This window comes from Devosia sediminis (assembly GCF_016411825.1).
GTDB classification, from domain to species: Bacteria; Pseudomonadota; Alphaproteobacteria; order Rhizobiales; family Devosiaceae; genus Devosia; species Devosia sediminis.
Window position 1 is genome coordinate 844,530 of the sequence record NZ_JAEKMH010000002.1, and the last position, 111,652, is coordinate 956,181.

At 63.9% G+C, this 111,652-nt stretch carries 113 protein-coding genes, 1 tRNA gene and 1 riboswitch (1 of these 115 running past the window's edge); of the genes, 67 read left to right on the forward strand and 47 right to left on the reverse strand.

Annotated elements, in window-relative coordinates; genetic code table 11:
- The 9 genes from guaB to JEQ47_RS11365 form a co-directional block, all read left to right on the forward strand.
- Positions 1–315, forward strand: partial view of an IMP dehydrogenase gene (guaB, locus tag JEQ47_RS11325; RefSeq protein ID WP_198876501.1) — the final stretch only. 1,188 nt of this gene lie to the left of the window's left edge; the window shows 315 of its 1,503 coding nt (coding positions 1,189–1,503); the start codon falls outside the window, past its left edge; its stop codon occupies positions 313–315.
- 60 nt (positions 316–375) lie between these two features.
- The gene (locus JEQ47_RS11330; RefSeq protein ID WP_198876502.1) at positions 376–588 is read left to right on the forward strand and encodes a DUF2188 domain-containing protein; all 213 of its coding nucleotides are present in this window, start codon (positions 376–378) and stop codon (positions 586–588) included.
- Positions 589–650: 62 nt separating this feature from the next.
- Complete coding sequence (locus tag JEQ47_RS11335) at positions 651–1,085, forward strand: MAPEG family protein (RefSeq protein ID WP_198876503.1); 435 nt, start codon at positions 651–653, stop codon at positions 1,083–1,085.
- A gap of 3 nt (positions 1,086–1,088) precedes the next feature.
- A complete protein-coding gene (locus JEQ47_RS11340) occupies positions 1,089–2,375 on the forward strand; it encodes an RsmB/NOP family class I SAM-dependent RNA methyltransferase (RefSeq protein ID WP_198876504.1) in 1,287 nt (428 codons plus the stop codon).
- Between the two features lie 78 nt (positions 2,376–2,453).
- Positions 2,454–2,936 (forward strand): TspO/MBR family protein, encoded by a 483-nt coding sequence (locus tag JEQ47_RS11345; protein ID WP_198876505.1) that lies wholly within the window; start codon positions 2,454–2,456, stop codon positions 2,934–2,936.
- Between the two features lie 82 nt (positions 2,937–3,018).
- Entirely contained in the window at positions 3,019–4,590 is a 1,572-nt protein-coding gene (gene guaA, locus JEQ47_RS11350; protein WP_198876506.1) for a glutamine-hydrolyzing GMP synthase, read from the forward strand.
- A gap of 198 nt (positions 4,591–4,788) precedes the next feature.
- The gene (locus JEQ47_RS11355; protein ID WP_198876507.1) at positions 4,789–5,568 is read left to right on the forward strand and encodes a tetratricopeptide repeat protein; all 780 of its coding nucleotides are present in this window, start codon (positions 4,789–4,791) and stop codon (positions 5,566–5,568) included.
- A 26-nt stretch (positions 5,569–5,594) separates the two neighbouring features.
- Positions 5,595–7,040, forward strand: coding sequence for a ribosome biogenesis GTPase Der (gene der / locus JEQ47_RS11360; RefSeq protein WP_198876508.1), 1,446 nt, complete (start codon positions 5,595–5,597; stop codon positions 7,038–7,040).
- Positions 7,041–7,246: 206 nt separating this feature from the next.
- Entirely contained in the window at positions 7,247–8,533 is a 1,287-nt protein-coding gene (locus tag JEQ47_RS11365; RefSeq protein ID WP_198876509.1) for a hemolysin family protein, read from the forward strand.
- Between the two features lie 215 nt (positions 8,534–8,748).
- On the opposite strand, the gene JEQ47_RS11370 is transcribed toward JEQ47_RS11365, so the two are convergent.
- The 6 genes from JEQ47_RS11370 to JEQ47_RS11395 form a co-directional block, all read right to left on the reverse strand.
- On the reverse strand, positions 8,749–9,342 hold the full coding sequence (locus tag JEQ47_RS11370; protein ID WP_198876510.1) for a GNAT family N-acetyltransferase: 594 nt from the start codon (positions 9,340–9,342) through the stop codon (positions 8,749–8,751).
- Positions 9,343–9,345: 3 nt separating this feature from the next.
- On the reverse strand, positions 9,346–10,080 hold the full coding sequence (locus JEQ47_RS11375; RefSeq protein WP_198876511.1) for an SDR family NAD(P)-dependent oxidoreductase: 735 nt from the start codon (positions 10,078–10,080) through the stop codon (positions 9,346–9,348).
- Positions 10,080–11,570, reverse strand: a complete 1,491-nt coding sequence (gene purF / locus JEQ47_RS11380) for an amidophosphoribosyltransferase (RefSeq protein ID WP_198876512.1) — start codon at positions 11,568–11,570, stop codon at positions 10,080–10,082. The genes JEQ47_RS11375 and purF overlap by 1 nt, the downstream gene beginning before the upstream one ends.
- 114 nt (positions 11,571–11,684) lie before the next feature.
- Positions 11,685–12,314 (reverse strand): CvpA family protein, encoded by a 630-nt coding sequence (locus JEQ47_RS11385; protein WP_198876513.1) that lies wholly within the window; start codon positions 12,312–12,314, stop codon positions 11,685–11,687.
- A 116-nt stretch (positions 12,315–12,430) separates the two neighbouring features.
- On the reverse strand, positions 12,431–13,837 hold the full coding sequence (gene radA, locus JEQ47_RS11390) for a DNA repair protein RadA (RefSeq protein WP_198876514.1): 1,407 nt from the start codon (positions 13,835–13,837) through the stop codon (positions 12,431–12,433).
- A gap of 4 nt (positions 13,838–13,841) precedes the next feature.
- On the reverse strand, positions 13,842–14,396 hold the full coding sequence (locus tag JEQ47_RS11395; RefSeq protein WP_198876515.1) for a DUF1697 domain-containing protein: 555 nt from the start codon (positions 14,394–14,396) through the stop codon (positions 13,842–13,844).
- A 145-nt stretch (positions 14,397–14,541) separates the two neighbouring features.
- Between JEQ47_RS11395 and JEQ47_RS11400 the strand changes: the two genes are divergently transcribed.
- Positions 14,542–14,730, forward strand: coding sequence for a hypothetical protein (locus tag JEQ47_RS11400; RefSeq protein ID WP_198876516.1), 189 nt, complete (start codon positions 14,542–14,544; stop codon positions 14,728–14,730).
- Here JEQ47_RS11400 and alr read toward each other — a convergent pair whose 3' ends face one another.
- From alr to rpsF, 6 genes are all read right to left on the reverse strand, one after another.
- Positions 14,731–15,858, reverse strand: coding sequence for an alanine racemase (alr, locus tag JEQ47_RS11405; protein WP_198876517.1), 1,128 nt, complete (start codon positions 15,856–15,858; stop codon positions 14,731–14,733).
- Between the two features lie 2 nt (positions 15,859–15,860).
- The gene (locus JEQ47_RS11410; RefSeq protein ID WP_198876518.1) at positions 15,861–17,345 is read right to left on the reverse strand and encodes a replicative DNA helicase; all 1,485 of its coding nucleotides are present in this window, start codon (positions 17,343–17,345) and stop codon (positions 15,861–15,863) included.
- A 175-nt stretch (positions 17,346–17,520) separates the two neighbouring features.
- The gene (locus JEQ47_RS11415; RefSeq protein WP_198876519.1) at positions 17,521–18,111 is read right to left on the reverse strand and encodes a hypothetical protein; all 591 of its coding nucleotides are present in this window, start codon (positions 18,109–18,111) and stop codon (positions 17,521–17,523) included.
- Between the two features lie 94 nt (positions 18,112–18,205).
- Positions 18,206–18,772 (reverse strand): 50S ribosomal protein L9, encoded by a 567-nt coding sequence (gene rplI / locus JEQ47_RS11420; protein WP_198876520.1) that lies wholly within the window; start codon positions 18,770–18,772, stop codon positions 18,206–18,208.
- Positions 18,773–18,964: 192 nt separating this feature from the next.
- Positions 18,965–19,219, reverse strand: a complete 255-nt coding sequence (gene rpsR, locus JEQ47_RS11425) for a 30S ribosomal protein S18 (RefSeq protein WP_046103856.1) — start codon at positions 19,217–19,219, stop codon at positions 18,965–18,967.
- A gap of 17 nt (positions 19,220–19,236) precedes the next feature.
- Positions 19,237–19,641, reverse strand: a complete 405-nt coding sequence (gene rpsF / locus JEQ47_RS11430) for a 30S ribosomal protein S6 (RefSeq protein ID WP_198876521.1) — start codon at positions 19,639–19,641, stop codon at positions 19,237–19,239.
- A 307-nt stretch (positions 19,642–19,948) separates the two neighbouring features.
- Here rpsF and JEQ47_RS11435 point away from each other — a divergent pair, with 307 nt between their 5' ends.
- The 9 genes from JEQ47_RS11435 (at position 19,949) to JEQ47_RS11475 (ending at position 28,258) form a co-directional block, all read left to right on the forward strand.
- On the forward strand, positions 19,949–20,314 hold the full coding sequence (locus tag JEQ47_RS11435; protein WP_198876522.1) for a hypothetical protein: 366 nt from the start codon (positions 19,949–19,951) through the stop codon (positions 20,312–20,314).
- A 135-nt stretch (positions 20,315–20,449) separates the two neighbouring features.
- The gene (gene fabD / locus JEQ47_RS11440; protein ID WP_198876523.1) at positions 20,450–21,400 is read left to right on the forward strand and encodes an ACP S-malonyltransferase; all 951 of its coding nucleotides are present in this window, start codon (positions 20,450–20,452) and stop codon (positions 21,398–21,400) included.
- Positions 21,401–21,448: 48 nt separating this feature from the next.
- Positions 21,449–22,186 carry a 3-oxoacyl-[acyl-carrier-protein] reductase gene (fabG, locus tag JEQ47_RS11445; protein ID WP_198876524.1) on the forward strand — a complete coding sequence of 246 codons (738 nt, stop codon included), beginning with the start codon at positions 21,449–21,451 and terminating at the stop codon, positions 22,184–22,186.
- A gap of 219 nt (positions 22,187–22,405) precedes the next feature.
- Positions 22,406–22,642, forward strand: coding sequence for an acyl carrier protein (locus tag JEQ47_RS11450; protein ID WP_046103861.1), 237 nt, complete (start codon positions 22,406–22,408; stop codon positions 22,640–22,642).
- Positions 22,643–22,672: 30 nt separating this feature from the next.
- On the forward strand, positions 22,673–23,935 hold the full coding sequence (fabF, locus tag JEQ47_RS11455) for a beta-ketoacyl-ACP synthase II (RefSeq protein ID WP_198876870.1): 1,263 nt from the start codon (positions 22,673–22,675) through the stop codon (positions 23,933–23,935).
- 216 nt (positions 23,936–24,151) lie between these two features.
- Positions 24,152–25,270 carry an endolytic transglycosylase MltG gene (gene mltG / locus JEQ47_RS11460; protein WP_198876525.1) on the forward strand — a complete coding sequence of 373 codons (1,119 nt, stop codon included), beginning with the start codon at positions 24,152–24,154 and terminating at the stop codon, positions 25,268–25,270.
- Positions 25,271–25,272: 2 nt separating this feature from the next.
- Entirely contained in the window at positions 25,273–26,160 is an 888-nt protein-coding gene (locus tag JEQ47_RS11465; protein WP_328768825.1) for a YicC/YloC family endoribonuclease, read from the forward strand.
- 11 nt (positions 26,161–26,171) lie between these two features.
- Positions 26,172–26,810: a guanylate kinase gene (gene gmk / locus JEQ47_RS11470; RefSeq protein ID WP_198876526.1), complete on the forward strand. Its 639-nt coding sequence runs from the start codon at positions 26,172–26,174 to the stop codon at positions 26,808–26,810.
- A gap of 218 nt (positions 26,811–27,028) precedes the next feature.
- Positions 27,029–28,258, forward strand: a complete 1,230-nt coding sequence (locus JEQ47_RS11475) for an MFS transporter (protein ID WP_198876527.1) — start codon at positions 27,029–27,031, stop codon at positions 28,256–28,258.
- 111 nt (positions 28,259–28,369) lie between these two features.
- Here JEQ47_RS11475 and rsmA read toward each other — a convergent pair whose 3' ends face one another.
- The 5 genes from rsmA to JEQ47_RS11500 form a co-directional block, all read right to left on the reverse strand.
- The gene (gene rsmA, locus JEQ47_RS11480; RefSeq protein WP_198876528.1) at positions 28,370–29,212 is read right to left on the reverse strand and encodes a 16S rRNA (adenine(1518)-N(6)/adenine(1519)-N(6))-dimethyltransferase RsmA; all 843 of its coding nucleotides are present in this window, start codon (positions 29,210–29,212) and stop codon (positions 28,370–28,372) included.
- The gene (gene pdxA, locus JEQ47_RS11485; protein ID WP_198876529.1) at positions 29,209–30,210 is read right to left on the reverse strand and encodes a 4-hydroxythreonine-4-phosphate dehydrogenase PdxA; all 1,002 of its coding nucleotides are present in this window, start codon (positions 30,208–30,210) and stop codon (positions 29,209–29,211) included. The genes rsmA and pdxA overlap by 4 nt, the downstream gene beginning before the upstream one ends.
- Before the next feature lie 83 nt (positions 30,211–30,293).
- Positions 30,294–31,184: a peptidylprolyl isomerase gene (locus JEQ47_RS11490; RefSeq protein ID WP_198876530.1), complete on the reverse strand. Its 891-nt coding sequence runs from the start codon at positions 31,182–31,184 to the stop codon at positions 30,294–30,296.
- Between the two features lie 167 nt (positions 31,185–31,351).
- Positions 31,352–32,425 carry an LptF/LptG family permease gene (locus JEQ47_RS11495; protein WP_198876531.1) on the reverse strand — a complete coding sequence of 358 codons (1,074 nt, stop codon included), beginning with the start codon at positions 32,423–32,425 and terminating at the stop codon, positions 31,352–31,354.
- A complete protein-coding gene (locus JEQ47_RS11500) occupies positions 32,422–33,489 on the reverse strand; it encodes an LptF/LptG family permease (RefSeq protein ID WP_198876532.1) in 1,068 nt (355 codons plus the stop codon). The genes JEQ47_RS11495 and JEQ47_RS11500 overlap by 4 nt, the downstream gene beginning before the upstream one ends.
- Positions 33,490–33,657: 168 nt before the next feature.
- Here JEQ47_RS11500 and JEQ47_RS11505 point away from each other — a divergent pair, with 168 nt between their 5' ends.
- Positions 33,658–34,113 (forward strand): DNA polymerase III subunit chi, encoded by a 456-nt coding sequence (locus JEQ47_RS11505; protein ID WP_198876533.1) that lies wholly within the window; start codon positions 33,658–33,660, stop codon positions 34,111–34,113.
- Positions 34,110–34,727: a YitT family protein gene (locus tag JEQ47_RS11510; RefSeq protein WP_198876534.1), complete on the forward strand. Its 618-nt coding sequence runs from the start codon at positions 34,110–34,112 to the stop codon at positions 34,725–34,727. Before JEQ47_RS11505 ends, JEQ47_RS11510 begins: the two co-directional genes overlap by 4 nt.
- Positions 34,728–34,779: 52 nt before the next feature.
- On the opposite strand, the gene JEQ47_RS11515 is transcribed toward JEQ47_RS11510, so the two are convergent.
- Positions 34,780–35,598 (reverse strand): DUF4344 domain-containing metallopeptidase, encoded by an 819-nt coding sequence (locus JEQ47_RS11515; RefSeq protein WP_198876535.1) that lies wholly within the window; start codon positions 35,596–35,598, stop codon positions 34,780–34,782.
- Between the two features lie 449 nt (positions 35,599–36,047).
- Positions 36,048–37,919, reverse strand: a complete 1,872-nt coding sequence (locus JEQ47_RS11520; RefSeq protein ID WP_198876536.1) for an ABC-F family ATP-binding cassette domain-containing protein — start codon at positions 37,917–37,919, stop codon at positions 36,048–36,050.
- 197 nt (positions 37,920–38,116) lie between these two features.
- Here JEQ47_RS11520 and JEQ47_RS11525 point away from each other — a divergent pair, with 197 nt between their 5' ends.
- The 4 genes from JEQ47_RS11525 (at position 38,117) to JEQ47_RS11540 (ending at position 41,589) form a co-directional block, all read left to right on the forward strand.
- Positions 38,117–38,548, forward strand: a complete 432-nt coding sequence (locus JEQ47_RS11525; protein ID WP_198876537.1) for a hypothetical protein — start codon at positions 38,117–38,119, stop codon at positions 38,546–38,548.
- Positions 38,549–38,760: 212 nt separating this feature from the next.
- Complete coding sequence (gene ndk / locus JEQ47_RS11530; protein ID WP_198876538.1) at positions 38,761–39,183, forward strand: nucleoside-diphosphate kinase; 423 nt, start codon at positions 38,761–38,763, stop codon at positions 39,181–39,183.
- A gap of 53 nt (positions 39,184–39,236) precedes the next feature.
- Positions 39,237–39,443 (forward strand): tautomerase family protein, encoded by a 207-nt coding sequence (locus JEQ47_RS11535; protein WP_198876539.1) that lies wholly within the window; start codon positions 39,237–39,239, stop codon positions 39,441–39,443.
- Between the two features lie 256 nt (positions 39,444–39,699).
- Positions 39,700–41,589 (forward strand): DEAD/DEAH box helicase, encoded by a 1,890-nt coding sequence (locus JEQ47_RS11540; RefSeq protein ID WP_198876540.1) that lies wholly within the window; start codon positions 39,700–39,702, stop codon positions 41,587–41,589.
- A 4-nt stretch (positions 41,590–41,593) separates the two neighbouring features.
- On the opposite strand, the gene JEQ47_RS11545 is transcribed toward JEQ47_RS11540, so the two are convergent.
- Together JEQ47_RS11545 and JEQ47_RS11550 are read right to left on the reverse strand one after the other, a co-directional pair.
- Entirely contained in the window at positions 41,594–42,796 is a 1,203-nt protein-coding gene (locus JEQ47_RS11545; protein WP_198876541.1) for an MFS transporter, read from the reverse strand.
- Positions 42,797–42,875: 79 nt separating this feature from the next.
- The gene (locus JEQ47_RS11550; protein ID WP_198876542.1) at positions 42,876–43,484 is read right to left on the reverse strand and encodes a MarR family winged helix-turn-helix transcriptional regulator; all 609 of its coding nucleotides are present in this window, start codon (positions 43,482–43,484) and stop codon (positions 42,876–42,878) included.
- Between the two features lie 139 nt (positions 43,485–43,623).
- Here JEQ47_RS11550 and JEQ47_RS11555 point away from each other — a divergent pair, with 139 nt between their 5' ends.
- The 3 genes from JEQ47_RS11555 to JEQ47_RS11565 all read left to right on the forward strand — a co-directional run bounded on the left by JEQ47_RS11555 (position 43,624) and on the right by JEQ47_RS11565 (position 48,469).
- Positions 43,624–45,207: an MDR family MFS transporter gene (locus JEQ47_RS11555; protein ID WP_198876543.1), complete on the forward strand. Its 1,584-nt coding sequence runs from the start codon at positions 43,624–43,626 to the stop codon at positions 45,205–45,207.
- A 372-nt stretch (positions 45,208–45,579) separates the two neighbouring features.
- Positions 45,580–46,170 carry a hypothetical protein gene (locus JEQ47_RS11560; RefSeq protein WP_198876544.1) on the forward strand — a complete coding sequence of 197 codons (591 nt, stop codon included), beginning with the start codon at positions 45,580–45,582 and terminating at the stop codon, positions 46,168–46,170.
- Positions 46,171–46,369: 199 nt separating this feature from the next.
- A complete protein-coding gene (locus tag JEQ47_RS11565) occupies positions 46,370–48,469 on the forward strand; it encodes a molybdopterin-containing oxidoreductase family protein (protein ID WP_198876545.1) in 2,100 nt (699 codons plus the stop codon).
- A 183-nt stretch (positions 48,470–48,652) separates the two neighbouring features.
- Here JEQ47_RS11565 and JEQ47_RS11570 read toward each other — a convergent pair whose 3' ends face one another.
- On the reverse strand, positions 48,653–49,420 hold the full coding sequence (locus JEQ47_RS11570) for a sulfite exporter TauE/SafE family protein (protein ID WP_198876546.1): 768 nt from the start codon (positions 49,418–49,420) through the stop codon (positions 48,653–48,655).
- Positions 49,421–49,703: 283 nt separating this feature from the next.
- On the opposite strand from JEQ47_RS11570, the gene JEQ47_RS11575 reads away from it, so the two are divergent.
- Positions 49,704–50,144, forward strand: coding sequence for a glyoxalase superfamily protein (locus JEQ47_RS11575; RefSeq protein WP_198876547.1), 441 nt, complete (start codon positions 49,704–49,706; stop codon positions 50,142–50,144).
- A 40-nt stretch (positions 50,145–50,184) separates the two neighbouring features.
- Here the strand turns inward: JEQ47_RS11575 and JEQ47_RS11580 are convergent, their stop codons facing one another.
- Positions 50,185–50,757, reverse strand: coding sequence for a DUF2147 domain-containing protein (locus JEQ47_RS11580; RefSeq protein ID WP_198876548.1), 573 nt, complete (start codon positions 50,755–50,757; stop codon positions 50,185–50,187).
- 203 nt (positions 50,758–50,960) lie between these two features.
- Here JEQ47_RS11580 and JEQ47_RS11585 point away from each other — a divergent pair.
- Together JEQ47_RS11585 and JEQ47_RS11590 are read left to right on the forward strand one after the other, a co-directional pair.
- Positions 50,961–51,050, forward strand: a tRNA-Ser gene (locus JEQ47_RS11585).
- A 189-nt stretch (positions 51,051–51,239) separates the two neighbouring features.
- Positions 51,240–51,818, forward strand: a complete 579-nt coding sequence (locus JEQ47_RS11590; RefSeq protein WP_198876549.1) for a carboxymuconolactone decarboxylase family protein — start codon at positions 51,240–51,242, stop codon at positions 51,816–51,818.
- Positions 51,819–51,872: 54 nt separating this feature from the next.
- On the opposite strand, the gene JEQ47_RS11595 is transcribed toward JEQ47_RS11590, so the two are convergent.
- The 11 genes from JEQ47_RS11595 to JEQ47_RS11645 all read right to left on the reverse strand — a co-directional run bounded on the left by JEQ47_RS11595 (position 51,873) and on the right by JEQ47_RS11645 (position 62,957).
- Complete coding sequence (locus JEQ47_RS11595) at positions 51,873–53,252, reverse strand: aminotransferase (protein WP_198876550.1); 1,380 nt, start codon at positions 53,250–53,252, stop codon at positions 51,873–51,875.
- Positions 53,253–53,265: 13 nt separating this feature from the next.
- Positions 53,266–54,750 (reverse strand): NAD-dependent succinate-semialdehyde dehydrogenase, encoded by a 1,485-nt coding sequence (locus tag JEQ47_RS11600; RefSeq protein ID WP_198876551.1) that lies wholly within the window; start codon positions 54,748–54,750, stop codon positions 53,266–53,268.
- Positions 54,751–54,874: 124 nt separating this feature from the next.
- A complete protein-coding gene (locus JEQ47_RS11605) occupies positions 54,875–55,711 on the reverse strand; it encodes a 5-deoxy-glucuronate isomerase (protein ID WP_198876552.1) in 837 nt (278 codons plus the stop codon).
- A gap of 23 nt (positions 55,712–55,734) precedes the next feature.
- Entirely contained in the window at positions 55,735–56,496 is a 762-nt protein-coding gene (locus JEQ47_RS11610) for a glucose 1-dehydrogenase (RefSeq protein WP_198876553.1), read from the reverse strand.
- Positions 56,493–57,455, reverse strand: a complete 963-nt coding sequence (locus JEQ47_RS11615; RefSeq protein ID WP_198876554.1) for a C-terminal binding protein — start codon at positions 57,453–57,455, stop codon at positions 56,493–56,495. The genes JEQ47_RS11610 and JEQ47_RS11615 overlap by 4 nt, the downstream gene beginning before the upstream one ends.
- A 3-nt stretch (positions 57,456–57,458) precedes the next feature.
- On the reverse strand, positions 57,459–58,106 hold the full coding sequence (locus JEQ47_RS11620) for a cupin domain-containing protein (protein WP_198876555.1): 648 nt from the start codon (positions 58,104–58,106) through the stop codon (positions 57,459–57,461).
- Positions 58,107–58,215: 109 nt separating this feature from the next.
- Positions 58,216–59,151 carry a 2-hydroxyacid dehydrogenase gene (locus tag JEQ47_RS11625; RefSeq protein ID WP_198876556.1) on the reverse strand — a complete coding sequence of 312 codons (936 nt, stop codon included), beginning with the start codon at positions 59,149–59,151 and terminating at the stop codon, positions 58,216–58,218.
- Positions 59,152–59,158: 7 nt separating this feature from the next.
- Positions 59,159–59,974 (reverse strand): ABC transporter permease, encoded by an 816-nt coding sequence (locus tag JEQ47_RS11630; protein WP_198876557.1) that lies wholly within the window; start codon positions 59,972–59,974, stop codon positions 59,159–59,161.
- Positions 59,971–60,831 (reverse strand): ABC transporter permease, encoded by an 861-nt coding sequence (locus JEQ47_RS11635; RefSeq protein ID WP_198876558.1) that lies wholly within the window; start codon positions 60,829–60,831, stop codon positions 59,971–59,973. Before JEQ47_RS11635 ends, JEQ47_RS11630 begins: the two co-directional genes overlap by 4 nt.
- Positions 60,828–61,895: an ABC transporter ATP-binding protein gene (locus tag JEQ47_RS11640; protein ID WP_328768840.1), complete on the reverse strand. Its 1,068-nt coding sequence runs from the start codon at positions 61,893–61,895 to the stop codon at positions 60,828–60,830. Before JEQ47_RS11640 ends, JEQ47_RS11635 begins: the two co-directional genes overlap by 4 nt.
- A 24-nt stretch (positions 61,896–61,919) precedes the next feature.
- The gene (locus JEQ47_RS11645; RefSeq protein WP_236020783.1) at positions 61,920–62,957 is read right to left on the reverse strand and encodes an ABC transporter substrate-binding protein; all 1,038 of its coding nucleotides are present in this window, start codon (positions 62,955–62,957) and stop codon (positions 61,920–61,922) included.
- Between the two features lie 377 nt (positions 62,958–63,334).
- Here JEQ47_RS11645 and JEQ47_RS11650 point away from each other — a divergent pair, with 377 nt between their 5' ends.
- Together JEQ47_RS11650 and treZ are read left to right on the forward strand one after the other, a co-directional pair.
- Positions 63,335–63,859 carry an Lrp/AsnC family transcriptional regulator gene (locus tag JEQ47_RS11650; protein ID WP_198876561.1) on the forward strand — a complete coding sequence of 175 codons (525 nt, stop codon included), beginning with the start codon at positions 63,335–63,337 and terminating at the stop codon, positions 63,857–63,859.
- Between the two features lie 236 nt (positions 63,860–64,095).
- Positions 64,096–65,922 (forward strand): malto-oligosyltrehalose trehalohydrolase, encoded by a 1,827-nt coding sequence (gene treZ / locus JEQ47_RS11655; protein WP_198876562.1) that lies wholly within the window; start codon positions 64,096–64,098, stop codon positions 65,920–65,922.
- 21 nt (positions 65,923–65,943) lie between these two features.
- On the opposite strand, the gene JEQ47_RS11660 is transcribed toward treZ, so the two are convergent.
- Positions 65,944–66,837, reverse strand: coding sequence for a helix-turn-helix domain-containing protein (locus JEQ47_RS11660; protein ID WP_198876563.1), 894 nt, complete (start codon positions 66,835–66,837; stop codon positions 65,944–65,946).
- 110 nt (positions 66,838–66,947) lie between these two features.
- Between JEQ47_RS11660 and JEQ47_RS11665 the strand changes: the two genes are divergently transcribed.
- Entirely contained in the window at positions 66,948–68,315 is a 1,368-nt protein-coding gene (locus JEQ47_RS11665; RefSeq protein ID WP_198876564.1) for an alpha-glucosidase/alpha-galactosidase, read from the forward strand.
- A 119-nt stretch (positions 68,316–68,434) separates the two neighbouring features.
- Positions 68,435–70,879, forward strand: coding sequence for a glycoside hydrolase family 2 protein (locus JEQ47_RS11670; protein ID WP_198876565.1), 2,445 nt, complete (start codon positions 68,435–68,437; stop codon positions 70,877–70,879).
- Here the strand turns inward: JEQ47_RS11670 and JEQ47_RS11675 are convergent.
- Both JEQ47_RS11675 and JEQ47_RS11680 read right to left on the reverse strand, forming a co-directional pair.
- Positions 70,876–71,034: a hypothetical protein gene (locus tag JEQ47_RS11675; protein ID WP_198876566.1), complete on the reverse strand. Its 159-nt coding sequence runs from the start codon at positions 71,032–71,034 to the stop codon at positions 70,876–70,878. The two genes, JEQ47_RS11670 and JEQ47_RS11675, sit on opposite strands and share 4 nt — an antisense overlap.
- A 69-nt stretch (positions 71,035–71,103) precedes the next feature.
- Positions 71,104–72,003 carry an N-acetylmuramic acid 6-phosphate etherase gene (locus JEQ47_RS11680; RefSeq protein ID WP_198876567.1) on the reverse strand — a complete coding sequence of 300 codons (900 nt, stop codon included), beginning with the start codon at positions 72,001–72,003 and terminating at the stop codon, positions 71,104–71,106.
- A 219-nt stretch (positions 72,004–72,222) separates the two neighbouring features.
- On the opposite strand from JEQ47_RS11680, the gene JEQ47_RS11685 reads away from it, so the two are divergent.
- The 3 genes from JEQ47_RS11685 to nagA are packed head-to-tail and all read left to right on the forward strand — an operon-like array spanning position 72,223 to position 75,193.
- Complete coding sequence (locus JEQ47_RS11685) at positions 72,223–73,008, forward strand: GntR family transcriptional regulator (RefSeq protein ID WP_198876568.1); 786 nt, start codon at positions 72,223–72,225, stop codon at positions 73,006–73,008.
- Positions 73,005–74,033 carry an SIS domain-containing protein gene (locus JEQ47_RS11690; RefSeq protein WP_328768844.1) on the forward strand — a complete coding sequence of 343 codons (1,029 nt, stop codon included), beginning with the start codon at positions 73,005–73,007 and terminating at the stop codon, positions 74,031–74,033. The genes JEQ47_RS11685 and JEQ47_RS11690 overlap by 4 nt, the downstream gene beginning before the upstream one ends.
- A complete protein-coding gene (gene nagA / locus JEQ47_RS11695) occupies positions 74,030–75,193 on the forward strand; it encodes an N-acetylglucosamine-6-phosphate deacetylase (RefSeq protein ID WP_198876569.1) in 1,164 nt (387 codons plus the stop codon). The genes JEQ47_RS11690 and nagA overlap by 4 nt, the downstream gene beginning before the upstream one ends.
- Before the next feature lie 147 nt (positions 75,194–75,340).
- Here nagA and JEQ47_RS11700 read toward each other — a convergent pair whose 3' ends face one another.
- Positions 75,341–76,087, reverse strand: a complete 747-nt coding sequence (locus JEQ47_RS11700) for an SDR family oxidoreductase (RefSeq protein ID WP_198876873.1) — start codon at positions 76,085–76,087, stop codon at positions 75,341–75,343.
- A 385-nt stretch (positions 76,088–76,472) separates the two neighbouring features.
- Here JEQ47_RS11700 and JEQ47_RS11705 point away from each other — a divergent pair, with 385 nt between their 5' ends.
- The 4 genes from JEQ47_RS11705 to JEQ47_RS11715 all read left to right on the forward strand — a co-directional run bounded on the left by JEQ47_RS11705 (position 76,473) and on the right by JEQ47_RS11715 (position 81,891).
- A complete protein-coding gene (locus JEQ47_RS11705; protein WP_198876570.1) occupies positions 76,473–77,786 on the forward strand; it encodes a hypothetical protein in 1,314 nt (437 codons plus the stop codon).
- A gap of 296 nt (positions 77,787–78,082) precedes the next feature.
- The gene (locus tag JEQ47_RS11710; protein WP_198876571.1) at positions 78,083–81,235 is read left to right on the forward strand and encodes an OmpA family protein; all 3,153 of its coding nucleotides are present in this window, start codon (positions 78,083–78,085) and stop codon (positions 81,233–81,235) included.
- A gap of 3 nt (positions 81,236–81,238) precedes the next feature.
- Entirely contained in the window at positions 81,239–81,370 is a 132-nt protein-coding gene (locus JEQ47_RS20945; protein WP_268905738.1) for a hypothetical protein, read from the forward strand.
- Positions 81,367–81,891, forward strand: a complete 525-nt coding sequence (locus JEQ47_RS11715) for a helix-hairpin-helix domain-containing protein (RefSeq protein WP_198876572.1) — start codon at positions 81,367–81,369, stop codon at positions 81,889–81,891. Before JEQ47_RS20945 ends, JEQ47_RS11715 begins: the two co-directional genes overlap by 4 nt.
- Before the next feature lies 1 nt (position 81,892).
- Here JEQ47_RS11715 and JEQ47_RS11720 read toward each other — a convergent pair whose 3' ends face one another.
- Positions 81,893–82,852 (reverse strand): alpha/beta hydrolase, encoded by a 960-nt coding sequence (locus JEQ47_RS11720; protein ID WP_198876573.1) that lies wholly within the window; start codon positions 82,850–82,852, stop codon positions 81,893–81,895.
- 160 nt (positions 82,853–83,012) lie between these two features.
- Between JEQ47_RS11720 and dapA the strand changes: the two genes are divergently transcribed.
- Both dapA and smpB read left to right on the forward strand, forming a co-directional pair.
- Positions 83,013–83,888: a 4-hydroxy-tetrahydrodipicolinate synthase gene (gene dapA / locus JEQ47_RS11725; RefSeq protein WP_198876574.1), complete on the forward strand. Its 876-nt coding sequence runs from the start codon at positions 83,013–83,015 to the stop codon at positions 83,886–83,888.
- A 94-nt stretch (positions 83,889–83,982) separates the two neighbouring features.
- Positions 83,983–84,483, forward strand: coding sequence for an SsrA-binding protein SmpB (smpB, locus tag JEQ47_RS11730; protein WP_198876575.1), 501 nt, complete (start codon positions 83,983–83,985; stop codon positions 84,481–84,483).
- A 65-nt stretch (positions 84,484–84,548) separates the two neighbouring features.
- Here smpB and JEQ47_RS11735 read toward each other — a convergent pair whose 3' ends face one another.
- Positions 84,549–85,100 (reverse strand): LabA-like NYN domain-containing protein, encoded by a 552-nt coding sequence (locus JEQ47_RS11735; RefSeq protein ID WP_198876576.1) that lies wholly within the window; start codon positions 85,098–85,100, stop codon positions 84,549–84,551.
- Positions 85,101–85,327: 227 nt separating this feature from the next.
- Here JEQ47_RS11735 and rpoZ point away from each other — a divergent pair, with 227 nt between their 5' ends.
- The 7 genes from rpoZ (at position 85,328) to era (ending at position 91,677) form a co-directional block, all read left to right on the forward strand.
- Positions 85,328–85,696: a DNA-directed RNA polymerase subunit omega gene (gene rpoZ, locus JEQ47_RS11740; protein ID WP_198876577.1), complete on the forward strand. Its 369-nt coding sequence runs from the start codon at positions 85,328–85,330 to the stop codon at positions 85,694–85,696.
- Between the two features lie 195 nt (positions 85,697–85,891).
- Positions 85,892–88,171, forward strand: a complete 2,280-nt coding sequence (locus JEQ47_RS11745) for a RelA/SpoT family protein (RefSeq protein ID WP_198876578.1) — start codon at positions 85,892–85,894, stop codon at positions 88,169–88,171.
- A complete protein-coding gene (gene pyrE / locus JEQ47_RS11750) occupies positions 88,164–88,754 on the forward strand; it encodes an orotate phosphoribosyltransferase (protein WP_198876579.1) in 591 nt (196 codons plus the stop codon). The genes JEQ47_RS11745 and pyrE overlap by 8 nt, the downstream gene beginning before the upstream one ends.
- The gene (gene acpS, locus JEQ47_RS11755) at positions 88,751–89,152 is read left to right on the forward strand and encodes a holo-ACP synthase (protein WP_198876580.1); all 402 of its coding nucleotides are present in this window, start codon (positions 88,751–88,753) and stop codon (positions 89,150–89,152) included. The genes pyrE and acpS overlap by 4 nt, the downstream gene beginning before the upstream one ends.
- A gap of 82 nt (positions 89,153–89,234) precedes the next feature.
- Positions 89,235–90,053, forward strand: a complete 819-nt coding sequence (gene lepB / locus JEQ47_RS11760; RefSeq protein WP_198876581.1) for a signal peptidase I — start codon at positions 89,235–89,237, stop codon at positions 90,051–90,053.
- Positions 90,050–90,757, forward strand: a complete 708-nt coding sequence (gene rnc / locus JEQ47_RS11765) for a ribonuclease III (RefSeq protein WP_198876582.1) — start codon at positions 90,050–90,052, stop codon at positions 90,755–90,757. The genes lepB and rnc overlap by 4 nt, the downstream gene beginning before the upstream one ends.
- Positions 90,754–91,677, forward strand: a complete 924-nt coding sequence (gene era, locus JEQ47_RS11770) for a GTPase Era (RefSeq protein ID WP_198876583.1) — start codon at positions 90,754–90,756, stop codon at positions 91,675–91,677. Before rnc ends, era begins: the two co-directional genes overlap by 4 nt.
- A 6-nt stretch (positions 91,678–91,683) precedes the next feature.
- Here era and JEQ47_RS11775 read toward each other — a convergent pair whose 3' ends face one another.
- A complete protein-coding gene (locus tag JEQ47_RS11775) occupies positions 91,684–92,016 on the reverse strand; it encodes an antibiotic biosynthesis monooxygenase (protein WP_198876584.1) in 333 nt (110 codons plus the stop codon).
- A 75-nt stretch (positions 92,017–92,091) separates the two neighbouring features.
- On the opposite strand from JEQ47_RS11775, the gene JEQ47_RS11780 reads away from it, so the two are divergent.
- The 5 genes from JEQ47_RS11780 to JEQ47_RS11800 all read left to right on the forward strand — a co-directional run bounded on the left by JEQ47_RS11780 (position 92,092) and on the right by JEQ47_RS11800 (position 97,201).
- On the forward strand, positions 92,092–92,565 hold the full coding sequence (locus JEQ47_RS11780) for a MarR family winged helix-turn-helix transcriptional regulator (protein WP_236020784.1): 474 nt from the start codon (positions 92,092–92,094) through the stop codon (positions 92,563–92,565).
- 93 nt (positions 92,566–92,658) lie between these two features.
- Entirely contained in the window at positions 92,659–93,279 is a 621-nt protein-coding gene (locus JEQ47_RS11785) for a Pr6Pr family membrane protein (RefSeq protein WP_198876586.1), read from the forward strand.
- A gap of 1 nt (position 93,280) precedes the next feature.
- A complete protein-coding gene (gene recO / locus JEQ47_RS11790) occupies positions 93,281–93,985 on the forward strand; it encodes a DNA repair protein RecO (protein WP_198876587.1) in 705 nt (234 codons plus the stop codon).
- A gap of 220 nt (positions 93,986–94,205) precedes the next feature.
- A complete protein-coding gene (parC, locus tag JEQ47_RS11795; protein ID WP_198876588.1) occupies positions 94,206–96,509 on the forward strand; it encodes a DNA topoisomerase IV subunit A in 2,304 nt (767 codons plus the stop codon).
- Between the two features lie 383 nt (positions 96,510–96,892).
- Positions 96,893–97,201, forward strand: a complete 309-nt coding sequence (locus tag JEQ47_RS11800) for a Dabb family protein (RefSeq protein ID WP_198876589.1) — start codon at positions 96,893–96,895, stop codon at positions 97,199–97,201.
- On the opposite strand, the gene JEQ47_RS11805 is transcribed toward JEQ47_RS11800, so the two are convergent.
- The gene (locus tag JEQ47_RS11805) at positions 97,202–97,933 is read right to left on the reverse strand and encodes an arginyltransferase (RefSeq protein ID WP_198876590.1); all 732 of its coding nucleotides are present in this window, start codon (positions 97,931–97,933) and stop codon (positions 97,202–97,204) included. It lies immediately after the preceding gene.
- 60 nt (positions 97,934–97,993) lie between these two features.
- Positions 97,994–98,530, reverse strand: coding sequence for an RDD family protein (locus JEQ47_RS11810; protein WP_198876591.1), 537 nt, complete (start codon positions 98,528–98,530; stop codon positions 97,994–97,996).
- A gap of 106 nt (positions 98,531–98,636) precedes the next feature.
- Between JEQ47_RS11810 and JEQ47_RS11815 the strand changes: the two genes are divergently transcribed.
- Together JEQ47_RS11815 and JEQ47_RS11820 are read left to right on the forward strand one after the other, a co-directional pair.
- Positions 98,637–99,428: a class I SAM-dependent methyltransferase gene (locus JEQ47_RS11815; protein ID WP_198876592.1), complete on the forward strand. Its 792-nt coding sequence runs from the start codon at positions 98,637–98,639 to the stop codon at positions 99,426–99,428.
- A gap of 101 nt (positions 99,429–99,529) precedes the next feature.
- Positions 99,530–100,471, forward strand: a complete 942-nt coding sequence (locus JEQ47_RS11820; protein ID WP_198876593.1) for a DMT family transporter — start codon at positions 99,530–99,532, stop codon at positions 100,469–100,471.
- On the opposite strand, the gene hemB is transcribed toward JEQ47_RS11820, so the two are convergent.
- The gene (hemB, locus tag JEQ47_RS11825; protein WP_198876594.1) at positions 100,468–101,481 is read right to left on the reverse strand and encodes a porphobilinogen synthase; all 1,014 of its coding nucleotides are present in this window, start codon (positions 101,479–101,481) and stop codon (positions 100,468–100,470) included. The two genes, JEQ47_RS11820 and hemB, sit on opposite strands and share 4 nt — an antisense overlap.
- A gap of 96 nt (positions 101,482–101,577) precedes the next feature.
- Here hemB and JEQ47_RS11830 point away from each other — a divergent pair, with 96 nt between their 5' ends.
- Together JEQ47_RS11830 and JEQ47_RS11835 are read left to right on the forward strand one after the other, a co-directional pair.
- The gene (locus JEQ47_RS11830; RefSeq protein ID WP_198876595.1) at positions 101,578–101,964 is read left to right on the forward strand and encodes a DUF6163 family protein; all 387 of its coding nucleotides are present in this window, start codon (positions 101,578–101,580) and stop codon (positions 101,962–101,964) included.
- A gap of 181 nt (positions 101,965–102,145) precedes the next feature.
- Entirely contained in the window at positions 102,146–102,841 is a 696-nt protein-coding gene (locus JEQ47_RS11835) for a class I SAM-dependent methyltransferase (RefSeq protein WP_198876596.1), read from the forward strand.
- Positions 102,842–102,885: 44 nt separating this feature from the next.
- Here JEQ47_RS11835 and JEQ47_RS11840 read toward each other — a convergent pair whose 3' ends face one another.
- Positions 102,886–103,623, reverse strand: a complete 738-nt coding sequence (locus tag JEQ47_RS11840; protein WP_198876597.1) for an MmyB family transcriptional regulator — start codon at positions 103,621–103,623, stop codon at positions 102,886–102,888.
- 131 nt (positions 103,624–103,754) lie between these two features.
- Between JEQ47_RS11840 and JEQ47_RS11845 the strand changes: the two genes are divergently transcribed.
- The 3 genes from JEQ47_RS11845 (at position 103,755) to JEQ47_RS11855 (ending at position 106,404) form a co-directional block, all read left to right on the forward strand.
- Positions 103,755–104,162, forward strand: a complete 408-nt coding sequence (locus JEQ47_RS11845; protein WP_198876598.1) for a hypothetical protein — start codon at positions 103,755–103,757, stop codon at positions 104,160–104,162.
- A 213-nt stretch (positions 104,163–104,375) separates the two neighbouring features.
- Positions 104,376–104,885 carry a transcriptional regulator LdtR gene (gene ldtR / locus JEQ47_RS11850; protein ID WP_198876599.1) on the forward strand — a complete coding sequence of 170 codons (510 nt, stop codon included), beginning with the start codon at positions 104,376–104,378 and terminating at the stop codon, positions 104,883–104,885.
- Positions 104,886–105,183: 298 nt separating this feature from the next.
- Positions 105,184–106,404 carry a L,D-transpeptidase family protein gene (locus tag JEQ47_RS11855; RefSeq protein ID WP_198876600.1) on the forward strand — a complete coding sequence of 407 codons (1,221 nt, stop codon included), beginning with the start codon at positions 105,184–105,186 and terminating at the stop codon, positions 106,402–106,404.
- Between the two features lie 330 nt (positions 106,405–106,734).
- Here the strand turns inward: JEQ47_RS11855 and JEQ47_RS11860 are convergent, their stop codons facing one another.
- The gene (locus tag JEQ47_RS11860) at positions 106,735–107,700 is read right to left on the reverse strand and encodes a helix-turn-helix transcriptional regulator (protein WP_198876601.1); all 966 of its coding nucleotides are present in this window, start codon (positions 107,698–107,700) and stop codon (positions 106,735–106,737) included.
- A 104-nt stretch (positions 107,701–107,804) separates the two neighbouring features.
- On the opposite strand from JEQ47_RS11860, the gene JEQ47_RS11865 reads away from it, so the two are divergent.
- Positions 107,805–108,275, forward strand: a complete 471-nt coding sequence (locus JEQ47_RS11865; protein ID WP_198876602.1) for a RidA family protein — start codon at positions 107,805–107,807, stop codon at positions 108,273–108,275.
- 68 nt (positions 108,276–108,343) lie between these two features.
- Here the strand turns inward: JEQ47_RS11865 and JEQ47_RS11870 are convergent, their stop codons facing one another.
- A complete protein-coding gene (locus tag JEQ47_RS11870; RefSeq protein ID WP_198876603.1) occupies positions 108,344–109,084 on the reverse strand; it encodes a hypothetical protein in 741 nt (246 codons plus the stop codon).
- A 211-nt stretch (positions 109,085–109,295) separates the two neighbouring features.
- Between JEQ47_RS11870 and JEQ47_RS11875 the strand changes: the two genes are divergently transcribed.
- The 3 genes from JEQ47_RS11875 (at position 109,296) to nrdR (ending at position 111,556) form a co-directional block, all read left to right on the forward strand.
- A complete protein-coding gene (locus tag JEQ47_RS11875) occupies positions 109,296–109,508 on the forward strand; it encodes a DUF6898 family protein (RefSeq protein WP_198876604.1) in 213 nt (70 codons plus the stop codon).
- A gap of 39 nt (positions 109,509–109,547) precedes the next feature.
- Positions 109,548–109,630, forward strand: a riboswitch (ZMP/ZTP riboswitch).
- Positions 109,631–109,761: 131 nt separating this feature from the next.
- Positions 109,762–111,057: a serine hydroxymethyltransferase gene (gene glyA / locus JEQ47_RS11880; RefSeq protein WP_198876605.1), complete on the forward strand. Its 1,296-nt coding sequence runs from the start codon at positions 109,762–109,764 to the stop codon at positions 111,055–111,057.
- Between the two features lie 19 nt (positions 111,058–111,076).
- Positions 111,077–111,556: a transcriptional regulator NrdR gene (nrdR, locus tag JEQ47_RS11885; protein ID WP_198876606.1), complete on the forward strand. Its 480-nt coding sequence runs from the start codon at positions 111,077–111,079 to the stop codon at positions 111,554–111,556.
- The last annotated feature ends 96 nt before the right edge of the window (positions 111,557–111,652 follow it).

A 111,652-nucleotide genomic window follows, 5' to 3' on the forward strand; every position in this document is an offset into this window, starting at 1 on the left:
CGCGGCATGGGCTCGGTTGGTGCCATGGGCGCCGGCTCGGCCGACCGCTACTTCCAGCAGGATGTGCGCGACCAGATGAAGCTGGTCCCGGAAGGTATCGAAGGTCAGGTGCCCTACAAGGGTCCCGTCAACGCCGTGTTGCATCAGTTGGCCGGCGGCCTGCGCGCTTCCATGGGCTATACCGGCGCCCATACGCTCAGCGACTTCCGCGACAACTCGGTTTTCGTGAAGATTTCCGGCGCCGCCCTCAGCGAAAGCCATGTCCACGACGTGACCATCACCCGCGAAGCACCGAATTATCGCAGCGGTCGCTGACGCACTTCTCCCCTGCAACGTCCGGCCCCAGGCCGGCGTTGTGGGCTGGTGGAGGAGCAAATGAGCGAAAGCCATTATATAGTCAGCCTGCGCGACGGAGCCTGGCAACATGCCAATCGCGGGACCACGTCAGCGCCGTTCAAGAGCCGCGATGCCGCGATCCAGGCAGCCATAGACGACGCCAGGGAATCCGGCGATCCGGCCGCCGAGGTCATTGTGCAGGACCCGGAAACGACGGCCGAGACCGTCTGGCGATCCGGCCAGGACAACTAACGAAGCCCGACGGCGTCCCTGCGGCGTTGGCGCTTGAAACCTCTCTGCTGCCAGGAGCCGCCATGCCCCTTGTCGACAAGCTGCTGATCCTGGCCATTGGCGCCCAGGTCTTTTTGGCCATTGCCATTCTCGTCCTCATGGGCCGCGAGCGGGTGCCGCGCGTCATGTCTGGCGAGATTCCGGTGGCCGACATCGCGGTCGAGCGCAGCGGCTATCCCCTGAAGGCCCGGCTGCTCTCCAACAGCTTCGACAACCAGTTCCAGTTGCCGGTGCTCTTCTTCGTCGGCGCGCTACTGCTCCTGCAATTGGGATTTGTCTCCTGGGTCGATGTTCTCCTCGCCTGGCTCTTCGTGGCCCTGCGCATCGCCCACGCCGCCATTCACGTCACGTCCAACGACGTGCCGCGCCGGTTCGCCGCCTATTCGGCCGGCCTTGCAGTGCTGACCCTATTCTGGCTATGGCTCCTCATTCGTATCCTTCTCGTTCCGAGTGCCTGATCCATGCGCCTACCCGGCCGACTTGCCGCCGCCATTGAAGTTCTGACCGATGTGGAAACGCGGCATCGCCCCGTTTCTGAAGCGCTCAAGGCCTGGGGCATCAACAACCGCTTCGCCGGGGCCGGCGATCGCGCGGCCATCGGTAATCTGGTCTACGACGCGCTGCGCCGCCGGACCTCCCATGCTGCCGCCATGGGCAGCGACAGCCCGCGCGCCCTGGTGCTGGCCGTCGCCATGCGCGACTGGGGCGAGACGTCAGAAAGCCTCAATGCCGCCTTCGCCGCGGACACGCACGCCCCCGCCGCCCTGAGCGACGACGAAGCTGCCGGTGCGACTGCCGATCTCTCCACGGCATCCCCCATTGCTCAGTCCGACTTTCCCGAGTGGTTGGCGCCCTCGCTCGAGCGCGCCTTCGGCGCCGATTGGATTGCCGAGGGTCGCGCCATGGCCGGTCGCCCATCGCTCGACTTGCGCGTCAACGCGCTCAAGGCCACGCCCGAAAAGGTCATGAAGTCGCTGGCCCGCTTTTCGCCTCAGCCCGCCGCCATTGCCCCCTTCGGCATCACCATGCCATCCGGCCCGCGCGACGCGCGCACCCCCAACGTCACCACCGACGAGGGCTATCAGAAGGGCTGGTTCGAGGTGCAGGACCAGGGCAGCCAGATCGTCGCAGCGCTGGCCGGCGCCCGCGAGGGCGAGCAGGTGCTCGATCTCTGCGCCGGGGCAGGGGGCAAGACCCTCGCTCTCGCCGCCACCATGGGCAACAAGGGCCAGATCTTCGCCCATGACAGCGACCGCTCGCGTCTCGCACCCATTTATGATCGCCTCAAGCGCAACGGCGTTCGCAATGCCCAGGTCCGCTCGCCCAATCCGGGCGCTCTCGACGATCTCGTTGGAAAACTCGACCGCGTCGTCGTCGATGCGCCCTGTACCGGCACCGGCACCTGGCGTCGCCGTCCCGATACCAAGTGGAAGCTGACGCCGGAGCTTCTGGCCCAGCGCCAGTCCGAACAGGCGGCTCTGCTGGTCGAAGCCGCGCGCTATCTCAAGCCTGGCGGGACGCTGGTCTACATTACCTGCTCGATCCTGCCGGAAGAAAACGACGACCAGATTGCCGCCTTCCTCAAGGCAAACCCCGGCTTTGAAACTATCGATATGGCCAAGGCCTGGCGCCAGGCGCTGATCACCGACATTCCTCCCGGCCTCGTAACCTCCGGCGGCGGCATCTGCCTCACCCCGCGCCGCACCAATACGGACGGCTTCTACTGCCACCTGTTGCGAAAGGTGTGATCGTCATCTCCCGAAGGTGAACCACTCCGCCTCCCCTCACGTTCTCCATGCAACACGCTGTTGAACCGGAGACACGTCATGTCCGCCGCCACCTCGGAATACCGCACCCCCCAATCCTGGATCATCCTCGCCGTCTTCCTGGCCCTTGTGGTCGGTGTCGGTGCCCTCATCGGCACCCAGACCCAGCCGGGCGCCTGGTACGCCGACCTGCAGAAACCACCGCTCAATCCCCCCAACTGGGTGTTTGGCCCGGTCTGGTTCACCCTCTATGTGCTGATCGCCATCGCCGGCTGGCGGATCTGGATGGACGATCCGAAGTCCACCGCCATGAAGTTCTGGGGCGCCCAGATGCTCCTCAACTGGGCCTGGTCGCCAGTCTGGTTCGGTGCCAACATGCCCTGGCTCGCTTTCGCGATCATCGTCGCCATGTGGCTCAGCATTGTCGGGTTCATCATGACCGCGCGGCATCGCGATCCGCTCGCGGCATGGCTCTTCGTGCCCTACCTGGCCTGGGTGAGCTTCGCCACCTACCTCAACCTGTCGATCGCCTTGCTCAACTAGGCTCGCCGGCCCCGCAAATCTGCATGGCTAGCCCCTCAAGGCCGTGCTTGCGTTAATCCTGTGGCGAGGCTAAAGCCTCGCCATGCAGCACCCAGACACCGCCCCCCGCAACGACACCATCCTGATCGTCGACTTCGGCTCGCAGGTCACGCAATTGATCGCGCGGCGCATCCGAGAAACCGGCGTCTATTGCGAAATCCACCCGTTCCAGTCAGCGGGCGCCGCCATGGTCGCGCTCAACCCCAAGGGCGTCGTGCTGTCGGGAAGCCCGGCTTCGACGCTGGATGAGAATGCCCCGACCATCGATCCGGCCATTCTTGCTGCCAATGTTCCGATTCTCGGCATCTGCTACGGCCAGCAGGCGCTCTGCATGGCGCTCGGCGGCAAGGTGGAAGCCGGCCATCATCGCGAATTCGGCCGCGCCGAAGTCACGGTGCAGAAGCCTGCCGCGCTGTTCGAAGGCATCTGGGATGTCGGCACCGACCACCAGGTCTGGATGAGCCATGGCGACCGTGTCGTCGCTCTGCCCGAAGGCTTTGAAGTCGTGGGCACCTCGCCTAATGCTCCCTTCGCCATGATCGCCAACGAGGCGCGCCGCATCTGGGCTGTGCAGTTCCATCCGGAAGTCGTGCACACGCCCGATGGTGCCAAGCTCTACGCCAATTTCGTGCACCATATCTGCGGCATTGCCAGCAACTGGACCATGTCGGCCTATCGCCAGAAGATGATCGAGAAGATCCGCGAGCAGGTCGGTACCGGCCGCGTCATCTGCGGTCTTTCTGGCGGCGTCGACTCATCCGTGGCCGCCGTGCTGATCCACGAGGCTATCGGCGACCAGCTCACCTGCATCTATGTCGATCACGGCCTGATGCGCCTCAATGAGAGCGAACAGGTCGTGACCATGTTCCGCGATCAGTTCAACATCCCGCTGGTCCATGTCGATGCGGCCAAGCTCTTCCTTGGTGAGCTCGAAGGCCAGTCCGATCCGGAAACCAAGCGCAAGATCATCGGGCGCCTTTTCATCGAAGTCTTCGAGGCCGAGGCCAAGAAGCTCGGCGGCGCCGATTTCCTTGCCCAAGGCACGCTGTACCCCGACGTCATCGAAAGCGTGTCCTTCACCGGCGGCCCCTCCGTCACCATCAAGAGCCATCACAATGTCGGTGGCTTGCCCGAGCGCATGAACATGAAGCTCGTCGAGCCGCTGCGCGAGCTCTTCAAGGACGAAGTCCGGGCCCTCGGCCGCGAGCTGGGCATCCCCGAGAGCTTCATCGGCCGCCATCCCTTCCCGGGCCCCGGGCTCGCCATCCGCTGCCCGGGCGGCATCACGCCCGAAAAGCTCGATATTCTACGCCAGGCCGACGCCATCTATCTCGACGAAATCCGCAAGTCTGGCCAGTACGACAAGATCTGGCAGGCCTTCGCCGTGCTGCTGCCGGTCCAGACCGTCGGCGTCATGGGCGATGGCCGCACCTACGAATTCGTCTGCGCCCTGCGCGCCGTCACCTCGGTCGACGGCATGACCGCCGATTTCTATCAGTTCGACATGAACTTCCTTGGGCGTACGGCAACCCGCATCATCAACGAAGTCCGCGGTATCAACCGCGTGGTCTACGACGTGACATCGAAGCCCCCCGGGACGATTGAGTGGGAGTGAGAGGCGACCGGCCCTAAGCCGGCCAAATCGCTCCGGTGGAGCGATTTGAGCCTCGAACGCCTGAGAGCTATGCTCGAAGGGCCCGGGTTCGCCACTCGCACGTTGCCTTACTCCCCGGCTCGCTCAGGCGAGCCGGTTTGCATTCCGGGGGCCGCGTGATAATGGTCCCGCTCAACTTCTTTCGACCCTAGGCCGGCCATGTCCAACGAGAACATCTTCAAGGAAATCGACGAGGAACTGCGCACCGATCGCATGCGGGCGTTGTGGCGTCGGTTTGCGCCGTTCGTCATCGGTGGCGCCATCGCCATCGTGGCCCTGGTCGCGGTCAATGAAGGCTGGTCCTGGTACACCAAGAGCCAGTCTTCCGCGGCCTCCGAGCAGCTCTATTCCGCGCTGGACGCAGCCGAAGGCGGCGACCTGGCCGGTGCTCAGGCACAGCTCGAAACCATCGCAGCCAGTGGCTCGGGTGGTTATCCGGCTCTGGCCGAGTTCCGCCGTGCGGCGCTGCTGGCCGAGCAGGGCGACACGGCCGGCGCCGTCGCCGCCTACGATGCGCTGGCCTCCAGCCAGTCCAATCCGCGCCTGCGCGAACTGGCCATGTTGCTGGCCGCCAATATCCTGGTCGACAGCGGCACCCTGGCCGATGTCGAGGCCCGTGTCGGCACCCTCGCCACCGATGATGCGCAGATGCGCCGCGTCGCTCGCGAACAGCTCGGCCTCGCCCAGTTCAAGGCCGGCGATTTCGCCGCCGCCCAGGCCAGCTTCGAGGCCGTGCTCAACGATCCGCTGGCGCAGTCACCGGTCCGCAATCGCATGGCCTACTACCTGGCCGAAATGCTCTCTCAGGGCGTGTCCGTGGCCGCAGAGCCGGCCGAAGCCGCTGCCGAGGCTATTGACGCCATCGTCGAGGGCGACGCCGCCGCTGAGCCGGCTACCGAACCTGCCGCCGAACCGGCAGCAGAACCCGCTGCCGAATAACCGGCCGGGCAAAGAGGAATTCCGTCATGACGGTCACACTGGCCATTGTCGGCCGTCCCAATGTCGGCAAATCCACACTGTTCAACCGGCTGGTCGGTCGCAAGATCGCGCTGGTCGATGATACGCCCGGCGTGACGCGCGACCGTCGCGAGGCCGAGGGGCGCATTGCCGATCTCACCTTCAAGGTGCTCGATACGGCCGGCTACGAGGACGTCAGGGACGGCTCGCTCGAAGACCGGATGCGCCAGCAGACCGAATTGGCCATCCGCGAGGCCGACATCATCCTGTTCATGATCGACGCCCGCGCCGGTGTCGTGCCGCTCGATCAGCGTTTCGCCCAGGTGCTGCGCAAGGCCGGCAAGCATGTGCATCTGGTGGGCAACAAGGCCGAAAGCAAATCGGCCGAACACGGTCTGGTCGAGGCTTTCAAGCTCGGTTTCGGCGAGCCGATCGCGCTGTCGGCCGAGCATGGCCTGGGCCTCTCCGAGCTTTACTCCATCGTCTCCGCCGCCATCGACAAGGCCGAGGAAAAGAAGGCCGAGGAAGCCGCTGCCGGCGTCTCCGGCGATCTCGACCTGCTGCCCGAAGTCGATGTCGACATCACCCCGGACATGCTCGAAGGCGAGGGCGACGATGCCACCCTGCGCTGGAACCCCAAGCGCTACCTCAACGTCGCCATTGTCGGCCGCCCCAATGCCGGCAAGTCCACCCTGGTCAACCGCATGGTCGGCGAGGATCGCGTTCTCGTCGGGCCCGAGGCGGGCATTACCCGCGACAGCATTCTCGTGCCTTGGGAGTGGGAAGGTCGCACCATCAACCTCGTGGATACTGCGGGTATCCGCCGCCGCTCACGCGTCACCGAAAAGCTCGAAAAGCTGGCAGTGGGCGACAGCCTCCGCTCCATTCAGTATGCCGAAGTCGTCGTGCTGCTGCTCGATGCCACCATTCCGTTCGAAAAGCAGGATCTGGCGCTGGCCGACCTCGTCGAACGCGAAGGCCGCGCCATGGTCATCGCGCTCAACAAGTGGGACCTGATCGAGGACAAGAACAAGGCGTTGGCCGAGCTGCGCGAGGCCTGCGAGCGCCTCCTGCCACAGTTGCGCGGCGTGCCGCTGGTGACCCTGTCCGGCCTCACCGGCAAGAATATCGACCGCTTGATGGACGCCGTCTTCGAGATCGAGCGGAGCTGGAACGCCCACGTGTCCACCTCGCGCCTCAATCGCTGGCTGGCCGGCATGCTGGAAGGCCATCCGCCTCCGGCCGTGTCGGGCCGTCGCCTGAAGATGCGCTACATGACCCAGGCCAAGACGCGGCCGCCCAGCTTCATTGTCTTTGCCTCGCGCCCCGACGCCGTACCTGCGTCTTATCAGCGCTATCTGGTCAATGGCCTGCGCGAAGCTTTCGACATGAAGGGCACGCCAATCCGCCTCTGGCTGCGCGGCGGCAACAACCCCTACGCCGACAAGAAATAAGGGCGTCGGGCGCTGTCCGAACACCTTACACCGCCCTTTCCCCGATGGGGAAGGGAGCGAGGGCTAAGTCATACCAGAAGCGAATCCGGCCGCAGCGCATCCACGACTATTCGCCCATCGGCCTATTCACATGTCACATGCTTGCCCTATAGTGCGCCGGTCGTAACACCCCGCCATTGGTCGCGGCGTGCCAACATTGCACTTTGTTGCTTACAGAGATCCTTATCGTCGTCGTTCTTATTCTCGTGAACGGCGCCCTGGCCATGTCAGAACTGGCCGTTGTTTCATCCCGTCCCGCCCGCCTGAAGGTCCTTGCTGACCAAGGCAATAAAGGCGCCGCCACGGCCATCAGATTGGCCGAAGATCCCGGCAAATTCCTCTCTTCCGTGCAGATCGGCATCACGCTGGTCGGCATTCTCAGCGGTGCCTTTTCGGGCGCCACGCTCGGCCTGCGCCTCACCGACTGGCTGGAAAGCGTCGGCGTGCCGGACAATATCGCTGATGTCGCCGGTGTGGGCGTCGTTGTCGTGCTCATTACCTATGCCTCGCTGATTCTTGGCGAGCTGGTGCCCAAGCAGGTCGCCCTGCGCAATCCCGAGGGCGTCGCCTCGCGCGTGGCCCAGCCCATGGCCATCTTGGCTCTGATCGGTACCCCGATCGTGTGGCTGCTCGACATTTCGGGCAAGCTGGTGCTGCGCCTTCTGGGCCAGTCCGGCCAGACCGAGGAATCGGTCACCGAGGAAGAGGTGCGCACCATCATCGCCGAAGCCACCACGGCCGGCATCTTCGAGACCGAGGAACACTCGATGATCTCGGGTGTCATGCGCCTGGCCGACCGGTCGGCTCGCGGCATCATGACACCGCGTCTCGATGTGGTGACCATCGACCTGCAGGACGGCTACGAGGTCAGCCTCAAGGCCATCCTCGAAACCTCGCACACCAAGGTGCTGGTGCAGGATGGCGACGCCGATTCCATCATTGGCGTGCTGACCCAGTCCGATCTGCTGCCCGCCATGGCTGCCGGCCAGCAGCCTGACCTACGCAGCCTCGTGCGTCCGGTCCCTGTGGTCATGGAACACGCCGACGCACTCGACGTCGTCGAGACCATGCGCCAGTCCCGCGCCCAGATGGCGCTGGTGGTGGACGAGTATGGCCACTTTGAAGGCATCATCACCTATGGTGACGTGCTTGAGGTCATCACCGGCGTCTACAACGAGGAGCCGGGCGACGAACCGGCCGTGGTGCAGCGCAAGGATGGCTCTTGGCTCGTGGCTGGCTGGATGCCGGTCGACGACTTCGCCGAGCGCTTCAAGGTGCCGGTGCCCAAGGACGCACGCTACGAGACCCTCGCCGGCTTTATCCTCTCGCAGCTCAACCACATGCCGTCCATTGGCGAGAGTTTCGAGCACAATGGCTGGCATTTCGAAGTCATCGACCTCGACGGCCATCGCATCGACAAGGTGCTGATCACCCCCGTCGTCGTCCCGAGCTGACGACTTCGATGACAATGCTAAAATGCAAATCCCGGCCACTGGCCGGGATTTTTTGCTGTTTTTAGGTTGGCTATCGCAGCACCCACCGTCCCGCCCTCGGGCTCGACCCGAGGGCCACTCGCAACAGGCATATCGGCGCGTGTGGAAACCGCTCCTCGGGTTAAGCCCGAGGAGGGCACGCGGTTGACGGGAGATTCTGGGACGGGCGGCGCGGCCTAAAGCGCCATCCCAAACCAGACGACACCCGGCGCCTCGATGAGCGGCGTAAAGCCGCTTCGCGTCCAGAAGGCGATGCCGCCCGCATTGGTGTCGCTGGCGCCCAGGTGGATGCCCTTGACGCCCGAGGTCCGCGCTTGGTCGATCCACAGATCCAGGAGGCGCGACCCCACCCGTTGTCCGCGCAGGCGGGGCAGCAGGTTCATGTGGATATGGGCGGGGTAGGCGTCCACCAGCGCGGCCGGATTGCTCCCCGGAGCGCGGATGGCCTCGAGTCGGCCCTGGTCGGCCGGTGTCAGGCCCTCGGCCTCGGCATAGCGTGCGCGCAAGGCCGGCCACCACTCGCGCTCCAGTCGCGCGTCGAAGGCCCTGGTGTCATGCGTGCCCACCACATAGCCGGCAACACCCTCGTGATCCTCGGCGACGAAGACATTGTCCGGCTCCAGCACCCCATAGGGCGCCGAATAGATGTGTCCGACCAGTTGCGGGTCATTGTGCAGCGGCGTGGCGTCGGCGCCCGCATTTCCCGTCTCGAGGCAGATGCGATAAAGCGCATCGAGGTCGGCTGGAGCATACGGGCGCAGCGTCAGCATGGCTCAGATGTCTTCGAAGGCGCCGGTGCCCACATCGAACAGGCGACCGTTTTCCGCAAGGGCAGGGCTCAGCATGTCGATCAGCTTGGGCGCCACCTGTTCCGGCGTCGGCAGCGTATTTGGGTCTTCGCCCGGCATGGCCTTGGCTCGCATGGCGGTGCGCACCACGCCCGGATAGAACACATTGGCTCGTGCCTTGGTGCTCGCGATTTCCCCGGCATAGGACTTCACCAGCGCGTCGAGCGCCGCCTTGCTGGCCGCATAAAGACCCCAGAACGGCCGCGCCGAGCGGGCCGAACCCGAAGACACGAACACTGCGCGCCCTGCCTCGGACTGCCGCAGCAAGACGTCGAGCGAGCGCAGCAGGCGATAGTTGGCGGTGACGTTGACCGAGAGGACCTTGTCGAAATCGTCGGGCTTGATATGCGCAACCGGGCTCAACACGCCCAGTTGGCCGGCATTCGCCACAAGGCCATCAAGATGCCCCCAGCGCTCGAATATGGCCGCGCCCAGCCGGTCGATGGCCTCGCCATCGCGCAGGTCGAGCGGCACAAGCGTCGCCGAACCGCCCACCGCCTGGACGGCGTCGTCGAGGTCCTCGAGGCCGCCCACCGTGCGCGCCACGGCAATGACATGCGCACCGCGCCTGGCCGCCTCGATGCCGGCCGCATAGCCGATACCGCGCGAGGCGCCGGTGACGAGGACGACCTTGCCGGCCAGTTCGGTATTGTCAGTCATTAACCTGCTTCCTTGAGCAGCGAAATCTGCTTGGGATCGCTCATGGTCCGGCCATGCAGGTCGGTCAACTGCGTCGGATAGTCGCCGGTGAAGTAGTGGTCGGTGAATTGCGGCGCCTGCGGATTGCGCTTCTCACCGCCCACGGCCTGGTAGAGCCCGTCGATCGACAGGAAAGCCAGCGAATCCGCGCCGATATAGTCGCACATCGCCTGCAGGTCGCCGTACTGGTTGGCCAGGAGTTTGTCCGGATCGGGCGTATCGATGCCGTAATAGTCCGAGTGGAAGATCATCGGGCTGGCGACGCGGATATGCACTTCCGTCGCCCCGGCATCGCGGATCATCTGCACGATCTTGACCGAAGTCGTGCCGCGCACGATGGAATCGTCGATCAGCACAACGCGCTTGCCGGCGATTTCGGCGCGGTTGGCCGAGTGCTTGAGGCGCACGCCGAAGGCGCGGATCTGCTGGGTGGGCTCGATGAAGGTACGGCCCACATAGTGGTTGCGGATGATCCCCAGCTCGAACGGAATGCCGCTCTGCTGCGCATAGCCGATGGCTGCCGGGGTGCCGCCATCGGGCACCGGCACGACCACGTCGGCCTCGACCGGCGCTTCCTTGGCGAGGTTGATGCCCATGTTCTTGCGCGCCTTGTAGACGCTGCGGCCGGACACCACGCTGTCGGGGCGGGCGAAGTAGACATATTCGAACAGGCACGGCCGTTCCGGCGCCTTGCGGGCAGGCTTGCGCGCATCCACCGTGATCGAGCCGTCCGGCTGGATTTCGCAGATGATGACCTCGCCATTTTCGACGTCGCGCACATACTTTGCGCCGACGATATCGAGGGCACAGGTTTCCGAGCAGAAGATCGGCTTGCCGTCGAGTTCGCCCATGACCAGCGGGCGGATGCCCACCGGATCGCGCGCCGCGATCAGCTTGGTGCGCGTCATTGCCAGCATGGCATAGCCGCCTTCCATCTGGCGGATGGCGTCGATGAAGCGGTCGGTGGTCGAGGAATGGCGGGAGCGCGCGATAAGGTGCAGCACCACTTCGCTGTCCGAGGTCGACTGGCAGATGGCGCCGGTGGCGATGATCTGGCGCCGCAGGGTCAGGCCATTGGTGAAGTTGCCGTTATGCGCGATGGCGATGCCACCCGCTTCCAGTTCGGCGAACAGCGGCTGCACATTGCGCAGCGCCACTTCGCCCGTAGTCGAATAGCGGGTGTGGCCGATGGCGATATTGCCCGGGAGCTTGGCCAGCACGGCCGGGTCCGTATAGTGGTCGCCCACCAGGCCCATGCGCTTTTCCTGGTGGAACTGCCGTCCGTCGAAGCTGACGATGCCCGCCGCTTCCTGGCCGCGATGCTGCAGGGCATGCAGGCCAAGCGCGGTCAGGGTCGAGGCATCGTTGTGCCCCAAAATGCCAAACACGCCGCACTCTTCGTGCAGCGTGTCGCCATTGAGATCGAAATCGTCATCGCTGGGATGGGTCACCGGGGGGCTCCGTGTGAAATCTGCACCTGCGCCGGATAGCGCATTTTCCTGCCGGCCACCAATGACAAGTGCGGTCGGCAGGTCTGCGACGGAATAGGGTCCGCGCTGGATGTATCAGGCCCCCGGAGCCGGATCGACGACCGGATCGGTCGGGTCGACCGTGCCGCCTTCGTCGGCTTCGGGCGCGCCTTCCAGGGGCGTGTCCGGGGCCTGCGGGTCTTCGGTCAGGTTGGCGCCGCCACCCTGGAGGATATCGTTCACCTGCTGCTCGAGCCCTTCGGGCAGCATGGAAATCAGCGTGTTGCCCATGTTTTCGAGATAGGGCAGCGACTGCGCATTGGCCGCCCAGTCGGGCAGGTTGTTTGGCAGGAGCCACAGGCCGAAAATCGTCACCACGATCGCGATCAGCACGCCCCGCAGCACGCCGAACACGAAACCGAGCGTCCGGTCGATCGGCCCGATGCGGCTGTCGACCACGAAGTCGGCAATGCGCATGGTGAGCAGGTGCAGCACGATCAGCGCCACGATGAAGCTGACGACCACGGTCGCGATGTCGGCGATAACAGGTTCGGCCACATACTGGCGGGCGATTTCGGGGTGGTACTGCCACATATAGATGGCGATGGCAGCGGAACCGGCCCACGTCGCCAGCGACAGCACTTCACGGGTGAGCCCGCGCGCGGTGGCCAGGATCGCTGAAATCAGCACCAGCACGCCCACAGCAACGTCGAACGCAGTCAGCATATGTTTTGCCCTGTTTGTCTCGCCTGACCGGCTTTTGCTGGACCTTTAGCGGCTTTGCAGCGCTATGCCAAGGGCGGCCGGGCATGAGAGGGCCGATCTCCCCGGAAACACTTTGTTTACCATCCCTCCGGCTCCGGCTCGGGCATGGGTCGCTTGCCGTGGGCGGCGATACGGCTGACCATGTCGCTCAATTGCGCATATTCGGTGACGTCGAGGCCCGACGAGCGGTCGGCCTTGCCCAGCTTGCCCGTCACCACCGAGCCAAAGCCAAGCTTTTCCGCCTCGCGCAGGCGCAGCGCCCCATGCACCACCGGCCTGACCCCGCCGGCCAGCGAGATTTCGCCGAAATAAACCGCGTCGGCCGGCAGGGCGGCGCCGGTCAGCGACGAGATCAGCGCCGCCGCTACCGCCAGGTCCGCCGCCGGCTCGTTGATTTTGAGCCCGCCTGCGACATTGAGATAAATGTCATTGGCCCCGATGCGCACGCCGCATCGGGTTTCGAGCACCGCCAGCACCATCGAGAGACGCTGCGAATCCCAGCCTACCACCGCGCGCCGCGGCGTCCCGAGCGGGGAGGGGGCCACCAGCGCCTGGATTTCGATCAGCAGGGGTCGCGTGCCTTCCATGCCGGCGAACACTGCCGAACCGGCTGCATCCTTGTCGCGCTGGTCGAGGAACAGCGCCGAAGGATTGGCGACCTGTTCGAGCCCCAGCTCGGTCATGGCGAAGACGCCGATCTCGTCGGTCGCCCCGTAGCGGTTCTTGACCCCGCGCAGGATGCGGAACGTGTGGCTCGAGTCGCCCTCGAAATAGAGCACGGCATCGACCATGTGCTCGACCACGCGCGGCCCCGCGATCTGCCCGTCCTTGGTCACGTGGCCCACCAGCACCACCGCCGCGCCGCTTTTCTTGGCCATGCGAGTCAGGGCCTGGGCCGAGGTGCGGACCTGCGTCACCGTGCCCGGCGCCGAATCCACCCGGTCGGTCCACAGCGTCTGGATGGAATCGATGATGACGAGATCCGGCGGCGGCCCGCTTTCGAGCGTTGCGAGGATGATTTCCACATTGGTCTCGGCCGCCAGCAGCACCCCGGCTTCCCCGAGGCCCAGCCGCTGCGCCCTGAGCCGCACCTGCGCCACCGCCTCTTCGCCCGACACATAGATGACGCGCTTGCCCTTGGCGGCCAGCGCCGCTGCCGATTGCAGCAGCAGCGTCGATTTGCCGATGCCCGGATCGCCACCCACGAGAAGCGCCGAGCCCTTCACGAACCCGCCGCCGGTCACCCGGTCGAGTTCGGCAATGCCGGTAACGACGCGCGCCGCACTTTCGGTCTCGCCGCTGAGCGGCACCAGATTGACCGGCCTGCCATTGGATTTGGCGGCCTTGGGACCCGCGCCGACACCGGAATCAGTCAGCTCCTCGACAATGGTGTTCCACTCGCCACAGGCACCGCACCGCCCCTCCCAGCGCGTGGTGACGGCGCCGCAGGACTGGCAGACAAATTGAGAACGATTCTTGGCCACTTTTCTATTCTTTCTCCCGCGCGGAGGCCCGTTCGGCAAGCTTGCGCGTCGTGTTCCAATTGCGGGCGGTGTTGAGGCCGCAGAACTTGTCGATCTTGCGGATCAGTTTCCCGGACTTAGCTACATCCTGCGTGAAGTCGACCACCAGGTGGTCGGCAACGACATGGATGGCTTCCGGCCCGTCATGGTCCTTGATCCAATCAAAATCCGGCGTCTTCGCCGCAAAGAAATAGACCCCCGTTTCCGACGGTCGCGCTTGCGCCGCATCCGAGATGGGGTCGGCCCCTAAAAGCGCGCGCAACTGCGCCGGCTTTCGGACAATGGGGGCGATGTTCTCGCCCAGCCCGAAGCCGCGCAGCACGGGAAGCATGGCCTTGCGCGCCGCCTCCGCCGTTCCCCCAAACTGAGCGATCATGTTGCCGGTATTGACCATGGTCTCAGGTGCGCTGAACCCAGCTTGCTCCGCCGCGTCGCGCCATTGCGCCATGCTCATCAGCTTGTGAGTCACCGGACCGATGGCCCGCAACAAAATGATGAAGGTCGGTGCTCTGTCGGCCAATGCGATTCCAGTGGGATTTTCCGGCGCGACCCTAGCAAGGCATTCCAGATGCTACAAGAACAAAAGGGAAACGATATTGGTTGGGATACCGGTGCGGAACTGTCACGGCCCGCCGGGATTGTCCGCAGCAAAGAGGAGCCAATCCATGAAACGCGGACATCTCATATTCGCCGTCATCGTCGCCGTGATCGTGATCATCGTCGCGAGCACCATCTTTACCGCCAACAATCAGGCGCCCGAAGTCGATGGCAGCCAGACGGCAGATAGTCCGGCGGAACAGCAGGACCTGCCCGCAGGCCCGGCTACCGAGCCGGCGGAAACCACCGGCAACTGATTATTCCGGCACCCGTCCGTCGCCAACATAGATGCGGTTGTACCGGCCTTTGAGGCTCGTCAGGACTTCGTAGCCTATGGTGCCACCCGCATCGCCCTGGTCGTCGACATCGAGATGGGTGCCGAAGATTTCCGCGCCTTCCCCGGGAGACGGCAGGTCGGGACCGAGTTCGGTCACGTCGACCACCGTCAGGTCCATGGAAATCTTGCCCACCACCGGACAGATCTTGCCGCGGATGAACACCTTGCCGCCCGGCCGGGCATTGGTGCCGGACATCGAGCGGAAATAGCCATCGGCATAACCATAGCCGAGTATTGCAAGCTTAGAGGGGCGGTTCAGCGTATAGGTGGCGCCATAGCCCACGGTTTCGCCGGTGCGCCCCTCGGTTACCTGCAGGATCGGCACATGCAGCGTCACCACCGGCTGCATCGGGTTCTTGCGCCCAGTGACGGCCCGGCCGCCATAGAGCGCAATGCCCGGGCGCACCATCTGGAAGTGGTAGTCGCGTCCGGTCATCAGTGCCGCCGAATTGGCCAGCGACGCCGGAATGCCCGGAAACTGCGCCATCACCGATCCGAACAGCGCCAGTTGCGTGCGGTTCTTTTCGTGGTTCGGCTGGTCGGCGCAGGCGAGGTGGCTCATGATCATCTGCGGCGCATAACCGAGCGTCTCGATGCGCTCCCGCACAAGGCCCACTTCGTTGAGCCGGAAGCCGATGCGGTTGATGCCGGTGTCGAAGTGGAAGGCCGAGGGATAGGCCTCGTTGCGCTCGACGCACTTTGCCAGCCACTCCTCGAGCATGGTCATCGAGGAAATGACCGGCATCAGGTTCTGGCGGATATAGAGATTGGCGGCGCCGGGATAGAGGCCGTAGAGCACGAAGATGTGGGCGTCGGGCACGGCGGCACGCACCGCCATGCCTTCGTCCGGCGTCGCCACGAAGAAGAAGCGGGCGCCCGCGGCGTGCAGCGCCTTGCTCGCCATTTCGATGCCCGTGCCATAGGCATCGGCCTTGACCACTGCGGCCGTCAGGGCGCCGGCGCTCACCTTGTCCAGGGCGCGCCAGTTGCGGGCCAGGGCCCCCAGGTCGATGCTCAGTTGGCCCCCAAGGCCCGATGTCAGCGCCATGCCTATTCCATGCGTTCGGGCAGGTAGTCTGCCCGAGCAAGGTTACCAAAGCGGGTAAACTGCGCCTCGAAACTGAGCTGCACCGTGCCGGTGGGGCCGTGACGCTGCTTGGCGATGATGACTTCCGCCTTGCCGTGCACCTTTTCCATTTCCCCCTGCCAGGTCAGATGTTCGGGCGTCCCCTCCTTGGGCTCCTTGTTCTTGAGATAGTATTCTTCACGATACACGAACAGAACCACGTCCGCGTCCTGCTCGATAGACCCCGATTCGCGAAGATCCGCCAATTGCGGATGCTTGTCGTCGCGCGCTTCCACCTGGCGGGAGAGCTGGGAGAGGGCGATGATCGGCACTTCCAGCTCCTTGGCGAGAGCCTTCAGCGTCGTGGTGATTTCCGTCAGCTCCTGCACGCGGTTCTGGCTCGATGCCTTCGACGAGCCCGACAGCAGTTGCAGGTAGTCCACGATCAGCAAGTCGAGGCCCTTTTGCCGCTTGAGGCGGCGGGCGCGCGCCGCGAGCTGCGCCACCGAAATGCCGCCGGTATCGTCGATATAAAGCGGCACCTTGCTCATCATGTTGCTGACGTCGACAAGCTTGGCGAACTGGTTGTCGTGGATGCGGCCGCGACGAATGTCCGACGAGGAGATTTCCGCCTGCTCGGCAAGAATACGGGTGGCGAGCTGTTCGGAGCTCATTTCCAGGCTGAAAAAGCCGACGACGCCGCCATTGACGGTTTTGCTGTGCCCGTCCGGCGTCACGTCGCCGCGCCACGCCTTGGCGACATTGTAGGCGATATTGGTGACGAGCGAGGTCTTGCCCATGGCCGGACGGCCGGCAAGGATGATCAAGTCCGAGCGCTGCAACCCGCCCATCTGCCGGTCGAGGTCGTGGAGATCGGTCGCGACACCCGACAGGCCGCCATCGCGCTGAAAGGCTTCGCCGGCCATCTGGATCGAGGCATTGAGCGCCGTGCCGAAGGCCTGGAAGCCGCCGTCATAGCGGCCCTTCTCGGCGAGCTGGAACAGTTCGCCCTCGACCTTCTCGATCTGCTTGTTGGGCGTCATCTCCACGTCGCCCTCATAGGCGACCGAGACCATTTCCTCGCCCACGAGGATCAGGTTGCGGCGGATGGCGAGGTCGTAAATGGCCTGGCCATAGTCGGACGCATTGAGCACGGTGGTCGCTTCCGCGGCCAGGCGCGACAGGTACTGCATCATGGTGACTTCGGGCAGCAACTGGTCGGGCAGGTGGGTCTTGAGCGTCGCCGGCTCCGCCGCCTTGCCGGCGCGGATGATTTTGCCCGCTAGTTCATAAATCTCGCGGTGGATCGGCTCGTAGAAATGCTCGGGCAGCAGGAAGTCGGCGACGCGATAGAAGGCGTCGTTGTTGATCAGGATCGCGCCCAGCAGCGCCTGTTCGACGTCCACATTGTGCGGAGCGACGCGAAAGGACTTGTCGTCTGAAGAGGGGACGAGTGCAAGCTGAGCCATTGTGATTCCTGGACCTGTTAACCTTTCTTAATCACGCCTCTCCGACGTGAGTCTTGAGCTAGCGGGGCGAGGGTGAATCTTTCCCTAACCACCCCTGTGAACACTGGGGACAACGGGGAATGCGCTACGCCGCACTTGCGGCGGCATTATGGGTGAGTCGGGGCAGGGTGACCCACTAGGACTTGGATTTGGCCTTCGTGCCGATGCCCCAGGGCCGGCCTTCAGGGTCCGATCCAGGCCAGCCGATCCGGTCGATCCGCCAGTCGCCGGTATAGACCTCGCGCGCCTCGATCGTAAGGGTCTGGCCATCAGCGCTGACCTCGACCTGCACGACGTCCTCATCGCCTGGCGTGGAGCTCTGGATCATGCCGTCGGCCAGGCTGAAGGGCATCTGGCCGTTGGCTGTGGCATGGAGGACGATGTCGTCGAAGATCAGCGGGACGTCGTTGCGCAGGTCGATGAGGCGTTCTTCATCAATGTCCTCGATGGAAGAATGGAAGGAACCGTCAATCCACCCCGTATCGCGGAGGACGAAATATTGCGCGACGTTGAAGGTGGCATAGTTGTAGGCGAACTCTTCCTTCGCCTGGGGCGTCAGTATGAAATAGACGCTGAGGTAGTCTTCTGCTGCAAACGCCTCGATGAGGCTCTGCACGGCCTGCTCCGGCGTATCCAGTGCCATCCTGTCGATGAGTGTGCGGCCCTCCTGCGCTGGGGCGGGGCCGATAAGGCTCAGCAAGGCAAGTCCGAATACGGCGAGGCGCATGGCTGTCTCCTTGGCCCGGGGGCGGGACATCTTAGCGCAAAACAAAAGGGCCAGGAAATCCCGGCCCTTTCGCAAGTCTGGCAGTGTCCGAAGACTACTCTTCGAAACGGTCGTCCTGGGCAGCGTCGGCCTGGCCGGCGGCGAAATCGCCACCTTCGTCGGCTTCGAACGTGTGCACGGTGACGTCTTCACCCTGGGCCTGGCGCTCGGCTTCGTCGGGCGAACGGGCAACGTTGACGGTGATCGTGACGGCGACTTCGGCATGCAGGTTCAGCGACACGGTGTGCACGCCAACCGACTTGATGGCGTCGGGCAGGTCGACCTGGTTGCGCTGCACGGTGAAGCCGTCGACAGCCAGAGCTTCGACGATGTCACGCGACGCGACCGAACCATAGAGCTGGCCGGTTTCGCCGGCCTGGCGGATCATGGTGACGGTGTGGCCGTTGAGGCCTTCGGCAATGCCGGCAGCGGCGTTGCGGCGTTCTTCGTTGCGCTGTTCGATGTGAGCACGCTCGTTCTCGAACTTCTTGCGGTTGGCTTCCGTGGCGCGCAGCGCCTTGCCCTGGGGCAGGAGGAAGTTGCGGGCGAAGCCGGCCTTGACGTTGACTTCGTCGCCGATGGTGCCGGTGCGGCCAACGCGCTCGAGCAGAATGACTTTCATTTCTTTTTCCTTTGGCTGTCCCGCCTTGCGGCGGTTAGGAGCCGCGAACCATTCGCGACCCCAGCTTCGGTGTCGGCAAGACTGGATGCCACCACCATCGTCACCACCCGGCTTGACCGGGTGGTCCATGCTTCCGCGCTGCTGGATTGCCCGGTCAAGCCGGGCAATGACGGCAATCAGGAAGCGTTACGCTTACTGAACCGCGTAGGGCATCAGGCCGATGAAGCGGGCACGCTTGATGGCACGGGCCAGTTCACGCTGCTTCTTGGCCGAAACGGCGGTGATGCGGCTCGGCACGATCTTGCCGCGCTCGGAGACGTAGCGGCTCAGCAGGCGCACGTCCTTGAAGTCGATCTTCGGTGCGCCCTCGCCCGAGAACGGGCAGGTCTTGCGACGACGCTGGAACGGGCGGCGGGCCTGGGAAGTGGTAAGGTCTTTAATAGCCATGGATCCTGTTCCTTATCTTAGAAGCGGCGCGGACGGCGTTCGCCGGAGAAGCCACCACGGTCGCCGCCGGGACGGCCGCCACCATCGCGGTCATCGCGATCGCGCTTCTGCATCATCGCCGACGGGCCTTCTTCCAGCTCGTCAACGCGCACTGTCATGAAGCGCAGGATGTCTTCATTGATGCGCATCTGGCGTTCCATTTCGGCGATAGCGGCCGGGGAAGCGTCGATGTTGAGCAGGGTGTAATGAGCCTTGCGGTTCTTGCGGATGCGGTAGGAGAGGCCCTTGAGGCCCCAGTATTCGTTCTTGGTAACCTTGCCGCCGCCCTGGCCGAGAACTTCGGTCAGGTTTGCGGTGAGCTCTTCGACCTGCTGCTGGGAAACGTCCTGGCGAGCGAGGTAGATGTGTTCGTAAAGGGCCATTGAGTGCGCCTTCCTTTCGAGTTGTACTCAGCAATGCCTGGCGCGGAGCCCCTTCGAAGCCGGAAAGGCGTCAAAGCAGTCTTGCAAAGAGCGGGAACACGGGAGGCCGGACTTTGAAGTCCTATTTTTCCGGAAAGGAAGGCGAGAGGCCCTGCTTCAATGGAAAAACCCTCCGTTCAGCCCCCGGCCAAACGAATTGCTGGCGGGTCTATAGGGGAAAGGGCAGGGGAAGGCAAGCTCCACGCTCCGCCACATCTTCGCCTCAACTGCTCACCACATGGCTTCCGAGCTGATGAGAGGAAGACCAATGACCATCAAGTCCGTGCTTTATCCCCTGGCCCTGCTGCCTGTCTTCGTGCTCGCCGCCTGCGGCGACGCACCTGATGATTCCGTCAGCGTCGAAACCAATCCCGACGGTTCCTCGACCATCGAGATCCAGGTACCCGAATCCATGTCCGGCGCTGCCGATGCCCTCGCCAATCCCGGACAGGCCATGGAGGACCTGCGCCAGCAGGCCGGCGAAATGTCGAAGGAAGCCAAGATCCAGGCCATTGCCGCCACGCGCACCGCCGCCGAGGAGACTGCGCGGGCGCTCGGGCGCACCGATGCCGAAATCGCGCAAGCCGGCGACGAAGCCGAGCGTCGTGCCCGCGAGGCCCTGGGCGTTCAATAAGCTCTGGGAAACCCGGCCTCCGGCCAGGCGGAGCGGCGCCCGCGCCTTGACTCCGCCACACACTCCCGCTCAAACCCGGCGCAACTGGACCGCTCGGTTGCGGGTTGTCCGTCTGCATCAAGAGGGGATCGCGTCATGTCCGCTACTGCATTCACCTTCCCGGGCCAGGGCAGCCAGGCCGTCGGCATGGGCAAGGATCTTGCCGCCGCCTATCCCGAGGCGCGCGCCGTCTTTCAGGAAGTCGACGAAGCCCTGGGCGAGCGCCTTTCGGCGACCATGTTCGAGGGTCCGGAAGATATCCTGCGCCTCACCGAAAACGCCCAGCCCGCGCTGATGGCCGTCTCGGTCGCGGTGATCCGCGTCCTTGAAGCCAAGGGTGTTTCGCTCAAGGACCACGCAAAGTTCGTCGCCGGTCATTCGCTGGGCGAATATTCGGCCCTCTGCGCCGCCGGCACGTTCAGTCTCACCGATGCGGCGCGTCTCCTGCGCACCCGCGGCCAGGCCATGCAGAAGGCCGTACCGGTCGGTCATGGCGCCATGGCCGCGCTGCTCGGCCTTGATGTCGAGACGGCCCAGGCCGTCGCCGCCGAAGCCGCGCAGGGCGATGTCTGCGATGTCGCCAATGACAATGCCCCCGGCCAGGTGGTCGTGTCCGGCGCTACCCCCGCTGTCGAGCGCGCGGTCGAGATCGCCAAGGCCAAGGGCGCCAAGCGTGCCCTGCTGCTGCCCGTCAGCGCACCCTTCCACTGTTCCATGATGCAGCCTGCCGCCGACGCCATGGCCGCCGCGCTTGCCGAAGTTACGATGAATGCACCCGTCGTGCCGCTGGTCGCCAATGTCCTGGCAGCCCCGATTTCCGATCCCGCGGAGATTCGCCAGCGCCTCGTCGAGCAGGTGACCGGCGTCGTCCGCTGGACCGAAAGCGTCACCTGGCTGACCACCACGGGCGGGGTTACCACTCTCGTCGAGTTCGGCTCGGGCAAGGTGCTGACCGGCCTCGCCAAGCGCATTGCTCCCGATGCTTCGGCCCAGGCGGTTGGTACGCCTGCCGATATCGATGCCTTCATTGCCCAGCTCGGCGCCTGACTCAAAGCTTGAAGCGGTTGAATCGCTTTCTCCTCGGAGGAGACTTAAATGTTTGATCTGACTGGCAAACGCGCCCTGGTGACCGGCGCCAGCGGTGGCATTGGCCGCGAGATCGCCAAGGCCCTGGCGGCCGCCGGCGCCACGGTGGCGCTCTCGGGTACTCGCGTCGGCGCCCTGGAGGACACGCAGAAGGAAATCGGCAAGGACTGCCCGATCCTTCCCGCCAATCTTTCCAAGCTCGATGAGGTCGACAAGCTCGTTCCTGCGGCCGAAGCCGCCATGGGCGGCGTTGACATCCTCGTCAACAATGCCGGCATGACCCGCGACAACCTCTTCATGCGCATGAAGGATGAAGAGTGGGACGAGGTGCTCGCCGTCAATCTCACCGCCGCGTTCCACCTCAACCGTGCCGTGCTGCGCGGCATGATGAAGGCCCGCTGGGGCCGTATCATCGGCATTTCCTCGGTCGTAGGCGTCATGGGCAATCCGGGGCAGGGCAACTATGCCGCCTCGAAAGCTGGGCTCATCGGCATGAACAAGGCCCTGGCCTATGAAGTGGCCAGCCGCAACATCACCGTCAACTCGATCGCGCCGGGCTTTATTTCCTCGGCCATGACCGACGAACTCAACGACAAGCAGCGCGAACAGATTCTTTCCACCGTTCCTGCCGGCCGGCTCGGCACCGCGCAGGAAGTTGCTGGCTGCGCGGTATTCCTCGCCAGCGACGCCGCTGCCTACATCACCGGACATACGCTCAACGTGAATGGCGGCATGGCCATGATCTAGTCGGTTCAAGGCCAAAAGCCTTGGAAGCCGGGCAAAACGCCTTGGCGAAGCGGGAGGAAACGTGTTACCTCGCGCCGCGTTTACCCTTCCCGGGCCGCCTTGCGAGCGTCCAAATGGCCGCTTACATTGCCCGGGCAAACAAACACTGCGCTTGATGATTTGGCTCTGCGCCAATAAGAAGCGAAACGAAACTTCGATTTCTAAAAAGGGAAGTCAAATATGAGCGATGTCGCTGATCGGGTCCGCAAGATCGTTGTGGAACACCTCAATGTGGATGCCGAGAAGGTCACCGAAAAGGCCAGCTTCATCGACGATCTGGGTGCTGACTCCCTGGATCAGGTCGAGCTGGTGATGGCTTTCGAGGAAGAGTTCTCGGTCGAGATCCCCGACGACGCCGCCGAGTCGATCCAGACCTTTGGTGATGCGGTCGCCTTCCTGACCAAGGCCACCAGCTAAGACTGGGGGCTAGGCCGCTTGACCATGGAATTGCGCCGAGTCGTCGTAACCGGACTGGGACTAGTCACGCCGCTGGGGTGTGGTGTTGAGACCACTTGGTCCAACATCCTTGCCGGCAAGAGTGGCGCCAAGCGTATCGACGATTTCGAGATCGACGATATTGCCTGCCAGATCGCTCATCGTATTCCGCTCGGGGACTATGCCGAAGGCAAGTACAACCCCGACGAATGGATGGAAGTGAAGGAGCAGCGCAAGGTTGATCCCTTCATCGTCTATGCCATGGCTGCGGCCACGCAGGCCATTCAGGATGCGGGCGTCGAACCCAAGACCCAGGAAGAGCAGGAACGCACCGGCGTCCTGATCGGCTCGGGCATTGGCGGCGTCGGCGGCATCTACGATGCGTCTGTCACCCTGCATGAAAAGGGGCCGCGTCGCATCAGCCCCTTCTTCATTCCAGGCCGCCTCATCAACTTGGCTTCGGGCCAGGTTTCCATCCGCTTTGGCCTCAAGGGCCCGAACCACTCCGTGGTCACGGCCTGCTCGACCGGCGCCCATGCCATCGGCGATGCTGCCCGTCTCATCGCCCTGGGCGATGCCGACGTGATGGTTGCCGGCGGCACGGAAAGCTGCGTCAATCGCCTGTCGCTGGCCGGCTTCTCGGCCGCCCGCGCGCTGTCGACCGGCTTCAACGATAACCCGACCGCGGCGTCCCGCCCCTATGACAAGGACCGCGATGGTTTCGTCATGGGTGAAGGCGCCGGCATTGTCGTGCTGGAAGATTACGAGCGGGCCAAGGCTCGCGGCGCCAAGATCTATGGCGAAGTGATCGGCTATGGCCTTTCGGGCGATGCCTACCACATCACCGCCCCGTCGCCCGATGGCGATGGTGGTTTCCGCGCCATGAGTGCGGCGATCAAGCGCGCCGGCATCTCTGCCTCCGACATCGACTACATCAACGCCCATGGCACCTCGACGCCGCTCGGCGACGAGATCGAACTGGGCGCGGTGACCCGCGTCCTCGGCGATGCCGCGCCAAAGGCGGTGATGAGTTCGACCAAGTCGGCCGTCGGTCACCTCCTGGGCGCTGCCGGTTCGGTGGAAGCGATCTTCTGCTTGCTCGCCATGCGCGACAATATCGCACCGCCCACGCTCAACCTCGACAATCCTTCCGTTGAAACCGAGATCAACCTCGTGCCGCACAAGGCGTTCAAGAAGGAAATCAACGTGGCGCTGTCCAACAGCTTCGGCTTCGGCGGCACCAATGCGACACTGGTGATGCGCAAGGTCAGCTAGAACATCGCGCGGAAAAGTGGGAACCGGTTTTCCGCACCGAGCGATGCGCCTCGAGTGACCTTTGATGCAAATTTTAGGGGGCACATCGCATAGCCTGCGATGTGCCCCTTGTTTTTGCGCGCCGCCATTGCAAACAATGCCCGCGCCCCGCCACAGTTTGGCGCAAGAACAATGACAAAGGCCGGAATCGGCCAAATCGCGAGTGACAGGGAAACGATGAACGACCGCAGGAACAGGCGCCGCCGCCGCTCGGGCAATGGCTTGATCGACGTTCTCAATGGCCTCTTGACCCTGCTGGTCATCGGCCTCGTCGTGGTCGGAGGCGGCGTGTTCTACATCGCCTCGCAATATTACGGCACCGGTCCCACGGCCGAGGACCGCGTGTTCCGCGTCGAATCGGGCAATACGCTCTCGACCACGGCGGGACGCCTCGAGGAGCAGGGTTTTATCACCAACTCCTTCATTTTCAGCCAGTTCGGCAGCCGGGTGGAGGAAAGCGCCATCGTCAAGGCGGGCGATTTCAACATTGCCGCCGGTTCGAGCATGTCTGAGATCCTCAAGGAACTGACTCAGGGCAATCCGCTGCGCCACGCAGTGACCATTCCCGAGGGCTGGACCGTGTGGCAGGCCGTCAATCGCATCAATGACGACGACCAGTTGACCGGCTCCATCGACCAGCTTCCCCCCGAAGGCTCGCTGCTGCCGGGCAGCTACGACTACATGCCCGGAGACACCCGTCAGTCCGTTCTCGACAAGATGCAACTGGCCATGACCCAGGCGCTGGCCGAGGTCTGGGAAACCCGTCAGCCCGATCTGCCGCTGCAGTCACCGGCTGAACTCTTGATCCTGGCCTCGATCGTCGAGAAGGAAACCGGCGTCGCCAGCGAGCGCCCGCAGATCGCCGCCGTCTTCGTCAACCGCCTGCAGGTGCCCATGCGCCTCCAGTCCGATCCGACCATCATCTATGGCATCACCAAGGGTCAGTCGACGCTAGACCGCGGCATTCGCCGCTCGGAAATCGACGAGGCGACGCCCTACAATACCTATCAGATCGATGGTCTGCCCCCGACGCCCATCGCCAATCCGGGCATTGACGCGCTCCGCGCCGTCGCCAATCCCGACGCCCACGAATATCTCTACTTCGTGGCCAAGGGGGCGACGCCCAGCGAGGGCCATGTCTTTGCCGAAACCTATGCCCAGCATCAGGAAAATGTCGCCCGCTATCGCGAGATAGAAGAGGCGGCGCAGCAGGAACGCGAGGCCGAGGCTGCCCGTCAGGCGCTGGAAGCCGAAGAGGCCGATGCCGAGCCCGATGCCACGGAAGGCGACGTCTGAGCGTGGCAGCAACCCTTTCCAGCATGACCGGCTTTGCCCGCACCGAGCGGCAGGCCGGCGCGCTGCGGGTGCGTATCGAACTCAAGTCCGTCAACGGCCGCGGCCTCGACATGCGCCTGCGTCTGGCCCCGGGCCTCGACGCCGTGGAAATTCCGCTGCGGCAATTGCTGTCCAAGGCGCTGAGCCGGGGCTCCATCAATCTGGTCGCCACGCTCGACAGGGGCGGTGCTGCCGGCACGGTGCGTGTCAATCAGCAGGCGCTTTCGGCGGTGCTCTCCGCCATCGAGCAGCTCCGCGCCCAGGAGCCCATGGCCATCTCCCGGCCCGAGGCGATCCTGGCGCTGCCAGGCGTTCTGGAAAGCGGCGATGGGGCAGGGGAGCACGACGAGGAGGTCCTCACCGCGCTGGTACTGGATTGTGCAGCAGAGGCCGTGGAACGCCTCCAGGCCGCGCGCCTGCAGGAGGGTGCGCAGATCGCCGCGGTCCTGCTGGCCCAGGTGGATGCCATTGCCCGGCTGGTTGCCGATGCCGAGGCCCACCCGTCCCGGTCCCGCGCTGCCGTCGAGACCCGTCTGCGCGAGCAATTGGCAGCGCTCTCTCAGGACCTGGCCATCCCGCCCGACCGCCTGGCGCAGGAAGCGCTGCTGCTCGCCACCAAGGCCGACATTCAGGAAGAGCTCGATCGCCTGCGAGCCCACATCGCTGCCGCCCGTAAGCTCATTGCCGAAGGCGGACCGGCCGGGCGGCGCCTCGATTTCCTCGCCCAGGAGTTCAACCGCGAGGCCAACACGCTCTGTTCCAAGTCGAACGCGGTGGAGCTGTCAGCCATCGGTCTTGACCTCAAGGCGGTGATCGATCAACTACGCGAGCAGATCCAGAACATCGAATAAGAGACCCGAAGATGGAATTTCAGCGCCGCGGCGTCATGCTGGTGATTGCCTCGCCCTCGGGCGCCGGAAAATCCTCCATCTCACGCTCGCTGTTCGGCGCCGATCCCAACATCAAGCTGTCCGTCTCGGTCACCACCCGGGCCCGCCGCACCGACGAGGTGCATGGCAAGCACTACTATTTCATCGACGTAGCCACCTTCCAGAAGATGCAGCGCGATGGCGAGCTGCTGGAAAGCGCCGAAGTGCATGGCAACTACTACGGCACGCCACGCGCCCAGGTCGAGGAACAGCTTGCTGCGGGCAACGACATCCTCTTCGACATCGACTACCAGGGCACCCTGCAGCTCTACGAGCGCGCCCGCGCCGACATGGTCACCGTCTTCATCTTGCCACCCTCCATCAAGGAACTGCGCGCCCGGCTCGAGCGCCGCGCGCAGGATAGCGTCGGCACCATCGAGAAGCGCTTGCGCAATGCCCGCATCGAGATGGAGCATTTCGAGGAATACGATTACGTCATCGTCAATCGCGACCTTGAGGAATCCGTCGCCCGCGTTCGCGCCATCCTCGCCTCCGCCCGCCTCAAGCGCGAGCGGCAGGTCAATTTGACGAGCTTCGTCAAAGACTTGCAGAGCCAGATTGATTCACTTTGAACCGGCCGAAGGCAAATCGCTCCGGTGGAGCGATTTGAGGTGAGAAGGCCATGAGAGCTACGCTCGAATGGCGGATCAGCGTCACCCACTCGATCGTCACCCTCGGGCCTGACCCGAGGGCGTTTCACTTGGCGAAGTCGCCGCTAGTATAGACCCGTCGGGTCAGGCCCGAGGGTGACGATCCGGATGGGGGCAACACCAGTGGAAACGTCCAGCGCATGACTACCCCCGCCATAAGCCGCGGCACGCCGGCCTTTGTCCGCGCCAATATCGCCTTCTTCCTCTCGGCCTTCTCGGTCTTTGCCTCGCTCTATTCGGTGCAGCCGCTGCTGCCCATGTTCGCGCAATACTGGGTACGCGATGCCGGCACTGCGTCGCTGGCCCTCTCGGCAACCACGGCCACCATGGCCTTCGCGCTCATATCCGCCAGCATGCTGGCCGACCGCCTCGGCCGCCGGCGGCTGATTGTCGGCGCCCTGCTGATCACGGCCTTGCTCGGCATGCTCTTGCCGTTCACGCAGGTCTGGTGGCAGCTCATCACCCTGCGCACGCTGATGGGCCTCACCCTGGCCGGCATCCCCGCCGTCGCCATGGTCTACCTGTCCGAGGAGATGGACCCCGACGCCCTCGGCTTTTCCATGGGCCTCTATATCGGCGGCACCGCCCTGGGCGGCATGGCCGGCCGCGTCATTTCCGGTGTCCTCTCCGATTTTCTCGGCTGGCGGCTGGGCACCGGCATCCTTGCCGCGTTGATCCTGCTGGCTGCCATCTCGGTGGCTGTCCTGCTGCCCAGGCCCCGCGCCTTCGTGCGCGATCCCATCGGTGTCGTGGAGCTCTGGCGCCGCTGCCGCGCCAGCTTCGACGATGCTGCGCTGCCCTGGCTCTTTGCCAGCGCATTCCTGCTCATGGGCAGCTTCATCACGCTCTACAACTATGCCGGTTTTCGCCTGGCCCTGCCGCCCTTCGCCCTCAGCCATTCGGCAATCGCGGCGATCTTCCTGGTGTACCTTCTGGGCAGCCTCGCCTCGACCTGGGCCGGCGGCCTGTCGCAACGCCTCGGCCGCCGAAAGGTGTTCTGGGCGCTCGTTGCGCTGATGGGCACGGGAATGGCCATAACCCTTGTCGACGACACAGTCGTCATCATCGCCGGCCTCGCCATCGCCACGATGGGCTTCTTTGCCGCCCACGGTGTCGCCAGCGCCTGGGTCACTCGCCGCGCCCGCGTGGGCAAGGCGCAGGCCTCTGCCATCTACCTCGTTGCCTATTATCTCGGCGCATCGATCCTCGGCACTCTGGGCGGCTACGCCTGGACCGCCTGGGCCTGGCCCGGCGTCATGCTCGTCTGTGGCGGCGCGGCTCTGCTGGCGCTGCTGGTCGCGATCCGGCTGGTTTTCGTGACGCCATTGCCTATGGTTGAAATGCCGCCCCAGCCACCGACTGTCTCATAGCCCCGATATTTTCACACCGTCACCACCCGGCTTGTCCGGGTCGTCCATTTGTCCGCAAGGTGGATTGCCCGGACAAGCCGGGCAATGACGATGAGCATGAGATATCCGACGCTACCTCAACCCCGGCAGTGCCCGAGCCATCGCCAGAAACGCCTCGATCGGCAGATCCTCCGCCCGCTCGTCGCCCTTGAGCCCCGCAGCCGCCAGCAGCCCCTCGACCGGTACGCCCAGCGATTTCAGCGACTGTCGCACCATCTTGCGCCGCTGCCCGAAGGCCGCCTTGGTCACCTGTTCCACCAGTTTCACCGGCAGGTCTGCCTCCACCGGCTTGGGCACGATATGCACTACGGCCGAGGTGACGTTCGGCGGCGGCACGAAGGCCTGGCGCCCCACATTGAAAGCAATCCGCGCCTCGCTGCGCCACCCGGCCAGCACGCCGAGTCGCCCATAGGCATCTTCGCCCGGCCTGGCCACGATCCGCTCGGCCACTTCGCGCTGGAACATCAGCGTCAGGCTCTCGAAAAAGGGCGGCCAGGGCTCCATGGTCAGCCAGCCCGTCAGCAGTTGCGTACCGATATTGTAGGGGAGGTTGGCGACGATCCGCGTCGGCCCATCGGCCAGCAGCCGATAGTCCATCTCCATGGCGTCGCCGCCGATCACGGTCAGGCGCCCGGGATAGGCTTCCGCCACCTCGGCCAGCGCCGGCAGCGCCCGCGCATCGCGCTCGATGGCGATCACCTCGCGCGCGCCTTCGGCCAGCAGCGCCCGTGTCAGCCCGCCTGGGCCGGGGCCGACTTCGATCACCCGCACGCCCTCGAGCGAGCCGCCCACCCGGGCAATGCGCGCAGTGAGGTTGAGGTCGAAAAGGAAGTTCTGCCCCAGTTCCTTCTTGGCGCGAAGGCCATGGGTGGCGATGACCTCGCGCAGCGGCGGGAGATTGTCGATCTGGCTCATGACTTTCGCCCTGTCATCTGGTCTGCCATGGCGAGCGCCGCGGCGAAGCTCGAAGAGGAGGCCCGGCCGGTCCCGGCCAGGTCGAAGGCGGTGCCGTGGTCGGGGGAGATGCGCACGATGGGCAGGCCCAGCGTGACGTTGACGCCCGCATCGAAGGCCACGGTCTTGATCGGGATCAGCGCCTGGTCATGATACATGGCCAGCACCGCATCATACTGCCGCCAGTGCGGCGGATAAAACAGCGTGTCGCCGGGCAGGGGGCCAACGGCATCAATCCCCTCGGCGCGGGCAGCGCCAATGGCCGGGGCGATGATGTCCATGTCCTCGCGTCCGATGGAGCCGCCTTCGCCTGCGTGCGGATTGAGCCCCGCCACGGCAATGCGCGGCGACGCGATACCGAACCGGCCCACGAGGTCCCGCGCCATCACGCGCAGCGTGTCCACGATCAAGTCGCCGGTGACGAGACGAGGCACGTCGCTGATCGGCACATGGATGGTCAATGGCACGGTGCGCAGGTCCTCATGCGCCAGCATCATCACCGGCAGCGGCACGACGCCATCGAGGGCGCAAAGGTCTGCCAGGAATTCGGTATGCCCCGGATGCCTGAAGCCCGCCGCATAGAGCGCACCCTTGTGGATCGGCGCCGTCACTACGGCGCGGCAATGCCCCGCCAGCGTCGCCTCGACAGCTTGCGCAATGGCGCCGATCACGACAGGTGCCGCCTGTTCGTCGGGCCGCCCGGGTGTGTCCTCGACTGTCCCGGCAAGGCTCACCACCGGCAGGGCGCGCGCAAAAACGGCGCCGGCGGAGGCGGGGGTCGCCTCCTCGATAAGGAGGTCGAGCCCCAGCCGCGCGGCGCGCGCGCGCAGGAAATCGGCATGGCCGAACACCACGAAGGGAGAGAGGCCGCGCTCCTCCCGCTGCGCATAAAGCCCGAGCAGCAGGTCCGGTCCGATGCCGGCCGGTTCGCCCATGGTTACGGCCAGTGGTGCTGGCATGGTGTCCCCCGATACGAAAGCGGCCGCAGGTGCTGCGGCCGCCGGTCGTTCTAGCTGAAACCCGCGGCAGGCGCCGCAGGCCTTTATTCGCGGATGATCTTGGCCTGGCTGCGCAGGCGCGCCAGATAGGCCTCGGCTTCCGTGGCGGTGGCGTCACCACCGGCATCGTCGCGCAGCCCGCCCTTGACGAAGGTCAGGTCCTCGGCCTGCACCTTTTCGCAGACGGCCAGCATGGAAAGCCCGGACTCCGTGGCGCGCGGCTTGGTGATGCCGCCGACATTGAGGCCGGCCAGTTCCTTGGCCAGAGCATCGGGCAACTGGGTTGCATGGCGGCGGCCGACATCGACAACGGCCACGTCGTTATAGGCCAGCGATAGTTCCACGGCCGAACCGCAGCCGGCAAAGCTCGAGCGATACTGGTTGGCCTGGCCCGAGCGGCCACCGCCACCCACGAACACCACTTCCTTGAGGATATAGTCGAAATTCTGGAAGTCGGCGATCTGGCCGGCGGCCTGCTGGTCGAGCTCCAGTTCGGAAATCTGCACCTGCGGTGCCACGGCGGACTGCACCACGGCGTTCCAGGCGATGGCGGCGCGCAGGCGATCCTGCAGCGTGGTGCCGCTCACGCCACCCTGCTGCAGCATCTGCTGCAAGCGGTCGCGGCTGACGCTGAGATTGCGCGAGATCTGCAGGAAGGCTTCGTCGACCTGCGCGTTGGAAACGGTAATCCCCAGGCGTTTGGCTTCCTGGAGCTGGATGGCCTCGTCGATCAACTGCTCCAGCGCGCCGTTGCGGCCGGTATTGTTGCCCTCCATGCGGAACAGGCGCAACCGCTGGTCCACCTGCATGTCGCTGATCGGCTCGCCATTCACGGTCACCACGGTGGCCGCCAGCGAAGGCGCAGCGGCGGTTATGGTCAGCGCCAGGCCGATGAACAGGGCGCCACAGGCGCGCCGAAGGTCTGCAAGGGTCATTCTGAGGTCCGCTTCTTCAGTTACGCCTTCAATGGGGCGTCGAGGCCACGCTGTCAATTGGTCGATGATTGCGGCCAAAATCGGAAATAGTGCGCTCATCACTCAATCTTCTCCTCCCCCTGCTCGAGAGGGAGGCCGGGTGGGGGGCGCCACGAGCGAAACCGCCCTCAGGTCCAGCCGTCCTCCCGCCGCAGCAACACCGTCACCCCGATGATGATGGCCACGGCGGCAGGCCCTACGGCCGCGAAGACCGGGTTGAGCACCCCGGTCGAGCCTGCGCGATCGGCCATTTCGGTGATGATGAAGACCACGAAGCCCAAGGTAATGCCGTAGAGCACGGCGGGGCCGAACTGTGTCCGCCGGCTGTAGCCCGCCGTGAAGGCAAAGGCGATCATCAGCGATCCGGTCAGCACCAGCGGCAGCGCCAGCAGCTTGATCAGCCGCATCGCCGTGGCCGCACGGATGGTCGGATCGCTCACCCCACGCTGCAACAGGCGCGCCAGCTCGAAAAAGGTCATGTCCTCGGTCGAGGCCAGCTTGAGGCTGATTTCCGCCGGGGTCGACATGGTCGGCACCCGCACATTGACCAGGTATCGTGCCGGGCCATCGGGTGAGCGCGCCGTCGCCGTGGGGAAAGTCCAGTGTCCGTCCTCGAGCACCGCTTCTGGTGCCTCGAGCCGCGGCACGTCCGTGGCCTGGAGGTCGAACAGGGTGACGCCGCCCAGTCTCGAGCCACCCTGGTCCATGCTGCGGGCCATCAGCACGTAATGGGCCTCCTCGCCGCGCTGTTCGAGCCAGATTTCGCCCGCCGGCGTCAGTTGTGCCGCCTGCCCGGGCGGGGTCGGCGCCAGATCGCGGTTGATCTGGGTGCTGAGTGTTTCGGCGCCGAGGGCAATGACAAGGCTCGTCACCGCCAGCACCAGCACCGGTGCACGCAACACCCGCCAGATCGAAATGCCGCTCGACTTGATGACGGTCAGTTCGTGGCGCATCTTGAGGTCCACAAGGCCGAGAATGGCCCCCATCAGCACGGTCACCGGCAGCGTCTTGATGGTCCAGCGCACCGCGCTCATCGCCACCATGAGGATGGCCATATGCGTGCCGCGCTGCTCGGCCACATAGTTGAAGCGCCAGGTGTCGAGCGATTCCACCAGCGCGATCAGCCCATAGAAGATGAAGACGGTTGCGGCGATGCGGCTGGCAAGCCGCGCCAGCACCACTCTGTCGATGCGGCTGATCATGTCGCCACCGCCGCTATTGGCTGGCGCGGCCACATCCGCACGGCGAGGACGGCTACGGCCACGATGATGAGCGCGATGGCCCCGGTCCCATTGCCCAGCGGGCTATAGGCGGATAGCCCGCGTTCGCCGAAGGCGACCAGCAGCACCAGCGCCTCGAGCGGCAGCTTGATCCGCGTGCGGTTGCCGCTGGGAAAGCCCGCCAGCCCGACCACCAGCAGCACCAGCCCCACCACGCGAAGCGCTTCGGCCGTGCGGTCGAACAGGCGCTGCACCAGGGCCGGCTCCCAGCCCACGGACATGCCGCGGGCGATCAGGGCGAAACTGTCCATCTGGGCCATTTCATCGACATAGAGCGCGGCCTGGGCCAGGCTGTCGACGCTCACGTCATAGCGGGCGAAACGGATTTCCGAATAGCGTCCGTCGATCTCGAGATATTGCAGCGTGCCATTGCTGAGTTCGAGCACATAATCGTCGCCCACGCCGCGCACCCAGGCTTTTTCGGCGATATAGGTGCGCCGCGTCTCCGGGTCGCGCCGGTCGTCCGCAAAGAAGCTGGTGATCTCCCCGCCATCGGCGCGTCCGCCGATCAGCAGCACCACGCCCGGCGTCACCTGGGTAAAGCGGTTGGGCTTGAGCGTCGAGCTGACGAGGTCCGCCGCCACCTCGGCCTGGAGCTGGTTGAGCTGGCGGTTCGCCATCGGCTCCAGCACATGGGCCAGCACCAGCACCATGGCGATGGCGCCGGCACAGGTGACGGCCGTCGCCCGCCACAGGCCGGCCAGACCGTGGCTGGTGTGAATGATATGCAGTTCGTGGCTGGTCTGGAGTGCTGTCAGCGCCCGCACTACGCCAATGCCGATGCAGATGTAGAAGAATGAGAGCGCCAGCGGCGGCATGGAATAGAGCGCCTGCACCGCGAGGGTCCCAAATCCCTGGCCCTTCACCGAGACCACGTCGAACGAGCGCAGGCAATTGACCAGCCAAAGCAGGAAGCACACGATCCCGAACAGGATCATGGCATCGGTTGCAAACAGCCGTGTCAGATAGCGGGTCAGTCGTCTCATACGAAGTCGGTGGCCAGTCCGCTGGGCGTGGATCGAGTCGGCGCGCACCTTGCGGCACTTCGCGTCCAGGCACAATCACCCCGGCAGCGTGTCCTCAACATGGCGCTCGCTGATCCTCGTGCTGCAGGGGCTCTGGCGCAAAGCGGGGAGCCCGGATAGTTTGCCGTCATGGCCGAAATCCTCTTTTACCACCTCGAAACCCTTCCGCTCGAAAGCGTCATGCCGCTGCTGCTCGAAAAGACCCTGGAGCGCGGCTGGCGCGCCGTGGTCGAGGTCGGCTCGCGCGAGCGTGCCGAGGCCATCGATGCCCACCTCTGGACCTGGCGCGACGACAGTTTCCTGCCCCATGGCCTTGCCGGCGACGATGTCGATGCGCTCCAGCCCATCCTCATCACCACGGGCGACGAAAACCCCAATGGCGCTGCCGTCCGCTTCTTCGCCGATGGCGCCGTGCCGCAATCGGCCGAGGGCTACCAGCGTCTCGTCTATCTTTTTTCCGGCCACGATCCCGAAGCCGTCGCCGCTGCCCGCGACGCCTGGCGCGCCCTGCGGGGCGCGGGCGACACGCTCACCTACTGGCAGCAGGACGGCAATGGCCGCTGGGAAAAGAAGGCCGAGGCATGACCCCCGACCTTTCCTCGCCCAGCCATCACCGCTGGTATGAAGACATCTTCGCCATTTTCATCGGCACCATGCTGGTCTCGCTCGGCATTGCCTTCTATGCCGAGGCACAACTGACCACCGGCAGCACCGCCGGCCTCGCGCTGCTCTTGCAATACATCACCGGCATTCCCTTCGGCTGGCTGTTCTTCGGCATCAACCTGCCGTTCTACCTCCTGGCCTACCTGCGGATGGGACTGCCCTTCACGCTCAAGACCATGGCCAGCGTCGCGCTGGTCTCGTTCTTTTCCGGGCAGATTTCGGGCTGGATCGGCATCGACGAGATCAACCCGCTCTTTGCGGCTCTGGTCGGCGGTGGCCTCATGGGCCTCGGCATCCTGTCGCTGTTCCGCCACAAGGCCAGCGTCGGCGGCATCAATATCCTGGCGCTGTTCCTCCAGGACAATTTTGGCATCCGCGCCGGCTATTTCCAGCTCGGGGTGGACGCGGTGATCCTCGTCATCGCCTTCTTTGTCCTGCCCTTCGACCGGGTGATCTATTCGATCCTCGGCGCGCTGGTGCTCAACATGATTATCGCCCTGAACCATCGTCCAGGGCGATATGTCGGCTTCAGCTAGCGGCTGCGCCCTCGGGCATGCAGACGGACGTCACTTCAAGATCAGCTCATGGTCAATGCGACCGCTGCGTTGCCCCGCCGATCGACAGGTCGTCGACATAGAGCTGCATGAATTCCTGCATCAGCTCATAGCAGAAGATCACTTCCGTGGTCGCCGTGTCGTAATAGGCATTGGCCTCGCCACAGCGCTTGGCGGTGAATTTCACGCGCCCGTTGATCCGGTAGCCATTGCGCACTTCCTCGGCCACGTCGTCGAAAATGCCGCTGCCGCGGAACACGCGTTCGGCCAGCCGTAGCCGCGTGCCGCCGTCGTGATAGGTCACGTCGACGCGCGTTCCGGTACCGGTATCGGAGAGCAGCGTGTCCAGCGACTTGTCCATCAGGTCATAGTCGTAAAAGCAGGTCTGCTGCCGCTCCTCGGGGATGTCATAGGCCCGCGCCATGCGGCGGAAGGCGGCGCCGTCGGCGCCCACCATCAGGCAAGCGATCTGCATGGCCCGGTGCCGGTCGGGGCTGTAGCCCGAAACATAGTCCTGCCCCGCGAAATAGTCGTCGTAGCTGAGGCCCGTCAGCACCCAGCCATCCACTGCATCTTCCAGCGTCTGGTTGGCGTCCGGCGTCTTCTTTTCGAGCAGCATCCAGGTGGCGATATTGTCCGCCGCATCCTCTTCCTTGCCCAGAACCGGCAGGCCGAGCTTGTCGATCAAGAGGTGCGCCACCTCGTGATAAAGCGTGAAGAGCCCGTTGTTGACGGCAAAGCGCAGCGTATCCGCCCGCTCCTGTTTGCTGAGGCCCGAAAGGTCCTGCGCCAGCGCGGGCAGGGGGCTAAGGGCAAGAATGGCGGCAAGCATCAGGGCGGGCAGGCGGGTCATATGGGCCTCGCATGGTTTGCCCCAGCAAAGGCTACCACGCCGACACAGTCAACCGGCCAGTGGCATGAATGGTGAAGGCGCCGTCGCTCCGGCACCTTCACTACCCTTCCCCCTTGAGTGCTTCTCGCCACGCCGAAGGCAAAGTCGCTCCAGTGGAGCGAATTTAGGCGAGGCGGCCAGGAGAGCTATGCTCGACTGGCGGGCCGAAGCTCGGGAGGGATGTCGGACCTTTTCGCGCCACGACACCCCCTCCCGAGCGCCGCTAGGGTCCTGACGGACCCAAGCTCTGCTTGCCCTCCCCTCAAGGGGGAGGGTGACGATGAACACTGGAGCTCTATCCTGCCTACCCTCCCCCTTGAGGGGAGGGTACCGAAGCTAGGCGAAGCCGTAGCGCAGGTAGGGAGGGGGTGTCGCAGTCCGGAATCTGCCTCGGCGAACCCGGTCTCCCCTTAAACCCGCTCCGCCTCTTCCAGCTCGGCGCTCAGCTCCAGCCAGCTTTCTTCCAGCGCCTCGAGGTCGCCGGCAAACCTTGCCTTGTCCTTGCCCAGCGCGATCAGTTTGTCCGCAGGGCCGTTATAGACCTTCGGATCGGCAAGCTGCGCCTCGATCTTGTCGATCTCGGTCCTGAGCCGGTTCATCTTGTTCTCGGCGTCGCTGATCTTCTTCTTGAGCGGCGCCAGTTCTGCCCGGCGCGCCGCGGCTTCCTGGCGCGACTGCTTGCGGTCCCCGTTGGCGGCCGCGCCGCTGCCGCCCTTGTCCTTGTTCGACGTGATATTGCGCTGGTAGCTGTCGAGGTCCTCGTCCAGTTCGCGGATCGTGCCGTTCTCGGCGATCCACAAGGTGTCACAGGTCGCCTCGATCAGGTGCCGGTCGTGCGAAATGATCAGCACCGCGCCCTGATAGTCGTTGAGCGCATAGACCAGCGCGTCGCGGCTATCGATATCAAGATGGTTGGTCGGTTCGTCGAGGATCATCATCGACGGGCCGGAAAAGGTGATGAGACCCATCAGCAGCCGCGCGCGCTCGCCACCACTGAGGTTCTTCGCCTTGGTGTCCATGCGGCTGGTGGTCAGCCCCATCTGCGCCAGCCGGCTGCGCCGCTTGGTTTCATTGTCGAGCGGCATCAGCTCGGCGACATGCTCCAGCGGCGTCTGCTCGGGCTTGAGCTTGTCCATCTGGTGCTGCGCGAAATGCGCGATTTCGAGCTTCTTGTTGATGCGCAGCGCCCCGTCGATGACGGGAATGTCGCCCGCCAGGAGCTTTGCAAAGGTCGACTTGCCGTTGCCATTGACGCCGATCAGCGCGATGCGCGCATCCGGATCGATGCGCTGCGTCACATTGCGCAGGATGACCTTGTCGCCATAGCCGGTCGAGACCTTGTCGAGCGTGATCATCGGCGTCGGCAGTTCGGTCTTGGGCTGCTGGAACTGGAACGGCGCCGCGTGCTCATCGAACATCGCCTCGGGCGGCTTCAGTTTTTCGATCATCTTGACGCGCGCCTGCGCCTGCTTGGCCTTGGTGGCCTTGGCCTTGAAGCGGTCGACGAATTTCTGCAGATGCGCAATCTGCTCCAGCGTCTTCTCGCGCGTCTTGTTGTTGAGCTCCATCTGCATGCGACGGGTGCTCTCGAACGTGTCGTAATTGCCCTTGTAGAAGGTCAGCTTGCGGTGTTCGAGATGCACGATGGCATTGACCGCCTTGTTGAGCAGGTCACGATCGTGGCTGATCAGGAAGACGGTGTAAGGATAGGTGGCGAGGTACTTTTCCAGCCACAGCGTGCCTTCGAGATCGAGATAGTTGGTCGGCTCGTCGAGCAGCAGCAGGTCGGGCTGCGAAAACAGCACCGCCGCCAGCGCCACGCGCATCCGCCAGCCGCCCGACAGCTCCCGCGTGGGGGCATTCTGCCGGTCATGCTCGAAGCCGAGCCCCTTGAGGATCGAGGAAGCCCGCGCCTCGGCCGTATGCGCATCGATATCGGCCAGCCGCATATGAATGTCGCCGATCCGGTGTGGATCAGTCGCCGTCTCGGCCTCTTTCAGCAGCGCCGTGCGCTCCTTGTCGGCGGCCAGCACAACTTCGAGCACGGTTTCTTCGCCGGCCGGGGCTTCCTGCGCCACCGCGCCGATCCGCGCCTTCTTGTTGACCTCGATCGAGCCGCTGTCGGCGGCGATATGGCCCTGGATCAGGTGGAACAGCGTCGTCTTGCCGGTGCCGTTCTTGCCCACGAAGCCGGCCTTGACGCCATCAGGCAGCACGAGCCCAGCCTCTTCCAGCAGCACCCGGCCCTGGATGCGGTAAGTCAGGTTGGTGATATTGAGCATGGTTCAGATCTTGTCCGCTTGCGGCGTCGCACCCCGCGCACGCCGATGGGGCAGGGGACGCACCAGAATTCATGAGGACCGGACTTATGTGCTTGCCGCCCATAAGGCAACCGGCGCGTCATCCTGTCGCCGGATTCGCCACGCATCCATCACATGCCGGGCGCATTGTCCCTGCGGTCAACCGAAAAGGAATTCCCATGTCTGCCAAGCCAGTCGCTCTCCTCCTCGCCACCGCACTCGTCGCGCTCTCCTTGCCTGCCATGGCCCAGGACAAGGCAAAGCCCGCCGACGCCGCGCCGGCCACTACCGACACCGCCGGCGACGCGCAGCGGCTCAACGACCTCGACGCCACGCGCATCAATCCCAACCAGATCACCATCGAATTCGAATATACCGGCGGCGCCTGCGAGGAAGTCGGCCCGGCCGAGGTGGGCGAACTGGTCGATGGTACGCTTGCCGTCACCTTCCCGACCATTTCCACCGCCGAGGTCTGCACCATGCAGGCTGTCGAGATCGACGTCGAACAGACCATCCAGGCCGAGCACATCGTCTCGCGCATCGACGTCACCCTGACCGCCCCCGACGGCCGCGTCATCGGCACCGGCTCCACCGACGTCGACCACGACTGACCTCAGATATGAACCGGTCGCTATTAAGCACCGTCATTGCCCGGCTCGTCCGGGCAATCCGTCTTCTCAAGGCATCGCTTGGACCACCGGGACAAGCCCGGTGGTGACGGCGGAAGAAAGATAGCGCGGCGGCAGCCCGCCCCGTCTTGCCTCCGTCAAACTCTCCCGCTAAAAGGCGCCACCTTTTCCAAGCAAATGCAGGATTTCTCGCCATGGCGATCGAACGCACCTTCTCCATCATCAAGCCCGATGCCGTCCGCCGCAACCTCATCGGCAAGATCCTGACCAAGTTCGAAGACGCCGGTCTCCGCCCGATCGCCCTCAAGAAGATCCACATGACCCGCGCCCAGGCCGAAGGCTTCTACGCAGTCCACAAGGAACGCCCCTTCTTTGGTGAACTGGTCGAGCAGATGATCGCTTCGCCGGTGGTCGTGCAGGTTCTCGAAGGCGAAGGCGCCATTCTCAAGAACCGCGAAATCATGGGCGCGACCAATCCGGCCAACGCCGCCGAAGGCACCATCCGCAAGGAATTCGCCCTCTCCGTCGGCGAAAACTCCGTGCACGGTTCGGACGCTCCCGAAACCGCAGCCCAGGAAATCAAGTTCTTCTTCACCGACGACGAGCTCGTTGGCTGATCCACGACCGCCTTTGGCAGTCAATCTGTCCGGTGAAGCGATAGGAGGGGCTGGTGCCCTACATCAATGTCCGCATTCTTGATGATGGTGTGACTGCCGAGCAGAAGGCCGAGGTCATTGCGGGCATTACGGACATCATGGTCCGCGTGCTGAACAAGACCCCGGAATCGACTCACGTCGTCATCGACGAAGTGCCGCTCGACAATTGGGGCAACCGCGGCAAGCAGGTCTCCGAGCTGCGCAAGCAGCCAAAGGCCTGACGCGCCGAGCCATGCGGCGCACTAGTGCCCGTCATGCATGCTCTCGCCTTGTGTTGCGCCAGTCGCTTCGCTAAACACCACGCCTATCAGGCCGCCCGCCGGGCGGCCTTTTTGCTTGACGTGATCTGGTCTATACTTTTTCCACGGCGTCAGTCCTGCGTAAGCGGGAACCCATCCTTTGCCAGCCGTCACGAACGGGAATGTTCCGCCTTTCGAGGGAACGACCGCTCTTTGGCTGCCTTTGCGAAAGCCAAAGATGTCTCTGCCTGAAACCATCATTGCCCCGATCGCCCGCGCCCTCGAGGCCAAGGGCTATGACAGCCTCACCCCGGTGCAGGCCGCTGTCATCGAACCAGAAGCCGACGGCCGGGACCTGCTGGTCTCCGCCCAGACCGGCTCGGGCAAGACCGTCGCCTTCGGCATGGCCATTGCGCCGACCCTGCTCGGCGACGATCCCATCCTGCCCGCTCCCGGCGCGCCACTGGCCCTGGTCATTGCCCCGACCCGCGAACTGGCCATGCAGGTCCGCCGCGAACTCGATTGGCTCTATGCCGACATGCATGCCCAGACCGCGGCCGGCGTCGGCGGCATGGACCAGCGTACCGAGCGCCGCGCCCTCGAGCGTGGCGCCCATATCGTCGTCGGCACGCCCGGCCGTCTGCGCGATCACATCACCCGCGGTGCGCTCGACATGTCGGCCCTGCGTGCGGTCGTCCTCGACGAGGCCGACGAAATGCTCGACCTGGGCTTCCGCGAGGATCTCGAATTCATCCTTGCTGCAGCGCCGGAGGATCGGCGCACCCTGCTGTTCTCGGCCACCGTGCCGCGTCCCATCGCCGAACTGGCGAAAACCTTCCAGAACGACGCGCTGCGCATCACCGCCACCAGTTCCGGCGAACAGCATGCCGATATCGACTACAAGCTCATGGTGGTGCCCGCCGACCAGCGCGAGAATGCCGTCATCAACACGCTGCTCTGGTACGAAAGCACCAATACCATCGTCTTCGCCTCGACCCGCGAAGCGGTGAAGCATCTCTCTGCGCGCCTCCACAATCGTGGTTTTGACGTCGTCACCCTGTCGGGCGAGTTGACCCAGGCCGAGCGCACCAATGCGCTGCAGGCCATGCGCGACGGCCGTGCCCGCATCTGCGTCGCCACCGACGTCGCCGCGCGCGGCATTGACCTGCCCAATCTCGATCTCGTCATCCATGCCGAACTGCCCATGAATGCCGAAACGCTGCTGCACCGCTCGGGCCGGACTGGCCGTGCCGGTCGCAAGGGCACCTGCGTCGTCATTTCGCCGACCCATCGCAAACGTGTCGCCCTGTCCATCCTGCGGACCGCCAAGATCGGTGCCGAACTGCTGGCGCCGCCCACCGCCGCCGAAATCGACGCCCGCTATCAGGAGCATATCCTGACGGCCGAAGCCCTGCTCGTGCCCGCCGCTGAGGAAGAAGCGCCCCTGGTCGCGCAACTGCTCGAACGGCATAGCCCCGAAGTCATTGCGGCTGCTTATCTCCGCATGCAACTCGCCGCCCGTCCGGTGCCCGAGGACATCAACGTCCCGGTCGTCGACGACGATCGCACGCCCCGCACACGGGAGGCCTTTGCCGGCGGTTCCTGGTTCAAGGTCAATCTCGGGCGCAAGCAGCGCGCCGAGCCACGCTGGCTCCTGCCGATGATCTGCAAGGCCGGCGGCGTCACCAAGGGCGCCATCGGTTCGATCCGCATTTTCGACACCGAGACCATTTTCGAGGTGGCGGCCGACAAGGTCGACAGCTTCCTGCGCAATGTCGGCACCAATGGCACCGGTGAAAAGGGCGTGCATATCAACGCCGTCGAGGGTCCTGGCGAGCGTCCGGATCGCCCACAATCGAAGCGCCGTCCGCCCGGCCCCCCGGAAAAGTACGATCCCATGAAGCCGCGCCCCGAAAAGGCGGATCGCAAGGAACGCTACGGCAAGCCCAGGTCCGACGACTTCGACAGCGTCATGGAAACCCCGCGCCCGCCGCGCGAGGCCAGGCCCGCCAAGGCGGCAAAACCCTTCACCAAGGACAAAGGCAAGCCGAAATGGTCAAAGCCGGCCGCCGAAGGCGAAGCGCGTCCTCCCAAGAAAAAAGACCACAAGAAGAGCCGCGCGGAATAGGGGCTCAGGCCGGTTTCAACCGGCCCAGCCTCGGCAGATTGCCCGCCGCGAGCACGCCGGAGCCGATCAGCGACAACACCGCGGCCACCACCAGCGCAAAGCGGTAGTCGCCATTGGCGGCCAGCACACCGAAGGCCCCGGCGCCCAGCAACTGGGCGCCGATCGCCACGATGTCCATCAGCGAGGTGGAAAGGCCCACCCGTCCCTTGATGGCGTCCTGCACATAGGCGATGTTGATGCTCATCAGCGCCGCCGTGCCCAGCCCGTTGAGGCCAAGCAGCCAGAACAAGGCGCTGACGCTGGTGAGCTGGGTCGAAAGCCCCATGAAAACGGCCATCACCACGCCCGCGAACGCCAGCAGCGTTTCCTTGCTCACCCGCGTCGTCAGCCATGCCAGGAGCAGCATGAACGGCGCCTCGGTCGCCGCCGTGATCCCCGCATAGAGCCCCACATCGGTGACGTTGCCACCGAGGTCGGTGACGATGAACAGCGCCATGGTCAGCGTCATCAGCCGGATCGCCCCGGTCATCACCACGAGGCCCACCAGCCCCGCCGCAGCCCCCGGCTTCAGCTCGAACATCGAGAGAAACGACGCGCCCTCGGCCCGCACCGGCGCCGGCATCTGCACGGCGGTGCCACTATCGGTCATCAGCAGCGCGAATATGCCGGCCAGGGCCGCATAACTCAGCGACGAGGCGAGGTAGACGTCGAAAATGCTGAACTCCGCCGCCACCCAGCCGGCCAGCGGCGGCACCACGATCCAGGCCACCGTGAACACCGTGCGGAGCGAGGTCACCATGAAGTCGACCCGCTCCGGCCGGTGCTTCATGTAATAGACCCGGAGGTAGCCAAAGCTCTGCCCATAGCTGGCGCCGGCAAAGGGCATGATCACGCCCATGGCCACCGCGAAGCTCAGTTGCGAGGGAAAGAGGTAGATGAGCCCGTGGGCAAGGATACCGGCCAGAGCCGTGATCAGCACCAGAAGCCGCCTGTCCTTCAGCTTGTCGGAGAGATATCCCAGCCCCAGCGACACGAAAGTGCCGAAGATCGCGCCGCAACTCATGATCGCGGCAAAAAAGCCCGGCGTCATGCCCAGCGTGTCGACGCCGACTAGCGAGGCATAGGGCATGGTGGCGGCATAGGTCACGCCGGAAAAGAACATGCTGGTGCCCAGAAGGGCCGTCACCGGCAGGCGCGCTTGCGTCATTGTCGGCCTCCTCCCGAGGCGGCCAGAGTGCTAACGCGACGAACTTTTGGTGTCTAATGAAACGTTTTCATGGCTCCCATCACGCCAGTTCGTCGCTTTTCGCACTGGCGAGCCGGGCCGACAGCGCCGCGATCTCCTCGGCATGCTTTTCGGTCGACGGGCCAATGCCGTCGATCCAGGTCGAAAAGCGCTTGAGCATGGGAATAAAGGCGTCGAGCTCGGCTTGGCTCCACTGGCCCAGGAAATCCCCCATGATCAGGAATTTGTAGGCCCGCACCGCATCCACCACCGTCTGCCCGCGCTCGGTCAACTCGATAATGGTGCGCCGCGCATCGGCCTGGCTCACCGCCCGGCGCGCATAGCCCTGGTCGACCATTTCGCTGACCAGCCGGCTGGCTCTGGACGGATCGATGCTGAGGCGCTCTGCCACGGTCGACACCATCACCTCGTCCGCCTCGCGCCCCGCTTCAGCCACCGGGCCGACAATCACCGCCAGGACATCGAACTGCGCCAGGTCGAGCCCGATCCCCAGATCCTGCAGCGCCCGCTGGCCCAGCTCGCGCTTCATGGCCCGGCGCCGCCATTGCTGGATGACCCAGTCGATATCCATCACGGCCTCCGCCGTTTCGGGGGCGATGCCGGCTTCGGTGAGGAGGGTACTGAACTGGGTCTTGTCGCTCAAAGGCATGGCAGCCACCGCAAATTTGCATGTCGAAGGCAAATACATGCTATTGACATGTAATTGCTCCCAGCACATTTATGCGCTCATACCGAATTTCGCAAGGGTCGCAGCGCATGCCGATCCCGCGCCCCGAAGGAATGCCCCAATGTCCGCACCCACACAACCGCAAGAAGCGGCGGCTGACCCATCCGTCAAGCTGGTGATCGGCGCCGTCGCCATCACCCTGCTGCTCGCTTCGCTTGGCCAGACCATTGTTTCGACCGCCTTGCCGTCCATCGTCGGGCAACTGGGCGGCCTCGACCACCTCACCTGGGTGGTGATCGCCTATCTGCTGAGCTCCACCGTCGTCGCGCCCATCTATGGCAAGCTGGGCGACCTCTATGGGCGCAAGATCGTCCTCCAGGTGGCCATCGTCATCTTCCTTGTCGGCGCCGTGCTGTCGGCCATGGCCACGACCATGACCTTCCTCATCGCCGCCCGCGCCATCCAGGGTCTCGGCGGCGGCGGCCTCATGGTCGTCGCCATGACCGTGGTGGCCGACATCATCCCGCCGCGCCAGCGGGGCAGGGTGCAGGGCCTCTTCGGCGCCATCTTCGGCGTCGCCACCGTTGTCGGCCCGCTTCTGGGCGGCTTCATCGTCGAGCACATCTCCTGGCAGTGGATCTTCCTCATCAACCTGCCGCTGGGCGTGCTGGCTCTGGCCGTCATCGCCGTTGCCCTCAAGCCGCGCGGCGAACGCGTCAAGCATTCCATCGACTATGCCGGCTTCGTGCTGCTCTCGGGCGGCCTGACCGCCTTTGTTCTGGCCACCTCCCTGGGCGGCAATACCTTTGAATGGCTCTCGGTCCAGATCATCGGCCTCGTCGTCCTGGCCCTCGCCATGCTGGCGGCCTTCGTCTGGGTCGAAGCGCGCGCTGCCGAGCCGGTCCTGCCTTTGAGCCTCTTCCGCAACAACACCTTTGCGGTCTCCAGCGCCGTCGGCTTCCTCGTCGGCATGGCCATGTTCGGCTCCATCACCTTCCTGCCCATGTACCTGCAGCTCGCCAAGGGTGTCTCGCCTACCGACTCGGCCCTGCAGCTCGTCCCGATGATGGTCGGCATGATCGGCACGTCCATGCTGTCGGGTTTCCTCATGACCCGCACCGGCCGCTACAAGATCCTGCCGCAGCTCTCCACCTTCGTCCTGACCATCGGCTGTCTGCTGCTGGCGACCATGCAGCTCGACTCCCCCTCCTGGCAGATCGCCATCTATATGTTCCTCGTCGGCGCCGGCATCGGTCCGGTCAACAGCGTCAGCGTCACCGCCACCCAGAATGCCGTGCCGCGTGCCGTGGTTGGCGCAGCCACGGCCGGCAATACGCTGTTCCGCCAGATCGGTGGCTCCATTGGTGTCTCGGTCTTTGGCGCCATCTTTTCGAGCGGTCTTGCCGCACGCCTCGCCGAGGTCATGCCGGCAGGCGCCAACGCGGGCACGGGCAGTTTCAACGCCCAGGCCGTCGCCGCCTTGCCCGAGCCCGTCCGCAACCTCGTGCTCGAGGCTTTTGCCAGCGCTCTCCACCCGGTCTTCTTCACCGCTGCTGCGGCCTCGATCATTGCCTTCGGCCTGACCTTCATCCTCGAAGAATTGCCGCTGGCCAACTCGCTTCGCCAAGAGCCCGAGGCTGAGATCGATGCTGAAGAAGCTGCAACTGCCGCGGTTGTAGGAGCTCCTGCGGTAGCCGTGCGCTAGACTGTCATAAACTTTCAGTGTCCGGCGCGATTGTGCCGGACACTGCCGCATTTGGGCCAATAGCCTCCGCCATAAGCCGGGCCGCAGGCGGTAGTCGCAAGAAATCCCCAGGATTAACAGGAGCTTGCGTGCTTGGCCGGAATCGGGAGGGCAGGCTGTTGAATCTCTTTCTGAGCTCTGACGCTTCGAATGGCGGTTGCGAAGTTGCAACATTGTCCAATCCGCCACGCGACCGCCTGACTTATGGCGAATTTGTGAATGGCCAAATCACTTCGCTTGCATAATCTGCAATATCAGAACTGCCGAAATCGCGTCACCGGCCTCAGCACCTTGGAGAACAGCAACGTGCCTTTGCGTTGGCAGGAAGTGGCTTTGCCACTCGTGACGATATCAGTCCTCATCCTTCTCAAATACATTCCCGCCACCGCTCACCTGCCGCTTTCGCGCGCAGCCGGCGTTGTTGCCTTCGGCTATGCCGCCTTCCTGGCGCTGCGTCTGGTGCAGCCGGAAGATGCCATTGTCGTCGAGGGCGGTTGGGCTGAACTGCGGCCGTCCATGGTCGAGTATTTCGCCTGCTACGGCGCTGCGGCCCTCGCGGCGATCCTGCTCTTTGCCGTGATCTTCATGGGCTCGGCTGTCGATACCACCCAGCTCATCGCCACCTACCTCGCCGTGCTGCTGCTCGCGGGCGGCGCTATCGGCATCGGCATGGCCGGCCTCTTCACCAACACTGCCTGGGATCACCGCCAGGTCAAGCATCGCACGGCTCTCGGCCGCGAAACCACGCTGGACTGGTCCGACGTGCGCTCGGTGCGTCCCAACTGGCGCGGTGTGACCATTGCCGGCACCACCGGCCGCATCACCTTCTCGCAGTTCCATGGCGGCGCCGCCCAGCTCGCCAAGCACGCCAGCAACCGCGCCCGCCGCAACGCTGAAACCGCGACCAAGGCGTTTGCGGTCTGAACCCCCACCCCACCTCCCCCTGAAGAAGGGGGGAGGAACCGATCGAGTTTAGCGCGATGTCTGCGCGCCCACCGGCCGACCCCTCCCCCTCCTTCAGGGGGAGGCTAGGTGGGTGGGCTTTGGCCCATCACCACCCCTGATCCAATCCATAAAAACAATGCGATTGTCGCCGGGCAGGGGCGGGGCGTATCGTGCGGGCATGAACGCCCCAGTTGCCCCCATCGCCCGCACCATCCGCTCCGTCTGCCCGCATGACTGTCCGTCCGTCTGTGCGCTCGATGTCGACATCCTTGCCGATGGCAGGGTCGGCCGCGTCCGCGGTGCCAAGGACGATCCCTATACGGCCGGTGTGATCTGCGAAAAGGTCGCCCGCTATGCCGAGCGCATCCATCATCCCGAGCGTCTGCTCCATCCCATGCGCCGCGTCGGTCCCAAGGGCGCCGGCCAATGGCAGCGCATTTCCTGGGACGAGGCGCTGGACGAGATCGCCGCCCGCTTCCGCACCGTCGAAGACCAGCATGGCCCGGAATCGGTCTGGCCCTATTTCTACGCCGGCACCATGGGTCACGTGCATCGCGACGGCATCGAGCGCCTGCGCGCCGTGCGCGGCTATTCGCATCAATACGACACCATCTGCGTCGGGCTCCCCTGGCCCGGCTATATAGCCGGCACGGGCCTCCTCGGTGGCGTCAATCCGGAGCAGATGGCCGAGGCCGACTGCGTCGTCATCTGGGGCACCAACGCGGTGCACACCCAGGTCAACGTCATGACCCACGCCATGAAGGCCCGCAAGACGCGTGGCGCCAAGGTCGTGGTCATCGATATCTATCGCAATGCCACCATGGAGCAGGCGGATATGGGCCTGGTGCTGCGGCCGGGTACCGACGGCGCGCTGGCCGTTGCCACCATGTATATCCTGCTGCGCGACGGCCTCGCCGATCGCGACTACATGGCTGAATTCACCGACTTTTCGCCCGAGTTCGAGGCGCATCTCGCGACCCGCACGCCGGAATGGGCCTCTGAGATCACCGGCCTGCCGGTCGCCGAGATCGAGGCTTTCGCCCATCTCGTCGGCACCACACCACGCACATTCTTCCGCCTTGGCTATGGCTTTTCGCGCCAGCGCAATGGCTCCACCGCCGTCCACGCCGCGCTCTCGATCCCCGCCATGACCGGCGCCTGGCAGCATCGTGGCGGCGGCGCCTTTCATTCCAATTCCGGCACCTGGGCGCTCGACAAGTCACGTCTCGAAGGCACGCACCTGCAAAAGGGCACGCCGCGCCTCCTCGACATGTCGGAGATCGGACCGATCCTCACCGGCGATGCCAAGGCCTTGCAGGGGGGCGCTGCGGTTCACGCCATGATCGTCCAGAATACCAACCCCGCCACCGTCGCGCCGCATCAGGCGCTGGTGCGCGAGGGGCTCATGCGCGAGGATCTGTTCGTGGTCGTGCACGAGCAATTCATGACCGAGACGGCTGAGCTCGCGGACATCGTTCTGCCGGCCACCATGTTCCTCGAGCACAACGACTACTACACGCGCGGCGGCCATACCCGCGTGCTCTACGGCCCCGCCGTCATGGACGCGCCCGGGGAGGCGCGGTCGAACCACGACGTCATCAATGCCATCGCCCTCCGGCTCGGCAGCGAAGACCCCGTCTTCCGCACCAGCGATCGCGATGTCGTCGCCGACACCTTTGCTCGCTCCAAATACCCGGCGCTCGAAGAGGTCGAAAAGACCGGCTATGTCGATCGCGAGCGCCCCGACGAGGTCGCCCGTTTCGCCAAGGGCTTCGGTTGGCCCGATGGCCGCTTCCGCTTTGCGCCCAATTGGCAGGATGTCGCCGACCGCAAGGGCTATCGCTGGGTCTGCGATCCTGCCGAGATGCCACGCTTCGCCGATCATTGGGCCATCAACGAGGCGGCAGACGACGTGCACCCCTTCAAGCTCGCCACCAGCCCGGCGCGCGCCTTCCTCAATTCCACCTTCAACCAGACGCCCGGTAGCCTACGGCGCGAGGGCGAACCGACCGTTTTCATCCATCCTGAGGACGCCGTTCGCCTGGGCATCGTTCACGGTGATCCGGTCGTGGTCGGCAATTTCCGGGGCCAGGTCGAGCTGACCGCCTTCCTCCATACCGGCCTCCGTACCGGGGTGCTGATTGCCGAGGGCCTCCACCGCAACAAGGCCCATCGCGGCGGCCAGGGCATCAACATGCTCACCAGCGCCCAACCCGCGCCCCCCTTCGGCGGCGCCCCCTTCCACGACGCGGCGGTGTGGATCAGGAAGGCGGAGTAGGGCGGACTGTCGCCTCGCACTCAGTGCCGCCCTCGGACTTGGTCCGAGGGCCACCCCCAACGTCAGCGAATGTCTGCAATGGTCCGGGTCAAGCCCGGGGACGGCTCGGCATCGCGACGGGACCAGATGCCACCTCAGTCGTCATTGCCCGGCCTGACCGGGCAATCCATCTCTCCAGGCGCTCTAAGCGAAGTAAGCCGCCCTGAAAAAATACCCCGTCATGCCGATGCCATAGACGATCACGCCCCAGCGGATCCACTGCGTCGGAATGAACTTCGCCAGCCGCGCCGCCGCATAGCCGCCGATGGTGACACCCACCAGCGCGATCGAGCCATGGTACCAGTCGATCGTGCCATTGAACGCAAAGCGCGCCACTGCCACCACCGCTACCACCGACGAGATAAAGAGCTTGAGCCCATTCATCGCGTGGATGTCGGTCATCCCCGCCATGGCGAGAAAGGCCAGCAGCAGGATGCCGAGCCCGGCATTGAAGAAGCCGCCATAGAGGCAGACCGCCGCCAGCAGGGCGAGGATCAGCACCGCGCCCAAGGCCTTCATGCCGCGCCGTTCGCCCGACCGCGCACGCAGCGCCGCGTTGATCTGGTTGCCGAACACGAACAGCGTCACCGCAAAGGCCATCAGCCAGGGCACGACCTTGGAAAACTGTTCGTCCGACACCACCAGCAGCAATTCCGCCCCGGCATAGCCGAACAGCGCCGCGACGATGCCGTAGGTGACGAGCCGGTCCTTGTAGGCCCGCATGGCGCCCCAATAGCCTACCGCGCCGCTGACATAGCCGGGCAGGGCAGCATAAGTGTTCGAGGCATTGGCCAGCACAGGCGGCACTCCGGCGAACAGCAGCGCCGGGAACACGATGAACGATCCGCCGCCGGCCAGCGAATTGACCGCGCCGCCCAAAAGGCCCGCAATCAGCAGCAGAATCTCGTTCATCATCGCACTCCTGGCCCCACCCCGGGTGTCTAGCGCCCAATTGCCGGTTCGCCCAACGCAATTGTCTGATCGGCCCATCACGCCATTTGATCGGCCGCTCTTGACTTGCGGCGCTCGCGAGCGCATTTACGCCCTCGGTTGCTGGCGCCTGCCGCCCGCGGATCGCGAGATCCATGGTGAAGTCCAGCCTAAGGCATTGATCCCTTTGGTTTTCTCCCAAGGCGCATCATGGCAATGCGGGCTCCCATGTCACAGTCGCCTCCATTAGGAGAGACCTGAACTCATGTCTTTTTCCCTCGATACCCCCTCCGCCCAGACCCTGAAGTCCGAGGCAAAGATGCTGCGCGAAGAACGCGCCGCCTCCGGCAAGCCTCTTACGCACAGCGAAGCGCTGGAAGAAATCGCCCGAACCCACGGCTATCGCGACTGGAATACCGCTCGCGCCGCTCTGCCTGATCGTGTCGCCGTGCCGTTCCAAGTCGGCATGCGCGTCAAGGGCACTTACCTCGAACAGCCTTTTACCGGGCTACTGATCGGGGTGCAGCTCGCGCACAACATGCAGGCTTTCACCGTGACCATTCAGTTCGACGAACCGGTCAATGTCACGCCGACCTTCATGTTTGCCGCCTATCGGCACCGCGTGGTGTCGACGGTCGACATCAATGGCATCTCGCCCGCCCTAAGGGGCAATGGCGAGCCGCAGATGCGGCTCTTCCGGGCTTAAACGCCCGGACGGCCATGAGACCTGTGGTCGAATGGCGGGTTTACTGCGCCGGGGCGGTCTCAGCGGCCGCCTCGGTGCGCATCCGGGCTTCCAGTTCCTCGGGCGGCACGCGGGTCCAGTCCTCGCCGCGGCAGATGACATTGAACAGCACGCAGCCATTGAGCCGCAGCATGTCGGGACCCAGCACCTCGATGTAGCCGGTATAGGTCTTCCCATCCTCGGGATTGTAGATTTCGCCGTCGAAGATATAGGGCTCGGCGCCCTGCTGCAGGGTGAGAATCTGCAGGCCCAGCATCGGCCGGTTGCGCAGGGCAGGGTCTTCGTTGCGCTGATCGAAGAACTGGTCCGGTGTCATTGCCGCCGCCGCTTCGGCTTCGGCGCCTTCAAGCATGCCCTCGGGCACCACGATATGCGACAAGGTCCCGCAAAACCCTTCGGGGCAGGCGGCGATCGTCACTTCCGAGAGCAACTGCGTGCGCCACACCCCTTCCACCGGGGATCGGGGGACGATCGGCACGGACGCCGGGTCCTGTGCATGAGCAATCCCCACCAGGAACAGCATGGCCGCCGCCGCCACCGCGCCTCGAACTGCTCGACCAAGGTCGCTCGCCATCTGCATCCGCCTCTTGCCCATTGTCCGAGTCGCCGCGACTCTGCCGCTTGTCCGCGCGCCCGATCTAGCCCGACTTTACCCGCCCTTACCAACCAAATTGCGGCAAGAGCCGGGCCTGCCGTCCACAGCCTGCAAGCCCTTGGCGCCGACCGGACAAAAACCGCTTGCCTTACCCCAGCGCTCCCGCTAGACCCGACCCCGCCGGAGAGGTGGCCGAGTGGTCGAAGGCACACCCCTGCTAAGGGTGCAGATCGGGAACGGTCTCGAGGGTTCGAATCCCTTCCTCTCCGCCACTTTCCTCATCCCATAAATCGCTGAATTTGCTGGTGTTCCGGACGTTGGTTCTCGGATTGCGCACCCCATTGTCGTCCAGCGCGTGGACACGCAGCGACTCGGGCCGCGCTCGTCTATGGCTAGCGCCTCTTCCCAACCGCTCCTCGGCGGGAAAGAATGTTGCCCGAGCAAAAGCCGGGGAGGGGCCAATGTTCTTGAAAACTGTCGAGCCTGCCGACGCCGAGGGCGAAATCGCATCGATCTATGCCAGGGAAATGGCGTCCATGGGACGTGTCATGCAGGCGACCCAGTGCTGGTCGGCAAGACCGGACATCCTGCCGCCGGTGGAGCACTTGCTGCATCAGATCAGGGATGGATTTTCTCTGGGCCTGACGAACTTCCGCCTGATCACGCTGATCGCGGCCAAGCATGTGCCCTCGAGTTATTGTTCCCACGTCTACTTCAAGGCGCTTGCAAGCATGATTGGGCGCGAGCAAACCCTCGCCGTGCATCGAGACTATCGCAACGCCGGGCTGACGGAACAGCAAGTGGCGATGCTGGACTATGCCAGGCAGATCACGATCGATGCGTCGCGGATCACCCAGGCCGACATAGACCGGCTTCGTGTTGTCGGACTGACGGATCTGAACATCGCCGATGTCGCGCTGGCCGCCTCTTTCCGCAATTTCCTCAGCCGATATTTCGATGCTGTGGGAGCCAGGGCCGAGCTCGACTTCTTGGACAGCGACATGGTCGTTCGCGAGGAGCTGTCCGCCGGCAGCCGTTGAGTTGGGATGTGTGGCACACCCCAACTCTCCGAAGGCCGATCGACAGGAGCCTGGTTAAAGCGTCTCGGTGACGTGGTTCACCGCGGCCAGCGTCATCTCGACGATCCGATCGACTTCGGCTTCGGTGATGACGAGCGGCGGCGCAAACCCCAGAATGTCGCCCTGCGGCATGGCGCGGGCGATCATGCCGTGTTCCAGGGCCGCGGCGGAGACGCGCGGGCCGATCTTGAGATTGGGGTCGAAACTGTCGCGCCTGTCCTTGCCGGTGGCGAACTCCAGGGCTGCCATCAGGCCCACGCCGCGCACTTCGCCGACCAGGGGATGGTCGGTGAAGGTTTCGCGCAGGCGCCGCTGGAAATAGGCGCCGGTGCGGGCAGCATTGCCGGTCAGGTCCTCGCCGTCGACAATGTCGAGATTGGCATTGGCCGCCGCAGCGCAGACCGGGTGGGACGAATAGGTCCAGCCATGGCCGAACGGGCCAAGCCGGTCATTGCCCTCGACGAGCACATCCCAGACCTTCTTGCCGATGATCGAGCCGGACAGCGGCAGATAGGCCGAGGTCAGTCCCTTGGCGATGGTGATGATGTCAGGCTCGATGCCATAGGTGTGCGAGCCGAAATACTGTCCCGTGCGGCCAAAGGCCGTGACCACTTCGTCGGCGATCAGCAGGATGTCGTATTTGCGCAGCACGGCCTGGATCGCAGTCCAGTAGCCTTCGGGCGGCGGCACAATGCCGCCGGTGCCGAGAACCGGCTCGCCGATAAAGGCGGCGATGGTTTCCGGACCTTGGGCGAGAATGAGCGCCTCCAATTCGTCGGCGAGGCGCTGCGAAAAATCGAGCTCGGTCTCGCCGGCCTGGGCATAACGCCAGTAGTGGGGACAGGCGGTGTGGAGAATGCCCTCCATGGGCAGGTCGAAGGCGTTGTGAAATGCCTGGAGCCCGGTGAGGCTGCCGGTCATGAGGCCCGAGCCGTGATAGGCGCGGTGGCGGGAAATGACCTTCTTTTTTTCCGGCCGGCCCAGCACATTATTGTAGTAGCGCACGATCTTGAGATTGGTCTCGTTGGCGTCCGAGCCCGAAAGGCCATAATAGACCTTGCTCATGTTCATGCCGGCCGAGCGGATGATGCGCTCGGAGAGGTTGATGACCTGCTCGTTCGAATGGCCGACATAGGCATGGTAGTAGGCGAGCTTCTGCGCCTGGGCATAGATCGCGTCGGCGACCTCGGTGCGGCCGTAGCCGATATTGACGCAATAGAGCCCGGCAAAGGCGTCGAGGCTTTCCAGCCCGTCACGGTCACGCACATAGACGCCGCTGCCGCCGGACATGATGCGATTGGGGATCTCGCCCCGCTCGAACTGAGCCAGATGCGTGGACGGATGGAAGACGAACTCCCGGTCGATGGCGGAGATGTCGTTGATGCGGTTGTCCATGATCGTTCCTTGCTCAGGCCGTACGAAAGGCGGCGCAGACATATTTGAGGTCAGTGAATTCGGAGATGGCGTGACGCCCGCCCTCGCGCCCGAGGCCGCTGTCTCGAACCCCGCCGAAGGGAATGGGATGGCCGGTCATCTTCACGCAGTTGACGGCGAGCATGCCGGTGCGAATGGCCCCGGAGACCCGGCAGATCCGGTCATGGTCCTGGGTGAAGAGGTAAGCGGAAAGGCCATATTCCGTGTCATTGGCGAGGGCGATGGCCTCGTCCTCGCTGTCGAACGGCATGACGGCGGCGACCGGCCCGAAGGTCTCTTCCCGGAAGATCGCCATGTCCGGCCGGACATCGGCCAAGACGGCGGGGGTGATGAAAAGCCCGCTGGCCTCGCCCCCGGTCAGCAGCCTCGCCCCCGCCGATGTGGCGTTGGTGATATGGTCGAGACATTTCTGGATCGCGCGGTCATGCATCAACGGGCCGAGCGTCACGCCCGCATCGAAGCCATTGCCGATGCGCAGGGCTTCGGTCGCGGCGACGAAGCGCGTCAGAAACGCGTCATAGATGCTGCGCTGCACGAGAATGCGGTTAGCCGCGAGACAATCCTGTCCGGTGGTCTGGAACTTGGCATCGACAGCGGCGGCAACGGCGCGATCGAGGTCCACATCGTCAAAGACGAGGAAGGGCGCATGTCCGCCGAGCTCCATGGAGACGCGCTTCAGCGTGCCCGCACAGTCCCGCGCCAGCTCTTTGCCCACGGCGGTGGAGCCGGTGAAGCTGAGGCCCCGCACGAGGGGGTTGCGGGTCATCTCGCCGACGATTTCGCGCGATGGCCCGGTAAGGACGTTGAACACGCCACGGGGAAAGCCTGCGCGCTCGGCGAGAACCGCGAGCGCAATGGCCGAAAACGGTGTTTCGCTGGCGGGGCGCACCACGACGCTGCAGCCGGCGGCGAGCGCGGCGGCCGCCTTGCGGGTGATCATGGCGCAGGGAAAATTCCACGGTGTGACGCAGGCCACCACGCCAATGGGTTCTCGCACCACGCGCATGGAGCGGCCAGGCAGGTGGCTCATGGGAATTTCGCCGTCGACCCGCTTGGCTTCTTCGGCGAACCACTCGACGAAACTGGCGGCGTAGTCGATTTCGCCCCGCGCCTCGGCGAGCGGCTTGCCCTGCTCGGAGGTCATGATGATGGCGAGATCTTCGCGCGCATCTACGATGAGCTCGAACCAGCGGCGCAGGACGGCAGCGCGCTGCTGCGGCAGGAGCTTGCGCCAGGTGCCGAAGCCGGCATGAGCGGCGGTGATTGCCTCACCTGTCTCGACACGGCCCAGGGCCGGAACATGGCCGATGACGGCGCCGGTGGCCGGATTGGTGACAGCAATGGAGGGGCCCGAACCGCCATGCCAGGCGCCGTCGTAATAGGCCTTCTCGATCCGGAGAGCCTTGTCCGCCGGCTGCCAGGCATTGCTTACCGGAAAATTAAGAACGGCTGCGTTCATCTTGCGTCCTTCCACGCTGCATCTACGTAAAGACTAGGGAGGCGCCGCCCGAAAGTGCTTTCCAAGCTCCCAGGGGGCGAAGGTTTTTTGTCGGGTGCGGCCACCGCACCCGAAAACTCTTCGGTCACTTGAACTTGTCGCGCATGGCGCCAAGGCCGGGGATGTAGCTGAGCAAATGGTAGTGCGCGGGGTCGAAGAACTGCACGAGGCCACGCTGGTCGCGGCCGACCAGGATGGTGAAGACGTAGGCGCGATGGCCCGGCGAGGTGACGGTCGGGTGGTAGCCCGAGGGCAGCAGATAGGTGTCGCCATCAAGCGTCATCACGGCCTCGGGCGTGCCGTTTTCGCCATAGTGGAACTGGCCGCCGAAGCCGGTCGGGGGATTGTAGCGGTAGTGGTAGAGTTCGGCGTGATTGGTCTCGCCGTCGCGATGGGTGTCGTGCTTGTGCGGCGGGTAGCCGGACCAGCAGCCGTCCTCGGCATAGAGCTCACTCACCAGCAGGTTGCCGGCGCGGCCATTGCCGTTCTGGCCCAGGATGTGAAAGATCTCGCGGTGTGACTTGGTGCCGGAAGAACCCACCACCACGCTTTCCACCTCTTCGGGCGTCACGCGGAACGGAGCATGGCTTTCCGTGCAGGCGCCGCCGGCAACCACCGCTTCGAGCGGACCGCCGGTCGCGGTGATGGTGATGGCGCGGCCCGTGCCGGCATAAACGGAATCCGCCTTGCCCGACCAGATATCCCGGCGCTGGCCGACATCGGCAAAGGCCACGTCGCCGACATCAATGCGGGCTTTGCCGGTCTGCACCACGACGACGATTTCGAAGCCGGGGACGTCGAGGGTTACGGATTGTCCGTCCGCGAGGGCGATGCGGTTGAAATAGACATCGTCGAGATGCGGATTGTTGGCATCGACAATGGCCTCGTTGGCATTGTCGGCATTGCGAATGATGAGGCTCATGGTCTTCTCCCTTGGTGTTCTTCTTAGACGGAGGCCGTCATGCCGCCATCGACGGTCAGGACGTGGCCGGTGACGAAATCGGAGGCGGCAGACGCGAGGAACACGGCGGCGCCGACCAGATCTTCCGGCTGTCCCCAGCGCCGCGCGGGCGTACGGGCGGTCAGCCAGTCACTGAAGGCGCGGTCCTGGCTGAGGGCCGTGTTCATTTCGGTGAGGATGTAGCCCGGCGCGATGCCGTTGACCTGGAGGCCGGATGGCGCGAGCTCCACGGCGAGACCCTTGGTCAGCATCTTGAGCCCGCCCTTGGCGGCCGTATAGGGCACGACCGATGGGCGCCCGAGGCTCGACAGGACGGAAAGCGTGTTGATGATCTTGCCGCTGCCCCGCCCGACCATGCCGCGCCCCACGGCCCGGGCCAGGCGAAAGGGGATGGTGAGATTGGTCTCGAGGACGCGCCCCCAGTCGGCGTCGGCGATATCGAGCGCGGGCTGACGATGCTGGATGCCGGCATTGTTGATAAGGATATCGATGCCGCCATGGCGCGCTTCGGTTTCGGCCACCAGGGCCTCGAGCGCGGCAGTGTCGAGCAGGTCGCAGACGGCGATCTGAGCCTGGCCCTTGGCCGCCACGATACCGGCGGCGGCGGCATCGAGCTTTTCGCGATTGCGTCCGACAAGCACGACTTCGGCGCCGTGGGCGGCAAGGCCTTTTGCCATGGCAAGGCCGATGCCGCCGCCCCCGCCGGTGAAGAGGGCGGTCTTTCCGGTGAGATCGAACAGGGTCATGGGTTCACCCAATGGGCTGGGGCGCTGCCGCCGAGGATGGCGACGGCGGCTTCACCTGCCTGGCGCTGGAGGGAGGCAATCGTGGCCTCGGAATACCAGCCAGCATGATCGGATAGGACGACATTGGGCAGGCCAAGTAGGGCATTGTCGCGTGCCGGCGGCTCGGTGCGGAAGACGTCGAGGCCGGCGCCGAAAAGCGGGCCGCGTGTGAGCGCCTCGGCCAGCGCGGCTTCGTCGATATGTGCGCCGCGAGCGGTGTTGATGAGGATGGCGTCCTGGCGCATGGCGCCCAGGAACCCGGCATCGATCATCGGTTTTGCCGGATCGGCAACCGGGGCATGGATGGAGACGATGTCGGCATTGCGCGCCAGGGTATCGAGATCCACGGCGCGCACGCCGGCAGCCTCCGCCTGGCCCGCGGCAAGGTAGGGGTCGTGGACGAGCACATCGGTAACGCCGAAGGCGGCGAAGCGGGTTTTGACGGCGCGAGCGATGCGACCAAAGCCCACAAGGCCGAGGGTTTTTCCGGCGATGCGATAAATGGGGGCGGACTGCCCCATGCCCCAGGCGCCGGACCGGACGGCATGGTCGTGGCTGGCAATGCGCCGCTGCACGGCGAGATAGAGCGCCATCGTATGGTCGGCCACTTCGATATCGGCGCCATAATCGGGGATATTGGCGACCTTGATGCCCTGGGAGCGGGCCCGGTCGAGATCGAGCCGGTCAATGCCCACGCCATAGCGGATGATGCCCCGGGCGGAGGCGCAGGCGCGGATGACCTCGGTATCCATGGCGGTGTCGCGCACGAAGATGATGGGGGCGTCGGCAAGTCCGGCAATCAGCCGTGCCCGATCGTTGTGCCAGTCGAGCACAGTGAGCCCGACGCCAAAGGGGGCGAGCATGGCCGCCTCGATCGAGTGGTCCGCATAGCCTGGCGCGATGACAACGGCGTCGGCCATGGCTCAGCCCTTCGGCGTGAAGGTTGCGTAGAATTTGCGGAGGCCGCCGGTGTTCCAGTCGCAAACCGTGCCCTTGGTCACGAGGAAACTGTCGCCGGCCGCGAAGCGGTGCCTTTCACCGCCCTCGATGGTCAGTTCCAGCCAACCGTCGAGCAGATACATCAGCTCGTGCTTGGGGAAGGTGGTGGCGATGCGATGATAGGGACTGGTTTCCCAGGCCCCGACATTCCACTGGCCCCTGGCGCCGGCCTTGTAGACGAGGTCGCCCTGTTTCGGGTCGCCGCTGATCAAGAGATGGGCCGGCGTCGGCGTCGAGGAGGGAATGCTGGTGAGGTCGCCGCGCGAAGCCACGGCAAGCGGTTCGCCGGCGGCATCGGCGCCACGGTGGATCATCAGATAGGCGCTGGCATCGGCTGAAGGGGTCCAGCCATGGGACTGGCCCGGCTCAAGGGCAAAGATTTCACCTGGTTCGACCACGCGCTCCGTGCCGGCCAGGGTCAGCGTGCCGCTGCGCATTTGCCCGAAAACCAGGGCGTCGGCAAAATCCTCGCCGCTCGCGGGCAGCGGGCCGGAAAAGCACGCGACCTGCAGGTCGGGGTCGCTGAACACTTCGGTCCAGCGGGCTGTGTCTGTCAGTTTGATGATGGACATGAGGGAGGGTCCGTTTCTCGGCGTTTTGGGCGCATTCAGGGTGTGCGAAGCCGCTCTCCCGACGGGTGCCCGTCAGGAGCCGGTGGCGTTCGGCGAGGATTGTGTGTGGTTAGTAGCCGCGCGCGGGGTCGAAGATGTTGGGCATTGCTTCTCCCTTTTCGTTGAGACCGATACAGCGGGCGACGAACTCCGCCTTTTCGGCCCGGGTCGGGGTCGAGGCGATATGGGGGGTGACGGTCACCCGCTCATGCGTCCAGAGCGGGCTTTCGGCGGCGAGCGGTTCGCCGCGGAAGACGTCGAGCACGGCGCCCGCAATGTGGCCACTGTCGAGCGCGGCGATCAGATCGGCATCGACGACATGCTGGCCGCGCCCCACATTGATGATCTGGGCGCCCGCGGGCAGGTTGGCCAGCAGTTTTGCGTCGATCAGGTCGGCCGTGTCCGGGGTGACGGGCAGGAGGCAGACGAGGATGTCGGTGCTTTCGATGAAGGCATCGAATTCGGCCGCGCCGGCAAAGGTCTTCATCCCAGGCAGAGACTTTGCCGACCGGCTCCAGCCCTGCACCGGAAAACCGACGGCCGACAGCATCTGCGCCGAGCGCAGGCCGAGATTGCCCAGCCCCATCACGCCGACGCGGCGGTCAGCGGCGGAATGGGGCACTTCCTTATAGCGCCACTCTTTCAGCGGCTGTCCCAGCGCGAAATCGCGCGTATCGCGCAGCAGCGACAGGGCCGACCAGACCACGAACTCGCCCATGCGCTGGGCCATGTCAGGTCCGCCCATGCGAACCAGCGGCAACTGGCTGGGCCAGGCAGGGTCCTTGGTGATGTGATCGACGCCGGCCCCGGACGAGAACACGACCTTGAGGTTGGGCAGGGTGGCGAGCCAGCCCGCAGGAGGCTCCCAGGCCATGACGTAGTCAACCGATGCCGGGTCGCCGGCATCTTCCCAATAGACGACCTCGATCGTCGGATCGACGGCGCCGAAGTGGCGCTGCCATTCGGCCATTGCCTCGCGGCCACCGGATTTTACGAGGAGTTTCATGGCTTTCCTACTTGTCTTTGTCAGCGTCATTGGTACCGATCAGCATGCGGTCGAGGCCGAAGAGACGATCCAGGATCACCATGGCGAGAACCGCCAGGACAATCAGGACCGTGGACACCGCGGCCACCAGCGGATCGATCGAGTCTTCGATATAGAGCATCAGCCGGACCGGCAGGGTGGTGAGGCCGGGCGAGGCGATGAAGATGGTCATCGTCACTTCATCGAAGCTGTTGATGAAGGCGAGGACCCAGCCCGAGAGAATGCCCGGCGCGATCAGGGGCAGGGTGATGCGCCGGAACGTGGTCATGCCATCCGAGCCCAGCGAGGCCGCGGCATTGTCGAGCGCGGAGTCCAGTGAGCCCAGCGAATTCATGATCGTCCGCAGCACGAAGGGCGTGATGATGATGACATGGCTGATGACCAGCCCGACCATGGTGCCGCCCAGTCCGATCTGCGAGAGAAACCGCAGGAAGGCCACGCCGAGCACGATCGAGGGGACCATGAGCGGGGACATGCAGAGGCTCAGCAGCGCCGTGCGGCCGGGGAATTCGTGGCGAACGATGGCGATCGCCGTGGGGACGGCGATGAGTGCGGCAAGCGTGGCCGAGATGGTGCCGAGCAGGAGGCTCGCCTGGAAGCTCGAGACGAAGTCGCGATTGTTGAGCAACGCCTCGAACCAGCGCAGCGACGGGCCATTGACCGGCAGGGACAGATAGCCCTCGGGTGTGAAGGCGACGACGCAGACGACCACGATCGGCGCGAGCACGAAAATGACGAAGACGGTGTGGAACAGCAGTGCCCAGAAGCCATTGCGTCCGCTCATTTGTACATCCTCGCGAAATAGCCTTCGGCAACGCGGTTGAGCCCGATGGCGACGACAATGACGACGGCGAAGAGCAGCATGGCAAGGGCTGCGCCCAGCGGCCAGTTGAGGCTGAAGAGGAACTCGTCATAGACGAGCGTAGCGATGACCTTGAGGCGGCGCCCGCCGATGATCTGCGGCGTCGCAAAGGCGCTGGCGGCCATGGCGAAGACCAGAATGGCGCCGGTCATGATGCCGGGCAGCATCTGGGGCAGGATAACGCGCCAGAAGGTGGTGAAGCTGCCCGCGCCCAGCGAATGGGAGGCGTTTTCCACCTGCGGGTTGAGCCGCTGCAGTGTGGTCATCACGGCGATGATCATGAACGGCATAAGCACGTGGCTCATGGCGATGACGACGCCGAATTCGGTATACATCATCTGGATGGGACGCTCGATCAGGCCCATGGACATCAGCGCCTGGTTAATCATGCCATTGCCGCCGAGTAGCAGGGCCCAGCCGAGCGAGCGGGAAACCACCGAGATCAGCAGCGGGCCCAGTGCGACGAGCAGGAAGATGCCCCGCCACGGCGCCTTCATGCGCATCAGGATCAGTGCCTCGGGCGCCCCGATGACGATGGTGACGAGCGTTGTGAAGACCGCGATGCGCGCGGTGCGCGCGAAGATGTCGAAGAAATAGCTGTCGCTGAAGATCTCGACGTAGTTGGCAAGCTCGTAGACCGGACGGATGCCGGTGGCGAGGCTGAAATCCTGCAGCGACAGGATCAGCGTTCCCAATAGCGGCAGCAGCAGGAAAATCACGAAGATCAGCGCTGCCGGGATCGAGAGCAGAAACGGCAATGGTCGGCTGATGGCCCTCACTTGTCGGCCTCCGGCGCCATGAGGTGAACCGCGTCAGGCTCGAAGACGAGCCCGGTGGCTTCCCCGATGGCTGGCGGCACGGCGCCCAGATTCTGGCGCTGCACGATGGCAGGGCCATGCTCGGTATCGAGCTCCACCAGCCATTGCGTGCCCTGGAAGACGCGGTTGCGGACGACGCCGCGGATGCCGCCCTCGCCGAAGCCGAGCTTTTCGGGGCGCACCGCGACGATCGTGGCGCCAGGCGTGGCGGCGGCAGGTGCGGCAAAGACATGGCTGCCGATAGAGATGCTGCGGCCATCGGCGCCGACCGTGCCGGGAAAGAGGTTGGTCTTGCCCAGGAACCGGGCGACGAAACTGTTGGCGGGGCGCGCATAGACCGCCTCCGGTCCGCCGATCTGTTCGATGCGGCCGGCGCGCATCAGCACGATGCGGTCGGATAGCGCCATGGCCTCGGTCTGGTCATGGGTGACGAGAATGGTCGTGGTGCCAGTGGTCTGCTGGATGCGCCGCAATTCGATCTGCATTTCCTCGCGCAGATTGGCGTCGAGATTGGACAGCGGTTCGTCGAGCAGCAACACCCGGGGGCGGATGACGAGGGCACGGGCGAGGGCGACGCGCTGCTGCTGCCCACCGGACATGCGGCGCGGATAGCGGTCGCCATAGGCGCCAAGCCCGACTAGATCGAGGGCCTGCCGGACGCGCTCGTCGCGTTCGGCGCGCGGCACTTTGCGCACTTCGAGGCCATAGGCGATGTTTTGCGCTGCGGTCATGTGCGGAAACAGCGCATAGGACTGGAACACCATGCCCAGCCCGCGCTTGCTCGGCGGCGCCGCGATCAGGTCCCGCCCTTCGAGGCGAATACTACCGGCCGAAGGATCGACGAAACCGCCCAGCATCTGCAGGGTGGTGGTCTTGCCGCATCCGGAGGGGCCGAGAAGGGAGACGAACTCTCCCTCCTCGACCTCGAGTGCGAAACGATCGACCACCGTGACCTTGTTGTAGGTCTTGGTCAGCCCATCGATGGCAAGGAACGACGCCGATGGCGTATTGTCAGCTTTGGTCACCGGCGACATCCTTCAGTCCAGAACTCAACGCTCGATTTCACGAACCCAGCGGCGATCCCAGTCCTCGCGATTGGCATTGACCACGTTCCAGTCGACGACTTCGAGGCTCGACACCTGCTCGGGGCCATAGGGGATGCCCACGGCTTCCTCGGGGGTCAGTTCGGCCAGCTTGTTGACCGGGCCGAAGCCGAGGCCCTTGGCGAGGATTTCCTGAACTTCTGGGGAAACGAGGTAGTTGATGAAGGCCTGTGCCTCGGGCTTGGGCGCGCTCGTATTGACGGCGCAAACGTCATTGCTGATGACCATGGCGCCTTCGGAGGGGTAGACCAGTTCGACCGGGAAACCGCTTTCGGCCAGCACCTTGACCTGGGTGGACGACCAGACCGCCAGATCGACTTCGCCGCTCTGGAACATTTCGGCGAGGCGGGCCGAGGCCGGCTCGAAGCTCAGGACGTTGGGCGCGATCTTCTCGGCCATGACGGCAAAGCCTGGATCGAGATTGTCGACGCCGCCGCCATAAATCTCGGCCAGCTTGATCAGCGCCAGCATGCCATTGGTGTTGTTGAGGGGCTGGAAGACGATCTTGCCGGCAAATTTGGGATCTTCCAGATCGGTCCAGGAGGTCGGCGCATCCCAGCCTTCGCGGGCAAAGACGTCCTTGTTATAGGCAAGGCCAAGGCTCACCACGCCGAAACCCACGGCCTTGCCAGACTCGAACTTGGCGAAGTCATAGATATTGGCTTCGTGCTCGCCCAGGTCGAGATCCTGGCAGATGCCCAGCTCGATGGCTTGGCTCATCGGCCCGGTATTCATCATGGCGACGTCAACCTGCTGATTGGCTTCCTGCGCCAAGAGCTTGGCCAGCACGGCCGCCGAATTGCCCGCGGAATAAACGATCTCGATGCCGGTCTCGGCCTCGAAGGCGGGGAAGATTTCGGCGCGCATGAGTTCTTCCTGCGAGCCGCCATTGCCGGCGACATAGAGCACGTTTTCCTGTGCGAAGGCGCCCGTGCTCATCACCGTCAGTGCGGCCGAGGACAAAAGGACAGATTTCAGTTTCATCGGCATTCTCCTGAGTTTCCCTTGGGTGAGCGCCGATTTTTGCAGCTGGCGCCGTCGTTCCCGAACACGTCAACCTTACCGAGTGCTCAACGAAAAAGTTCTCGGAAATCAGGACTGAACAGAAAATTCTTCGGTGCTCGTCGCCTCAAAGGCACCATATCTTTGTAGACACGGGCGCAAATTTGCCTAATGAGCCGCCAATCTGGGAGGGTGCTCACTTTTTTTGCGTTTCACATTCGGGATTTTGCTGGATAATGTAGACCCAGCGGGGGACGGCAGGGATGATTTCATCCTCCCTTTGGCAAATCCGCGGGATCCGAATATATTTTGGTGCCGAACGGCCGTAGCAGGATTTCTTTTGGTTTCGAGGGGGCGGAATGCAGGGGGCATCGCGCATTAGGCTGGACGAAATCGATATCCGTCTTCTGTCCGTCCTTCAGCGCGAGGGGCGGATCAGCAAGACCGATCTGGCCGACAGGATAAATCTGTCCGTGAGCGCCTGTTTCGAGCGCATGCAGAAGCTCGAGCAGGCCAAGCTGATCCAATCCTACCATGCCGTGGTCAACCCGGCCATTTTCGGCAATCTGCAGATGTTCCATGCCCATATCATCCTCAAGACCCACCGGGCCGTGGACTTCGGCATGTTCGAGAACTATGTGCGCCAGATCAGCATGATCACCGAATGCTACGCGCTCGGTGGCGGCGTCGATTATTCGATCAAGGTGTTTGCCAGCACGGTCTCGCAATATCAGCGGCTGATCGACGATATGCTCGATGCCAACCTGGGCGTGGATCGCTACTTCACCTATATCGTGACCAAGGTCATCAAGGTTCGCGACCTGACCGTCACGGAACTGCAGGACATCCGCCGCGATGGGGACAATGATCTCCTGGCCGGGTAGGGCATAAGGTCTGGCCGCTGCACCGGAACCGGCCCGGCTCATCGTCGAACCGACGTGTGCCAAATGCATCCGGGACCATTCACAAATCGATGAACGACCTGGGTCAGCCGGTCAAGGCACCGGCATCGTCTCGGTGTCCGGTGCCGGCTGAACCGCCAAACGATCAGTAACGTATGTTGGTGTGAGCCTCCGGCCGGCCGGGTACTTTGCGGCGTTGATCGCTTTGGGACTTTGAAATGAACGATATTCAACCTGTGTCGACTGGCCTTCAGCGCGAGCAGGAAAGCAAGTTCGGCACGCAGATACTGCCCATCGGTGTCCGCTTCAGACTATGGGCGCCTTTGTCAGATGCCGTTTCGCTCAAGATATATGACCTCGACCTTGTCGTTCCCATGCTGGCCACCGCACGGGGATGGTACGAAGTCGAGGTGGACGAAGCCCGGCCGGGCATGCGCTATCGCTTCGTACTGGAAAACGGCGAGGAGGTCCCCGACCCGGCGTCGCGCTTTCAGCCAGAGGATGTCGATGGCCCCAGCGAGATCATCGATCCGCGTTCCTATTCCTGGCAAGATGGCGGCTGGCGTGGTCGGCCCTGGGAAGAGACGATCATCTACGAAATTCACGTCGGCACCTTCACCGCGGAGGGAACATTCCGCGCGGCCATCGACAAACTCGATGCGCTGGTCGACCTTGGCATCACCGCCATAGAGATCATGCCGATAGCCGATTTTCCCGGGCGCTGGAACTGGGGCTATGATGGCGCCCATCTGTTTGCCCCTGACTCGAGCTATGGACGTCCGGACGATCTGAAGTCGCTGGTGGACGCCGCCCATGCCAGGGGGCTGAGCGTATTTCTCGACGTCGTCTACAACCACTTCGGCCCCAAGGGGAATTACCTCCAGGTCTATGCGCCGCTGATGAACGCCGAACATCAGACGCCCTGGGGTCCCGCCGTCAATTTCGACGCGGAGGGCTCCCACCTCATTCGCGATTATATCTTTGCCAATGCGCGTTATTGGCTGAACGAGTATCGGTTCGACGGCTTGCGCTTCGATGCCGTTCACGAAATTCGTGACTATGGCCCGCGCCACATGCTTCAGGACCTGGCCGAGCAGCTCCGCCTGTCCACCGACGGCCGCTTTGTCCACCTCATGATTGAGAATTCCGACAATCACGCCGGTTGGCTCAAACGCCGGGACGATGGGGCGCCGTGGCTCTACGACGCGCAATGGAGCGACGACATCCATCACAGCCTGCACAGCGCCATTACCGGTGAGAGCTTCTGGTACTATGCCGACTTCGAAAATCGCATTGACCTGGTCGGACGGGCACTGGCAGAGGGCCTGGGCTGGCAGGGCGAGTACATGGAACACGAGCAGCGCCACAAAGGCGAGCCCAGTGCGTTTCTGCCGGCCACCGCTTTCGTTGCCTATGCGCAGAATCATGACCAGGCGGGGAACCGCCCCTTCGGCGAACGGATCAGCCATTTGGCCGCGCCGGAATGCGTCCGGCTCTGGGCTGCCATCTACCTGCTGTCACCGCAGATACCCATGCTGTTCATGGGCGAGGAATGGGCGGCAAGGCAGCCCTTCATGTTCTTTTCCGATGTCGGCGACGATCTTGCCGACGGCATCCGCCAGGGCCGGGAGAAGGAAATGGAGACCTTCCCGCGACGGGAGGGCCAGGATGCGCCGCCCGACCCCATGGCCGAAGACACGTTCCTTGCCTGCAAGCTCGAATGGGCGGATCGCGACAGTGGCGAGCATGCGCGCTTCCTGTCCCTCTATCGTCGTCTGATTGCCCTGCGGAAAGAGGAAATCACGCCGCGGCTTGCCGGTATGCTGGGGAATAGCGGCCGTTATGAAGTGCTGGGCAACCGCGCTCTGCGCGTAGCCTGGACGCTTGGTGACGGTTCCGAACTTTCCATGATGGCCAATCTGTCTTCGGAGCCGTTCAATGGCATCAATGTCTGGGGCAGCGATCACCTGTGGCTGGAAGGCTTCGCCACCGGCGAAACATTGGAAGCCTGGAGCGTCGTGTTCAGTCTCAAGCCGGCAGGCTGACCTGCAACCTTGGGAGACAGTCTATGCGATTGTCTCCCGGCGCATCTGCCTTGGCGTCATGCCATAGGCCTTGCGGAAGTGCTCGTAGAACTGCGTCTGGGAGCCAAATCCGGCTTCGATCGCGACATTGGCCACCGACAGCTTGCCGTCGAACAGCAGCGATCGCGCCCGGATCAGCCGCATCCGCACCACGAATTTCTGTACCGAGACGCGCATTACCTTGGTGAAAAGGTCCGCGGCATAGTTGGGATGGAGACCGACCACGTCGGCAATGTCCTCGGCCGAGAGCGGGTCGGTGATGTTTTCCACGATATGGCGCACCATGCGCACCACATGGCGGGTAGGCGTCGCCGTGCGTCCGGCGGTCCCTTGCGTTTCGAGCCAGGGCGGCAGCAATGTTTCCCAACCGGTGAGGGCGGCACGCCGGAACATGGTCCCGATCTCGGTGCGCACCAGGTCGCTGCGCAGAGCATGGCCGCTGCGATAATCGCCGTGCCAGCGTTCAAGCAGGTCGAGCCCTGCGCAATCGGGCGACAGCGCAATCACCCCGCCGCCCATCAGCGTCTCGGTCAGCCGGCCCAGTTGCTGCATTTCGAGAAAGGCATCCATGGGCAGGTAGATATTGATCTGCCGGGCGGCATCGGCCTCGTGAACGGCGACTGTCTGGTGCGGAATGCCGGCCCAGAAGGCAACCAGCCGATTGGCGCCGACGCCAAAGGGTTGCCCGTCCAGCACATAGTCGAGGCGCCCCGCGGTCAGCCAATTGAACTCGATATGTCCGTGGCTATGCGCCTCCGCCATCACCTGCGGCCGGAATGCCCGCATGCCGAAGCGGCCGAACGCTTTGCCCGAGGCATAGAAACTGCGGTCCGGGCGCGGCACGGGCCGGGGCGCAACTACCGTCTGAGCCGCCATTTGATACCTGAGAAATCCGGAAGAATGGCCTAGTATTCCGGATTGAACGGATGCGGGCAAGTCGTAATGTCGCGCCAGTGAGCCGCATTGGCGGCCGGAGGATATCAGCCATGGCCAACCCTAAGATCACCTTTATCGGCGCCGGTTCGTCGGTGTTCATGAAAAACATCGTCGGCGACATTCTGCAGCGGCCGGCTTTGGCCGGGGCGGAAATTCGCCTCATGGACATCAACCCGACCCGCCTGGAAGAAAGCGCTGTCATCGCCGGCAAGCTGGTCAAGACTCTGGGCGTTCCGGCCACCGTCAAGACCTATGCCAACCAGCGAGAAGCGCTGGACGGCACCAATTTCGTCGTCGTCTGCTTCCAGATCGGCGGCTACGAGCCATCCACGGTCGTCGATTTCGACGTGCCCAAGAAATACAACCTGCGCCAGACCATTGCCGACACGCTGGGCGTCGGTGGCATCATGCGCGGCCTGCGCACCGTGCCGCATCTGTGGAGCATCTGCGAGGACATGCTCGCCGTCGCGCCCGAGGCGATCATGCTGCAATATGTCAACCCGATGGCCATCAACACCTGGGCCATCGCGGAAAAATACCCCACCATCAAGCAGGTCGGCCTCTGCCATTCCGTGCAGGGGACGGCGCATGAGCTGGCCCACGACCTCGGCATTCCCTACGAGGACATCCGCTATCGCTCCGCCGGCATCAACCACATGGCTTTCTATCTCAAGTTCGAGCATCGGCAGGCCGACGGCTCCTATAAGGATCTCTATCCCGAGCTCCTTCGCGCCTATCGCGAGGGCAGGGCGCCCAAGCCCGGCTGGAACCCGCGTTGCCCCAACAAGGTGCGCTACGAGATGATGACGCGCCTGGGGTATTTCGTCACCGAAAGCTCGGAACACTTCGCCGAATACACGCCCTATTTCATCAAGGAAGGCCGCGAGGACCTGATCGAGAAATACGGCATTCCGCTCGACGAATATCCCAAGCGCTGCGTCGAGCAGATCGAGGGCTGGAAGAAGACCTCCGAGCAGTACCGGACGGCCGAGACCATCACGGTCAAGCCATCCAAGGAATATGCCTCGTCCATCGTCAACTCGGTCTGGACCGGCGAGCCTTCGGTCATTTACGGCAACCTCCGGAACAACGGCGTCATCACCTCGCTTCCCGATGCGGCGGCTGTGGAAGTGCCGTGCCTCGTCGACGACAATGGCCTGCAGCCGACCTTTATCGGCGACCTGCCGCCCCAGCTCACGGCGCTCATCCGTACCAATATCAATGTGCAGGAACTGACGGTCCGGGCGCTGATCGACGAGAACCGCGAGCATATCTACCACGCTGCCATGATGGACCCGCATACAGCCGCTGAGCTCGATCTCGACCAGATCTGGAACCTCGTCGATGACCTCATCGCCGCTCATGGCGACATGCTGCCCGAATGGGCACGCGGGTCGCGCCAGCAACGCGTGGCGTAACGACCGGCCAACCAGTGCATCGCCCCGGTCAAACGGCCGGGGCGCTTTGCTGAGCGGTCACCGCTGGAAATTCCCCACCACTCATGTATGGAAGCGCCTGTATCGATTTCGAGGCTGCCATGCATCGCCAGACCCGTACCCTTCACTCCGGCTGGACCTTGACCTGCCTGGGCGGTCCCGGCGTCCGTCCCGGCCTGCCGGAGGCAATTGCCGCTACGGTGCCCGGCACGGTCCATACCGATCTGCTGGCCGCCAGCCTCATCCCCGATCCCTATCTCGATCTCAACGAAATCACCGTCGACTGGGTCGGGCGCTGCGACTGGCGCTACGAGACCGCCTTCGACTGGCAGGACGACGGCGCCGAGCAGGTGGAACTGGTCTTTGCCGGCCTCGACACCTTCGCCGCCATCAGCCTCAACGGCGTCGAAATCGGCCGCACGGCCAACATGAACCGCACCTACCGGTTCGCCATTCGTGACCATTTGCGTTCAGGGGACAACCACCTGGTCGTCACCTTCGAAAGCGCCTGGAAGCGTGGCGAGGTGCTCGACAAGCAATACGAGCCGCGGCCCAACAACTATCCCGGTCCGGCCAATCTCATGCGCAAGATGGCCTGCAATTTCGGCTGGGACTGGGGCCCGACCCTGGTGACCTCGGGCCTATGGCAGGGCGTGACGCTCGAAAGCTGGTCCGGCGCGCGTCTCGCGCGCATCCGTCCCGAAATCACGCTCGATGGCGCCGACGGCGTCGTGCGCCTCAATGCCGAGCTGGCCGGCGATGCCCAAGGCCTCTCACTGCGCGTTTCGGTTGCCGGTGTAACCGAAACGCTACCGGTTTCCGGTGCCGTCGCCACCCTCGACCTGCGCGTAAAATCCCCGCAACTGTGGTGGCCCCATCACCTCGGCAGCCAGCCGCTCTATTCGCTCGACGTCGAACTCTTGTCCGGCGACACGGTCATCGACCGCTGGTCGCGCGACATCGGTTTCCGCTCCATCCGCCTCGATACGACCGCCGACGAACATGGTTCGGCCTTCACGCTGATCGTCAACGATGCGCCCGTCTATGTCTGCGGCGCCAATTGGATCCCCGACGACTGCTTCCTGCCGCGCGTCACGCCCGAGCGCTACGCCGGCCGCGTTACCCAAGCCAAGGACGCCAATATCAATCTGCTGCGCGTCTGGGGCGGCGGCATTTACGAAACCGAGGCCTTCTACGAGGAATGCAATCGTCAGGGCATGCTGGTCTGGCAGGACTTCTTGTTCGCCTGCGCCGCTTATCCGGAAGAGGGCGACCTGCCGGTCGAGATCGAGGCGGAGGCCCGCGACAATATCGTCCGCCTCATGCCGCATCCATCGCTGGTGCTGTGGAACGGCAACAATGAAAACATCTGGGGCTGGTTCGATTGGGGCTGGCAGGACGTGCTCGAGGGGCGGAGCTGGGGGCAGGGCTACTACCTCGAACTCCTGCCGCGCCTCGTTGCCGAACTCGATCCCACGCGTCCCTATTGGGCCGGCTCGCCCTATTCGGGCAGCATGGGTATCCATCCCAATGACCCGGCCCATGGCTGCACGCATCTCTGGGACGTCTGGAACGACATTGGCTACGAGCACTATGCCGACAGCGTGCCGCGCTTCTGCTCCGAATTCGGCTGGCAGGCCCCGCCCACCTGGGCGACGCTGACCCAGTCCGTGCACGACAATCCACTGACGCCGACCTCGCCGGGCGTCTGGCATCACCAGAAGGCAACTATCGGCAACGACAAGTTGCTTCGCGGTTTGCAGGGTCATCTTCCGGTGCCGCAGACCATGGACGATTGGCACTTTGCCACCCAGCTCAACCAGGCCCGCGCCATTGCCTTTGGCATTGCCCACATGCGCTCGCACCGGCTGCGCAACATGGGCGCCATCGTCTGGCAGCTCAACGACTGCTGGCCGGTGACCTCATGGGCAGCGGTGGATGGCTATGGCCGCAAGAAGCCGCTCTGGTTTGCGCTGCGCAACGTCTTCGCCACGCATTTCCTTACCATCCAGCCGCGCGATGGCGGCCTTTCGGTGATCGCCGTCAACGACCGCACGCTGTTCTGGCGTGGCCCGGTCACGGTCAAGCGTTTGCGCTTCGACGGCACCGTGCTCGCCGAGTGGACGCATTGGCGGCTCTGCGCCGACCGTCTCTCGGCGGCTGAACTCCCCATTCCCGCCGAGGTGGCGACGCCTGGCGATGTCAGGAACGAGCTGCTTGTCGTGACCATGCATGACAGCACGGCCATTCATTATTTTGCCGATGACATCGACCTCGATCTGCCTGCGCCGCAGGCCGACTTTGCCCTCGAACGCAGCGGCACTGACCGGTGGACACTGTCGGTAACCGCGCGGTCACTGCTCAAGGATGTCTGCGTCTTTGTCGATCGGCTTCACCCCGATGCCGGCGTCGACGATATGCTGGTGACGATCCTGCCAGGCCAGAGCCATATATTCACAATCGATGGCGCGTCCGATCTCGACCGCGCCGCGCTAACCTCGGCCCCGGTCTTCCGGACCGCCAATGACCTGGTCAGAGGAGGTTAGGGAAAGCGCTTGATATCGTCGCTGGACCACCAGACAACCAGCAGCAGGCCAAGGTCGATGACCCGGACCTGACGCGTGCGCTCCGCCCAGCGCGCCTGCCAGCGCGGCTTGACCTTCCAGATACCCTTCGAGGTTTTGACGGATAACCACGCCATCGATCCTGCCCCAATCGACTGCACTGAGAGTAACCTTAGTGCAGAGGCGAAAGGATCGGTAGCGTTTTGTTAACCTTTGGCCAGCGCCGCCAGCGATGGCCGCAACTGGCCGTCATGCCGCGCCAGCACCGCCTCCGCCTCGGCAAGCGTCGCCGCCCCGGCGGCAATCAGAACGGCTGGCTTGACCGCCCCGTCGCTGGCCTTGAGAGCAGCCTCTGCTCTTGTCCCATCGACCCCCGCAGCCGCCTCGACAATGCCGCGGGCCCTGCCGCGGAGCTTTTCGTTATCGGCCACGACATTGACCATCATCCCGTCATGCACATGGCCCAGTCGGATCGCCATCAGCGTCGAAAGCATGTTGAGGGCGATCTTTTGCGCCGTGCCCGCCCCCATGCGGGTCGATCCGGCAATCACTTCCGGCGGGGTCTTGAGGCAGATGCCGACATCGGCCTTCCCGAAAATCGCTGCCCCCTCATTATTGGCGATGCCGATGGTACGTGCCCCGGCACGCCGCGCCGCATCGAGGGCAGCAAGGGGGTAGGGTGTGTGTCCGCTCGCTGTCACCCCGATGACGCAGTCGCGCGCATCGAGCTGGAGGGCATTCACTTCCGCCGTGGCGGCATCGCCGTCATCCTCGGGCCCGCCCCGCATGTCGACCAGAGCTTCCTGGCCGCCGGCGAGAAGTACTACGATCCTCTCCCGGGCAATCCCATAGGTGCCTGGCAGTTCGAGTGCATCGGCCAGCGCCATCAGGCCGGAACTGCCTGCCGCCGCATAAACCAGCCGGCCTCCATCCCGAATGCTCTGCGCCGCCAGTTCCGCTGCCGCAGCGATGGCCGACGCCGCTTCGGCGACCGAACTGGCCGCGCGGCTTTGCCCGTCGGCCAGGATTGCCAGGATGGCTGCGTCACTGCGCAGCTCCAGTCCCTTGGCCTCGGCGTGCCGCCCTTCGGTCTGCTTTTCGGCCATGAGAGTCTCCCGGCTTAATGCCAAAATCATACCACTTAAGGTATCGCGCTGCCGAATGGATAATTTGGGCGCCATAAAAGTGCAACATACACAGTGATATGCGACACATGAGCACCTTGGCATGGAAGGGGCTTGGTGAATGGTATTTTATTGGTATTATGGGCGCTGAAGTTTTCGACCGCACCTGCCGCCTGTGTCCGCAGGGGCCAAGGAGGATGTTTGACTGAACAGTCCAGAACCATCTTCGGCGACGGTCCGGTCGTGCTGCCGGTGGGCGGTCCGCTTTATCTCCAGCTCAAGCGTTGGGTCGAGGATGCCATAAAGCACGGGCATATCAACCCCGGCGACGCCTTGCCCTCCGAGCGCGACCTCGCCCAGCGTGCCGACGTATCGCGCGTCACCGTGCGCAAGGCGGTACAGCAACTCGTCAACGAAGGTGTGCTGGTGCAGCGCCACGGCTCGGGCACGTTCGTCGCCCCCGAGACCCAGCGCGTCGAACAGTCCCTGTCCCAGCTCACCTCCTTTACCGAGGACATGGCCCGCCGCGGCATGGCCGTGCGTGCCGAATGGCTAGAGCGTGGGCTCTATGCGTCCTCGCCTGAGGAAACCATCATTCTTGGCCTGGGCTCCGGCGAGCGTGTGGCGCGCATTTCGCGTCTTCGCCTCACGGGTGACATGCCGCTCGCCATCGAGCGCGCCAGTCTTTCATCCGCGGTGCTGCCAGATCCGATGGCGATCCGGGATTCGCTCTACAAGCACCTGGACCTGTCCGGCGCCCGGCCGGTCCGCGCTATCCAGCGCATCCGCGCCGCCAACATATCCGAGGATGATGCGCACCTGCTGCAAGTCCCGGTCGGATCGGCCGGCCTTCATATCGAGCGCATTTCCTATCTGTCGACGGGCCGCGTCATCGAATTCACCCGCTCCATCTATCGGGGCGACACCTACGACTTTGTCGCCGAGCTTCGTCTCGGCGACGCCAATAATGGAGCCCGCAAGCCGTGACCGACCAGACCTTCATGCGCCAGGAAGTGAATCAGATCCCTGAGGTCGTCGCCGGTTTCCTGTCTGCTTCCGCCCCCACGCTCGACGCCGCCGCCGCCCGCCTGCGCGATCTGGATCCGGCCCTGGTTGTCACCGTGGCGCGCGGCTCGTCCGACCACGCCTCGGCCTATCTGAAATACGCCATCGAGCTGACCCTGGGCGTGCCCGTGGCATCGGTGGGTCCTTCCATCGCCTCGATCTATGGGCGTGATTTGAAGCTGGGCAAGGCCGCCGCCATTGCCATTTCGCAGTCTGGCAAGAGCCCGGACATTGTCGGCATGGCGCAGTCCGCCCGGCGCTCCGGTGCCACCACCATTGCCATCACCAACACCGCCAATTCGCCTTTGGCCGATGCGAGCGATTTCACCATCGATCTGCATGCCGGCCTCGAAAAGAGCGTCGCGGCCACCAAGACCTTCGTCACCTCGGTGGTCGCCGGCCTTGCTTTGCTGGCCCGTTGGAGCGGGGATGCCGATATCGCACGCGCGGTTGCAGCGCTGCCCGAAAGCCTGGCGCGCGCCGTAGCCTGCGACTGGTCGGATATGGCTGGCGCCCTCGACGGTCATAATGCGCTCTATGTTCTGGGTCGCGGCCCGGGCTTTGCCATTGCCAACGAAGCAGCGCTGAAGTTCAAGGAAACCTGCAATATCCAGGCCGAATCCTACAGTGCCGCCGAGGTGATGCACGGACCCGTGGCCATCGTCACGCCGGGTTATCCGGTGCTGGGTCTCGCCGCCCGCGATGCCGCCGAAGCATCGGTCGCCGACATGGCGCACAAGCTGGCCGGGCAGGGGGCACTTGCCTTCCTCACCAGCGATCGTCCGGGTGCCGCCAAGGCGCTGCCCTTTGCCGCCACGGGGCACGCCATTACCGATCCCTTGGCACTCATCGTTTCCTTTTACGGCTTCGTGGAAGCCCTGTCGCGTCACCGGGGTCTCAATCCCGACGTGCCGCCCGCCCTCAAGAAGGTGACCGAAACGGTATGAGCGACCTCGTTGCAGTTTCTGGTGCCCGCATCTTCGATGGCGATGAATGGCATGACCACGCCGCCCTGCTGATCGAGTTCGGCTATATCGCCGGCATCGTCCCGATTGCCGATATCCCCGCCAATGCCGAGCGCATCGCGGTTGATGGCGGCATGCTGGTTCCCGGCTTTGTCGACCTACAGGTTAATGGCGGTGGTGGCGTCCTGTTCAACAACGCGCCCGATGTCGGCTCCATCCGGACCATCTGTGCGGCGCATGTGCATTTCGGCACCACGGCGCTCCTGCCGACCCTGATTACCGACACGGCCGCCATCAACGACGAAGCCATCGCCGCCGGTATTGCCGCAGCGGCGGAGCGTGTCCCCGGTTTCATCGGTCTTCATCTTGAAGGTCCGCATCTCGCCCTGTCGCGGAAAGGGACCCATGACCCCGCCCTGATCCGGCCCATGGACGAAGCTGACCTGGCGCGACTTACGGCAGCCGCCCGGGCCCTGCCCAATCTGCTCTGCACCGTGGCCGCCGAAACCGTCACGCCGGTCCAGATCGCGGCCCTCGTCGAGGCTGGAGCCGTGGTGAGTCTCGGCCATTCGGACGCTTCATACGAGCAGGCGAATGCTGCCTTCGATGCGGGTGCCAGCATGGCCACCCATCTCTTCAACGCCATGAGCCAGATGGGCAATCGCGAGCCTGGCCTCGTGGGCGCCGTGCTAGATCGCCCCGACGTCACCGCCGGCCTCATCGCCGACGGCATTCACGTTCACGCCGCCTCGATGTCTGCCGCCCTCAGGGCCAAGCGCGGGCCGGGACAGGTCTTCCTTGTCACCGATGCCATGTCACAGACGGGGACTGACCTCACCAGTTTCGAGCTCAACGGCCGCACCATTACCCGCGCCAATGGCGCCCTGCGTCTCGCCGACGGCACCTTGGCCGGTGCCGATCTCGACATGATCGATGCGGTCAATTTCATGATCGACACGCTCGGACTGCCGGCCGGCGAAGCCTTCCGCATGGCTTCGCTTTATCCGGCCCTGGCGATCGGCCGCAGCGAAACGCTGGGACACCTGCATCCGGCCGCAGAAGCCAGCTTCGTACATCTGTCCGACGACAGACAGGTTCAGTCGACCTGGATTTGCGGAGAAAGGGTTTGGGCGCGGAACTAGCCGCGTCCGATATAGGGCATGGCGGTCGCCATGACCGTCATGAACTGCACACTTCGAACCGTGCCATGGGCGAAATCGCTCCGGTGGAGCGATTTCAGGTGAGAAGGCCATGAGAGCTATGCTCGAATGGCGGCGGGAAGAGACTCTTCACCCTCGCCCGATGTAAGGCATGGCCGTGGCCATCACCGTCATGAACTGCACATTCGCCGAGAGCGGCAGCCCGGCCATGTAGCGCACCGCGTCCACGACATGGCCCACGTCGAATGTCGGCTCCGGCACGGTCGAGCCATTGGCCTGCAGCGACCCGGCATTCATCTGGCTGGTCATGTCGGTGGCCGCATTGCCGATGTCGATCTGTCCGCAGGCAATGTTGAATTGCCGCCCATCGAGCGAGATTGCCTTGGTCAATCCGGTGATCGCATGCTTGCTGGTGGTATAGCTCGCCGCCTGCGGGCGCGGCACATGGGCCGATATCGAACCATTGTTGATGATCCGGCCGCCTTGCGGCGCCTGCTCGCGCATCAGCCGAAAGGCCTCGCGGGCGACATAGAAGGCGCCATTGAGATTGGTGTCGATCATCTCGCGCCACGTGGCGACATCCAGGTCGCCGAAGATCCTGGCCGGAGCAAACCGGCCGGCATTGTTGAACACCAGGTCAAGGCGGCCGTGGCTCGCCCTGATTCCCTCGAACAGACGCGCCACCGATTCCGGGTCGCTGACGTCGCAGACCTGTCCGGCAATGCCGTGCTCGCGACCGATCTGGTCCACCAGGTCGCGCCTGCGGCCACAGATCACCACTTCCCAGCCGTCCTGCGCCAGACCGCACGCTACGGCGAGGCCAATGCCTGACGTACCTCCGGTGACCAGTGCAATTCCCCTGTCGCCCATCGTCATCTCCATATTTGCACCACGCCCATGCCGCGTTTTTGGCAGGCCGCAGACGCCTTGGCAAAAGCCTGCGCGGCGGCTGTCCGCACGCGCAAACGTCTACGATACCGCAGATTTTAACGATCTGTTCATGCCGCTTAACAGTCCGTTTCGTTCTGTGTGCTGAATCTGCAACAACCGCTATGCAACCAGATTGTGACCGCCCCAAAAGCCTCTTGTCGCGATTGCGTCCGAATTTTGCATGGGTAGAGTGGGTCTTGCGAATCCATGCATGGGATCGTTTGTCGGTCGCAACGCGACGGCAACACACTGCACCACGAATAGTGTGGTCGCGTTTCGACAAACCGCTGGGTAACCGGCACTAAGAATGACTGACTTTGGAGGTCAAATAATGAAACTCAAGAGCCTTATCCTCGGTTCTGTTGCTGCCGCTGGTCTCTCGACCGCTGGCTACGCTGCCGATCTGGGCGTCCTCACCTCGCTCGACGTTTGCGACTCCCTGGGTATCTCGGGCCTGACCATCTCGTCCTCGGACAACTGCCTGCAGATCTCGGGCAAGGTCACCTATGAATTCAACTACGGTGACTATGCTGGCAACGCCTGGCTGGTTAACTCGCACATCGGCACCCTCGGCATCCTCGACAACAACGGCACTGGCTCGCTGACCCAGGACTGGTCGTCGGACGTTGACTCGTGGCTGAAGTTCGTTGGTACCGCTTCGAGCGACTTCGGTCCCGCTTCGGCCACCATCAAGCTGAAGAACGAAAGCAAGACCGTCGTTGTGAACGAAGTCGTCACCTCGGCTGCTTCGAACCTGGTCGAAATCGACGAAGCCTTCGTCTCGATCGGCGACACCACCACCATCATGGCTGGTAAGAAGGGCTCGATCGCCAACGTTGGCGACGACGAGCCGCTGAACTGGCTCGCCCTGTTCAACTCGGAAATCGTCGACAAGGGCGTTGGCTCGGTCTACGGCGGCAAGGCTGACGGCCATGCCATCCAGATCGTTTCCGACCTCGGCAACGGCGTGAAGGTCAAGGCTGGTCTCGAAGCTCTCGAAAAGACCGCTGCTGACGCTGGCAACCTGATCGGTGTGATCGAATACGCTGGCGAAGGCATCAAGGCCCACGTCACTGCTGGTGCCAACGGCATCCTCGACGGCGACGTCAATGCTTGGTGGGTCCATGCCGGCTTCGACGGCACCTTCGACGCCTTCCGCATCGTCGGCGCTGGTGCTTACGGCGCTCTCGCCAACGGCGACAACTCCTGGAACGTCCTGGCTTCGGCCCAGGCCAAGTTCGACATGTTCACCATCGCCCTCTCGGGTGAAGCTCTGGGTGGCCAGGTCGGCGGCGTGGCTCGTCCGGGCCAGGTTGGCGTCGGCGGTTCCGTCGGTGCCACCGTCACCGAAGGCGTGACCATCAACGTCGGCGCTCGCTGGTTCGATGAGAACACCTCGACCTCGAACAACGAGACCTACCAGGTTGCTGCTGAACTGGCTTACGCCGTCAGCGAAACCATCACCGTCAAGGGTGAAGTTGGTTACTTCCACACCAGCGAAGTTGTTGCTGAGCCGCACGACGTCTACGGTAAGGCCACTCTCGAGTGGAAGCCGGGTGGTGGTTTCGAATCGACCCTCGCTGCTCAGGCCCACTCGACCGGTGCCTACAAGGTCACCTTCAAGGCCGCCAAGGAATTCAAGTAATCCTTGGATTACGACTGAATTCGGAAAGGCCCGGCTCTGCCGGGCCTTTCTTTTTGCCATAGCGGCGCACAATTTTTGAACGCCGGTTGCTGCGGGGCAAGACCATCCAGCGATCAAGTCTTCAAAGCTCCGCTCGCGATCTCGCCGCTCATGGATGCGCCTGTCACCCGGCCCATCCTGGATTTTCCTGACAGCGAGTTGATGTTGGTTTTGCCCGCAGCCCTGCGGGTTTTTCTTTGTCTGTCCCGGCAAATCATCTACCGTTCCGAAAGTTGCGGTTTTCCAATGGATTCGGGATGATCAGGGACCTCCTCAAGTGGGTGGCGCCGGGCCTTGTGACAGTATTGGGCGGCACGGTTGCCGCTCTCGCCATGGCCACGCCGACCATGCTCGACACCTTGGCCGCGGAGGGCAGGGCTTCTCTTGCCGCCGCAGGCGCCGATTGGGCCCATATCTCGGTGGACGGCCGCCGCATCCATCTCGACGGCACAACTCCGAGCGACGACGAAAAGCAACTTGCCCTCGCCGGACTCGACGCGATCGCGGGGGTGGCCGGCGTCGAAGAAACGGTCACCATCGCGCCGCTCGCGGCACCGTTCCGAATTAATGTTTCGATTGAAGATGGCGCCGTAACTGTTTTTGGCAGCGTGGCAAATGAAGCTCAGCGACAGGAACTCACTGCGCTTGACGGCGTCGCCACCGCCGATCTCCAGATCCGCTCCGGCCAGCCCGCTTCCGCCCCTTGGCGCGCGGCGGTCGACTTCGCCCTTGCCCAGGCGCCGCTGGTTGAGAACGGCTATTTCGAACTGTCCGGCCTTACGCTCAATGCCGTCGGTCGCGCCGGCTCCGAAAAGGCTCTGGGCCAGTTGCAGATCGCGCTCGCCCAACTGCCCTCCGGGATCGCCCGCGGCGAGATCCGGCTCGAACCGGTGCGGGTCGCACCCTATACCTGGCGCGCAGAGTTCGACGGCGAGCGGATCGCCATTTCAGGCCACGTGCCCGAAGAGCGCATCGTTGAGCGCCTGCGCATGGCCGATGTTTCGGGCATCCCGGTCGCCACTGGCCTGTCGCTCGCCTCCGGCGCGCCGGAGGGTTTTGCCGAACAGACCAGGTTGCTGGTCGAGCAACTGGCCCGCCTCGAGCAGGGCGAGGCGCGCATCGTCGATGGGGTCAGCGAATTGACCGGTGTCCCACCGAGCATCGAAATCGCGCAGGCGGTGACCGAAGCCGTTTCCGGCCCCAATTCCATCGTCACCCTCTCGTCCCCGCGCGTGGCCGACTATTGGCTCAGCATTTCAAGGCAGGCGGGCGGCACGCTGGTCTTTGACGGCTTTGTGCCCGACGAAGCGACGCGCGAGCAGTTTGCTGCCATTGATGGCGCCGATGTCAGTTTTCTCAAGTTCGGTGCAGGCGCGCCCGATGCCTACCATCGGGCCGCGGACTACGGTCTCAACCTTCTGGACCACCTGAGCGAGGGGCGGATATTGCTTTCCGGTTCGACCCTGTCGGTCTCCGGCATGGCCCGCTCATCCACCGATTTCCGCACCGTGCTTGATCGTCTCGCCTCCGACGTGCCGCAGGGTGTTTTGCTCGCCGAGAACGCCGTCGAAGCGCCGCGGGCCGCCAGCTATACGTTCACGATCCGGCGCGATTCCGCCGGCAGCGTGACTCTCGAGGGGCTGCTGCCCAATCCCGACATCGAGGCGCGTCTGCTTGCCGAAGCGGGGCCAGCGGCGCGCTCCACCGTCAGCTATGCCTCGGGCGAGGCGGCGGGTTTCGTGGCTGCCGCCGAGCAGGCGCTCAATTTCCTGCCCTGGCTGCGCAGCGGCGTCGTCAGTTTCGATGGCGATGGCTGGACGGTCGAGGGCGAGCCAAGGTCTGCCATCGACAAGGGGTCGATTGAAAGCGAGTATGCCATCCGCGGACTTGCCCGCTCCGGCTGGACACTTGCCCTCTCGCAACCCGCCGAGAGCCCCGGCTTTGCCGACCCCTATCTCTGGTCGGCCGAGCGCCTGGCGGATGGCAGTTTCCTGTTTGCCGGTAATGTTCCGGCCGCGTCGGTGCAATCCTGGCTCAAGGTGCATGTCGGCACGCGCGTGGCTGACACGAGCCGCATCGCTCATGGCGCGCCCGGGGGCTTTGCCGACAATGTGCGCATTGCGGTCGAGACACTGCTGAGCCTCGAGCAGGGCAGGGTAGTCTATGACGGAACGTCCTGGAGCCTCGTCGGTGCCGCCGCCGACGGCATTCAGAAGGAAACCGCGCTGTCGCTCGCAGCAGCGCTCGGCGCCAGCCAGGATGCAGACATATCTGTGCCCGACCTTGCCCCTGCTGCGCCCTATATCTGGTCGGCCACCAAATCCGCCGATGGCGTCACTTTGGCCGGTACTGTCCCCGCCGAGTCCCTGCAGCGTTTCCTGGCGGTCCGCGCCGGCCCTGCTGTCGATGACCAGACCGAATTGCGCGCGGATGCGCCGGAAGGTTTTTCGTCGGATGTGCTGCAGGCCCTCGACGTGCTGGCTTTGCTGGCCGAAGGCGAAGTCGCTTTCGATGGCGAAAAATGGTCGGCCACCGGTCTGGCCCTGGCTCCCGACGCCTTCGCCTCGGCGACCACGCTTCTGGGCACTGCGTCGCCGCGCTGGAGCCTCAAGCTGAAAGATCCGGTGGTCGAAGCAACAGCCCCGCCGGTTGCACAGCCAGCCGAGCCGCCGCTGGCCGCAACTCCCACTGCTTCCGGCTATCCGTTCAGGGCAATCCGGGCCGACGACGGCACCGTCACCCTTGGCGGCCAGGTGCCGGCTCCTGCCACTGCCCAATATCTGGCCACCTTGACCGGCGGCGATGCCGGTGCGCTCTCTGTCGTGCCCGATGCGCCCGAGGGATTTGCCTTGGCGGCGCAGACCGGTGCGCGGACCCTGATGCGGTTGCAACCGGGCGAACTGGTCCTGTCCGACGGCAACTGGCGCCTCTCCGGCGAGGCCGCGAGCGAAGCCGATCGGGCTGCCATCGAAGCCGAAGTGGCGACCCTCGGCTCCGCCTGGAGCGCCGCCATTACCGCGCCATCGGGCCTTGCCCAGTGTCAGGCGCGGCTCGCCGAACTCTCCGCCCATAACGCCATCCTGTTTCAGTCGGGCGCGGCCATCATTGCGGCCGGCGCGGCGGCGGAGCTCGATGCCTTCGCGCAGGCGCTGCTGCTTTGCCCCGATGCGGTCATTGAAGTCGAAGGCCATACCGACAGCGATGGCGATGATCAGCTCAATCTGGCCCTGTCGGTCGCGCGCGCCGAGGCCGTGGTCAATGCGCTTGTCGAGCGCAATGTTTCGCCCTCCCGCCTTTACGCCATCGGCTATGGCGAGACCCAGCCCGTGGCCGACAATGCCACGGCGGAAGGCAAGCGGGCCAACCGCCGCATCGTCGTTTCGGTGCGAGCCCCGGAGGACCAGGACTGAGCCATGTCCGATCTGCTGGAAACGGTCGTCTTCCTCTGTGGCATCTACTGGCCCTATATGGCCGTGGCTGCTGCAATCGGCCTCGTGACGGGATGGCTCAGCCTGTCGCGCCGGCCAGGTGAGGGCGCGCCGTGATCCCGCTCGACCATGTGCTCGAGATTGCTCTTCTTATTTCGGTTGCCTATCTGATCGGCTGCGCTCTGGGCTACGGCGCCCATGTCGCCTGGCGTACGCTCGCGGCGCGTCCACGCGTGGTGTCCCGCCACGAGGCCCAGTCGATAGCGACGGCAATTGCCGTGTCGCCGACGACCGCCACACCCGCCGGAAAATCCGCGGCGCGACGGCTTGCCACTGCGGTCGAGCGCGACGTCGCGGAGCCTTCCGTCAAGCCCGTCCCCGCAATGCAACTGCGGCCGCCACAGCTCCCCGCGCCGCGTCATGGCAAGCCGGACGATCTGAGGCAAATCAAGGGGATCGGCGCAAAAACGGAATCAGCGCTGCATGATCTGGGGATCTACCATCTCGACCAGATCGTGGCCTGGACGCCGTCGCATATCGATTGGCTGGAAGGCCGCATCGCGGTCAAGGGCCGTATCCGGCGCGAGCAGTGGGTGGAGCAGGCCGTGCTGCTGCTGACGGCGACCGCTCCGGCTTAGGTCAGGCCGCCTTGCGCCGTGCCGTGCCGGCATGGAACACGAATTCGGCCACCGCCTCGATTTCCGATTGCTGGTCGAACAGCGCCGGAGAGCCCTGGCCCATGATGGTCACGGCTTCGGCGTCCGGGCGGCGGCGCACCATTTCCTCGAACGTTTCGCGCCGCACCTGGTCGGTCAGTTGCGTACGCAGCAACATGAGCCGCGCGCATTTGAGCGCATCGTAAAGCGGCCATTGCGGCACCAGCACGTCGTCGAAGCTGATATCCTTGATCCGTTCGATCAGCCGCCTGTCGAACAGCGCGCGAGGCCGTCCGCGCTTGTCGAACCAGAAGCTGCGCGCCGCCAGGGCATCGAGTTCTTCGGCGGCATGGCCGGGATAATCTCCGCCCAGGATCCGGCGAAATCCCTGGGTCACCGCCTTGCTGCCGCGCAGGCTGTCGAGATGGGCCTGGTTGTTGCGCAGGCGCACGATGCCGCGCGAATCCGTCACCGGGCCGCTGTCGAGCAGGATCGTCCCGCCAATGAGCAGCGGATGCCGGCTGGCGAGGGCCATCGCGACCTGTCCCCCATGACCCTGTCCCAGGATCACAGCCCGTCCGATGCCCAGGGCCGCGAGGATATCGGCCACGTCCTGCGCGTCGCTCACCGTGCCATATTGGCTGGTGCGGGGCCTGTCGTCGGCGCGGCCGCGGCCGGGCAAGTCGATCAGAACCATGGGCCACTGGCCGCTGCCAAGGCGTTGAAAGTAATCGGCAAAAGTCGCGAAATCGCTCATGTTGCGGGTGTAGCCGGCCAGGCATACCAGCGGGAGTCGCCTCTGACCGAAGTTGCCCCGCAGATGGACGGCCGCCCGCGTGCGCGCGTCGCCCATGGTGATGAGCGAAACGGGCAGGCCTGCAAAGGCCGGATGGTCGCCAGGAACCTTGCGCCGACGGGAGAACAACGAAATCATGCGCCCCATTTACCGGCCCCATGGCGCGAGTCACAAGCCGTTTCGCGTGCCTTGTGGCGGGCCGCCGATGAAAGTATGGTGCGGCCGGTTCGGCGCCGCGAGGGGCCGCACCAGACACAGACCAGAATGGCCGGCCCAAGACCGGCGCCCAATTGAGGAATTCCGACAAATGCTGCGTGGTTCGATTACGGCTCTCATCACCCCCATGCGCGATGGGGCCGTGGATGAGAAAGCCTTCGCCAGCTTTGTCGATTGGCAGATTGCCGAAGGCACCCATGGTCTGGTGCCCGTCGGCACCACGGGCGAAAGCCCCACGGTCAGCCATGAAGAGCACAATCGTGTCGTCGAAATCTGCGTGGAAGTGGCAAACGGCCGCGTGCCGGTTCTGGCGGGCGCGGGCTCGAACGCCACGGCCGAAGCCGTGTCGCTGGCACAGCATGCCGAGAAGTCCGGTGCCGACGCCGTGCTGTCCGTCGTGCCTTATTACAACAAGCCGAGCCAGGAAGGGCTTTTCCAGCACTTCTCCGCAGTGGCCAAGGCCGTCGGTATTCCCGTTGTCCTCTACAGCGTTCCTGGTCGTACTGTTGTCGACCTCAGTGTCGACACCATCGCGCGCCTCCGCGAAGCCCATTCCAACATTATCGGCGTCAAGGATGCGACGGCGGATCTCGGTCGCGCCAGCCTGCAGCGCGCCAAGCTCGGCACCGATTTTCTGCTGATCTCGGGCGAAGACATCACCGCTCTGGGTTTCAATGCCCATGGCGGCAATGGCTGCATCTCGGTGACGTCAAACGTTGCGCCGCGCCTCTGTTCGCAGATGCAGGAACTGTCCCTTGCCGGCGACTTCAAGGGCGCGCTCGCCATCCAGGACAAGCTCGTCCACCTGCACAAGGCCGTGTTCATCGAGCCGAGCCCGGCGCCGGCCAAGTATGGCGCGAGCCGTCTCGGCCTATGCGCCAACGAGCTGCGCCTGCCGCTCGTGCCCGCCACCAAGGCAGCGGAAGAAGCGATGGACTTTGCAATGGCTCATGCAGGTCTTATCTAGTTCCGGCGCAACCTTCGCGATCCTTCGTCATTGCCCGGCTACCCTCGGGCCAGACCCGGGGGCCGGGCAATCCATTTTAGGTAAGTAGCTCTCCATGGCCGCCAGCAAGAACGACAAAAGCAAGAGTGGGTGGATCAGCCACGGCCAGGTGGCCGAGAACCGTCGCGCGCGCTTCGACTACGAAATCGGCGAAACCATCGAAGCGGGCATCGTGCTGACTGGTACCGAGGTGAAGTCCCTGCGCCTGGGCAAGGCGCAGATCGCCGAATCCTATGCCTCGCCCGAACGCGGCGAACTCTGGCTGATCAATTCGCATATCCCCGAATATCTGCAGGCCAACCGCTTCAACCACGAGGAAAAGCGTCCGCGCAAACTCCTCGTCAGCAAGAAGCAGCTTGCCAAACTCGACCAGGAAGTGGCCCGCGCGGGCAATACCATCGTGCCGCTGAAACTCTTCTTCAACGACCAGGGCAAGGCCAAGCTGCTTATTGGCGTGGGCAAGGGCAAGAAGAACTACGACAAGCGTGCCACCGCACGCGACCGCGACTGGAACCGAGACAAGGCCCGCATCATGAAGGAAGGCGGGCGGGGCTAGTCTTTTACCTCTCCCTCTGGGGGAGAGGTCGGCGCGCAGTGCCGGGTGAGGGGGCCTTGATCGCGCTAGGCCTCGACCGGCCGCTGCACCTGTGGCCGCCCGACGGTCTTGGCGAGATCGGCCACGTCGATAAAGAAATCCGCCTGCCGCCGCAGATCGTCCGAAATCATCGGCGTCGATGTCGACAGCGTCGAAACGACGGTCACGCGCTTGCCCTTGCGCTGCAGCGCCGCCACCAGCGCGGTGAAGTCGCCGTCGCCGGAAAACAGCACGAAATGGTCGTAATAGGGGGCCTGTTCGAGCGCGTCGACGGTCAGTTCGATATCCATATTGCCCTTGACCTTGCGGCGGCCCATGGAGTCGGTGAATTCCTTCGCCGGCTTGGTGACCACCGTGTAGCCATTGTAGTCGAGCCAGTCGATCAACGGACGGATGGACGAGTATTCCTGGTCCTCGACCAGCGCCGTGTAATAGTTAGCGCGCAGCAGGTAGGCCTTGGCGCTGAATTCGGTCAGAAGCTTGCGGTAATCGATGTCGATGCCGATCGCCTTGGAAGTGGCATAGAGATTGGCGCCGTCGATGAAAAGGGCGATCTTCTCGCGAGGATCAATGGCCATAACGAATATCCTTGGAGCAGGGCAGGGCCGCGGCGCTGAAAAAGCCGTCCGGGACGGAGAGTTGATTAAATTCCACTGCTATCTTTAAAGCTTAAATTCGGTATTCGCACATTTGGCGACATCCGTAAAGCTGGCCGCCCGCCGGGCATCCCGTTTCCCACCGCACTTGTCATCGCGCTGTCGAACGTGTATTGCGACCCTTCATTCCCCCAAGTGTGGAGACGTTCGTGGCACGCGTCACCGTTGAAGACTGCATCGAAAAGGTCGAGAATCGCTTCGATCTCGTCCTCATGGCCGCCCATCGCGCGCGCATGATTTCCTCCGGCGCCCAGATCACCGTGGCCCGCGACAACGACAAGAATCCGGTCGTTGCCCTGCGCGAAATCGGCGACGCCACCATTTCGCCCGAAGACCTGCACGAGGATCTGATCCACTCGCTGCAGAAGTATGTCGAGGTCGACGAGCCCGAAAACACCGCCGCTCCGATGATCGAGAGCGCCGGCGACGACGACGCCATCAACTTCGACACCATCAGTGAAGAAGAACTGCTGCGCGGCATCGAGAGCCTGGCTCCGCCGGAGCGTCGGGACGACTAGGCCGCGTCCTGCAAATCGCTCCAGTGGAGCGATTTGAGCGGACTAGGCCATGAGAGCTGCGCGCGAATGGCATGCACCGGCCTTGCGGCACATGGTGATCCGATTATATCAGGGAGCGTCCGGCATGCGCCGGGCGCTCTTTTCATTTCTGATACAGGCGCTAAGCTCTTTTTCTGCGAGCGGGCGACTTAATCCATGATGCGTCAGTACGAGCTCGTCGAACGCGTTCAGGCCTATAACCCGAACGCCGATGAGCAATTGTTGAACAAGGCCTATGTGTACGCCATGCAGAAGCATGGCTCGCAGAAGCGCGCCTCCGGCGACCCCTATTTCAATCATCCGCTCGAAGTCGCGGCCATCCTGACCGAGCTGAAGCTCGATGATGCCTCCATCGCTGTTGGCCTGTTGCACGACACGATCGAGGACACCGACGCCACCCGCGCCGAGATCGATCAGCTCTTTGGCGGCGAGATTGGCACCATTGTCGATGGCCTGACCAAGATCGAGCGCCTCAACCTCGTGTCACGCGAGGAAGCCCAGGCCGAAAATCTACGAAAACTCCTCCTGGCCATCAGCCAGGATGTGCGCGTGCTGCTGGTCAAGCTTGCTGATCGCCTGCACAACATGCGCACCCTGCAGTTCATGGCGCCCGAAAAGCAGCGGCGCATCGCGCAGGAGACGATGGATATCTATGCCCCCCTGGCGGGACGCATGGGTATGCAGGACATGCGCAACGAGCTCGAGGATCTGAGCTTCCGCATTCTCCAGCCCGATCACTACGAGGCCATCACCGCGCGCCTCGAGCAGATGCAGGCCGACAATCGCGAGACCATCGACACCATTACCGCCGAACTGAGCGAGCGCCTGGCCGAGGCCGGCATCGCCGCCCGCGTCAAGGCACGGGTTAAGTCGCCCTATTCGATCTTCTCCAAGATCGAGCGGAAGTCGATCGCACTTGAGCAGCTTTCCGACATGATCGGCTTTCGTATCGTCGTCGGCTCGGAGGAAGAGTGCTACCGGACGGTGGGGCTGGTCCACACCACCTGGAAGGTCGTCCCCGGTCGCTTCAAGGACTATATCTCAGTCCCCAAGCACAACGACTATCAGTCGATCCACACCACCATTGTCGGCCCCAGCCGCCAGCGCGTCGAGCTGCAGATCCGCACCGAGGCCATGGATCGCATCGCCGAATTCGGCATCGCCGCCCACGCCCTCTACAAGGATGGTGCTTCGGCCAATCTCGGCCGCATCGAGATGGAGTCGCATGCCTATGGCTCGCTGCGGCAGACCATTTCGCACCTGACGTCAGGCATTTCGAGCGAGGACTTCCTCGAATACACCAAGCTCGAACTGTTCCAGGATCAGGTCTTCTGCTTCACGCCGCGCGGCCGTCTCATCGCCCTGCCGCGAGGCGCCACGCCCATCGATTTCGCCTATGCCCTGCATACAGATATCGGCGACACCTGTGTCGGCGCCAAGATCAACGGCCTCATCCTGCCGCTCGTCACACAGTTGCGCTCGGGCGACGAAGTGGAAATCCTGCGCGACCAGAACCATCGTCCGCCGTCCAACTGGATCGGCATTGCCGCCACCGGCAAGGCCCGCGCTGCTATCAGGCGGGCGGTGCGTCACGCGGCGGCCCAGCGCGCCTTTGCCCTGGGCGAACATGTGCTGAACATGATGCTAGAGCGCGAAGGCGTCATGCTCGACGATAGCGAGGCCAAGGCCCTGGCCGAGGCCCTCGAACTGCCCAGCAAGCGCGAGCTCCTCGTGGCCGTGGGCGAGGGCAAGATCGGCTCCGAGCCACTTTCCGTCGCCCTGGCGCAGGTCAAGGGCATCCGCAAGCGGCGCCGCAAGCTCGAACTGCCCGTAGCCGATACGGCCGATGGCTGGTTCGCGCTGCGCGGGTCCGAGGAGTTCCGCTTCCGCGTCCCCGGCGGCCAGCGCTCCGGCCCGCAGGCCAAGGCCGCCTTGGCCCAGCTCGATTTCCACACGCCCGTCACCGTGTCGGGGGAGGGGATCGTGCCCGGCGACCGGCTGGTGGGCATTCTCGAGCCCGACAACCCGCTCACCGTCTACCCCATTCATTCCGATGCGCTGATCGCTAAGCATGACAGCGATGTTGCTTGGGTCGATGTGCGCTGGAACCTGACGCGCGGCGAGGACAAGCTCTACCCGACGGTCATCTCGATGGAATCGGTCAACAAGCCCGGTTCGCTGGCGCAGATTTCCGCGGCCATTGCCGCCTGCGAGGCCAACATCAACAATCTGGTGATGCGGATGATTTCGCCCGACTTCCACCAGATGATCTTTGAAATCGAGGTGCGCGACCTTGCGCAACTGACCGATGTTCTGGCAACGCTCAAGCGCAGTCCTGGCCTGTCCGCCGTGCAGCGGGCCGGCATACGCGAGGCGGGAATGATCTCGACGCTCGAATGGGACGGCAGTGTCGATAGGAGCCCGCGCGATGGATAAAGACGACGTTCTGCAGATTTTCCGCGATTGCGGCGCCATGCTGGAAGGGCATTTCATTCTGTCCTCGGGCCTGCGCTCGCCCGTCTTCCTGCAGAAGGCAAAAGTCTTCCAGTATGCCAGCCAGACCGAAAAGCTCTGCAAGGCGCTGGCCGAACGCATCCGCGCCGAGGTGCCCGGCGTCACCAAGGTGGTCTCTCCGGCCATTGGCGGCATCATCCCCGGCTACGAAACCTCGCGTCACCTGGGCGTCCCGGCCCTCTATACGGAGCGCGTCGAGGGCCAGTTCGAGCTGCGCCGCGGCTTCGAGATCGGGGCGGATGACCAGGTCGTGGTGGTCGAGGACATCGTCTCCACCGGCCTTTCCATCCGCGAATGCGTCGAGTCGCTGCGCAAGATTGGCGCCAATGTCGTTGCCGCTGCCTGCCTCATCGACCGCTCCGGCGGCGAAGCCGATGTCGGCGTGCCGCTGATCAAGCTCATCGATTTCAAGGTCCCCGCCTATCCCGCCGACCAGCTTCCGCCCGAACTGGCCGCCATTCCGGCCATCAAGCCTGGCAGCCGCGGCATTCAGGGTGTGAAATGATCGTCGGCCTCGGTTCCGATCTCATCCAGATTCACCGCGTCGAGCAGACGCTGGCGAAATACGGGGACCGCTTCACCAATCGCTGCTTTACCGAGATCGAGCAGAAGAAGTCCGATCGCCGCGCCCAGCGGGCCGCCTCCTATGCCAAGCGCTTCGCTGCCAAGGAGGCCTGCTCCAAGGCTTTGGGCACGGGCATTTCCTGGGGCGTTTACTGGCGCGATATGGGCGTCGTGAACCTGCCCTCGGGTAAGCCGACCATGCACCTGACCAATGGCGCGGCGCGGGCCCTGGCTCGTCTTGTCCCGGAGGGACACGAGCCCCATATCCACCTCACCATCACCGACGACGCGGGTTTCGCGCAGGCCTTTGTCATCATCGAAGCCCTGCCGGTCAAATAGGCCGCCAGAGAGGCAAATCATGCAAGTTGACCGGGCGCGGTCAAACGCCTAACGCTTCCGCACCGCCATTCCGGGAAAAACCATGACCCAGCCTGCCGACAAGCCCGCCAAGAAGACCAATGAGTGGGTGGAAACCTTCGTCGTCATCGTCGAAGCGCTGCTGATCGCCATCGTGCTGCGGTTTTTCTTCTACCAGCCGTTTTCCATTCCCACCGCCTCCATGCAGCAGACGCTGATGATCGGCGACTACTTCGTCGCCAACAAGTACGTCTGGGGCTATGGCAAGCACTCGTTCTCGCTCGGCCGCTACGGCGATTTCGCGCTGCTCGATTTCGAGCTGCCGATCAACAACCGCATCCTTGGCCGCAATCCCAATCGCGGCGACATCGCCGTGTTCCGGCCCGTGCCGCAGAACATGGAATACATCAAGCGCATCGTCGGCCTGCCGGGCGACCGCATCCAGATGCAGGACGGCCGCCTCTACATCAACGGCACCATGGTCGAGCGCGAGGAAGTGGGCAAGGCCATCGACACCGACAGCAATGGCGACAGCCGCGAAGTCACCATCTATCGCGAGACCTTCCCCGAAGGCACGGCCCACATCATCCAGGAAATCGGCGACAACCTCTCGCTCGACAATACGCCCGAATATCTGGTTCCTGCCGGCCACTATTTCATGATGGGCGACAACCGCGACCGCTCCGCCGACAGCCGCGTCCTTTCGCAGGTCGGCTACGTCCCGTCGGTCAACCTGATCGCCAAGGCCGAGGCCATCTTCTTCTCCATCCAGGACAACATTCCGCCTTGGCAGATCTGGCAGTGGCCGGCCAATGTCCGCTGGAACCGCATGTTCCGCTCGGTCTATTCCGACCAGCCGGACACCAATCTGGAAGCGCCGTGAGCCGCCGCGACAAGATCCACGAAAAGCTCCAGTTCCGGCTTGGCTACCGCTTTGCCGACCCGGCTCTTCTGGACCGCGCGCTGAGCCATTCCAGCGCCATCTCGCCCGGCAAGCGCATCGAGAATTCCTATCAGCGGCTGGAATTCCTGGGCGACCGGGTGCTCGGTCTCGTGGTGGCCGATATGCTCTACCAGCGCTACCCCACATCCAATGAGGGGGAGCTGAGCCGGCTGCTCAATACCCTGGTACGCAAGGAAACCTGCGCCGACATCGCCCGTCAGCTCGATCTGGGCAAGGAGATGATCCTGGGGGACAGCGAGGCCCGCTCGGGCGGCGCCGACAAGGACGCTATCCTGGGCGACATCACCGAGGCCATCATCGGCGCCATCTATCTCGATGGCGGCCTGGAGCCGGCCCGCACCTTCATTGAGCGGCATTTCGCCGAATACCTCGTGGAGGGCCAGGCCAATCGCGCCGATGCCAAGACCACGCTGCAGGAATGGGCCCAGGCCCGGGGCCTCGAACCGCCCGTCTACCAGCTCGTTGAGCGGACCGGCCCCGACCACGCACCCGAATTCACCATTGCGGTGGAGCTTGGCGGCTTCGATCGGCTCGAAGCCATCGGACCCTCCAAGAAGGTCGCCGAACACCGGGTCGCCGAACTCTTTCTCGTCCGCCAGAATGTCTGGAAGGAACGCCAATGAACACGCCTGATGAACTCGCCGACACGTCCTGCGGCTTCATTGCCCTCGTGGGCGCGCCCAATGCCGGCAAGTCGACCCTGCTCAATGCCCTGGTCGGCACCAAGGTATCCATTGTCACCCACAAGGCCCAGACCACCCGCAGCCAGGTGCGCGGCGTGCTGACGCTGGATTCTGCTCAGCTTGTGTTCGTCGACACGCCCGGCATCTTCGCCCCCAAGAAGCGGCTCGAACGCGCCATGGTGGAGAACGCCTGGGGCGGGGCAGGGGATAGCGACATCGTCGCCTTCATCCTCGATGCCGATCGCGGCGTCACCCCTGATATCGAAACCCTGCTCGAAGGCCTCGAAAACATCCGCCAGCCCAAGGTGCTGATCCTCAACAAGATCGACACCGTCAAGCACGAGAGCCTGCTGGCGCTCTCCCAGTCTCTCAACGAGCGCCTGCGGTTTGAAGCCACCTTCATGCTCTCCGCCCTCAAGGGCCACGGCGTCAAGGATTTCATCGACTGGTGCATCAAGCACATCCCGCCCGGCCCCTGGCATTTCCCCGAGGATCACCTCACCGATCTCACCATGGCCATCACCGCCGCCGAGATCACGCGCGAAAAGCTGTTCCTGCGCGTCCATGACGAGATTCCCTACAATGCCACGGTCGAGACCGAGAGCTTCAAGATCCAGAAGGACGGCTCCTACAAGATCGACCAGGTCGTTTATGTCAGCCGCGAGAGCCACAAGAAGATCGTGCTCGGCGCCGGCGGCCAGACCATCAAGGCCATTGGTGCTGAAAGCCGCCGGGAACTGATGGAGATGTACGAGGTGCCTATCCACCTCTTCCTCTTCGTCAAGGTGCGTGAAAAGTGGGCCGACGACCCGGAGCGCTATCGCGAAATGGGCCTCGAATTCCCCAGCGGCAAGGCCTGACCCCGCCTAGCTGAGGGGTTCGTAATTGGTCATGTTGGCCTCCACCCCATGAGACCTCAGGAACCGCTCCGGATCGAAGCCGGTGGCGCGGCGCTTGTCCATCATCGCCGCCTTGGCGCTGGCCAGGTGCGTTTCGCTTTCCCACTCGACCACCGTCACGACATTGAAGCGGTCCGCCCCGGAATGATGTTCCAGCACGAGATTTTGGAGGCACCCCTGCTGCCCGTCGAGGAAGCTTTGGGTCTCGTGCAGTTGCGCGAGCACGGCCGTGCGGGCCTCGGCGGGAACGGCAAAGCTGTCGATGCGGAAAACGGAGCGCTTCTTGTGTTGGTCGGACATATCTGGTCTCCATGGATTGCATTCAGCACCTGCTGAATTGACAATATGTTGTCGAAACGGGTTTATGCTGTCAATATGAAATCTGACGACGCATCCACGGCGCTCAGCGCGCTGTTTCTCGACATCTTTCGAGCCAATGCTCGGCTTACCATGGCGGGAGACCAACTCGTCTCTCCCTTGGGACTGACCAGCGCCCGCTGGCAGATTCTCGGTGCTGTCGCCATGGCTCCCGCGCCGCAGCCGGTGGCCCATATCGCTCGCGACATGGGCTCGACCCGTCAGGGCGTTCAGCGTCTGGTCAATGAATTGCTGGACGGCGGCTTCGTCGAACTGCGGGAAAATCCGCATCATCGCCGGGCCAAGCTTGTTTGCCTTACGGCCAAGGGGAGGCAGGCCATGGATGAGATCGGCAAAGTGCAGCGTCCCTGGGTCGATGGTCTCGCCGAGGGGTTGGACGCCCCCAAGATTGCCGTCGCAGCCGCAGTCCTGGAGCACCTGAAACGCAAGCTGGAAGAGGGTATCGGCGCAACGGGCGACGGATCCGAATGACGTCTTGAATGCCTCCATCGCGACGGGCGCCGTCGGCCCACTGGAAATTGGCGCCGCCAGCGGCTAACCCTGATGCATACCCGGAGGAGACCGATGTCCTGGCTGTCCCGGATTTCTGCGCTGTTGATTGCCCTGGCGGCATGGCTGGGCCTCGGCATTCACGTCGAGGCGCAGATGGCCACTACAGGGTCGCTGCCGGTCACCCTCTGGATCCTCGGCGGATACTTCACTGTTCTCACCAATCTCATCGTCGTGGTGGTCTTCACGCTGCTGGTCATCCGGCCGGGCAGTGTCGGCCCGCGCACCATTGCCGGCGTCACCATTTCCATCGTCCTCGTTGGCGTAGTCTATGGCCTCCTCTTGCAGGGCTTGCAGGAGCTGACCGCTGGCGCCGCCTTGGCCAACGTGCTGCTGCACCGCGCTACCCCGCTTCTCGTTCCCATCTACTGGCTTGTCTTCGTCCCGCGCGGAGCGCTGCGCTGGGTCGATCCGCTGCTCTGGGCCGCCTATCCCGTCGCTTATCTCGGCTATGCCCTGCTCCGCGGCTCGGCTGAGGGTCACTTCGCCTATCCCTTCATCGACTATGTTGCCGCGGGCGTTCCGCAAGTCGTCGTGACCGTTGCCATCATCACCGCCGCCTTCCTCATCTGCGGCATGCTGATGGTCTGGTTCGATCGCGCCCTGGCGGGCCGAACGCGCCCCGCCCAGGCCTGATATGGAATGGACCGGTGAAGCCCTGCTCATTGGCATCCGCCGCCACGGCGAGACCTCGGTCATTGCCGAGGCCATGGTGGCGGGACGCGGCCGCTATGCCGGCCTTATTCGCGGCGGTCGCTCGCCCAAGCTGGCCGCGACGCTGCAGCCCGGCAACACCATCCAGCTCACCTGGCGCGCGCGTCTCGAGGATCATCTGGGCACCTTTAACGTCGAGTTGCTGCAAAGTCGCGCCGCCGGCCTCTTCGCCGACCGCAAGCGCCTCTACCTGGCCCAGACCGTCTGCGAGCACCTGCACCTGCTGCCCGAGCGCGATCCGCATGACCGGCTTTTGGGCATGGCCCTCGACCTGATCGACCACGAGCCCGACGCCGCGGCCTTGGCGCGCTTCGAACTGGCCTTGCTCGACGATCTCGGCTTCGGTCTCGATCTCGAAACCTGCGCCGCCACGGGGCTCACCGAGGACCTGACCCACGTCTCCCCCAAATCCGGCCGCGCCGTCAGCCGCGCCGCGGCCGAGCCCTACAAGGATCGGCTGCTGCCGCTGCCGAGCTTCCTCCACGCGCGTGGCAACGCCTCGCCCGACGACCTCCGCGCTGCCTTCCGTCTCAGTGGCCACTTCCTCGACATGTATGTCTGGTCCCAGCGCCAGCTCGATCCCCCCGCCACCCGCGAAAAGCTGATCGAATTGCTGACGGAGGAGTAGGCGAGACAAGCTGGACCACCCGGTCAAGCCGGGTGGTGACCTTGGGGTAGGGTCCGATCTCCCCCACCCGTCATTGCCCGGCTTGACCGGGCAATCCATTTAAAGCACCGGGTGGCGCCGAGTCGCCTGCCAAACCCGTGCAAAACCGCGTGTCTCCGCACCATTTCCATCCGGCCCGCGCTAATCTGCTCCCGATTCGTTCTCATCGATTGAGCACCGCATGTCCGACGCCGATACCCTCCCGCCGCCCGACGATCAGCGCATTGTCGATCTCAAGCAGGCGCTTGAGGAGCGGTATCTGAGCTATGCCCTCTCGACCATTACCCAGCGCGCGCTTCCCGATGCCCGCGACGGCCTCAAGCCCGTGCACCGCCGTATTCTCCATGCCATGCGCCTGCTGCGGCTCGACCCCAACCAGGGCTACAAGAAGTCCGCCCGTATCGTCGGCGACGTCATCGGTAAGTTCCACCCGCATGGCGACCAGTCGATCTACGATGCGCTGGTGCGCCTGGCGCAGGATTTTGCCCTCCGCTATCCGCTGGTCGATGGCCAGGGCAATTTCGGCAATATCGACGGCGATAGCCCGGCGGCCATGCGCTACACCGAATCGCGCATGACCGATGTGGCGACGCGCCTTCTCGAAGGCATCACCGAGAACGCCATCGACTTCAAGCCGACCTATGACGGCGAAGACGAAGAGCCGACCGTCCTGCCCTCGAACTTTCCCAACCTCCTCGCCAATGGCTCCACCGGCATTGCCGTGGGCATGGCGACCTCCGTGCCGCCGCACAACCTGGTCGAGCTCTGCAATGCCGCGCTCAAGCTCATCTACAATCCCGCCGCCACGACCGAGGAACTGATCCAGGCCGATCTGTCCGCGCCCCCCTCCATGGACGACCTGATCCGCGGTCCGGATTTTCCCACTGGCGGCCAGTTGGTGGAAAGCCGCTCGTCCATCGTCCAATCCTACGAGACCGGCCGCGGCGCCTTCCGCCATCGCGCCATCTGGGAAAAGGAAGAAAAGGGCAGGGGCGTCTATCAGATCGTCGTCACCAAGATTCCCTATGGCGTGCAGAAGTCGCGCCTCGTCGAGAAGATTGCCGAACTGCTGCTGGCCAAGAAATTGCCGCTGCTGCGCGACGTGCGCGATGAAAGCGCCGACGACATCCGCCTCGTGCTCGAACCGCGCGCCGGCACGGTCGACGCGGTCATTCTCATGGAACAGCTCTTCAAGCTGACCGAGCTCGAAGTCCGCTTCAGCCTCAATCTCAACGTGCTCGACAAGGGCATGACGCCGCGCGTCATGAGCCTGGCCGATGCGCTGCGTGCCTGGCTCGACCACCGCAAAGTCGTGCTCGTCCGCCGCAGCCAGCACCGCCTGGAGCAGATTGCCGCCCGCCTCGAAGTGCTCGAAGGCTACATCATCGCCTATCTCAACCTCGACGAGGTGATCCGCATCATCCGCGAGGAGGACGATGCCAAGGCGAGCCTGATGGCCACCTTCAGCCTCACCGACAACCAGGCCGAAGCCATCCTCAACATGCGCCTGCGCTCTCTGCGCAAGCTCGAGGAAATCGAACTGCGGCAGGAGCACAAGAACCTCACCGAGGAAAAGGGCAAGCTCGAAGCGCTGCTCGCCTCCGACAAGCGTCAGTGGGGCGAAATCGCCAAGCAGGTCGAGGCCCTCAAGAAGGCCTATCCGCTGTTCGAGGCCGATGGCGTAACGACCCACGCGCTCGGCGCCCGACGGACCATTTATGGCGACGCGCCGACCGCCGATGCCGCCGAAGTCTCCGAAGCCTTTATCGAGCGCGAGCCGATCACGGTCATTCTCTCCGAAAAGGGCTGGATCCGTGCGCCGCGCGGCCACACGGTCGAGGTCAATGACGAAAAGGGTTTCAAAACCGGCGACCGGCTGAAACTCGCCATCAAGTGTGAGACGACCGACAAGCTCCTGATGCTGACCACCGGCGGCAAGGTCTATACACTGGGCGCCGACAAGCTCCCCGGCGGCCGCGGCCAGGGCGAGCCCGTGCGCATCATGGTCGATATCGAGGAAGGGCAGGACATTGTCGCTCTCTTCGTTTATGCGCCGGGCAAGCAGCGCATCATCGCCTCCTCGTCCGGCTATGGCTTCGTCGTCAACGAGGATGACCTCATCGCCAATACCCGCAAGGGTAAGCAGATCCTCAATGTTTCGCTGCCCGAAGAGGCGCGGCTGATCGTGCCCTGCATCGGCGACCGGGTCGCCGTCATCGGCGAAAACCGCAAGCTGCTCGTGTTCCCGCTGGCGCAACTGGCCGCCATGAGCCGTGGCAAGGGCGTGCGCCTGCAGCGCTACAAGGATGGCGGCATTTCCGACATCAAGACCTTCTACGCCGCCGACGGCCTCACCTGGACCGACAGCTCCGGCCGCACCTATTCCAAGCCCACCGAAGAACTGGTCGATTGGGCCAGCGACCGCGCCACCGCCGGCCGCCAGCCGCCCACCGGCTTCCCGAAGAACAATAAATTCGTCGGGTGAGGGCTGCGCGCGTAGCGCAAGTTCGCTCCGGTGGAGTGCACTTCGGCCCGAACGCTTCGAGCCGTGCCGAAGGACAAACCGCGCCGGTGGCGCGGTTTGAGGCGAGAAGGCCATGAGAGCTATGCTCGAATGGCTGTGCGCAGGGCCGGCGAGTGCAGGAGTCACCCCACCCTCGTTCCCTCCCCCTTGAGGGGAGGGAAGCGAGATAGGACTTAGCCCTTCGCTAAGTCCGTTGAATCGAGCAGGGTGGGGGTGTCGGCGCATCCGCGTGCCGGTCCGCGCGATGTCGCCACGCCCTCCCCCGGCCCGTAGGCCGACGTCCCGCCCTGCATCGGAATCCCTGTGTGAAGCGTTGCGCGTAACCCTCTCCGGAGACTCATCAAATGATCCGCCACATCGTCCTGCTGCGCTTCCGCCCCGAGGTGTCAACCGATGAGCGCAATGCCATCTATGTGGAACTGGCCGCGCTGAAATCTGCGGTCCCCGGCTTTCTCGCCATGAGCTACGGGCCGAATGTCTCGCCTGAAGGCAAGGACCGGGGCTATGCGGACGGCTTTGTCATGGACTTTGTCGACGAGGCGACCCGCGATGCCTATCTGGTGCATCCAGCGCACCAGGCCGCCGGCGCGCGTCTCGTTGCCGCGCTGGAAGGCGGGCGTGACGGTCTGATCGTCTTTGATCTTGTGGTCTGATTACTCTTCGAGCCGGGTCCAGCCCAGCGAGCCGCGCTGCACGTCGAGCGGACGGTAGTCGCCCTTGTAGGCCATTTTGGGCGAATCCTTCACCCAATAGCCTAGATAGACATAGTCGAGCGCTGCCGCGCGCACCTGCTCGATATGGTCAAGAATGACGAATGTACCCAGCCCCCGATGGGCGAGGTCGGGATCGTAGAATGAATAGACCATGGAAAGCCCGTCGGGCATCACATCGGTCAGCGCCACGGCCACCAGAGGCTGAAAGGGGAGGTCGTTCAGGCGATATTCCACCAGCACCGACTGCACTGGCGTATCCTCGACCATGTATTCATAGTCCTGGTAGCTCATCTGCGTCATGCCGCCGCCGGCATGGCGCGCGTCGAGGTAGCGCTTAAAGAGTTCGAACTGCTCCATGGTCGCCATTGTCGGGCGGACCTGCACCGCCACATCGGCATTGAGGCGCTTTACGCGGCGGAACCGCTTGCTGATGGAAAACTCGCGCGTGACGATGCGGACCGACTGGCAGGAACTGCAGCCCTCGCAAGCGGGGCGATAGATCAGGTTCTGGCTGCGCCGAAAGCCGTTATCGCTCAGGAGCTGGTGCAGCATGGAGGCGCGCCGCCCGCTCAGGTGCGTGAACAGCTTGCGCTCCATTTTGCCCGGCAGGTAGGGGCAGGGCAGGGCGGCCGTCAGAAAGAGCTGGGTGGTTTCAGGCGTCTGGTCGGTCATCGAGGACCCGTTGATGCATATGCAGGGAGTGTAACCCTCCCCGGCGCCCGGGACAACGCCTCAAACGCCGTATTGATCCGAAGCCCGCATCCGTTGCCAGTGCTGGATCATGGGCGAGCGCCGCACCATCAGCGTACCCATCACGAGGTCATGGATCATTTGACGGCGGGGCGTGAACAGCGCGAACAGCACCGTCACCGGCCAGCAGATCCAGATCGTCACCCAGAACACCAGTGCGTGGAGGATTGCCATCCAGCCGTCGAGCGGCTGTCCGCGCGTCGGGGTCAGCACGATGTCGGTCATCTGCATGCCGACGGTGGCGCGCCGGGGCGAGCCCAGCGTCACGGCATAATAGACGACAATGGCCACCGGCAGGGCAAAAACCAGCGACACCCAGGCCAGTCCGAAAGTGAAGAACCCCAGGATCGTGCCCAGCAGCGTGATCGCCAGGACAAGCGCGCCCAAGATGACCACGTCGATGAAATAGGCCGTGACGCGCCGCGTCAGCAGCCCATCGAAAAGCTCGGGCGCGGAGGCGGGGTCGGGCAGTTGCGGTCGGATATCGGCATTCTGTGTCATGGTTGAGAACATTGTCATGGCATGTCTGCAGCGCAAGAGGTTGCGGTCCGAAAATCAACAATGATGCAGACGAGTGACGGAGCGCCTTGGATCCAATAGGTTCGGCATCCGGGAGGATGCTGCGATGACCTCGATCACCCAAGGCATGGGCGCCCAATATGCCGACAGCAGCCGTCTGGCGGCCCGCGCCCGCATTCATCAGTTCGGCCATGCCCCTGTTCCGTGGTTCCCCTGGGTCGCCGGCCACCTGCAGGTCGGGCCCGGTGTACGGATACTCGATGTCGGCTGCGGCCCGGCCTGGTTCTGGCCGCAGGCGATCGAAGTCATTGCGCCGGGAGCCGCCCTCACCTTGTTCGATCAGTCCCAGGGCATGGTCGATGAAGCGCTTGAGCGCTGCCGGGACCTCCCTCTCGCCTCAGTCGAAGGCTGCCGGGGCGATGCCGAAGCCTTGCCGTTTCCCGACGCCAGTTTCGACGCCGTGATCGCCATGCACATGCTCTATCACGTCCCCGACCAGGCCAAGGCAATTGCAGAGTTCCATCGCGTCTTGAAGCCGGGCGGCTGTTGCCTGGTGACGACCAATGACGTCGACGACATGCTCGAGCTCTACCGGATGACTGCCGTTTTCGGCAGCGATCCTGTAAACCCCGCCGGTGCCGCCTTTGGGTTCGAGCGGGGCGAGACCTTGATGCTCGAGCAGTTCGGCAATGTTGTCCTGCATGTGCATCCGCAGACAATGCGCGTCACCGATCCCGACGTGGTTTATCTCGCCCTCACATCCTACCCGCCAGGCGATTCCGCGCCGCCCGATCAGCAAGCGGCATTTCGCGAGGCGATCGACGCCGCCTTCACGGCCGGTGGTGGCGGCATAGATGTCACCCGCAGGGTCGGCGTGCTGGTCAGCCTCAAGCCTTGAGGCACGATATTGGTCCACCACCCGAAATCGCGTTAGGCTAGGCACTCCACCTGAGCGAGTCGCCCCGCCTGTCGCGGCCGCGATCCTTCCGGACCACTATTATGCCCTCTTCATCCGCGCCTGTCCCGGCGCTGACCCACCAGCCTTTGCGCGGCTTTGTGCTCATCGTCGGGGCGACGCTGCTCTTCGCCTACAACGACACCACCAACAAGCTGCTGCTGACCGACTACAATGCGCCCATGGTCACCGCCATCAGGTATATCGGCCATAGCCTCTTGATGCTGGCCCTGGTGGCGCCGTTTCATGGTCGCGAAATGGTCCGCACCCAGCGCACCGGCCTTGTTCTGGTGCGGGCCATCAGCCTTGCGCTCGGCTCGCTTCTGGTCAGTCTGGCCCTGCAGCGCATGCCGGTCGCCGAGACCACAGCTATCGTCTATCTCTGCCCGGTCCTTGTCGTGGCCCTATCGGGTCCGGTGCTCAAGGAACAGGTCGGCATCACCGCCTGGATCGCCGCCGTCATCGGCTTTGCCGGCGTCTTGCTGATCGCCCGCCCCGGAGGCGGGCTGGACCCCTGGGGCGTGGTCTTCGTCCTCGGCAATGTCATGGTCGGTGTCGCCTACAACCTGCTCTCGCGCGTGCTGGCCCGCACCGAGCGCACCATGGCCATGCTGTTCTATTCAGCGATTGTCGGCGCCATAGCCTTCGGCATTTTCCTGCCCTGGACTCTGCACGGCGTTGCCCCCACCGCTCTGCAGGTCGCGCTTTTTATCGGCCTCGGCGTCTCCGCATGGCTGGGTCACTACTGCTTCACCCAGTCCTATCGCTATGCCCCCGCCGCCTTCATTGCGCCCATGAGCTACATGCACCTGCTCTGGGCCGGCATCCTGGGATGGCTGATCTTTGGGCATGCGCCCGAGCCCCTCGCCATTGGCGGCATGCTGCTGGTTGCCCTAGCCGGCGTCCTCAGCGCGGTGCGCCCCCGCCGCGGCCAGCGCCCGGCGCAGATGGCATCGGAAGATGGGCTGACCGAAAAGGCCGGTTAGCGCGCGAGCTTCCGCGCTATTTCCAGCGCGTAATAGGTGAGGATGCCGTTTGCCCCGGCACGCTTGAAGGCCCAGAGGCTCTCGAGCACCGCCGCATCGCGGTTGATCGCACCGGCAGCCCCGGCCATCTCGATCATCGCGTACTCGCCGCTCACCTGGTAGGCATAGATCGGCACGTTGAAGGCGTCGCGCGCCCGCCTGATCACGTCCAGATAGGGCATGCCGGGCTTGATCATGATACTGTCGGCGCCCTCGGCAATGTCCTGCTCGATTTCGCGCAGTGCCTCGTCCGAATTGGCATAGTCCATCTGGTAGGTGCGCTTATCGCCCTTGAGCCGGCTGCCCGAACCCACCGCCTCGCGGAAGGGGCCATAGAAGCACGACGCATACTTGGCGGCGTAGGACATGATCTGGACGTGCTCGAACCCTTCGGCGTCGAGCGCGGCGCGGAGGGCGGCCACGCGCCCATCCATCATGTCCGATGGGGCAATGATGTCGGCGCCCGCCCGCGCCTGCACCAGAGCGGAGCGGATCATCACGGCGACGGTCTCGTCATTGAGAATTTCGCCGTCCCGCACCAGCCCGTCCTGCCCGTTGGCGGAATATTCGTCCAGCGCCACGTCGGCGATGAGCCCGATCTCCGGCACGGCTGACTTGATGGCATCGAGCACCCGGCACATCAGGTTATCCGGATTATAGGCCTCTGCGGCGGTCTCGCTGCGCAGGTGGTCCGGCGTATTGGGAAAGATCGCCAGCGCCGGGATACCGGCATCGCGAGCCGCCTTTGCCGCCTCCACCATCAGGTCGATGGACAGACGCTCGACGCCGGGCATGGTCCGGATCTGGGTCTTCTCGTTCTGCCCTTCGATCACGAAGAGCGGCCAGATCAGGTCGCGCGGCAAGAGTTCGGTTTCGCGCACCATGGCCCGGCTCCACTCGCTTTGCCGCAGGCGGCGCATCCGCCGGCCGCCGAGAAACGACATGTCATGCTTGGGCCAGCTCTGGGTCATCGCGAGGTCTCCTTTTGCGACCCTGATTAACAGCCTCGCTGCGTCGCTCCAAGCCACCGCTTGTCGCAGCCGGGCCGTCGGGGTATCACACCTGCCATGCTGTTCCAGGCTCCAAACCTCGCCCTCTATGTCCGCATCGTCGCCATTCTGGCGCTGATCCTCGGCCTCAGCGACGCGGCGCGCCTGCTCGGGGTGAACCTTGGCGCCACCAGCCCCATCGCGGCCATGGGCTTCACGTCCTTCGTGTTTCTCGCCGTCTTCTGTCTCGCCCGGATTTTCGCCGCAGTCGGTCTCTGGATCAAGGCGAGCTGGGGCGCCGTGCTGCTGGTTGGCGCCACCACCCTCGAACTCCTGCTCTATGTCTCGGGCAATCCCGACATCCGCATCGGCGCCATCGGCTTTGCCATGCGCGTGGTGCTTCTGGCCTCCATCGTCATCATCTTCGCCCTGAGCCTCCGCTTCAACCGCGCCCAGGCGGACTGACCGGCCTCTGACATCGTCAGGATGCGCCGCCAGGGCTCAAGTCTCTGGTGGCTCAGCCATTTTCCTGAGGGCCGATGCCGCCGATGGGTGATTTGTGGCATTCATCAAGTTGCGTCCCGCTATATTGCCCAATACCTGCATCTGCACTATGACTACATATGCGGTATTGAGGGGAATGATAATGCTTAAGAGTATTATGCAGGGTCTCGGTAACAAGGCGCGAATGAGGCGGGCGGATTTTCTGCGGCGTGTGCTTGCCATTCCCGAGACCGCTTCTATTCTTGATCTTGGCGGCGGCGATGGCGCCCATATCGCCAAGGTCTTCCCAAATCACCAAAACATTACAGTGTGTGATTATTCGGAAAGTGACCTCCGCCGTGCTGCGGCACGGGGCTTCAAGACCAAATTGGCGGATGGCACGAACCGGCTTCCATTCGAGGATGGCGAGTTCGACTTCGTGTTCTGCTCCAGCGTTATTGAGCATGTAACCGGCCCCAAGAGCGAAGCGATCAGTAATACCAACGGCCAATCTTTCCGAGAAACAGCCCTGCTGCATCAGATGTCGTTTGCCGAAGAGGTGCGTCGCGTCGGCAGGCAGTATTACGTCCAAACGCCCCACAAGCTTTTCCTGGTCGAGTCCCATTCCTGGTTGCCGCTCCCCTTTGTATTCCTCCCGCGCCCGGCGCTGGTTTCCGTGCTCAAGCAAAGCGGCAAGGTCCTGAAAGTCACGGCGCCGGACTGGAACCTGCTTGTTCCCGCGCAGATGAAGTCGTTTTTCCCGGAGGCCGAAATTCACATCGAGCGCGTTGGTGGCTGGCCCAAATCCATCATGGCCATCAAGGGCTCGCCCGCCGCAGAACAGCGGCTGGTGACCTGATCCTCCCGGTCCGCGCGGCATGACGGGCAGGCTAATTTGCCTCTTCAGTTCGCGACCGGGTGAAACTGTTCGATGGTGATCTCTTCAACCGGCGCGTCTTGCGGTCCGCCAAAGCTGGTCACCGTCGTGAACCAGCGTGTCACTTTCCCGTCGATGCGGAAGTCGAGCGGCAGCAGGACCGAGCTGCGGTATGCGGCATGCGCGCCCTCGAGCGACGCTCCGCCCTCCTGCCGGCGGGCCCGGGTAAGAACGCGTGCCACCGCCGACTCCGGCCCGCGCCTTCGCGTGCCTTCGCGTAGGCGATGCATCAGATAGCCGGCCACCTCGTCCCAGTTGACGATGGCCGCACGGACCGGGCCCGGCGTGAACACCAGATCCGCAAGGTTGAGCGCGCTCCGCTCCGCCGGTCGCCCCCCGATCAGCGCAAAGGCGCCCTCATTGGCTTCGAGAATGTTGAAGGCTGCGTCCAGCACCAGGGCCGGGGAGGGGCTATGTGCCGCGAGCAGGAGCTGCGCCGCTTGCCGCACCTCCGCCATTTGCGGGCTCAGCCAGTCACTGTCGCTGAACTGGGGCGCAAACCCGGCTGCCACCAGCAATCCGTTGCGCTCTCGCAAGGGCAGGTCGAGCGCTTCGCTGAGGCGCATCACCATGGTTGCGCTGGGCCGCGCCCGCGCCGATTCCAGAAAGCTCAGGTGCCGCGGCGACACGTCCGCAGCCAGAGCCAGCGCCATCTGGCTCATGCCCCGGCGCGTTCGCCAGTCCCGCAAGCTGCGCTCGAACATCTTCTGCCTCCCATTGCACGACCAACTTGCCCGAGTAGGAGAGGCATTTCCATTACCTCTGAGGGAATTGAGCCGATGACCTCGCCGGCGCCTTCCTCGTCGTCGTCGCAAACCCGATGAAGGATGATCTCATGACCGACCTCTTCGCCGCCGCGCCGCGCCTCGATCCCCACCTGCCATATCTGGCCGATGGACCGATCTCGGCCGTGATGGGCCTCGTCCTCATAGTCACGGCCACCCCGCTGACCGAGATCGCCGGTTGGTCGCTGCCCCCGGCATTCTTCGTGACGCTTGGCGTTATCCTGCTGCCCTGGGCCCTTTACAATCTCATGATCGGCCGCATGGCCCGGCCGCATCCGGCGATGGTGTGGAGCAATATTGCGGTCGACCTCACCTGGGCGCTCGGCTCGGTGGTGCTGGTGGTGCTCTATCAGGCCGAACTCACGCCTTTGGGCACTGCTCTCCTCCTGGCGCAGGCGCTGGCGGTGGGCGGCATGTTCGCAGCCAAGCTTCACGGTGCGCAGGCGCTTCTCCGGTAATGGGAGGGGCGCCGGGAGGGCGGGCATCCCGCCCTTCACACATCGGAAAGGTTACAGTTTTATCACCGGGTGTAAGGCGCCATTAAGCCAAATTCTCATTGCGTTCCAGTAAGATAGTTTTAAGCGTAGTCCTTAGGCCGATCTTTATAGGGCGGTCGTAGTTTGGCCTCATGAGATGCGAAAAATCGCACGTGATTGAACAGTGAGGCACAAATGGCAATCAAGTCGAACGCAGCCGAGGCTCTGACCCTGGAACGCAGCGAAAGTCTGAAACCGCTCTATCTCGAAGCCGTCTCCCGCGTGGAACGTCTCCACCGCCGCCTTCTCGATCTCATCAAGGATGAGTTCGATCGCATGGGCTGGGACGACATCAATCCAGTCCAGGCGCTGCTGATGTTCAACATCGGCGATGCCGAGCTCACCGCCGGCGAACTGCGTTCGCGCGGCTACTATCTGGGCTCGAACGTGTCCTACAATCTCAAGAAGCTGGTCGAGACTGGCTACATCTTCCAGGAGCGCTCGCGCACCGACCGCCGATCGGTCCGCATCAAGCTGACCCCCAAGGGCGAGGAAGTGGCCGAGGTCATCGACGAACTCTATGACCGCCACCTGAAATCCATCGACAAGGTCGGTGGCCTGGGCGACGAGGAATTCGACGGCCTCAACAAGGCTCTCGCCCGCCTCGAACGCTTCTGGGTCGACCAGATCCTCTACAAGCTCTGATTTCCCGGCCCGAAGAGGGCAGGATGGAAGGGCGGCAGCTGGCGGCATGTGTTGCCTCCATGCCACAACTGCTGGGAAGACGCCGGTCGCGAGACCGGCGTTTCTTATTTGTGCCGCAAATAACCGGCAGCCGATTTAAAGGGTCTAAAACCATTTGCTGGCATGGCTACCACATCGGCGGGTTCACAAGGCGTTGAGCGCATTGTGACGCGCGTCGGAGTGATGGTATCGCCGGTCAAATGCGGGCAAATCTAGGGTAGGTGGAATGCGGCTTACGCGACGGAAGTTCATCGGTTCAATGGCGGTTCTGAGCGCCGGTGCGGCAATGCCGGCCTGGGCCCAGGATTCCGTGTTCGACATGCTTGGCCCAGGCAGGGTGCTGCGCGAAACCGATCGCGAGGGCAATACTGCCGCGGCCGCCGCGCTGATCGCCACCAACGAGCCGATCCTCTCCTTCGACACTCTGCATAATCTCCAGCTGGCCATTGCCCAGTACGAGCCTTTCGTTGCCGCCGGCGGCTGGGAGGAAATTCCGCAGCAGGCCTATCAGCTCATCCTCGGCAATTCCTCGCCCGCCGTGGTCCAGCTCAAGCGCCGCTTGATTTCGTCGGGCGACATGGCGCTGGTCGATTATGCCAGCGACGTCTTCGATGCCGATACCGATCGCGGCGTGCGCACCTTCCAGGCCCGCCATGGCCTCGTCGTCACCGGCCAGATCGACGAGCCGACCTGGTACGCCATGAACGTGCCGGCCTCGACCCGCCTGCAGCAGCTCTATCTCAATTACACCCGCGTCCAGAACATGGCCGCCAAACTCAACGATCGCTATGTGGTTGTGAATATCCCGGCCGCCACCATCGAGGCGGTGTCCGGGGGCATGGTCGAGCAGCGCCATACCGCGGTTGTCGGCCGCGTCGAGCGCGCGACCCCGATCATGGCCAGCAATATCAGCCAGATCAATTTCAACCCCTATTGGCACGTGCCCAAGTCGCTGGTCCGTCAGGACCTGACCAAGTACATGCTCGAAAATCCGAACTACCTGACCGAGCAGAACATCTTCATCTACGATGGCTCGGGCAACAAGATCGATCCGACGACGATCGACTGGGCGAACATCACCGATGCCCAGGTCAACTACATGTATCGTCAGGAGCCGGGCTCGGCCAATTCCATGGGCCACTGCAAGATCAACTTCTACAATCCCTACGATTGCTATCTGCACGATACGCCGTCCAAGGCGCTGTTCAACGAGAATGCCCGTTTCCACTCCTCGGGCTGCGTGCGCGTCGAAGGTGTCAACCAGCTCGTCAACTGGCTGCTGCGCGACAATGGCGACTGGGACCAGACCAAGGTCGACTCGACCTTTGCCTCGCTCCAGCGCCTCGACGTCGAATGCAAGGGCAGGGTGCCGATCCACACCACCTACATCACCGCCTGGGCCAACCGCCAGGGCACCGTCAGCTTCCGCGACGACGTCTACAAGTTCGACGAACAAGGCAAAGTCACTTTTGAGGCTTGAGGCGTATTGGAAATCGCTCCAGTGGAGCGATTTCACGCCTCAAGGCCATGAGAGCTATGCTCGAATGGCGGGCGGTCCGGCCGCAGGCAAATTTGCTCTGGTGGAGCAAATTTAGGACTCAAGGCCATGAGCGCACGCGCGAATGGCGGGTGGCGTATTGGAAATCGCTCCAATGGAGCGATTTCACGCCTCAAGGCCATGAGACTTCGACCCGTCCCGAAGGGCCAGGCGCGCCGGGGGCGCGACTGGAGGCGAGAAGGCCACGAGACCTATGGTCGAGTGGCAGCTCGAATGGCGGGCGGCCCGGCGCTACGCTTCATTGGCGCCAGTTTATGTGTTGCCACCATAAATCCCCGCCAGCTTACCGACGACATCGACCATCGCCGCCCGAAATTCGGGTGGCCCGGTCACCTCGGCCTCTGTGCCAAACCTGAGGATTTCCGCTGCGGCGCTGGTCATCGATCCGACGAACAGTGACACCTGCCGCCAGCCATCAGCATCGGCCACCTCCGAGATCACGGCGCCACTTCGGATATAGGGCGGCAGGAGCGCGTCCATCAGCTCCAACCCCCGCGGTGACAGCCGGATTTCCGCGCGATTGGGATGGAGGCGCACCTCATAGTCCCGCGTGCTCTGAGCCCAATAGGCTTCGAGCTTGAAAGTGCTGGGGTAATCGAATCGCCCCTCCAGCACCGCGATGGCGCTGATCTTCGAGACCCGAAACGTCCGCACAGCCCCACCGCTTTGCGCCACCAAGTACCAGGCGCCACCCTTGAGCACGATGCCGATGGGCTCGACCTGCCGCTCCCTGTCTTCGGTCTTGCCGCGGTAGCGCATGCGGATCGGGCGCTGATTCCACACCGCATCGGCCACAACAGGCAGGTGGTCCAATGCCTCGGCCTCCGCGAACCAGGCCGGCGCATCGAAGTGAAAACGCGACTGCATCCCGCCCGATCGCATGGCCTCGGGCAGGGCGGCGATTAGCTTTGCGCGCGCACTTGCCGCAGCGGCTCCCAGGCCCAGTTCTGCGGCCTGTCGGGTCAGCCCTGCCAGAAATATGGCCTCCGCCTCGGTCGAGGACAGGCCGTTGAGCCGCACCTTGTAGCCGTCCAGCAGCCTATAACCGCCGCTGCTGCCTTGCACGCTGTAGACGGGAATACCGGCCGCGCTCAGTGCATCCACGTCGCGATAAATGGTGCGCAGCGAAACTTCGCATTCGTCCGCAAGCGCCTGGGCCGTCACGTGCCCCTTCGCTTGCAGAGTGGTGAGAATGAAAAGCAGTCGGCTGGCTCGCATGCAAAATAATAACCCAACCTGACACTCCGTGACAGGTATGGGCGCGCATAAGGGTCAACGAAGGCCTGCTGTCGGGCCTTGTTCAGGTCCGGAGAACGGCACCCATGCCTCACAAAACCAGACGTCTGCTCATTGGAGGAGCAGTCATCATGTCGCTTTCTGTTGCCGCGAGCGCGCAGCCACTCACAATCGTCAATCCCCCGAATCTCGGTGATCCGACACCCAACGGCTACAGCACCGCGGTCGTCATGCCAGCCAATGCGCGTCTGGCTTTCATTTCAGGGCAGGGCGGCCACGACCACACCGGCGCGCTCTCCCCGGATTTCGCAACGCAGGTCGAACAGGCCTATGCCAATCTGAGCGCCGCGCTCGACGGCATCGGCGCAAAGCCCGATCAGGTCGCCAAACTCACGATCTTCGTTGTCGACCACGACATGTCCAAACTCGGCGTGCTCACGCAGAACGTCTCGAGCATGTTCGGCGACAGATTGCCGGCGCAAACGCTTGTTCCGGTGCCAAAGCTCGCAGTCGATGCAATGCTGTTCGAGGTCGAAGCCGTGGTCGTCCTCGACTAGGCGAAACAATTGGGTGGCCCGCCAGGGCCGCCCGCCGCCGTGCCCGGAAGCTGGTTTGAGCGCCGCGACTAGGTGCTCTCCTGCAAACTCATGAAAAACGCCTGCATGGCATTGAGCTGGTCCTGCCGCTTCTGGTGCCATTCCAGGGCCGCGTCGTAGCTGGCCTGGGCCTGCTTCAATGCATCGCGATAGTGCTGATCCACGTCGAAATGCGCGTACCACATCTCTGCGAATTCCCGCTTCGTCGGCGATGATCCATCGGCATAGGTGGTGACGTCGGGCGCCTCCCGGTTCCTCTCGGTCAGCGCCTTTTCGATTTCCCGCGTGAGATACTCCACCCGCTTTTCCCCGCCCAACCCGAGGTCGTTGGCCTTTTGGGCGATCGATTGCAGGAAATCCGCGCCGCTATGGGTCACCAGCGTGCCATCGGCATTGATATAGGCCAGGAGTTGTTCGCCGGACGAAAAGCTCGCCCGCACCTGCGCGCTGCTGTCGGGATGGTGCTCGGCCAGCCGGTCGAGTCCCTGCTTCGCCGCCCCCAGATGGCGCTCGCTGCTGGCGTGAAGCCGCTCCTGCAAACGCATCCAGTCGTCGAAGCTGACAAAGGCCTTTTCCATTTTATCGACCGTGAAGGGGATCGGCGTCGCGGTCCGCGTCTCGCCATTGGGCAGGGCGATGTCGACTTCACTCGGCGTCTGGTCCCCCCGCGCGCGGAGGCTCTCCAGCGCCTTCTCCTTCTGGTGCTCGTAAAACTGTTCCAGTTGTGGGCGCATTGCGGGATTGGAAAAGACAGCGGAACTCAACTGCATGGCGACTGGCGCTCCCGTGGGTCTTCGGGGGACGATGCAAAACCTGCGCCAGATACCAAGGCGTTGATCTTCCGACGAAAACGCTTTGGGAAGCCTCGGCACATTGTGCCGGTATATCGTTGGTGGGAAACAATTTCCGGGCAAATGCCGACGTCCAATCCGGTCTTTCCGCCGATGGCGGTTTTGATTATTCTTCGCCCGTGGAGGTCTCATGGCCAACGGCGATGTCCTGTTCGAATTTGTCCAGCTCGGCCAGCAGATGCGCGTCGCCGCCTTCGACGAGGCGACCGGCATCGAAGTGGTGGTCATCGCGCCGCTCAGCGCCAGCAAGCTCGACATGCAGCGCCTCGCGATGGCAAAGCTGAAACGCAAGCTCGAGCAGCAACAGGCTTCCGCGCCCACCGGTCCGGGCAAATACGCCTGACTTCCCTCTTTCCCTGGCGTCCAATCTCCGGCATAACTGCCGCGTTCGCGCGACTGGCGAGATGAGATGGGTAACCATCGGGGAACGCGAACCTCAGACTGCCGCTCGCCTGGGCACCCAACACCTCTTAGGGGAGCCCCATGATCTGTTTGCGCAGTCCTTTCCCCCATTCCTGGCCTTGGAATCGTGGCTTGTGCCGTGATATTGCCAACGCCGTTCCGACAGACCTGACCTCGCGCGAGGTCACCAGCCGATGAGCACCGCCATGTCCACTTCGCTGTTCCCGAACTTCTTCACCAATTCGATCGCCGATACCGATCCTGAGCTGGCGCGGGCCATGGGCGACGAGCTCGGCCGCCAGCGCAACGAGATCGAACTGATCGCCTCGGAAAACATCGTCTCGCGTGCGGTGCTCGAAGCGCAGGGCTCTGTCCTCACCAACAAGTATGCCGAGGGCTATCCGGGCAAGCGCTACTATGGCGGCTGCCAGTATGTGGACGTGGCCGAAAGCCTCGCCATCGAGCGCGCCAAGGAGCTGTTCGGCGTCGGCTTCGCCAATGTGCAGCCCAATTCCGGCTCGCAGGCCAATCAGGGCGTCTATCAGGCCCTGATCCAGCCCGGCGACACCATTCTCGGCATGTCGCTCGACGCCGGTGGCCACCTGACCCATGGCGCCAAGCCCAACCAGTCCGGCAAATGGTTCAACGCCATCCAGTATGGCCTGCGCAAGCAGGATGGCCGCGTCGACATGGACCAGGTCCGCTCGCTCGCCCGCGAGCACAAGCCCAAGATGATCGTAGCCGGTTTCTCGGCCTATTCGCGCGTCATGGACTGGGCCGAATTCCGCGCCATTGCCGATGAAGTCGGCGCGATCCTGTTCGTTGACATGGCCCACGTGGCCGGTCTCGTCGCCGGTGGCGTCTACCCGAGCCCGTTCCCGCATGCCCACGTGGCCACCACCACCACCCACAAGACCCTGCGCGGCCCGCGCGGCGGCCTGATCCTCACCAATGACGAGGACATCGCCAAGAAGATCAATTCGGCCATCTTCCCGGGCATCCAGGGCGGGCCGCTGATGCATGTCATCGCCGGCAAGGCCGTGGCCTTCAAGGAAGCGCTGTCGCCCGAGTTCAAGCTTTATGCCCAGCAGGTCGTCGCCAACGCTAAGGTGCTGGCCGAGACGCTGGTCAAGGGCGGCGTCGACATCGTCTCCGGCGGCACCGACAACCACCTGATGCTGGTCGATCTCCGGCCCAAGGGCCTCACCGGCAAGGCAACCGAAAACGCCCTCGGCCGCGCCCACATTACCTGCAATAAGAATGCCGTGCCCTTCGATCCGGAAAAGCCCGCCATCACCTCGGGCGTGCGTCTCGGCACACCGGCTGCCACCTCGCGCGGCTTCGGCACGGCCGAGTTCCAGACCGTGGGCGAGCTCATCATCGAAGTGCTCGATGGCCTCAAGACCAATGGCGATGACAACAACGGTGCCGTAGAGGCGCAGGTTCGTGCCAAGGTACAGGCCCTGACGGATCGATTCCCGATCTACTGAACCAGAGAGACTGCCCGCCATGCGCTGCCCCTATTGTGGCAATGACGATACTCAGGTGAAAGATTCGCGCCCGACCGAAGATTCGGGCGCCATCCGTCGCCGTCGCGTCTGCAATGCCTGTGGCGGGCGCTTTACAACTTTTGAGCGCGTCCAGTTGCGCGACCTCACCGTGGTCAAGAAGACCGGCCGCAAGGTCCCCTTCGACCGCGAAAAGCTCGCGCGCTCGGTCAATACCGCCCTGCGCAAGCGCTCGGTCGAGCCCGAACGGGTCGAGCGCATGATTTCGGGCATCGTCCGTCAGCTCGAAAGCCTGGGCGATGTGGAAGTCACCTCCGACCAGATCGGCGAATATGTCATGGAAGGCCTCAAGGGCCTCGATGACGTGGCCTTCGTCCGCTTTGCCAGCGTCTACAAGAACTTCTCGGCGGCTGACGACTTCCGTTCCTTCCTCGCCGAACTGGCCGATGACAAGACGGTGCTGCGCGACGACGACGACTGAACCGCGCGTCATCCTGCCGGGGCGGTCCCGTCGCGACCCTTTCCTCCGTATCAACGTTTCGTGGGGTATGATCACCGTGGCGCTGGCATTGCGGCG

Coding starts and splice junctions, on each gene's coding strand:
- JEQ47_RS11780 (WP_236020784.1), top strand. CDS start 92,092: ATGAAATCTGACGACGCATCCACGGCGCTCAGCGCGCTGTTTCTCGAC.
- nagA (WP_198876569.1), top strand. CDS start 74,030: ATGAGCGACCTCGTTGCAGTTTCTGGTGCCCGCATCTTCGATGGCGAT.
- JEQ47_RS11805 (WP_198876590.1), bottom strand. CDS start 97,933: ATGACCGACCAGACGCCTGAAACCACCCAGCTCTTTCTGACGGCCGCC.
- JEQ47_RS11875 (WP_198876604.1), top strand. CDS start 109,296: ATGGCCAACGGCGATGTCCTGTTCGAATTTGTCCAGCTCGGCCAGCAG.
- JEQ47_RS11565 (WP_198876545.1), top strand. CDS start 46,370: ATGAACGCCCCAGTTGCCCCCATCGCCCGCACCATCCGCTCCGTCTGC.
- JEQ47_RS11745 (WP_198876578.1), top strand. CDS start 85,892: ATGATGCGTCAGTACGAGCTCGTCGAACGCGTTCAGGCCTATAACCCG.
- pyrE (WP_198876579.1), top strand. CDS start 88,164: ATGGATAAAGACGACGTTCTGCAGATTTTCCGCGATTGCGGCGCCATG.
- JEQ47_RS11475 (WP_198876527.1), top strand. CDS start 27,029: ATGACTACCCCCGCCATAAGCCGCGGCACGCCGGCCTTTGTCCGCGCC.
- JEQ47_RS11415 (WP_198876519.1), bottom strand. CDS start 18,111: ATGCGCCTCGCCGTATTCGGACTTGCCTTGCTGAGCCTTATCGGCCCC.
- JEQ47_RS11835 (WP_198876596.1), top strand. CDS start 102,146: ATGCTTAAGAGTATTATGCAGGGTCTCGGTAACAAGGCGCGAATGAGG.
- parC (WP_198876588.1), top strand. CDS start 94,206: ATGTCCGACGCCGATACCCTCCCGCCGCCCGACGATCAGCGCATTGTC.
- JEQ47_RS11785 (WP_198876586.1), top strand. CDS start 92,659: ATGTCCTGGCTGTCCCGGATTTCTGCGCTGTTGATTGCCCTGGCGGCA.
- JEQ47_RS11710 (WP_198876571.1), top strand. CDS start 78,083: ATGATCAGGGACCTCCTCAAGTGGGTGGCGCCGGGCCTTGTGACAGTA.
- lepB (WP_198876581.1), top strand. CDS start 89,235: ATGACCCAGCCTGCCGACAAGCCCGCCAAGAAGACCAATGAGTGGGTG.
- JEQ47_RS11335 (WP_198876503.1), top strand. CDS start 651: ATGCCCCTTGTCGACAAGCTGCTGATCCTGGCCATTGGCGCCCAGGTC.
- JEQ47_RS11810 (WP_198876591.1), bottom strand. CDS start 98,530: ATGACAATGTTCTCAACCATGACACAGAATGCCGATATCCGACCGCAA.
- JEQ47_RS11540 (WP_198876540.1), top strand. CDS start 39,700: ATGTCTCTGCCTGAAACCATCATTGCCCCGATCGCCCGCGCCCTCGAG.
- JEQ47_RS11650 (WP_198876561.1), top strand. CDS start 63,335: ATGCAGGGGGCATCGCGCATTAGGCTGGACGAAATCGATATCCGTCTT.
- JEQ47_RS11865 (WP_198876602.1), top strand. CDS start 107,805: ATGCCTCACAAAACCAGACGTCTGCTCATTGGAGGAGCAGTCATCATG.
- JEQ47_RS11505 (WP_198876533.1), top strand. CDS start 33,658: ATGGCCGAAATCCTCTTTTACCACCTCGAAACCCTTCCGCTCGAAAGC.
- rsmA (WP_198876528.1), bottom strand. CDS start 29,212: ATGAGCCAGATCGACAATCTCCCGCCGCTGCGCGAGGTCATCGCCACC.
- era (WP_198876583.1), top strand. CDS start 90,754: ATGAACACGCCTGATGAACTCGCCGACACGTCCTGCGGCTTCATTGCC.
- JEQ47_RS11375 (WP_198876511.1), bottom strand. CDS start 10,080: ATGACTGACAATACCGAACTGGCCGGCAAGGTCGTCCTCGTCACCGGC.
- JEQ47_RS11820 (WP_198876593.1), top strand. CDS start 99,530: ATGCCCTCTTCATCCGCGCCTGTCCCGGCGCTGACCCACCAGCCTTTG.
- JEQ47_RS11660 (WP_198876563.1), bottom strand. CDS start 66,837: ATGGCGGCTCAGACGGTAGTTGCGCCCCGGCCCGTGCCGCGCCCGGAC.
- acpS (WP_198876580.1), top strand. CDS start 88,751: ATGATCGTCGGCCTCGGTTCCGATCTCATCCAGATTCACCGCGTCGAG.
- JEQ47_RS11700 (WP_198876873.1), bottom strand. CDS start 76,087: ATGACGATGGGCGACAGGGGAATTGCACTGGTCACCGGAGGTACGTCA.
- JEQ47_RS11615 (WP_198876554.1), bottom strand. CDS start 57,455: ATGGCCGACGCCGTTGTCATCGCGCCAGGCTATGCGGACCACTCGATC.
- JEQ47_RS11670 (WP_198876565.1), top strand. CDS start 68,435: ATGCATCGCCAGACCCGTACCCTTCACTCCGGCTGGACCTTGACCTGC.
- JEQ47_RS11575 (WP_198876547.1), top strand. CDS start 49,704: ATGTCTTTTTCCCTCGATACCCCCTCCGCCCAGACCCTGAAGTCCGAG.
- JEQ47_RS11600 (WP_198876551.1), bottom strand. CDS start 54,750: ATGAACGCAGCCGTTCTTAATTTTCCGGTAAGCAATGCCTGGCAGCCG.
- JEQ47_RS11515 (WP_198876535.1), bottom strand. CDS start 35,598: ATGACCCGCCTGCCCGCCCTGATGCTTGCCGCCATTCTTGCCCTTAGC.
- JEQ47_RS11665 (WP_198876564.1), top strand. CDS start 66,948: ATGGCCAACCCTAAGATCACCTTTATCGGCGCCGGTTCGTCGGTGTTC.
- JEQ47_RS11620 (WP_198876555.1), bottom strand. CDS start 58,106: ATGTCCATCATCAAACTGACAGACACAGCCCGCTGGACCGAAGTGTTC.
- smpB (WP_198876575.1), top strand. CDS start 83,983: ATGGCCGCCAGCAAGAACGACAAAAGCAAGAGTGGGTGGATCAGCCAC.
- JEQ47_RS11525 (WP_198876537.1), top strand. CDS start 38,117: ATGTCTGCCAAGCCAGTCGCTCTCCTCCTCGCCACCGCACTCGTCGCG.
- JEQ47_RS11605 (WP_198876552.1), bottom strand. CDS start 55,711: ATGAGCCTCATCATTCGCAATGCCGACAATGCCAACGAGGCCATTGTC.
- JEQ47_RS11545 (WP_198876541.1), bottom strand. CDS start 42,796: ATGACGCAAGCGCGCCTGCCGGTGACGGCCCTTCTGGGCACCAGCATG.
- JEQ47_RS11410 (WP_198876518.1), bottom strand. CDS start 17,345: ATGGCTCAGCTTGCACTCGTCCCCTCTTCAGACGACAAGTCCTTTCGC.
- ndk (WP_198876538.1), top strand. CDS start 38,761: ATGGCGATCGAACGCACCTTCTCCATCATCAAGCCCGATGCCGTCCGC.
- JEQ47_RS11355 (WP_198876507.1), top strand. CDS start 4,789: ATGTCCAACGAGAACATCTTCAAGGAAATCGACGAGGAACTGCGCACC.
- JEQ47_RS11580 (WP_198876548.1), bottom strand. CDS start 50,757: ATGGCGAGCGACCTTGGTCGAGCAGTTCGAGGCGCGGTGGCGGCGGCG.
- JEQ47_RS11435 (WP_198876522.1), top strand. CDS start 19,949: ATGACCATCAAGTCCGTGCTTTATCCCCTGGCCCTGCTGCCTGTCTTC.
- JEQ47_RS11625 (WP_198876556.1), bottom strand. CDS start 59,151: ATGAAACTCCTCGTAAAATCCGGTGGCCGCGAGGCAATGGCCGAATGG.
- JEQ47_RS11385 (WP_198876513.1), bottom strand. CDS start 12,314: ATGCTGACTGCGTTCGACGTTGCTGTGGGCGTGCTGGTGCTGATTTCA.
- JEQ47_RS11830 (WP_198876595.1), top strand. CDS start 101,578: ATGCTGTTCCAGGCTCCAAACCTCGCCCTCTATGTCCGCATCGTCGCC.
- JEQ47_RS11630 (WP_198876557.1), bottom strand. CDS start 59,974: ATGAGCGGACGCAATGGCTTCTGGGCACTGCTGTTCCACACCGTCTTC.
- JEQ47_RS11800 (WP_198876589.1), top strand. CDS start 96,893: ATGATCCGCCACATCGTCCTGCTGCGCTTCCGCCCCGAGGTGTCAACC.
- rpsF (WP_198876521.1), bottom strand. CDS start 19,641: ATGGCCCTTTACGAACACATCTACCTCGCTCGCCAGGACGTTTCCCAG.
- hemB (WP_198876594.1), bottom strand. CDS start 101,481: ATGACCCAGAGCTGGCCCAAGCATGACATGTCGTTTCTCGGCGGCCGG.
- JEQ47_RS20945 (WP_268905738.1), top strand. CDS start 81,239: ATGTCCGATCTGCTGGAAACGGTCGTCTTCCTCTGTGGCATCTACTGG.
- JEQ47_RS11845 (WP_198876598.1), top strand. CDS start 103,755: ATGACCGACCTCTTCGCCGCCGCGCCGCGCCTCGATCCCCACCTGCCA.
- JEQ47_RS11555 (WP_198876543.1), top strand. CDS start 43,624: ATGTCCGCACCCACACAACCGCAAGAAGCGGCGGCTGACCCATCCGTC.
- JEQ47_RS11495 (WP_198876531.1), bottom strand. CDS start 32,425: ATGATCAGCCGCATCGACAGAGTGGTGCTGGCGCGGCTTGCCAGCCGC.
- pdxA (WP_198876529.1), bottom strand. CDS start 30,210: ATGCCAGCACCACTGGCCGTAACCATGGGCGAACCGGCCGGCATCGGA.
- JEQ47_RS11330 (WP_198876502.1), top strand. CDS start 376: ATGAGCGAAAGCCATTATATAGTCAGCCTGCGCGACGGAGCCTGGCAA.
- JEQ47_RS11720 (WP_198876573.1), bottom strand. CDS start 82,852: ATGGGGCGCATGATTTCGTTGTTCTCCCGTCGGCGCAAGGTTCCTGGC.
- JEQ47_RS11345 (WP_198876505.1), top strand. CDS start 2,454: ATGTCCGCCGCCACCTCGGAATACCGCACCCCCCAATCCTGGATCATC.
- JEQ47_RS11595 (WP_198876550.1), bottom strand. CDS start 53,252: ATGGACAACCGCATCAACGACATCTCCGCCATCGACCGGGAGTTCGTC.
- treZ (WP_198876562.1), top strand. CDS start 64,096: ATGAACGATATTCAACCTGTGTCGACTGGCCTTCAGCGCGAGCAGGAA.
- JEQ47_RS11590 (WP_198876549.1), top strand. CDS start 51,240: ATGTTCTTGAAAACTGTCGAGCCTGCCGACGCCGAGGGCGAAATCGCA.
- JEQ47_RS11340 (WP_198876504.1), top strand. CDS start 1,089: ATGCGCCTACCCGGCCGACTTGCCGCCGCCATTGAAGTTCTGACCGAT.
- rpsR (WP_046103856.1), bottom strand. CDS start 19,219: ATGGCTATTAAAGACCTTACCACTTCCCAGGCCCGCCGCCCGTTCCAG.
- JEQ47_RS11370 (WP_198876510.1), bottom strand. CDS start 9,342: ATGCTGACGCTGCGCCCGTATGCTCCAGCCGACCTCGATGCGCTTTAT.
- guaA (WP_198876506.1), top strand. CDS start 3,019: ATGCAGCACCCAGACACCGCCCCCCGCAACGACACCATCCTGATCGTC.
- nrdR (WP_198876606.1), top strand. CDS start 111,077: ATGCGCTGCCCCTATTGTGGCAATGACGATACTCAGGTGAAAGATTCG.
- JEQ47_RS11490 (WP_198876530.1), bottom strand. CDS start 31,184: ATGACCCTTGCAGACCTTCGGCGCGCCTGTGGCGCCCTGTTCATCGGC.
- recO (WP_198876587.1), top strand. CDS start 93,281: ATGGAATGGACCGGTGAAGCCCTGCTCATTGGCATCCGCCGCCACGGC.
- JEQ47_RS11860 (WP_198876601.1), bottom strand. CDS start 107,700: ATGCGAGCCAGCCGACTGCTTTTCATTCTCACCACTCTGCAAGCGAAG.
- JEQ47_RS11815 (WP_198876592.1), top strand. CDS start 98,637: ATGACCTCGATCACCCAAGGCATGGGCGCCCAATATGCCGACAGCAGC.
- JEQ47_RS11705 (WP_198876570.1), top strand. CDS start 76,473: ATGAAACTCAAGAGCCTTATCCTCGGTTCTGTTGCTGCCGCTGGTCTC.
- JEQ47_RS11735 (WP_198876576.1), bottom strand. CDS start 85,100: ATGGCCATTGATCCTCGCGAGAAGATCGCCCTTTTCATCGACGGCGCC.
- JEQ47_RS11680 (WP_198876567.1), bottom strand. CDS start 72,003: ATGGCCGAAAAGCAGACCGAAGGGCGGCACGCCGAGGCCAAGGGACTG.
- fabD (WP_198876523.1), top strand. CDS start 20,450: ATGTCCGCTACTGCATTCACCTTCCCGGGCCAGGGCAGCCAGGCCGTC.
- JEQ47_RS11570 (WP_198876546.1), bottom strand. CDS start 49,420: ATGAACGAGATTCTGCTGCTGATTGCGGGCCTTTTGGGCGGCGCGGTC.
- JEQ47_RS11400 (WP_198876516.1), top strand. CDS start 14,542: ATGAAACGCGGACATCTCATATTCGCCGTCATCGTCGCCGTGATCGTG.
- JEQ47_RS11855 (WP_198876600.1), top strand. CDS start 105,184: ATGGCGGTTCTGAGCGCCGGTGCGGCAATGCCGGCCTGGGCCCAGGAT.
- ldtR (WP_198876599.1), top strand. CDS start 104,376: ATGGCAATCAAGTCGAACGCAGCCGAGGCTCTGACCCTGGAACGCAGC.
- JEQ47_RS11550 (WP_198876542.1), bottom strand. CDS start 43,484: ATGCCTTTGAGCGACAAGACCCAGTTCAGTACCCTCCTCACCGAAGCC.
- JEQ47_RS11520 (WP_198876536.1), bottom strand. CDS start 37,919: ATGCTCAATATCACCAACCTGACTTACCGCATCCAGGGCCGGGTGCTG.
- JEQ47_RS11610 (WP_198876553.1), bottom strand. CDS start 56,496: ATGACCCTGTTCGATCTCACCGGAAAGACCGCCCTCTTCACCGGCGGG.
- JEQ47_RS11645 (WP_236020783.1), bottom strand. CDS start 62,957: ATGAAACTGAAATCTGTCCTTTTGTCCTCGGCCGCACTGACGGTGATG.
- JEQ47_RS11840 (WP_198876597.1), bottom strand. CDS start 103,623: ATGTTCGAGCGCAGCTTGCGGGACTGGCGAACGCGCCGGGGCATGAGC.
- dapA (WP_198876574.1), top strand. CDS start 83,013: ATGCTGCGTGGTTCGATTACGGCTCTCATCACCCCCATGCGCGATGGG.
- glyA (WP_198876605.1), top strand. CDS start 109,762: ATGAGCACCGCCATGTCCACTTCGCTGTTCCCGAACTTCTTCACCAAT.
- JEQ47_RS11510 (WP_198876534.1), top strand. CDS start 34,110: ATGACCCCCGACCTTTCCTCGCCCAGCCATCACCGCTGGTATGAAGAC.
- JEQ47_RS11675 (WP_198876566.1), bottom strand. CDS start 71,034: ATGGCGTGGTTATCCGTCAAAACCTCGAAGGGTATCTGGAAGGTCAAG.
- der (WP_198876508.1), top strand. CDS start 5,595: ATGACGGTCACACTGGCCATTGTCGGCCGTCCCAATGTCGGCAAATCC.
- JEQ47_RS11870 (WP_198876603.1), bottom strand. CDS start 109,084: ATGCAGTTGAGTTCCGCTGTCTTTTCCAATCCCGCAATGCGCCCACAA.
- gmk (WP_198876526.1), top strand. CDS start 26,172: ATGGAATTTCAGCGCCGCGGCGTCATGCTGGTGATTGCCTCGCCCTCG.
- JEQ47_RS11500 (WP_198876532.1), bottom strand. CDS start 33,489: ATGAGACGACTGACCCGCTATCTGACACGGCTGTTTGCAACCGATGCC.
- JEQ47_RS11450 (WP_046103861.1), top strand. CDS start 22,406: ATGAGCGATGTCGCTGATCGGGTCCGCAAGATCGTTGTGGAACACCTC.
- JEQ47_RS11775 (WP_198876584.1), bottom strand. CDS start 92,016: ATGTCCGACCAACACAAGAAGCGCTCCGTTTTCCGCATCGACAGCTTT.
- rplI (WP_198876520.1), bottom strand. CDS start 18,772: ATGAAAGTCATTCTGCTCGAGCGCGTTGGCCGCACCGGCACCATCGGC.
- fabG (WP_198876524.1), top strand. CDS start 21,449: ATGTTTGATCTGACTGGCAAACGCGCCCTGGTGACCGGCGCCAGCGGT.
- alr (WP_198876517.1), bottom strand. CDS start 15,858: ATGGCGCTGACATCGGGCCTTGGGGGCCAACTGAGCATCGACCTGGGG.
- mltG (WP_198876525.1), top strand. CDS start 24,152: ATGAACGACCGCAGGAACAGGCGCCGCCGCCGCTCGGGCAATGGCTTG.